This is a genomic window from Allochromatium humboldtianum (assembly GCF_013385175.1).
GTDB lineage: Bacteria > Pseudomonadota > Gammaproteobacteria > Chromatiales > Chromatiaceae > Thermochromatium > Thermochromatium humboldtianum.
The window spans coordinates 1-115,343 of record NZ_JABZEO010000006.1 but is presented as its reverse complement, the minus strand read 5'-3'; the positions used below and the strand labels follow the sequence as shown (position 1 = coordinate 115,343).

The following is a 115,343-nucleotide window of genomic DNA, read 5'->3' as shown; positions in this document are numbered from 1 at the left end:
GAGCTGGGCGTCACCACCGTCGACCACTACTTCGACACGCTCGGCGGCATCGCCAAGGCGGTCGGTCAGTACAAGGGCGACGAGGTGCCGGTCTACATCGGCGACCAGACGCGCGGCGACGGCGTGGTCCGCACCCTGGCCGAGCAGGTGGCACTGGAGACCCGTACCCGCATGCTCAACCCCAAGTGGTACGAGGGCATGCTCAAGCACGGCTACGAGGGTGTGCGTCAGATCGAGGTCCATGTCACCAACACCATGGGCTGGTCGGCCACCACCGGACAGGTCGCGCCCTGGGTCTATCAGCAGTTGACCGAGACCTTCGTCCTCGACGAGGAGATGCGCAACCGGCTTGCGGCGCTCAATCCGACCGCCTCGGCCAAGGTCGCGAATCGCTTGATCGAGGCCCATGAACGTAACTACTGGTCGCCCGACGAGGCGACGCTCGAAGCGCTGCGACGCGCGGGAGAAGAATTGGAAGATCGGCTCGAAGGTGTGTTCCAGGAGGCGGCGGCGTGACGATGCAGGCATCATCCAGCGGCTTCCACCTGTCCAGTCACCCGGACGGGGAAGGCAGCGTGCAGGTTCAGCTCGACCCCGACATGCAGATCGAGGGCGCCAAGGTCTTCGCCGTCTACGGCAAGGGCGGCATCGGCAAGAGTACGACCTCCTCGAACCTGTCGGTCGCGTTCTCCAAGCTTGGCAAGCGCGTGCTCCAGATCGGCTGTGATCCCAAGCACGACTCGACCTTCACCCTGACCAAGTGTCTGGTGCCGACGGTCATCGACATCCTCGAATCGGTGAACTTCCATGCCGAGGAGCTGCGTCCGAGCGACTATGTCTACGAAGGCTACAACGGCGTGATGTGCGTCGAGGCCGGCGGTCCGCCCGCCGGTACCGGCTGCGGCGGCTATGTGGTCGGTCAGACGGTCAAGCTTCTCAAGCAGCACCATCTGCTCGAAGACACCGATGTCGTGGTGTTCGACGTACTCGGCGACGTGGTGTGCGGCGGGTTCGCCGCGCCGCTGCAACATGCCGAGCGCGCGCTCATCGTCACCGCCAACGACTTCGACTCGATCTTCGCCATGAACCGCATCGCGGCGGCGATCAAGGCCAAGTCCAAGCATTACAAAGTCCGGCTCGGCGGCGTGATTGCCAACCGCAGTCGCAACACCGACGAGATCGACCGCTTCGCCGAGGCGGTCGGACTCAAGCGTCTGGCCCATCTGCCGGATCTCGACATCATCCGCCGCAGTCGTCTCAAAAAGTCGACCGTGTTCGAGATGGAGCCGGAACCCGGCTCGGGTCTGGAAGAGGCGCAGCAGCAGTATCTGCAATTGGCGCAGCAGTTGTTGGATGGCGTCGAGCCGCTGGAGGCGCGTCCGATGGCCGACCGCGACATCTTCGATTTTCTGGGGTTCAATTGATGTCAGACGCCTCCTATCAAGAACGACGCGGCAAGATCGAAACCTATTTCGATCGCACCGCCGCCGACGCCTGGTCCAAGCTGACCTCCGATGCCAAGGTCAGCCGTGTGCGCGAGACAGTGCGCGCCGGGCGCGATGACATGCGTCAGACGCTCCTGAGCTGGCTGCCGCAGGATCTGACCGGCAAGCGTCTGCTCGATGCCGGCTGCGGCACCGGGATGCTGGCGGTCGAGGCCGCGCGGCGCGGGGCCGAAGTGGTCGCCATTGATGTCGCCCCGACCCTGATCGAGATCGCCCGCGAGCGGTTGCCGTCCGATCTGGGGTCAGGCTCGGTCGATTTTCAGGCCGGCGACATGCTCGACCCGGCCCATGGTCGGTTCGATCATGTGGTCGCCATGGACTCGCTCATCCACTATCGTCCTGAGGACGTGGTGAAAGTCCTGGCGGGACTGGCCGCGCGCACCAGCGGTTCGATCGTCTTCACCTTCGCGCCGAGGACGATTCCGCTGACCATCATGCACGCGGTCGGTCAGCTCTTCCCGCGCAGTGATCGCTCGCCGGCCATCGAGCCGGTGAGCGAGGCCAAGCTTCGCGGGTTGATCGGCGCGGAATCCGGGTTGAGCGGTTGGCGGCCCGAGAGGACACGGCGCATCGCCGTCGGGTTCTATATGTCTCAGGGGCTGGAGCTGCTCCCGTCCTGAGATGCTGAAGTACGACGCTCGCGATGACGGCTGTCCATCGCAGCGGTTGGGTGTGGGTGCCTTGGAGTGCTGCTTCGGCAGACCCAAGGCGGTTGGAATCGAGATCTGTGTTTCGCTACGCTGGTCGTCCTGGGTCCGTCCGTGCGCCTGGCGAATGGATTCGGTCCACGGCGGTCGCCACGCATCGGTCTAGCTGTTGTCCTGGCTAGCTATTTACTCCTACGGAGGTTAACTCATGTCTGCTGCCATCACTGAATATATGGACGTCGCCCAGCTCACCATCTGGGCTTTCTGGTTCTTCTTCGCCGGTCTCATCATCTATCTGCGTCGCGAGGACAAGCGCGAAGGCTATCCGCTCGACTCCGATCGCACCGAGCGCTCAGGCGGTCGCGTCAAGGTCGTCGGCTTCCCCGATCTGGCCGAGCCCAAGACCTTCGTCCTGCCGCACAATGCCGGCACCGTCATGGCTCCGCGCGTCGAGGCTCCGACCTCGATCAACGCTACGCCGGTCGCTCCCTTCCCGGGCGCACCCTTCGAGCCCAACGGCGATCCCATGCTCTCCGGCTTCGGTCCGGCCGCTTCGCCCGATCGCGCCAAGCATTGCGATCTGACCTTCGAGGGTCTGCCCAAGATCGTGCCGCTGCGTGTCGCCACTGATTTCTCCATCGCCGAGCGTGATCCCGATCCGCGCGGCATGACCGTCGTCGGTCTCGACGGCGAGGTCGCCGGTACCGTTTCCGACGTCTGGGTCGACCGCTCCGAGCCGCAGATCCGTTATCTGGAAGTCAAGGTCGCCGCCGGCGGCAAGAACGTCCTGCTGCCGATCGGCTTCAGCCGCTTCGACAAGAAGGCACGTAAGGTCAAGGTCGCCGCAATCAAGGCTGCGCACTTCGCCAACGTCCCGACGCTGGCCAAGCCGGACCAGATCACCCTCTACGAGGAAGACAAGGTCTGCGCCTACTACGCGGGCGGCAAGCTCTACGCCACAGCTGAGCGTGCCGGTCCTCTGCTGTGAGGGAGTACGACGTCGAGCCCATTCCGGGCTTGCCCGAGCGCCTGCCTCCTGGGGAGGAGGTGCTCTGGCAGGGTTCGCCGAGCTGGAAATCCCTGGCTCGGCGAGCCTTTCATGTCCGTAAGGTGGCGATCTATTTCGGCGTGCTGGCGGTCCTGGCCGTGCTGGTGGATGCCTCGGACGGTCTGACCCTGGCCAGCCTGGTCCAGGGACTGACCTGGATCCTGCTGCTGGCGGCCGTCTCCATCGGCGCCCTGACCTGGTTGGGGTGGTCGATGGCGCGCTCCAGCATTTACACCATCACCAACAGGCGCCTGGTCATGCGCATCGGCGCAGCCCTGCCGATGATGATGAACCTGCCGTTCAAGCAGGTGCGCTCGGCGGATCTGCGCGTCTATGAAGACGGCACCGGGGACATCCCGCTGCTCCTGGATCAATCCGCCAAACCGTCCTACATGATCTTTTGGCCGCATGTGCGGCCCTGGCACTTCGCCCCGGTCCAGCCGATGCTGCGCACCATTCCGGACGCCGCCAAGGTCGCTGGAATCCTGGCCGAAGCGCTCCAGGACTATCTGGAGTCGGAAGCGACGGCGCGGGTGTCCGGCAACGAGGCGATGGACGACGCGGTCCTGGCGTCCGCGACCGAAACCCTATCCTGATGAGGTCAGTGAGTGAGTGATGCATTCGAGGGGCGCACCTTTCCCAAGGGCGTCCTGATCGCTGTCGGCGCCCTGCTGGGCTTCACCATCGTCATGATCGCCTTTGCGCGTCTGACCGGCTACATGATGCCGCAGGCGCCGTTCCTGGCCGAGGTCGAGTCGCGCGACATCCGCTTCGTCGAGCAGACGGACGGCTCCATGGCGGTGCGTGACGCGGCCACGGACGAACTCATCCAGACCCTGCCGCCCGGCGGGGAGGGATTCGTGCGCGGCATGTTGCGCAGCATGGAACGCCAGCGTAAGGGCTATGAGGCCGACCTCAGCGAACCCTTCCATCTGGCACGGCGCGAGGATGGCATGTTGACGCTCGAAGATCCGATCACGGGGATTCGGCTCGATCTGCGTGCCTATGGCGTCGACAACGAGGGGTCGTTCGCGGTGTTCCTGCCCTCGGCGCCCGTGCAGCGCTGAGACGGATCGCCGGACACGGGCGCGTCCGCGAGCGGGCGTGCGCGCGTCGGCGCTGATCACCAACGGCCCGTCATCGGGCCGTTTTCCGCTATCCTACACGCCTCCACGCCGACTACCTCCGAGACGCAGTTCAACGCATGGCTGATTACGGTTTCCCACTCCTGTTCGCGCTCGGACTCTGGTGGTTCAGTACGGGGGTCGTGCTCTATCTCGACAATCTGCCTGGACGTACCTTTCGTTGGACGCTGATGGGCGGTTCGGTCGTCCTGGCCATCGCCATCTTCGTCCTGATCGTGAGCAGCGCCTCGACCAGCGTGGCCGGCGCCTATGTCGCCTTCACCGCCGGCGTGGTGATCTGGGGCGTGATCGAGATGAGCTACTTCACCGGCCTGATCACGGGGCCGCGCAAGACGGCCTGCCCGCCGGGCTGCTCGAAGTGGAGGCGCTTCGGACTGGCGATCCTCACCAGTCTCTATCACGAGCTCCTGATCCTCGGTACCGTGCTGTTCATGGTGCTGGCCACCTGGGGCGAGCCGAACAAGGTCGGCGCCTGGACCTTCATCGTGCTCTGGATCATGCGCTGGAGCGCCAAGCTCAATCTGTTCCTCGGCGTGCCGAATCTGAACGAGGACTGGCTGCCCGAGCCGCTGCGCTATCTCAAGACCTACATGGTCAAACGCGCGATGAATCTGCTGTTTCCGGTCTCCGTCACCCTGGCCACCATCGTCGATGTGCTCATCGTGCTGGAGGCGCTCTCGCCCGAAGTCACGGGCGCCCCGGCCGTGGGGCTGATCCTGGTGGCCAGTCTGCTGGGACTCGCGATCCTGGAGCACTGGTTGCTGGTGCTGCCGCTGCCCGATGAGGCGCTCTGGGCCTGGGCGCTGCCGGCGCACGAGCCGCACGACGACCAGGATGGAGCCGGGCGCGCGCCGGACGACTCGATGGCCAGCCTGTGCGTCCTCCAGCCCAGGACGCTGCCGCAACCCGACACCTCCATGCCTTTCCTGGCCAAGACGGGCCGTCTCTGACGCCGGGGCGAGCCGATCGCAGGATGGCGGCTTGAGACCAGGGAACTTTCAACGTACACGGCGATACACGCTGGAGCTTGGAGACGAGTCCCGATATACTTCGCGCTCGACCTATTGGGAACCGCCGCACTCCAGCGCTTGCGGATCATCCCGAGTCCTTCCATCCTGGACATCGATGGCCGATGATGCGCGCATCGTATCGGTCTTCATCCATTGCTCGAACGGTCGATGAGCCGTCGCGTGGATCATCGTAGGACGTTCCAGGATCGTCGGTCGGGTTGGAGCATCAGGCGGGCTTCCGCTGTGAGAAGTACAATGACAATGACTCAAACCGACTAGGTGGGTGACAGACATGGCGCCTCCTCTCCCTACGAGCCTCCCATTGGAATTCCTCGAACGGCACGACCTCGCGGCGCCCGGTTGTCCGATGTCTTCCCTGAGATCGCCTGGAGACACTCCCTTCAGCCAGATGCAATATCTGGACGTTCTGGACACACTGCGTCAAGCGCCTGACGGCAATCTCGCCGTCTATATCCATGTCCCCTTCTGTCATGTGCGCTGTCTCTACTGCGCCTGCGATACCACGGTGACGCATAGCCTGGAGAAGGTCGACCAGTATCTCGACGCGCTCGAACGCGAGATGGATATGGTGACGGAGCGCATCGGTCGGCGCCGTCCGATCCAGCAGCTCCATATCGGCGGCGGCACCCCGAATCATCTCAACGAACCGCAACTGGCGCGGTTGATGGAGATCGTCGAGAACCATTTCACACTCACCCCTGAGTCCTGCGCCTCGATCGAATGCAACCCGCGTCGCGCCTCGGCCGGTCAGCTCGAACTCATCCACGGACTCGGTTTCGAGCGTGTCAGCTTCGGGGTCCAGGATCTCAATCTCGACGTGCAGCGCGCCATCGGGCGGGTGCAGTCGCTCAACATGGTGCGCGACGTCTTCCTGACCGCGCGCCAGACCGGATTCGAGAGCATCAATCTGGATCTGGTCTATGGACTGCCGTTCCAGACTCCGCGCGGCTTCCAGGCGACTCTGGACCAGGTGCTGGATCTGGGGCCGGATCGGGTCGCCTGTTTCAGCTATGCCCATGATCCCGCCCGCCGCCCCCACCAGCACGCCATCAACACCGCCCATCTCCCGACCCCCGCCGAAAAGCTCGCGCTCTTCCATCGCGCCGTGCGCACCTTCACCGAGGCCGGTTATCGCTGGGTCGGGCTGGATCTGTTCGTGCTCGAAGACGACGAACTCTATGAGGCGCAGGTCGACGGGCGGCTCTATCGCAACTCGCTTGGCTACACGACCAGCACAGACCGGCAGGTGCTGGCGTTTGGGCCGAGCGGCACGGCCGAACTGGCCGATGCGCTGATCCGCAACGAAAGCGATCTGCGTGTCTGGCAGATGCGGTTGAACAATGGTCAGTTCCCCGTGGCCTGGGGTCGGCGTCTCGACGAAGCCGACCGGCGTCGGCGTCAGGCGCTGCTCCATCTCATGTGCAATCTTCAGCTTCCGGCCAGTTCGGCCGCCGATCTCGATCACGAGTACGAACAGCTCTGCCGCAAGGCCGAGCAGGGGTTGGTCGAGATCTCGGAGGAGGGCATTCGGGTCACGCCCCAGGGGCGTTATATCCTGCATGGTCTCTGTTCCGACCAGGACGATTTGATCGATAGCAGCAGTCAGTGGCGTTTCAGGATGTCCTCGTGAGTCAAACAGACAATCATGGCCGTATCGGCCCCAATGCCATCATCCGCGTCTTCGAGGCGCTGAACGAACAGCGCGGTCGCACGGTCGCCGAGGCCGTGTTCAATCGAGCGGGTCTGGAAGCCTATCTCGACGCGCTCCCCGAGGCCATGGTGCCGGAGCAGGAGGTCATCGCGCTGCAACAGGCGCTGCGCGATGAGCTTGGGATCGCCGAGGCGCGTGAGATCGCGCGCGATGCCGGGCGGCGGACCGGCGATTATCTGCTTGCGCGGCGGATTCCGCGTCCGGCGCAGGCGCTGCTCAAGATCCTGCCGGCGAAGTTGGCCAGTCGCACCCTGCTCAAGGCGATCTCGGGCAATGCCTGGACTTTCGTCGGGACCGGGCATTTCGCGGTCACGTCCGAGAATCCGCCCCGGATCGAGATCACGCATTCGCCGCTCTGTCGCGGGACCATGGCCGATGAGCCGCTGTGCGACTTCTATGCCGGCACCTTCGAGCGGCTGTTCCGGGTACTGGTGCATCCGGATACCGTCTTCACCGAGACCGCCTGTCAGGCCATGGGCGATCCGAGTTGCCTGTTCGAGGGGCGCTGGTCATAGCGCGTCGCTCGCTTCCGCACGATTCCTACTGGTTGAATGATCCGGGGCCGGTTCTCATCACCGATGGGGGCCGACTCGGGGCGGATGCGTTCGCGCCTCAGGTCGCTGAGCGCGCGGCGGCGTTCATGGAGTGCGGCCTGAGACCCGGACAGGTCGTGATGGCGCCCGATTCGCCTGCTCTTGATCTGACCCTGACGATACTGGCGCTCGGGCGCATCGGGGCTGGAGTCTTTCCCTATCGTTCCGGCCTCGACCCGGCTGAGCGTCTGGCGTTAGCGGAGCTGGCCGGGGTCGAATGGCTGTGGAATCCTGATTCGACGGGCTTGGTTCCGCTCTTGGACGCGACCCAAACAACGGACGTCTCACCTGAAGCACGCGCCGCGCTCCTGATCAAGACCAGCGGCAGCAGCGGTCATCCCCAGATCGTCATGCACGGCTACGCCGGATTGCGGGCCTCGGCCAGTCGCGTCAATGCACGGCTCGGCGTCACGGCGGAGTCGATCTGGCTCTGTTGTCTCCGGCTCAGTCATATCGGCGGCGCGGCCATTCTCTATCGCGCGGCGCTCGCGGGCGCGCGTCTGCGGCTGCATGATGGCTTCGATGCGCCGACCGTGCGGCGCGAGCTGGAGGCGCATGGTGTGACCCATGTCTCGCTCGTTCCGCCCATGCTCGCACGTCTGCTGGATCTGGGGGGGCGGGCGCCGCTGAGTCTGCGCGTGGTCCAGGTCGGTGGACAGGCCTTGAGCCGTCCTCTGGCCGAGCGCGCACTGGCCGCTGGCTGGCCGATCCAGCTCACCTATGGCATGACCGAGACCGGGTCGCAGATCGCTACCACTGGGGCGCTCGCGGCGGAGGATGGCGGCGAGCTGGACACCAGTCTCGTCGGCACGCTCCTGCCCGATGTCGACGTCGAGGCGCCGGAGTGTGACGCATCGCCTGAACGTCTGCGCATCCGTGGACCCGTGCTGATGCTCGGCTATGCCAATCCTGAGCGCCGATCAGGGCAAGGGCTGGAGAAGGGCGGTTGGTTCGAACCGGCCGATCTCGGCTGTTTGACGGATGATCGGCGATTGCGGATATCGGGACGCGCCGACGATATCCGCGTGATCGGCGGAACGAATGTGTCACTGACCAAGGTCGCCCAAGTCGTGCAGGAGGCGCCGGGCGTGAGCGAGGTGCAGATCGTCGCCGGCCCGGACCCCGTTTGGGGGCATCGATTGACGGCGGTCTATGCCGGCACACGTGATGAGACCGAATTGGCCGACTGGTGCCAAACCCATCTGAGCGGCCCCGAGTGTCCGCGCGCTTTTCTCAGACTGGAGCGGCTGCCGCTGCTCGACTCAGGCAAATACGACCGCGCCCGAATTGCGGCCTTGGTTCAGTCGTCTGGTTGTTGAGACGGAAGGACAGGGCTTGTTCAGACGGATCTCGATTTGATCGGTGTGTGTTCAAGTACGCTTGTAGCTACAATCATCCTGTCATGGTTCAAGGTTGAGGGATGAGATCATGGGGCTGGAGTTGCAACAGGGGGCCAATGCGCCGCTGGTTCACAACCGTATCCTCGTCGGTATCGGCTGGGATGCTGGGCTGTCCTGGGACATCGATGCCTGCGCGTTTCTGATCGGTTCGACAGGCCAGGTACGACACGATCAGGACTTCGTCTTCTACAACCAGGCCGAAACACCGTGCGGCTCGCTCATTCTGGAGAGCGACCCAGACGACGACCAGCGCCGTTTCCGCGCCTTTTTGGATCGTGTCCCCGAAGATGTCACCAAGATCATCTTCACCGTCACCCTGGCGACTGAACCCGATGTCGAGGGCTGCCCTCATTGCGGGTTGCTCGATCAACTCTACATCCGTCTCACGGATCTGGCCGGCGAAGACGAATTGATTCGCTTCGATCTCAAGCCTGCCGGACGGGAACGCGCCTTGATGCTTGGTGATCTCTACCGCCACCAGGGAACCTGGAAGTTCCGTGCCGTGGGGCAGGGGTACAACGGTGGACTCGACACCCTGGCCACAGCACTTGGCGTCAACCTCCAGTCGTCGACGGCCGAGGAAACTGAAGTCTCCGAAGACGACAGGACCAATCCAGCCGTCACCCTCAGTCGCCGCCGCTCACCCAAGCAGGTGCGGGCGGAAAAGGCCGAAGCCCTGCAGAAGGCGTTGCGTCGCTTCCTGCCGCAAATCCGGGCCGCCGTCGACAATCAGCTCAACGAGAGCAATACCCGCATGATCCTCGACAAGATCCTGATGGACGTGTTCGGGTATTCAATGGACGAGATCAAGGCCGAGCAGAAGGTTCAGGGGCGCAAGGCCGACTATGTGCTGGCTGTCGGTGATCAGGATCTCATCGTCGGCGAGAGCAAGCGCGCAGGACTCACTTTGCGCGACAAGCATGTCTTCCAGTCCACCTCCTACGGTGCCTATTCCGGCATCCGCTGGGCACTGCTGACCAATCTCGCCACCTGGCGCGTCTACCATATCGCTACGCATGACATGGTCACGGCCAATCTGGTCTTCTCGGTTGACCTGCTGCCTGATGTCAGTCTGGAGGACTGCGAGCGCCTGTTGTTGATCTCGCGCTTTGGGATGACGCGCAAGGGGATGCTGGAGAAACACTGGAACGAGGTCAGCGCCCTGACACGCGAAAGCCTCATCCGTGCCCTCCTGACCGAGGACGTCATCAACAAGATACGTCTCGTCATCAAGCGTGACACCGGATGCAGCTTCGACAACGAGGTCATCCAGCAGGTCGTGGAAGACACACTGATTCATCCATGACCGGGAGAGCGCCATGACGGATCCCAACGCCATACCGCCTGCCGATTCGACCTTGCCGCCAATCCTGCTCGACTGGCTCGCAACCGATGATGTCGTGCCGCCCACTACGCCGACACCCTATCTCCCGAAGGATCTCGACCGACTCTCGGCCGCAGATCGTCAAGCTGTTCTGGATTGGTTGGGTATACCCCCGCCTGAACAGGCATCATCACCCTTGGTCGACCCGACTCAGCAAGCGGCCGTCGCCTGGCTACTGCAAGCACGTACCATCCTCGCCAGCGAGCGACTGTCGACTCACGAGAAGATCGCCAAACTGCGTGTCACGCGCCCGGATGCTTCAGCCTTGGCTGTGGTCAAACGGCTCGTCGCCGCGACGCTCAACGGTTATGGTCGGCTCCCGGTTGGTCTGCGCGTCGCCCTGCCGGCGACGCTGCTCGCTGCACCCGTACTCGGCGGCTCTGGTGTCGGCATCGCCGCCTTCGGTGGGGCCATCGGTCTGCCCGCGCTGCTGGTGTTCTTCCTGGGGGTTAGCGGGCTGACCAGCCTGATCGCCGCACTCCTCGACACCGATGACGACAACGCGCTCTTCGTTCAAGGCATCCTGGCACTGCTCGCCACCGATGCCGCTTTGATACGCCTCAAGGCTTCGACGCGCGATGCCGTCGTCCAGGACATCACCGCGCCCCGTCAGCATCCCATGCCCGACGATCCAACTGCATTGCGCACTCGCTGGCTCGTCCTCTCGCCGCTGGAATTCGAGCAGCACGTCATGAGTCTGTTCGTCGAGGCCGGCTTGACCGCCTGGGTCACACCGGCAGGGAGTGATGCCGGCATCGATGGCGTGGCCAAGGACGGTGGGCGGCTCATCCTGGTGCAGTGTAAGCGCTATACCCCCGAAAACCCCGTCGGCCGGCCGGCCATCCAGCAGTTCAAGGGCGTGATCGAGGAAAACGGCGCCGATCTCGGTGTATTCGTTACCACCAGCGGTTTTACGGCTCAGGCGCTGGAGAGCGCAAGCAAGAGTGAGCGGTTGATGTTGGTCGGCCCTGAACAGTTGGCTCGGTGGCAGATCAATGGGGTGTCGCTGCCTCCAAGCACTGATCCAGCCGCTGCGAATGCCCCAACCTGAAGATCGCCCCATGCCAACGCTGAAAAAGATCATCGAAGACTCAAACACCCGCGCCGCCCATGCGGTTGCAGCTGCTTATTCGTGTACGATAGACTGATCGGCAACTCGCCGGATTGCATACTGTGATCCGCCAAGCCTGGGCGCGATGGATAGACCCATCCTCAGGCTTGCAACCGAGCCGATCGTGTTTGTCATTATGATTTACGCCCTGTCTCCGCGAGTCCTGCTCGCCTGTCTCGTTCTGCTGTTGCCTGGGATGCTCCAGGCCCAGACCCAATCGGCCCCGGAGCCTTTGGCAGACGCTGCCCCCGAAGCCGACTCCACCCCCGATCCGTCCGACCACAATCAGGACGCCCCTGACAGCGACCGCCTTGACGCCGCATTCGATCCGGCCCTGGTCGGCCTGTCGGAGTTTCCATCGTCACTGGCCGCGCCGGATACCGTCAGGAAAGCCCTGGATCTGATCGACGCGCGGATCACCGAGAAGACGGCCGCGATCGAAGCCGCGACCGCTGAAGCCATGGCGGATACCTCTGCTGATGCCGCCGATCCGGACATGGACGCCGACGCGCTCGCCCTCCAACAGGCCGCGCGCGAAACACGCCTGTCCGCACTCGAACGACAGCGCCAGCGGCTCCAGGAGCTGAGGCGCGTCGTCCAGCGCCGTGCCGGTCTGGCCGAGCGCCTGATCGAAGCCGAACGCGAGCTGGCCGATCGTCAGGCCCGGCTCGCCGCAATACAGACCGAGGGCATCGCACTGGAGCCGCCGTTTCCGGTCTCGCTGCTGGATCAGGCGCGGGCGGAATTGACCTTGAATCAGTCGCTCGCCGCTGTCGCCGAGACCCGGATCGCGACCGCCGAACAGCGTCTGGCGGACGCCGAGAATGCCCTGACGACCGCCGTCCGCGAACGACGCGCAGCGCGCGATCGTCTCATTCAAGCCGAGACCGAGAACGTTCAGCCGTTGGAACGCGAAGCGCTGTCCGATGCACTGGAAGAAGCGCGCCTGAACGAGATCCTGTCCCGACAGCAGCGCATGGCCGCCGAGCAGGCGTGCGAAGCGGCACGTCTGGAACAGCGTCTCGCCGAGTCGGCTCAAGCCGTGCTGGTGCAACGTATCGAGGCGTTACAGACGCGGGTCGAGCTGCCGCGCGAAGCCCTCCAGGCGCGTCTGGAAGAACTCGACGGCGCCAGGGACCGAATGCGCGCCCAGATCGAGACCCTGCAACAACGGGGCGATCAGGCCGAGGCCGACCTCTATCGTGCGCGTCGACGCCTCGCCGCGAGCGATCGAACCGCCGACCAGACGGCGCTGGAGGAATGGGTTCTGGCCCGCCAGGCCGAGCAGTCGGCCGCGCGCACCAGTCTCGACAGCCTGAATGCGGCACTGGCCAACCTGGAGCAGAGGCGCCGTCTCTGGGAGCAGCGCTACCAGCTGATGCATGACGCGGAACAACTCGATCTGGCCGAACTACTGCGTCAGAACATCCTGGACACGGCGACGGCGATCCGCGAGAAGGAGGCGATCGAAAGCCGGTTGAATTCACTGCGCTCGATCCAACTGGCCCAGGAACGCCGTTTACTGGAAGCCGATCTCAGCACGTCGCTGCGTGAGGCGCTGGAGACGCGCAGCGCGGCGCACGAACTGGCCGAGCGTCACGGACGCGAATTGCTCCAGACGCAAGACTCCCTGATTGCGCTGCTCCAGGGGATGCGGCCTCAGATCGAAGCCGTGATCGAAGAGCAGAACTGGTCGCTCCAGTGGCTGCAAGCTCAGGAGACGCTGTCCGAGTGGTGGGAGGCCGAATGGCTGGTGATCGATGATCAGAGCATTCGGATGCGCGAACTGATCACGGCGCTGGCCATGTTCCTGGTCGTGCTCCTGATCGTCTCGCTGATTCGCCTGGGTGCGCGCCGAGCGCTGAACCGGCGCAAGGTGCAGCACTCAACGACGGATGTCGGAGACCTGCGTCTGGTGCTCTCAGCCGTCGCGGGCAACACCAGTCAGTTGTTCGTGCTGATCGCGGCCTTCTATGTGGCCATGCGGGTATCCGGACTCGCCGGGCCGACGGTCGTGGCCTGGCTCTGGAACCTGCTGATCGTCGCCTTCTACATCCAGCTCGGCCTGTGGGCCAATGCGGCGATGGCCGATTATTTCATCCGCAAGCGCACGCGCAAGGAGCGGCGCGATCCGTCCACCGTCACCGGCTATGGCGTGATGCTGGTGTTCTTCCGCGTCGGCATCTGGCTGACGGTGCTGGTCTCGCTGATGGCCTATTTCCAGTATCCGATCGCCGGACTGCTGGGCGCGCTCGGTGTGGGCAGTGTGGCCGTCGGCTTTGCGTTGAACAGCATCCTCTCGGACGTCTTCAGCTCGATGGCGATCGTGCTCGACAAGCCGTTCCGGGTCGGCGACTTCGTCAAGGCCGGCGATACCGTGGGCGTCATCGAGTACACCGGGATCAAGACCACGCGCATTCGCAGTCTCTCGGGCGAACAGGTAGTGCTATCGAACAGCGACCTGCTCAGCAGCCGTATCCACAACTTCAAGCAGTTCAGGGAACGTCGGATCGTATTTCGGATCGGCGTCGTCTATCAGACGCCGCGTGCGCTTTTGGAGCAGATCCCGCACATGCTGCGCGAAGCCATCGAGGCGCAGCCGCAAACGCGCTTCGATCGGGCGCATTTCGCCGAGTACGGCGACTTTGCGCTCCTGTTCGAGACGGTCTACTACGTGCTCAGCCCGGATTACGGGCTCTACATGGACATCCAGCAGGGCATCAATCTCGATCTCCACCAGAGGTTCGAAGAGGCCGGGATCAGCTTCGCCTATCCGACGCAGGAGCTGATCCTGCGCCGTGGTCCGCCGATCGCGCCGGCTCTCGGTGCAGCCGGTTAGGCTATGACCTAACGGGGCCGCATCGAATATGTCGCGTGCAAACCGGCTCAGTGCGACTCGGCGTTCGGGCCGCGCACGATCAGCACCGAGATGGCGACCTTGCGCACCAGATTTTCGGCCACACTGCCCAACAGCAGGCGACGCACGCCACGGCGGCCGTGCGAGCCGACGACCAGCAAATCGGCGTTGGAGCGCTTGACCGCCTCGGCGATCAGATCATCGGCATGTTCGCCATGGCCTTTGATGAGATGGGTTTTGGCCTTGGCGCCTGCGGCCAGCGCCTTCGCGAGCGCTTTGTCGAGCACGTCGCGACCGCTGGTTTCGAGCGTGTTCTTGAGTTGTTCGGTGCTGGTCGTGGTCATGCCGCCGGCGTAAAAGACATGAACGAGATGCTCGTCGATCGCATGAGCGATCTCGAGTGTGGCATCGTGGACCTTCGCGACCGCAATGGCTTCGTCAAGCGCCTTTTGCGAGGTTTCACTGTCGTCGATGGCGATGAAAACGTGTTTGTACATGCGAGTCTCCAGAGTATTCGGCGGCGCCTCGATTGAGGTGGACTTCTCCCCCCGCTCACGCGAGGGGAGAGCGGCTCAAGGCGAACCCGTCGTCATTGCGCGTTTGTCGAGAATTTTGCGCTGGATCAGAAACACGACCGCCGCCATCGTCATGCCGATCGCATCCGACGTGAGGCCGCCGGCAATCATCGCCAATGCCGCGATCATCAGCACGACGCTCAGCACCTTGCCGATCGCGCCGAAGAACCAGCCCTGGATACCCGAAGCGAGCAGGTAAATGCCTAGTGCGGCGGTCACGAAGGCATGCAGGTTCTGGTGCCATTCGCCCTGCATCAGCAGCGGCGCCGAATAGAAGAACATGAAGGGTACGACGAAGGCGGCCAGACCCATCTTGAAGCTTTCGACGCTGGTCTTCATCGGGTCCGACTGCGCGATCGCTGCACCGGCGTAAGCCGCCAGCGCCACAGGCGGCGTAATCGCCGACATCACCGCGTAATAGAAAATGAAGAAGTGCGCGGTCAGCGGTTCGATGCCCAGCTGGATCAGACCCGGCGCGATCACGCTGGCGGCTACGGCGTAGGCCGCCGTGGTCGGCATGCCCATGCCGAGGATGATCGACACGCACATCGCAAACGTGAGCGCGATGAGCTGGTTCTGGTCGGCCAGACCGAGCAGCATCGATGAGAAGCGCGTGCCGATGCCGGTGAGCGCAATCACGCCGACGATCACGCCGGCGGCCGCACACACTGCAACCAGTTGCAGCGACATGCGCGCGGCAATCTCGAACGCATAGAGAATCTGTTTCGGCCCCATGCGAAACGGCGTCAGCCAACTGACCACGGCCGCAGCGGCCATCGCCAGGGTGCCGGCGCGTATCACCGAATAGCCCATGAACAGGGCGCCGATCAGCGTCAGGATCGGGATGAACAAAAAGGCTTGCCGTGCCAGTTTGCCGAATTCGGGCAAGTCTTCTCGCGGCAGTCCGAGCATGCCTCTTTTGAGCGCTTCCTTGTCGACCATGAAGTAGATCGACAGGAAATAGAGCGCCGCCGGAATCACCGCCGCCACCACGATGTCGGCATAGGCGATGCCGGTGATCTCGGCCATGATGAACGCGCCCGCACCCATGATCGGCGGCAGGATCTGGCCGCCCGAGGACGCGGCGGCCTCGACCGAGGCCGACGTCTGCGGGCTGTAACCGACACGCTTCATCAACGGAATCGTCAGCGAGCCGGTCGACACCACATTGCCGGCCGAGGTGCCGTTGATCGTGCCCATCAGCGCCGACGAGAACACCGCGACCTTGGCCGGGCCGCCTCGTGTACCGCCGGCGGCGGCAAAGGCGAAATTGACGAAATATTCGCCCACCCGACTGGCCTGCAGAAAGGCTGCGAAGGTGATGAACAGAATGATGTAGGTCGACGAGATGGCCGTGGTCGGACCGAGAATACCGTTATCGGTATAGATGAAGGCAAAAAACCGTTCCGGAGTATAGCCGCGATGTTCGAGCACGCCGGGCAGCCAGGGGCCGATGAAGCCATAGGCGATGAACACGCCGACGATGACCACCAGCGCCAGGCCGGCCAGTCGGCGAGTCAGTTCCAGAATCAGCATGATACCGGCGATGGCGGCGTACATGTCATTGACGTGAGGAAACACCTGCGCACGCATGCGTAAGAATTCGGCGTGCGAGATGATGTAGGCGCCGACGGTGACGGCCGCGACTGCGAGCAGGATGTCCGGCAACGCGATCCGGCCGCGGTCGCGCACCGGAGAAAGCCAGGACACCAGCAGCGCAAGCGTGGTTCCAGCGATGATCGGATAGCTGAAGGTCCACAGCATCTTGTCTTTCGGCGCACCCGTTTGCACGAGATCGCCGGTGGCGATCGCCAGCACGATTTGCCCAAAAGCGGTGAAAATCAGTGCCGCCGCCGGTAACAGCAGGATCCATTCGAGCGGCGTAAACGGCTGTTTGTGGCCGAGTTCGTCCGGGAAGGCGCGGGCCGAGAAAAAGATGAAGCCCAGCGTAAGCCCGCCCGAGACGTGAATGAGCCGATACAGCCATGTCTCGAGTGGGTAGAAATTCATCACGAAGATGTGAAACGTGGTGTAGAGAATGCAGGCCGCCGCGAAGGTCAGGCCGAGCGAGCCGGAAAAGATCCGCTGGTTGGCGGTAAAGACTTCGGCATCGACCCCGGCGGCGATATTGTCTTTGTCGCGTATGGTGAAATCGTCGTCCGCTTCAACCGATCCGGACTCTTGGGGCGTCGGGTGCGTCATTGGGCTCAGCCCTCGCGATGCTACGTTCAAAGGTTCACGAAAAAGGCCAGAGCGCCCTGGATTCGGCGACTCTGGCCGGCGTCATGATGGATGTCGGAGGGGCGGTTCAGTCCTTGAGTTCAGGCGGGAGGCTGACCCCTTTTTCTTCGTAGTAGCGCACAGCACCGGCATGGAACGGCAAAAAGCCGTTGTTCGCGACATTGTCGATCAGGGTGGCGCGTGCGCTCGCATGGATCTGCACCATACGATCGTTGTTTTCCATCACCAGCTTGGTGACTTCATAGGCCAGGCTCTCCGGCATGTCCTTGTGTGCGACGGCGAAGTTCCACATGGCGACCGAATGCTGATCTTCGGTTTGCGAGGAATAGGTGCCGGCTGGAATCGTGAAGTTCGACACTTCCGGGAAGGCTTCGAGGATTTTGGCGTGCTCGGCGTCACTGAAGGCAAAGGTCACCACGTCGGCTTCGGCGGCCAGTTGCGAGAAGGCCCCGATCGGCACGCCCGCCGCAAAACAGAAGGCATCGATCAAACCGTCCTTGATCTGGCCCGCGGCATCGGCGGCGCCGCTGTTCGACAGGCGGGCCGTGAGTCCGAGGTGCTCGAAAAAGCGCGGCCAGTAGGTGCTCGACGTGCCGCCGGCCGGGCCGACACTGACGCGCTTGCCGGCCAAATCGCCGACTGAACTGATGTTGGCGGTGCGCATCGCGACGCACTGGAAGGGTGTTTCATACATCGGAAAGAGTGCGCGCACATCGGTGTGCGGCAGCCCAGGGGCCAGTTCACTCTTGCCGGTCCAGGCTTCGTACATCGGCCCCATGGTCACTAGGCCGATGGCGTGCTCCTTCATCTGGACCAGGGTGACATTCTGTACCGGGCCGCCGGTGACTTCGCCGCTGGCGTTGATGCCGAAGGTTTCGCCGATGAAGCCGGCCAGACCATTGCCATAGACGAAATACACGCCGCCCTGACTGGCGGTGCCGATGGTCAAATCACGCGGCCAGTCGGTACGGTCCTGAGCGAACGCGGCACCGGCACTGAGCAGCGCAGCGACGGCGACGATGGTTTTGAGTGTTTTTTGCATGTTTTATCCCGAACAGTGAATGAACCGCTTCACACGAAAAACTGTGCGAATCGTAGGTGGACTCGCCGCAGCGAGCCTCTGCTGGCGGCTCGCAGTAAACTGTAAGCCTTCATGTTCCCGCAAGACGATCACGGGTTGTCCGTGGCGAAGATCCCAGGTGAATCGATTCCCTCGATCATCAGCCACGAATCAAAGCACTCACTCCATTTCGATTCAGGGATGCCCGGCCGGCGCGCCATGCGCACTCGGGGCACCCGGCATATTCATTTCACGTTCCTTGTAATCGGCCGGCACCTCGAACAGGCTCGCCGCCATCGGCTCGCGACGGATGACGCGCACCTCGGTCTCGCTCTCCATGTTGGTGCCCATGAGCTGCATCTTGGACTTGGTCAGGATCGGATAGCCCTTGATCTTCTCCATCTCAGCGCGTTGCGCGCGTCCGGCCTCGGAATCGCCTAGCAGACCATCGGGGCCGGACAGGCTCATCAGATCCGTGTAGCGGTCCAGATCCAGATCCACGTCCTCGGTGGCCCAGATCTCCTGCTCGATCTCCATCATGCCGGTCTTGGCCACGCGGTACTTGCGGCAGTTCCAGCCGTTGATCTCGCGCGTTTCGTCGGTCGCTTCGACCGTGACCTTGGTCTGCTCCATCATGGCGCGCATCTGATCCATGCCCGGCTTGGACAGGCCTTCCATCATGCTCTTGGCGTTGATCTTGTAGAACTCCTTGACGCCGTGATTCATGAAGGTCATCTCACCCGTGGCCGGGTCGAGGATCATGTCGGTCCCGTTCGGGTCGGCGCTCGCGACCTTCATCTTGCCGTGGGCGACGAAGGTTTGGCTGACTTCCTCGGTCGGCGCCTCGCCGGTCAGTCCCGAACTGCGATTCACCGTTTCGATGAAGACGCCGTCCTCCTCTGCCAGGGCGATGGAGGGGGCCAGCACGAGTGCCAGTAGGGCCGCGAGTGCGAACGAAACGAGCCGTGCGGAACGAAGAGTGGGATGCTTCATCGGTTTTCCTGTGGGTTGATGGGAGACTGGTGATCTGGCAGGTGACGGGCGATTCAATCCGTGAGGCCACGCTTGTCGAGCACCCGCTTGGCCTTGCCGACGAAGCGTTCGATGCTGCGCGGCTCGACCAGATCGACATGGGCGCGGATGCCGGCGACGGTCTGGATCTCGCGGCTGATGCGCTCGCACAACGCCTGCATCCGGTCCATGCGATCGGAGAAGATCTCGGGATGGATCTCGACCTTGACGTGGACCTCGTCGAGCGTGCCCGGACGGCTGACCTCGATCAGATAGTGCGGCGTGGTGCCCTCGACGCGCAACAGCGCTTCCTCGATCTGCGACGGGAAGACGTTGACGCCGCGGATGATGAGCATGTCGTCGGTGCGGCCCGTGACCCGGCTCATGCGCATCGTCGTGCGCCCGCAGGGGCAGGGATCGCGATAGAGCCGGGCGATGTCGCGCGTGCGATAGCGGATCATCGGCATGGCCTCGCGGGTGAGCGCGGTGATGACCAGCTCGCCCGGCTCGCCCTCGGGTACCGGCTCCAGGGTCTCGGGGTCGAGACACTCGACCAGGAAGTGATCCTCCTGGATGTGCATCCCGGTGCGCGCCTGGCACTCGCCGCTCACGCCGGGACCGATGATCTCGGACAGGCCATAGTTGTTGAACGCCTGGATGTCGAGCTGCTCCTCGATCTCGCGGCGCATGTCCTCGGTCCAGGGCTCGCCGCCGAAGTGTCCGATGCGGATCGGCAGGGCACGCGGCTCCAACCCCATCTCGCGCGCGGTGTCGGCGATGGTCAGGGCATAGCTCGGGGTGCAGATGAGCACCTCGGGATCGAGATCGCGCATGATCTCGAGCTGGCGGCGGGTGTTGCCGGCGGCCACCGGGATGACGGCGGCGCCGACCTTCTCGATGCCGTAGTGCAGACCGAAGCCGCCGGTGAAAAGCCCGTAGCCGAAGGCGACCTGAGCCGTGTGCTCGGGCCGCAGTCCGCCAGCGACCAGGAAGCGCGCGCACAGATCCGACCAGGTTTGGAGATCGTTGGCGGTGTAGCCAACGAAGGTCGGCTTGCCGGTGGTGCCGGAGGAGCCGTGGATGCGCGCCAGTTCCTTGCGCGGCACGGCGAGCAGACCCAGCGGATGCTGGCGGCGCATGTCGTCCTTGGTGGTGAAGGGCAGACGCCGCACGTCGTCGAGCGAGCGGATGCTGTGCGGCCCGAGTTCGCGATGATTGAGGATGTCGCGATAGAAGGGCACGCGCCGCGCACGCTCGACCTGGGCGCGCAGACGTTCGAGTTGCAGCGCCTCGCGCTCGGCGCGCGGCATCGTTTCAGCGGCCCGATCCCACATCGGATGGGCCTGATTCGTCATCGTTGAATTCACTGACATCATGGGACGAAGGACATCAACTCCTCGCCATCGACCACGTGCAGACCCTTTTCAGTCAGCACCTGGATCGCGCGATCCGGATCCTCGAAGCGGAAGATGAGGATGGCCTTGTCACCGCGACGCAGCGAGAAGGCGTACATGTATTCGATGTTGAGGTCGGCGTCTTCCAGGATGCGCAGCGCCTCGGCCAGACCGCCCGGACGGTCGAGCACGTCGACGGCGACCACCTCGGTCAGATTCACCACCCAGCCGGCCTGTTCCAGCACGCGCTTGGCCTTCTCCCAGTCGCGCACGATCAGACGCAGGATGCCGAATTGCGCCGTATCGGCCAGCGACAGGGTGAGGATGTTGATGCCCTCGGCGGCGATGGCCGACAGCGGGGCTTCAAGCCGTCCGGGGCGGTTTTCCAGGAAGAGCGAGAGTTGTTGCAGTTTCATAGGCGTGTGCTCGCTTGAGAAATCAACCTTCGTTGCGCCGATCGATCACGCGCTTGGCCTTGCCTTCGCTACGCGCGATGGTGTGCGGTTCGACCAGACGCAGTTCGACCCGGATGCCGAGGATGCGCTCGATCGACTGGGCCAGACGGGCGCGGATGTCTTCCAGTCCACGGATGCTGTCGCTGAAGACTTCGGGCGTCACCTCGACCTCGACGGCCATGCGATCCATGCCGCCCTTGCGGGTGAGGATGATCTGATAGTGCGGCAGCGTGCCCTCGACGGCCATGAGCGCGGCCTCGACCTGCGACGGGAAGACGTTGACGCCGCGGATGATGAACATGTCGTCGGAGCGCCGGCCGATGCGCCGCATGCGGCGGATGGTGCGTCCGCAGGAACAGGGTTCGGTGATGAGCGAGGTGATGTCGCGCGTGCGATAGCGGATCATCGGCATCGCTTTCTTGCTCAGCGTGGTGATGACCAGCTCGCCTTCTTCGCCGTCGGGCAGCGGCTCGCCGGTGTCGGGATCGATGATCTCGGGATAGAAGTGATCCTCGAAGACGTGCAGACCGTCCTGGGCCGAGCATTCGGCGGCCACGCCGGGGCCGATGATCTCGGACAGACCATAGATGTCATACGCCTTGATGCCCGCCTCGGCCTCGATGTGATGACGCATCCCATCGGTCCAGGGTTCGGCGCCGAAGATGCCGACGCGCAGCGGCAGTTCGCGCAGATCGATGCCGAGTTCGCGCGCGCGCTCGACCATGTGCGTGAAGTAGCTCGGGGTGCAGCAGAGTGAGGTGACGTTGAAGTCGCGGATGAGCATGATCTGGCGGTCGGTGTTGCCGCCCGAAATCGGGATCACGGTCGCGCCCAGCGCCTCGCCGCCATAGTGCGCGCCCAGTCCGCCGGTGAAGAGTCCGTAGCCGAAAGCGTTCTGCAAAATATCGCCGCGATGCAGGCCGCAGGAGGCGAAGGTGCGCGCCATGACCTCGGACCAGACCTCGACGTCCTCGCGCGTGTAGGCGACCACGATCGGCTTGCCGGTGGTGCCGGATGAGGCATGGAGCCGCACCACATCGCTCATGGGGCTGGCGAAGAGTCCGAAGGGGTAGGTGTCGCGCAGGTCGGTCTTGACCGTGAACGGCAGGTGACGGATGTCCTGGAGCGACTGGATCGACTCGGGCGTCAGTCCGCGCTCGTCCATACGCTCGCGAAAGAGCTGGACCTTGGCATAGGCGCGCGCGACCACGGCACGCAACCGGCGTAACTGGACTTCCTTGAGCGCCGTCTGGGGCAGGAAATCGGGGGCGCTCGCGGGATGGAAGCCGCCCTCGGCGTCGTTCCAAAGCTCTTTCAGCATGAGGGCCTCGGTAAAGCGTTGTCGGTTGTAGAAGGGGGAGGCGTGGGATGGGCCGCGCGAACGCGATGCCCATCCGGCCTCTCAGCTCAGGCCGCGCGCGCGCGTGCCGCCTCGCGTCCGATCTCGAACGCCTGCTCGTTGAGCGTGTGCAGCTTCTCGGCCAGATTGGCGTGCATGGCGGCGATCCAGTGCTCGTCGGCGATGTCGAGCACGGTCGAGGCCGCGCCGAGCAGGGCGACGTTGAGGCTCTTCTTGTTCTTGAGCGCCTCGGGGGCGAGCACGTCCGGGGCGATCAGCACCCCCCCCGCCCGCAACGTCGGACGGTTGATCTCGACCTGAGTCTCTTCCAGAACCACCAGCACATCGGCCTCGCCCGGCGGGACCATGGGACTGAGGAGACCCTCGCCATAGCGCACGTCGCTGCTCACCGAGCCGCCGCGCTGGCTCATGCCGTGCAGTTCACTCTTCTTGACGTCGAAGCCGGCGCGAAAGGCCGCGTCCGCCAGGATATCGGACGCCTTGAGCACGCCCTGACCGCCGAGTCCGGCGATGACTACGTTCTTGACTTTCATCGTTCTCTAATTCCTCAATCGACCAGATCCGCCGCGCAGGTCGCGGCCTGCTGTTCGGCGTTGGCCTTCTCGTAGAGCCGGATCTTGGGCGCGGCGAGCACGCAGGGCTGACGGGTGACGATCAGCGAGGTCTCGTTACGCGCCAGCAGGTTCGTGATGAGATCGCGCAGCGAGTCGTCCTTGAGCGAGGTGGTGTCGATGACATGGACGTTCTGCACGCCCATGGCGCGCGCCGTCTCCTCGAAGTTGAGCAGATTGGTGGCCGAATGGTCGAGCAGACGCCCGGTGCCCGGATGCTCCTGCTGGCCGGTCATGGCCGTGGTGCCATTGTCGAGGATCAGCACCAGATGGCCGGTCGGCGGCGGGTTGTAGACCATCTCGGCGAGGCCGGTGAGACCGGAGTGCACGAAGGTCGAGTCGCCGATGACGCTGACCACGCGCCGCGCCTGCTCCTCGGGCAGCACATGCCGCAGACCCAGACCGACGCCGATGCTCGCGCCCATGCAGACACAGGTGTCCATGGCCGAGAAGGGCGGCAGCACGCCGAGCGTATAGCAGCCGATGTCGCCGGAGACGATGCAGTCGAGATCGCGCAGGGTCTCGAAGACGCCGCGATGCGAGCAGCCGGGGCAGAGTTCGGGCGGCTTGCCCTTGGGCGGTACGGCCTCGGGGCTGGTGTCGTTGGCCAGGATGCGGCGCACGCGCTCGACGTTGAGTTCGCCGAAGCGGTACATCTCGGGCTTGCCCTCGGCGGGCAGACCGACGGCACGCAGGGCGTCGACCAGAACCGGGTCGCCTTCCTCGATCACGACCAGACGCTCGACCCGGTCGGCGAAGGCGCGGATGCGCTCGATCGGCAGCGGATAGGTCAGACCGAAGCTCAGATGACTGGCTCCTGGCGCGGCCTCGCGAGCGTGCATGGCGCCGATGCCGGTGGCGATGATGCCGAGCTGGCCGTCCCCCTCATGGATCTCGAACGGCCCCTCGGCCTCGTTCCAGGCCGCGATCTCGGCCAGCTTCTGGCGCAGACGCAGATGCGCCGGCTTGGCATAGGCCGGGATCATGACCCGCGCCGGCACGTCGCGCTTGAAACTCGGCTCGGGCAGGGTCTGGAGCGCCGGGCGCGGACGCACCACGGTCTTGGCGTGACAGATGCGCGTGGTCAGACGCAGGATGACCGGGATCTTCCAGCGCTCCGAGATCTCGAACGCCAGCCAGGTGAAATCATAGGCCTGTTGTGAATCGCTCGGCTCCAGCATCGGCAGCGCGGCGGCGCGCGCATAGTGGCGGTTGTCCTGCTCGTTCTGGCTGGAGGCCATGCCGGGGTCGTCGGCCGAGACCACCACCAGACCGCCCGCGACATCGGTATAGGCGGCGGTGAAGAGCGCATCGGCGGCCACGTTCAGCCCGACGTGCTTCATGGTGACGATGGTGCGCGCACCGGCGAAGGCGCTGCCGATGCCGACCTCGAGCGCAACCTTTTCGTTCGGCGACCACTGCGCGTGACCGCCGAGCTGGTCGAAGGTCTCCAGGATCTCGGTCGAGGGTGTACCGGGGTATCCCGTCCCCAGACGGACTCCGGCGTGCAGCGCCGCCAGCGCGACGGCATCGTCGCCACTCAATAGAAGTCGTTCTACAGTCATCGTTTCTGGTCGCTCTCGTTCTCGGGATAGGACGCCCGCATTATCCGCCGTGCAGCTTGACGACAGCAACCCGAAGCGCTCTTGTTCTAAACTAGCGGTTCATTCGTCGCGTTCAGGATCAGGCCATGACTTCTTCCTCCAAGCCGCCGACCTCTTCCGATTGGCCCAGGGTCCAGGCGCGCGCCCGCCAGGCACTCGATCGCGGCGACCTCGAATGGGCCGAACGGCGTCTGGCGCGCGGCGAGATCGACCTGTCCGAACTCACCGAGAACCTGCTCATCTATCAGGCCGAACTCGAACTGCAGAACATCGAGTTGCACGAGGCCCAGACGGCGGTCGAGCGCATCGCCAACCGCTATACGGCGCTCTTCTACGGCGTCCCCCAGCCGATCCTGGTGGTCGACCGCCATGGCCTGATCCTGATGGCCAACCATGCCGGCGACCGGCTGTTCGTACTGCGCGAGAAGCACAAGCGCCAGCACTATCTGCCGCGACTGGTCGCGCGCGAATCCGACGGGACGCTCGACGACACCCTGCAACGCGCCTGGGACGACGGCGAGGCGCACTGTCCCGAGATCCGGTTCCTCACCACGGAGGCCGGACAGTTCACCGGCGAGCTGCATGTGGTGCGGGTGCCGGCCGAGGACGAGGACGACCATCATCACCTCGTCTGCTCCATCGTCGATCTCACCGAGCGTCTGCGTCACGAGTCCGAGATCCATGCCGCCTATGCGCGTCTGCGCGACAGCGAGACCCGCTATCGGATGCTGGCCGACTATTCGGCCGACTGGGACTACTGGCTGGGGCCGGATCGGCGCTATCTCTATGTCTCGCCGGCGTGCGAACTGGTCTGCGGCCACACGCCCGACGACTTCATGGCCGATCCCCGGCTCATGGATCGCCTGATCCATCCCGACGACCGGCCTCTATGGCTGGAGCACAAGCACGAAATATCCAGATCCAGCGACCCGTCTCCGCACGTTCGCTTGCAGCTGCGTCTGCGCCGGCCCGACGGCGGTCAGCGCTGGATCGAGCACGTCTGCCGCCCGGTCTATGACGTCGACGGAACCCATCAGGGCTGGCGCGGCGTCAATCGCGACATCACGCACCGCAAGCAGAGCGAACTGCTCATGGACTTGCAGAAGCGGCGCGCCGAGGCCTTGCTGGAACTGCCCCAGGTCGCCGACGAACGCGATGAGGTCGGTTTCATGCAGCACGGTCTGGCGCTGGCCGAATCGCTCACCGGCAGCCTCATGGGTTTCATCCATCTGGTCAACCCGAATCAGGAGACCATCGAGCTGGTCGCCTGGTCACAGGCGACCGTCGAAGACAGTGGTTGTCAGTTACCGCCGAACGCCATCCATTATGCGATCAGCCAGGCCGGCGTCTGGGCCGATGCCCTGCGTCGGCGTCGCCCGATCACCTGCAACGACTATCCGGCACTCGCCGATAAGTGCGGCCTGCCGCCGGACCACGCCCCGCTCCAGCGCTTCCTGACCATTCCGGTGATCGAGGGCGGTCTGGTTCGTATGCTGGCCGGCGTCGGCAACAAGGCGAGCGATTACAGCGAACTCGATATCGAGAGCGTGCAGCTCCTGGCCAACGCCATCTGGCGCACCGTGCGTCAACGCCGGGCCGAGCAGGCGCTGCGTCTGAACGAATCGCGCTTCCGGCGTCTGTCGATGCTGATGTCCGACATCGTCTATTCCTGCATCGAGGTCGCCCCGGATCGCTACAAGCTCGACTGGCTCAATGGCGCCGTCGAGTCCATCACTGGCCATACGCGCGAGTCGATCCTGGCCATGGGCACCTGGCGGCGGTTGGTGGTGCTGGAGGATCGCTCGCTGTTCGACCGCCACCAGGCCGGTTTGAATGAGAATTCGATCTCGAGCTGCCAGTTGCGTTTGCGCCGGCGCGACGGCAGCTCGGCCTGGGTCGAGATCATCAATCAGTGCCTGATGGACGAATGCGGCGGACGCCGGCTCTATGGCGGCGTCAAGGACATCGGCGAGCGCAAGCTCGCCGAACAGCAGCTCCAGCAGTACGCGCGCCGCATGGAGATCCAGAATCAGGAACTCGACCGCGCGCTGGCCCAGGCCGAGGCGTCCACTCAGGCCAAGAGCCAGTTCCTGGCCAACATGAGCCACGAGATCCGTACCCCGATGAACGGCGTCATCGGCATCACGGGCCTGCTGCTCGACACCGAACTCGATCCCGAGCAGCGCCGGCTGGCCGAGATCGTGCGCGACAGCGGCGAGAACCTGCTGGCGCTCATCAACGACATCCTGGACTTCTCCAAGATCGAGGCCGGCAAGCTGGAGCTGGAGCGCCTGGAGTTCGATCTGCGTCTCCTGATCGAGGAGGTGCTGGAGATGATGGCCTTCAACGCCCATGAGAAGGATCTGGAACTGACCTATCGCATCGCCCCCGAGGCGCCGACCGCCGTGCTTGGCGATCCGCGCTATCTGCGCCAGGTCATCGTCAATCTCATGGGCAACGCGATCAAGTTCACGGAGCACGGCGAGGTCGGCATCCAGCTCTCGCTCGTGCGGGCCGAGGCGGGGCGGGCGCTGGTCCGTTTCGAGGTGCACGACAGCGGCATCGGCATCCCCGAGGATCAGTTGGGCAAGCTGTTCACGGCCTTCAATCAGGTCGACAGCTCGACGACGCGCCGCTTCGGCGGCACCGGGCTGGGGCTGGTCATCGCCAAGCAGCTCGCGCAGTTGATGAACGGCGACATCGGTCTGGAGAGTCGGCCTGGCCAGGGATCGCGCTTCTGGTTCACGGCCGAGTTCGAGTGTTCGCCGGAGAGCGCCATCGAGTATCGGGCGCGCGAGGAGGGCATCGACGACGTCCGGGTGCTGGTGGTGGACGACCACCAGGACAATCGCGCCCAGGCTGCGGCATTGCTGCGTTCCTGGGGCTGTCAGGTCGCCGTGGCGGGCCGTGCCGGCGATGCGCTGCGCGCCCTGCATCAGGCCGCGCGGGCCGGTGTGCCCTTCGATGTCGCCCTGATCGATCTGCGTATGCCCGACCCCAATGGTCTACAACTGGCGCGGCTCATCAAACAGGAACCCGAGATCCGCGACACCCGGCTCATCCTGCTGACCGCGCTGGCCAAACGCGAGGACAACGCGCACCTCGAATCGGGCGATTTCGCCGGCTATATCACCAAGCCCTTGCGCCGCCATCTGGTGCGCGAGTGTCTGCTGCGGGTCATGGGGCGCGAGAGGCCCGTGCTGGAGCTGGCGCCGCCCGTCGGGCCGGGTCTGCTGCATGGGATCGGGCGCCCGGCTCACCCCGAGGCACGCCTCCTGCTCGTCGACGACAACCCGACCAATCAGATCGTCGCGCGTGGCATCCTGGAAAAACTCGGTTATCCTAGGCCGGACATCGCGTGCAATGGTCTGGAAGCCCTGGAAGCCTTGTCACGCACCCGTTACGATCTGGTACTCATGGATGGCCAGATGCCCGAGATGGACGGCTTCGAGACGGCACGTCTCATCCGGCGCGGCGAGGTCGGGGTGCTCGATCCCCATGTTCCGATCGTGGCCATGACCGCGCTCGTCATGCCGGGCGACGTGCGACGCTGCTTGGACGCCGGCATGAATGCCTATATCTCCAAGCCGGTGCAACCACACGAATTGAGCCGGATCATTGCCGAGCACCTCATTCATAGAGACAGTCGTGTCGACCCGCTCGAGGCGGACGTGCCGCGCGAGACACTCGATCCGGGGAGTGGCTCCGGGTCCGACATCGTTTCCTTCGACGCCGACGACATGCTCGGGCGCGTCTTGGGAGATCGCGGCATCGCCTGTGAGGTCATCGAACAGTTCCTGCTGGATGCCCCGGCGCGGCTCCATGAGTTACGCGCCTCCCTGGAGTCGGGTGATCAGGTCGAGGTCCGGCGCAAGGCCCACAGTCTGGTGGGTCTGGCGGCCAATGTTTCGGCCCCTTGTTTGCATGGCTTGGCGTCTACACTAGAGGATCTGGCCGAGCAGGGCATCTCGCCGGCCGAGGTCGAGCGTCTGGTGTCGCTCATGGAGCATGAATTCGAAGGGTTACGCGCCCTTTTGGTCGACTGGACGCAGGCATCCTGAAGCCGTATCCGTTTCGATGCACGACCGGAATCAACATAGATCATCGGGAACAACAACATGGGCAATCTGAAGGTTTCGACGCGACTGGGGCTGGGGTTTGGCGCCGTCCTGCTGCTGCTGGGCGTGGTGGCCCTGATCGGCATCCTCAGGATCAACCAGATCAACAACGACATCCATGCCGTCGTCGACGATTATTTCCCCAAGACGGTTCAGTCCAACGCCATCGTCGACAACATCAACATCATTGCGCGTGCGATGCGCAACACGCTCATTCTCGATGAGGCTGGCGCCATTCGGGGTGAAGTCGAGAGAGTCGAGCAGGCGCGAGCCAAGATTCTGGAAAATCTCGAGCAGTTGAAGCGGACCATCACCTCGCCCGAGGGCGTCGAGCGCCTGTCGGCTGTCGAGTCGGCCCGTGAACAGTATGTCGGTTTGCAGACGAGCTTCCTGAATCTGGTGCGCGAGGGCCGTCAGGTCGAGGCGAAAAATCTGTTGCTCGGCTCCATTCGTGATCGTCAGAATACCTATATTGCGGCCATCAACGAGCTCATCGACTACCAGACCCAGCTGATGACTGATCGCGGGGCCGCGGCCGGGCAGGCGGCGGCATCGGCGACCTGGCAACTGATCGTCCTGGCCGTGGTGGCGCTGCTGGTCGGAGCCGGGATCGGTGTCTGGATCGCCCGTAGTCTGCTGCGTCAGCTCGGCGGCGAACCCGACTATGCCGCCACCATGGTGTTGGCCGTCTCCAACGGCGATCTCTCGCACAGCATCCAGACCCAGGCCGGCGACACCACCAGCCTGCTTGCCTCGCTCAAGGTCATGCAGGAGAACCTCAAGCAACTGGTCGGCGAGATCGACGGCATCGTGCGCGGCGCCGTCCAGGGCGATTTCAGCCGCCGTCTGGACATGGCTGGCAAGCAGGGCTTCGGCAAGGAGATCAGCGAGGGTCTCAACCAACTGGCCGAGACCACCGACGTCGGACTCAAGGACGTCACCCGCGTGGCCAACGCCCTGGCCGCCGGCGATCTGTCGCAGACCATCACCCGCGATTATCCCGGACTCTTCGGCGAGACCAAGAACGGCGTCAACGGCACCGTCAAGGCCCTGACCGCCGTGGTCGCCGAGATCCGCGGCATCGTCGACGCCGCCAATCAGGGCGACTTCAGCATCAAGCTCGATCTGGCCGGCAAGCAGGGCTTCGCGCGTGAAATCGCGCAGTTGCTCAACCAGCTCTCCGACACCACGGAAGTTGGCCTCAAAGACGTGATGCGCGTCGCCCAAGCGCTGGCCGACGGCGACCTGACCCAGACCATCACCAAGGACTATCCGGGACTCTTCGGCGAGACCAAGGCCGGCGTCAACACCACGGTCAGCAACCTCAAGGACGTGGTGTTCCGCATCCGCGAGGCGGTCGACACCATCAACACCGCCTCCGGCGAGATCGCCACCGGCAACCAGGATCTCAGCCAGCGCACCGAGGAGCAGGCCAGCTCGCTGGAAGAGACCGCCAGCTCCATGGAAGAGCTGACCAGCACCGTCAAGCAGAACGCCGACAACGCCCGTCAGGCCAATCAACTGGCTATCTCGGCGGCCGATGTCGCGGTCAAAGGCGGCATGGTGGTCGATGCCTCGGTGCAGACCATGGCCGCCATCTCCGAGTCGAGCAAGAAGATCGCCGACATCATCGGCGTCATCGACGGCATCGCCTTCCAGACCAACATCCTGGCGCTCAACGCCGCCGTGGAAGCGGCGCGCGCTGGCGAGCAGGGGCGCGGTTTCGCCGTGGTCGCCGCCGAGGTGCGCAGTCTCGCCCAGCGCTCGGCCAACGCCGCCAAGGAGATCAAGACCCTGATCACCGACAGCGTCTCCAAGGTCGACTCGGGCACCGAGCAGGTCAACGAGGCCGGCACGCGCATGACCGAGATCGTCGAGTCGATCAACCGCGTCACCAGCATCATGTCCGAGATCTCGGCCGCCTCGGTCGAGCAGTCCACCGGCATCGAGCAGGTCAACCAGGCCATCACCCAGATGGACGAGGTGACGCAGCAGAACGCCGCCCTGGTCGAGGAGGCGGCCGCCGCCGCCGAGGCGCTGGAGGATCAGGCCCGCACCCTGGCCGAGGTGGTCTCGGTGTTCAAGGTCGGCCAGGAGCATGGCCAGGCGCGGACGCCCGTCCGGCCTGTCGCGCACAGTAAGTCGACCGCCGTCGCCAAGCCCGGCAAGGCGGCGCCCAAGGCCGGCCACGCGCGCCCGCCGTCGAAGCCCGATGAAGACGAATGGGCGGAATTCTGAGTCCGGTGCAGCGGTTGCGCACGATCATGGTTAACGCGACATTGGCGGTGCATCCATGAGTCTGCCGCTTCCCGTGCCGGCGCGCGCCCCCGTGTCACCGGATCCGATCGGCGCCGACGCCGGTGAGCGCGGCCTCGCCCTGATCGTCGACGACGAGGCGTCCAATCGTCGTCTGCTCGGACTGATGCTCGTCAAGGAAGGCTTCCGCACGCTCGAAGCCTCCAACGGCCGCGAGGCCCTGGAGATCTTCGAGCGCGAGCGTCCCGACATCGTCTTCATGGACGTCCTGATGCCCGAGATGGACGGTCTGGAGAGCACCATCCGGATCAAGCGTCTGGCCGGAGACGACTTCGTGCCCGTGATCTTCCTGACGGCGGTCAAGGACGAGCAGTGTCTGCTGCGCTGCATCGAGGCCGGAGGCGACGACTTCCTCGCCAAGCCCTTCACCCTCACGCGGCTGCGGGCGCGCGTCCTGGCCATGGAGCGCGTGCGCGATCTGCAGCGCGCACTCGCCGTCAAGCAGCGCCAGCTCACGACCCTGCTGGAGCGCGATCAGGAGGAGAAACAGCTCGCCGAGCGTGTCTGGAGTCAGGCCGTCAAGCATTACAATGCGCACGTCCCCGCCATCGAACTCGTCGAGCGACCGGCCACCATCTTCAATGGCGATCTGGTGCTGATGCACTATCTTCCGGATGGCGGCCTGCGGATTCTCCTGGGGGATTTCACCGGCCATGGACTGGCGGCGACCGTCGGCGCCCTGCCCGTGGCCGACACCTTCCATGCCATGACGACCAAGGGCTTCGACGATGTGGCCTTGCTCACCGAGCTCAACCACAAGCTCTATCGTCTCCTGCCGACGGAGCGTTTCATGGCTGCCTATCTGATCTCGATTTCCGGACGCGGCGACACCCTGTCCTGGTGGAACGGCGGTATGCCGGCGGCCCATCTGCGCACCGCCACGGATCTGGTCGAGCTGCCCTCACATGGACTGCCGCTCGGCATCCTGCCCGATCTGCATGACCCCGTCATGCGGCGCGTGGAACTCTCAGCGGGCGATCGTCTGCTGCTCATGAGCGACGGCTTGTTCGAGGCGCTCGATCGGCATGACCGGATGTTCGTCGACACGGGTCTGCGCGGGCTGCTGGAAGGGTGGCAGCCCGGAACGCCCATCCTTCCGAGCCTGATGGAGGCCTTCGATGCACATTGCGCCGGCACCGAGCAGACCGATGACGTGGCCGTGATGGAGATTCCGCTCGATATCACTGTGCTGCACGCCCCGTCCGGAACCTGAGCATCCGGGCCGTGTCAACGATCCTGTCCTCCATCAGCGGGACCACAAAGTCTATGGCTAGAGTCGATACACTGTGCCGCAAGACCGCCAGGATCCTGGTCGTCGACGACGAGCGCGTCAGCCTCGTCCTGATGGAGCGTCTGCTCCAGGCGGCGGGCTATTCGAACATCGTGCTCGTTCAAGACCCCTATGAATTCATGGCGGTCTACCGGCAGGCGCCGACCGATCTCATCCTGCTCGACATCGAGATGCCGGGCCTGAGCGGATTCGATCTCATCGAGCAGCTGGCCGCGCTCGCCGATCCGCTCACGCCGCCCATCCTGGTACTCACTTCGCTGCGCTCGCGCGACTACCGATTACGCGCGCTGGAAGCGGGCGCCAGCGATTTCATCGGCAAGCCCTTCGATCAGGCCGAGGTCGCCGCCCGGGTGCGCAACATGCTCGATGTGCAACTGGCCCATCGCATGGCCCACGATCAGAAGGACATGCTCGAACGCATCGTCTACGAGCGCACGCGCCAGATCCGCGAGACCCGGTTGCAGGTGGTCCAGCGTCTGGGGCGGGCCGCCGAGTATCGCGACAACGAGACCGGCCAGCACATCCTGCGCATGAGCCACACCTCGACCCTGCTGGCCCGTCATCTTGGGTGGGACGAAGATCGCTGTGAGATCATGCTGCATGCCAGTCCCATGCACGACGTGGGCAAGATCGGCATCCCCGACAGCATCCTGCTCAAGCCCGGCGCGCTCACGCCCGAGGAATGGCGGATCATGCAGACCCACAGCACCATCGGCGGCGATATCCTCGGCGGCGACGATTCCGAACTGCTGCAACTGGCACGCGAGATCGCCCTGAGTCATCACGAGAAATGGGATGGGGGCGGGTATCCGCTCGGGCTGGCGGGCGAAGACATTCCGGAGTCGGGACGCATCGTGGCGCTGGCCGACGTCTTCGACGCCCTGACCTCGGTGCGTCCCTACAAGCCGGCCTGGGAGGTGGAGGCGGCGCTGGAGTGGATGCGCGGGCAATCGGGCAAGCATTTCGACCCGCGCATCATGGAGGTCTTCCTCAGTCTCGTCCCCGAGATCCTGGAGATCCGCGAACGTTTCGCCGATCCTGTGCCCTGAGCAGCGCGTTCAGCGTTTGTTCCTGGGATCTTCGTCCCTGACCAGACTCATGGCGTCGATGCTCTGATCCGTCGCGCTGCTCGGTGTCATGCCGCTCTGGAGCTTGATCATCAGCCGCACCTCGTTGGCCGAGTCGGCGTATTTCAGAGCATCCTCGTAGCTGATCTCGCCTTCCTGATAGAGATTGAACAGCGCCTGATCGAAGGTGATCATGCCCTGTTCGCCCGAACGCTTCATCAGATCCTTGAGCTTGTGCACCTCGCCCATGCGGATGAGGTCAGCGGCCAGCGGCGTGTTGATCAGGATCTCGATCACCGCGCGTCGGCCCTGGCCGTTCTTGCGCGGCGCCAACTGCTGGGCGACGACGCCCTTGAGGTTGAGCGAGAGGTCCATGAGCATCTGGTTGCGCGATTCCTCGGGGAAGAAGTTGATGATGCGGTCCATCGCCTGATTGGCGTTGTTGGCGTGCAGGGTGGCTAGCACCAGATGGCCGGTCTCGGCGAAGGTGATGGCGTATTCCATGGTCTGGCGGGTGCGGATCTCGCCGATCAGGATGACGTCCGGGGCCTGGCGCAGTGTGTTGCGCAGTGCGACCTCGAAGGACTCGGTGTCGACCCCGACCTCGCGCTGGGTGATGATGCAGCCGTCGTGCTCGTGGACGTACTCGATCGGATCCTCGACCGTGATGATGTGACCCGAGCTGTGATGGTTGCGATAGCCGATCAGGGCCGCGAGCGAGGTCGACTTACCCGTGCCCGTGGCGCCGACGAAGATCACCAGACCGCGCTTGGTCATGGCCAGATCGCGCAGCACCGAGGGCAGCTTGAGTTCCTCCAGCGTCGGGATGCGGGTCTCGATGCGCCGCAGCACCATGCCGACCGCGTCGCGCTGGACGAAGGCGCTGACACGGAAGCGTCCGAGCGGGGCGCGGTCGAGCGCGAACTGACACTCCTTGGTGTCGTCGAACTCGGCGCGCTGGCGCTCGTTCATGATGTCGTAGACCATGCCGCGCGCCTGTTCGGCCGTGAGCGGTTGCTTGGTGGCGGGGTAGAGGGTGCCGTCGATCTTGACGGTGGGCGGCCAGCCGGCGGTGATGAAGAGGTCCGAACCCTTCTTCTCGACCAGGGCGTTCAAGAGTTGTTCCAGCGCGCGCTTCAGATCCATGTGTCAACCTCGCTCGATGCGATGAGGGGCGGTCGATGGCCGGGACTCGTCGCTCAGGTGAAATCCTCTTTGCTCTGCGCCTTGGCGCGGGCGTCCTGACGGGCGATGAGTCCCTTGCCCAGGAGTTCCTTGAGATTCTGATCCAGGGTCTGCATCCCATGCGCCTGTCCGGTCTGGATCGACGAGTACATCTGGGCGATCTTGGCCTCGCGGATGAGGTTGCGGATGGCCGGGGTGCCGATCATGATCTCGTGCGCGGCGATGCGTCCGCCGCCGGTTTTCTTCAGCAGGGTCTGCGAGATGACCGCGCGCAGCGACTCCGAGAGCATGGCGCGCACCATGTCCTTCTCGGCCGCCGGGAAGACGTCGATGATGCGGTCGATGGTCTTGGCCGCCGAGGTGGTGTGCAGGGTGCCGAACACCAGATGGCCGGTCTCGGCGGCGGTCAGGGCCAGACGGATGGTCTCCAGGTCGCGCATCTCGCCGACCAGGATGATGTCCGGGTCTTGGCGCAGGGCTGAGCGCAGGGCCTCGCTGAAACCGAGGGTATCCTTGTGCACCTCGCGCTGGTTGACCAGACATTTCTTGCTGACGTGCACGAACTCGATCGGATCCTCGATGGTGAGGATGTGTTCGTACTTGTTGTCGTTGATGTGGTCGACCATGGCCGCGAGCGTGGTCGACTTGCCCGAGCCGGTCGGCCCCGTGACCAGGATCAGCCCGCGCGGGACGTCGATGATGTCCTTGAAGCTCTTGGGCGCCTTGAGATCCTCGAGCGTCAGCACCTTGGAGGGGATGGTGCGGAAGACGGCGCCCGCGCCGCGCTTCTGGTTGAAGGCATTGACGCGGAAGCGTGCCACGCCGGGGATCTCGAACGAAAAGTCGGTCTCCAGGAACTCCTCGTAGTCCTTGCGCTGCTTGTCGTTCATGATGTCGTAGACGAGCGAATGGACCGCGCGATGTTCCAGGGGCGGAACATTGATGCGGCGCATGTCGCCGTCGACCCGGATCATGGGCGGCAGCCCGGACGACAGATGCAGGTCCGAGGCATTGTTCTTGACGCTGAAGGCGAGCAGTTCGGCGATGTCCACGAGTCCTCCTGTTACGCCACCGTTGGCGGGCCGCGTTCGCGTCGCGGACGCGGCTCAGAACCTGTTACGAATTCGCATCAAAGCGCGCCGCCTTCCAGGAGCGCGACCTTGTCCATCACCATCGACTCCAGATCGCGCTTGTACTGGGCGACCCGCTCCAGCAGCACGGTATCGGCGCTGCCCAGGATCTGCGCGGCCAGGATGCCGGCGTTCTTGGCGCCGTTGATGGCGACCGTGGCCACGGGCACACCGGCCGGCATCTGCACGATCGACAGCAGCGAATCCTGACCCGAGAGCGCCGAGGTCTTGATCGGCACGCCGATGACCGGCAGCGGCGTGATGGCCGCCGCCATGCCCGGCAGATGGGCCGCGCCGCCGGCGCCGGCGACGATGACCCGCAGACCGCGCTCGACGGCCGTTTGAGCATAGTCGTAGAGGCGCTGCGGCGTGCGATGGGCCGAGACGATGGTCATCTCATAGGCCACGCCCAACTCGTCGAGGATGGCCGCCGCCTCGCGCATGACCGGCAGATCCGAGTCGCTGCCCATGATGATGCCCACCAGCGGGCCGGCTGGCTGTTTGGATTGGCTCATGGGTGGTCCTCCCCAGAGATTTCGATGAGTTCGCGCACCTGGAGCGCCTTGTGTTCGGCCATGGCGATGTCCGGATCGAGCACGGTGACATGGCCCATCTTGCGGTAGGGTGCGGTCGCGGCCTTGCCGTAGAGGTGCAGGCAGACGCCGGAGATGGCCAGTGCCTCGGCCATGCCCTTGATGACCGGACGGCCGCGATGCTCGGGGGCGCCGAGCAGGTTGATCATGGCGGCGGGCGAGAGCTGATCTGTCGACCCGAGCGGCAGTCCGACCACGGCGCGCAGATGCTGCTCGAACTGGTCAGTGACATTGGCCTCGATGGTGTGATGGCCGGAATTGTGGGTGCGGGGGGCGACCTCGTTGACCAGGAGTTCGCCCGACTCGGTCAGGAACAGTTCGACGCCGAAGATGCCCACGCCGCCCAGGGTCTCGACCGTGCGCACGGCCAGGGCCACGGCGGCCTCGGCGGTCTCGGGGGCGATGCGCGCCGGGGCGAGCAGCAGGTCGAGCACGTTCTCGCCGGGGCGGAAGACCATTTCGACCACCGGATAGCAGCGACAGTCGCCGTCGTGTCCGCGCGCGACCACCACGGCCAGCTCCTTGGCGGCCGGCACGAAGCGTTCGAGCAGCGAGGGCACGGGCAGATGGCGCGGGTAGTCTTCGGCCGACTTGAGGATGGAGACGCCGCGCCCGTCGTAGCCGCCGCGTCGCGCCTTCTGCACCAGCGGATAGCCGAAGGCGGCGAAGGCTTCGGGCGTCGGTTCGGGCATGGGCACGAACTCGGCCGTCGGGATGCCGGCGGCGGCGAGCGCCTGCTTCTGGGTCAGCTTGTCCTGGATGAGCGCCAGCACGCGGGGCGAGGGATGGATGCGGTGCCCTTCGCGTTCGAGCTGGATGAGCGTCTCGGTGTCGATGTCCTCGATGTCGAAGGTGATGACATCGCAGGACTCGGCCAGCTCGCGCAGCCTAGCCGCGTCATGATAGTTGCCGACGATCTGATGACCGGCGACCTGACCGGCCGGCGAGCCGGGAGTCGGATCGAGCACCACGCAGGTGCAGCCGAGGCGCTTGGCGGCCTTGGCCATCATGCGGCCGAGCTGGCCGCCGCCAATGATACCGATCCGGGCAAGGGGTAGGGGGAATACGTCCATGGAGCAATGATCAGGGTTATTCGGAAAATTGGGAAGCCCCGCCGCTCGGATTGGAACGGCGAGGGCGAACTGTGCGGCATTGTGGACCGAGATGTGGCGTTGGACCAAGCCCTATCGGCCGAATCGTCCGCCAGCGTCGGGCGGATCGAGCCGCAGACGGCCGAGGGTTTGAGCCTCGTCCGGTCCGTTCCAGGGCCAGGGATGGGCGTGCACCGCCAGCCAGTCCTGGAGCTGATCGGCGCGATAGGGCGAGAACCGATGGCCCGACTGACCCAGCGTCAGGGTGCCGCGCGTCCGGCTCCAGTCGGCCGGGGTGGCGACGAAGCGCACCGAGGCGCCGAACAGACCCTTGCCCGGTTCCTGGGGCTGGGTCTTGATGACATCGACCGTGTCCGAACTGCCGCCGACGCCGATGGGACCGACGCTGAAAAGATCACCGAGCAACGGCACTTTGTCGAAGGCATGGGTGAAGCGGATCGAGCGGATGTCGTCGAGCCGGACGTCGTCGCCATCGGCCGCGAGCGCCGTCCGGGCCGCGTGCAGTGCGCGCGCCCAGATCGCGGCGGGCGTCTCGATCTCGGGCGTCGTCACGTCGTCCCAAAAGGCGGATTCGCCCGTGCGCAGCGTCTCCTGGAGCGGGCTGTAGGCGAGGAGCGTCATCGAGAGCAGAAAGGGCAGATCCTCGCCCAGTTCGTCGCCGTAGAGCGCCTGGAACAGCGCCGGTTCCAGCCGGGCGGCGAAGGCGGCCGGACGGCTCGCGGCGTCCATGGCGCCGTCCCAGTCGAGCAGATGGTCCTCGGCGATCGCCCAGGCGTCCGGATCGAGTGCGCGGATCTCGGACTCCAGCCGGCGCAGGGAGGACAGCATCATCCGACCCTGGAGACTGATGCGGTCGGCCTGGATCCCGGCCATCGACTCGGGTGTGAGCGGTCCCGACTCGTCGAGCCGCGCGGTGATGCGCTGGGCGCGGTGCGGCGACATCCAGGCGTTGCTGACACGGATCGGATAGTCCTCCGGGATGGTGCGCTGGTTGGCCGTGACGATGACGCCGTCGGGCGGATTGGCGAGGCTCGGATTCAGCGACTGCGGCGCCTCGCCCTGCCAGGCGTAGTCGTCGATCCAGCCTGGATTGGGGAAGGCGCCCGCACCGCGCCCACGCTGGGGCAGGACGCCCGTCATCTGCCAGGCGATGCCGCCGTCGCGATGGGCCAGCATCAGGTTGGTCGCGACATGCCGGAAGTCCAGCCCCGCCGCGCGCGCCTCGTCGAGCGTCCCGGACCGGCAGAGACCGCGCATGGCTTGAAAGCTCCGGTCCGGCCGATCGTGGTTCTGACGCAGGACGATCAGATCCGTGAGACCCGGATCGGTCAGATCCATGGGCGTGCCTGTGGTTTCACCGAGGATGTCGTTCAGCACCACGCCGCGACTGGTCGAACGGATCGCGATCTCGACCGGATCGGCGCCCCGGACCCGGATCGTCTCGTGACGGAGCCGGATCGGTTCGGGGGCGCGGCCGTCACGTTCGACGGCGAGTCCATCCGCGGTCGGGCGCTCGATGAAGATGTCCTGAGTGTCGGCGATGACGCTGGTGAAGCCCCAGGCCAGGTCGGCATTGTGCCCGATCAGCACCAGAGGCACGCCGGGCAGGCTGACGCCGGCCGCGTGCAGATCGGGGGCGATCAGCTCCAGCTCGTACCAGATGCCCGGCATCGAGAAGGCCAGATGCGGGTCATCGGCGAGTAGCGCCTCGCCGGTGGCTGTGCGCTTGCCCGTCGCCAGCCAGGCGTTGCTCGCGGCGGTCGGGGTCGGTAGGCCGAGTCGCGCGGGATAATCGAGGATCGGGGCCAGCGCGGCGATGTCGAATCCTGGATCAGGAGACGAGGCCGCCGTTGGTGTCGCCGCGAGATACTCGACCAGTTCGGGAGGAACCTCGGGCGGCGCGATGCCCTCATCGGTCGGGAACAGCAGACGGGTGCGCTCGGGGCCGATCCGCCGCGCCAGACGCAGAAAGGTCAGCTCACCGCGCGCATTGAACGACTGAGTCCAGGCCATGTAAGCGCCGATCACCAGACTGTCCTCAGGCTGCCAGGGGGCCGGTTCGAGTCCGGTGAGCCGATATTCCAGCGGTCGCCGGTCGCGAGCCGCCTCACGATAGGCATTGACCCCGGCGGCATAGGCATCGAGCAGGGCGCGCTCGGCGTCATCCAGGGTATCCAGCGCGCGCCTTGCCTCGACCGGCAGTCCGACGGTGCGAAAGAAGCGGTCGACCTTCACCACTTCCGGGCCGAAGAGTTCGGCCAGACGCCCGCCGCCGAGCCGGCGCAACAGATCCATCTGCCACATCCGCTCCGAGGCCGTCACATAGCCCTGAGCGAAGAGCAAATCCCGAAGGTTGCTCGCCTCGATGGTCGGCACGGCGTGAGGGCCGAAACGGACCTCGACCGGATGCGCGAGTCCGGACAGCGCGACCGCGCCCGAGTAGGACGGCTCGGCACGCTTGGCCAGCCAATAGAGCGTGCCGCCCACGACCAGCACGATGAGTCCCGGGATCAGCAGGATGGACACGAGCCAATACAAGCGACGTTTCGACATTGCTGTGCGGTCCTCATGATCGGTCATCGTTGATGCAGTCCTGTATCCGGTTGCTGCCGGTGCAGTGGCGCGAGGCACTTGCACTGTGACTGGCGGCGCCGTATCTCAGACCGGAAGCGCCGATCAAAGACGCAACTGCCCCTGGTTCTCCAGGAACCAGCGATAGGTTTGACGAATCCCATCGGCCAGTGCAATTCGCGCCGCCCAACCCAGTCCGCGCAGACGCCCAACGTCGAGTAACTTGTGCGGCGTGCCGTCGGGTTTGCCGGTATCGAAGACGATCTCGCCCTCGAAGCCCACCACCTCGGCCACCAGCTGCGCCAGTTCCGCGATGGTGACATCGACCCCGGTCCCGACGTTCAGATGCGAACAACGCGGATCCGTGTGCGCACGCCAGACCTCGGGCGTCAGTCCCATCACGTGCACACAGGCCGCCGCCATGTCGTCGACATGCATCAGCTCGCGCCGCGGCATGCCGCTACCCCAGACGGTCACACGCGATGCGCCCGCAACCCGCGCCTCATGGAAGCGACGGATCAGCGCCGGCAGCACATGGCTGTCGTTCAGATCGAAATTGTCGCCCGGACCATAGAGATTGGTCGGCATCACGCTGCGAAAATCCGTCCCATACTGACGGTTGTAGGATTCACACAGCTTGATCCCGGCGATCTTGGCGATGGCATAAGGCTCGTTGGTCGGCTCCAGCGGACCTGTGAGCAGGGTCGACTCGTGCATCGGCTGAGGCGCCAGACGTGGATAGATGCAGGAGCTGCCCAAGAACAACAGACGCTCGACCCCATGCCGCCAGGCGGCGTGAATGATGTTGGCCTCGATCAGCAGGTTCTGATACAGGAACTCGGCCGGATAGGTGTCGTTGGCATGGATCCCGCCGACCCTGGCCGCCGCCAGATAGACCTGAGTCGGGCGCTGTTCGGCAAAGAAGGCGTCGACGGCCGCTTGGTCGATCAGATCCAGATCGGCATGGGTGCGAGTGACGAGATTCGTATGGCCGGCGCGCTCGAGCGCACGCACCAGCGCCGAACCCACCATGCCGTGATGGCCGGCGATGTAGATGCGCGTAAAGGAACCGTCGTTAGACATTTTGATGACCCATGAAGCTCTTCAACGCTACGATCAGCAACGATAACAAGATAGACAGATGAAGCCCGCCCAACCGTCCCCGCCGCTCCGCCAGCAAAACCTCGATGGCATAGAACAGCACGATACAGGGCAGGATCACCAGGAGATAGCGACCGGACCACATCCCCGTCGACAGCGGCAGCAGACACATCAGGATCAGGATCAGTACGTCCAGGGTGCTGGTTCTGAACTCAGTGGCCGAACGGATCTGTGCCCAGGTGACGAAACCGAGCATGAGAAAGAACGCCAGCAGCGGTCCGGCCTCGACGAGCGACTGAAGCGGATCGGCCGACAGGAACAGCACCGTCGAGACGGTGACATAGGCCGCCAGACGCTCCAGCCAGTAACTCAGGGCCGAACGCGACAGCAGGGCGATGATCAGGCCCAGGAGCGAGATGGCGGCCAGCCAGCCGACATCCGTGCCGACGTCCGCTGCGAGGAGCGCGCCCGCCAGGAGCGTCACAGGGACGAGTATCCGTAGCATTGGGGCGGGGACTCGACCCAGGAAATCGGTCATGCAGTCGATCTTGTCGAGGATCCAGCGGCTACGGGTGCCGATGAGGAGGCGGCTCGCCTTCGTACCCCTCGATTCCGCCAGGGCGCAACGATCGACACGCAACAGCAGACCATGCACCAGCCAGAGCAGGGCGATGGATCCGGCCAGATACACGACGAGCACAGCCAGATCCGATGCAAAGCGCATCAGATAGGCAGCCAGCACCATGAGCGCCTGCATCACATAGATGAAGACCACGGCCTGATACTGGCTCCATCCGAGACTCAGGAGTCTGTGGTGCAGATGCGAGCGATCGGGCCGGAACGGCGAGAGACCCGCCCGGACGCGCCGGACCATGACCGTAGCCATGTCGAGGACCGGGATGCCCAGGATCAGGGCCGGGATCAGTTGGCCATAGACGGTGTCTGGGCGCTGCGTGACCAGGATGACGAGCACGGCGGTGCCGAAACCCAGGAACTGGCTGCCGGTGTCGCCCATGAAGATCTGGGCCGGATTGCTGTTGAAACGCAGAAAGCCGAAGGTCGCGCCGATCATGGACAACGCGATACCGAGTGCAGCCGGATCGCCGCCCTGATAGGCCAGCACCGACAGACAGACGAGCGCCAGCAGACTGATCCCGCCGGCGAGTCCGTCGAGTCCGTCCGACAGGTTCACCGCGTTGGTGATCCCGACGATCACGAAGATGGTCAGCGGGAGGCTGATGAAGCCGGGCAGCACATCGCCATCGATGAACGGCAATGACTCGATGAGGACTCCGCCGCCGATCGCTACGATGGCTGAGGCGCTGATCTGGCCGAGCAGCTTGACCCGATAGTCCAGGTCGAAACGATCGTCGAGGACGCCGAAGACGAACAGCACGAAGGCCGCGATCAGAAAGGCGAGGACATCCGGGCGCGGCGTGACCAGAAAGAAAACCGGCGTCAGGGCGCCGATCACGATGGCGATGCCGCCGGAGCGCGGGATGGGCTGCTGATGGATCTTGCGTGCGCCCGGTCTGTCGGTCAGTCCCAGTGGGCCGGCGAGTCGTGCCAGCGGCGGCACCAGGACCATGGAGATGAAGAGCGACAGCAGCAGGATATAGACGGCTTGTTGCATCGGGTGCGGAATCTCTCGATATATCGAGGCCGAATGTTCCGCATCCGGGCGGTGGGCCGTTGCGTGTCAGGATCGCTGGGCGTGAGAGCAGCGAGGATACCTCGGTCGCTCGTATGGTAACGATTTCCGCAGCGTGATGCCGATCAAATCTCCGGTGGCAGACAGCCGGGGGGCGCAAAGGCGAGGCGCGACGCTACAGATCAGGACGTCTTGGCCATCTCCTGCTCCAGCCGCCGCTTGACCGCCCCCGGCGATCCGGTGTGGCGCGCCAGCCGATCATAGGCCACGGGCACCACGAACAGGGTGAAGACCGTCGCCGCCAGCACCCCGGCCAGGATGACGATACCGATGACCGCGCGCGTCTCGGAGCCGGCGCCGCTGGAGAGCAGCAGCGGAATGGCCCCGGCGGCGGTCGTGACGCCGGTCATGAGGATGGGCCTCAGCCGGGTCTCGCTCGCCTCGACCAGGGCCGCGCGGAACTCCAGCCCCTGATCGCGCAACTGATTGGCGAACTCGACGATGAGGATGCCGTTCTTGGCCGCCAACCCCACCAGCATCACCAGCCCGATCTGACTGAAGATGTTGAGACTCTGATCGGTCAGCCACAGCCCGAGCAGCGCCCCCGCCATGGCCAGCGGCACGGTGAGCATGATGACCAGCGGATGGACCCAGCTCTCGAACTGCGCGGCCAGCACCAGATAGACCACCATCAGCCCCAGCACGAAGACGAACAGCACGCCGGAGGCACTGCTCTTGAAGTCGCGGCTCTGGCCCTTGTAGTCGATCTGGGCCTGTTCGGGCAGGTGCTCGCGGACCTTGGCCTCCAGATAGTCGAGCGCATCGCCGAGCGCCAGCCCCTCGGCGAGACTGGCCTCGATGGTGATGGCGCGGATGCGGTTGAAGCGGTTGAGGCTCGGCGACTCGGCGGTTTCGGTCACGCGCGCCAGGCTCGCCAGCGGAATCAGGGCGTCGCTGCGCGCCGAGCGCACATAGATGTTCTCCAGACTGGTCGGAGTGCGCTGTTCATTGCGCTCGCCTTCCAGGATGACGTCGTATTCCTCGCCCTGGTCGAGATAGGTCGTCACCCGGCGCGAACCGAGCATGGTCTCCAGGGTGCGTCCGAGCGTGCCGACCGTCACCCCGAGATCGGCGGCGCGGTCATAGTCGATCTCGACCCGAAGCTGGGGCTTGGTCTCCTTGTAGTCCCAGTCGAGTCCCACCAGTCCGGGATTGTCCTTCTCGATCTCGGCGATCAGGGTATCGCGCCAGGCCGCCAGTTCCTCGTAACTCCCGCCGCCGATGACGAACTGGATCGGCTTGCTGGTGCGCGTGCCGAATCCCTGGCGCATGACCGGGAAGGCGCTCACACCCGGCAGGTCGGCGAGTCTGGCGCGGATCTCGTCCATGATGACCCAGGCCGAGCGGCGCTTGGCATGGCTGTCGAGCACGATGATCACCATGCCGGTGTTGAAGGTCGCTGTGTTGGAGAAGGCGCGCGGACTGCGCACCAAGAGCCGGATCGCCTCGCCGCTCTCGGCATAGGGCATGAGCCGGCGCTCGATCTCTTCCATGTAGGTCTTCATGTAACTGTGCGACGCGCCCTCGGGGCCGTTGACCAGGATGAAGAAGGCGCCGCGATCCTCCTTGGGGGTGTATTCCTGCGGGATGCGCTCGAACAGCCAGACGGCTGCGCCGAGCGTGCCGATGAGCGCCAGCAGGATGATCCAGGGCTGATGCAGCAGGAAGTCGAGCACCCGTCGGTAGAGCCGACGGATCGCCAGGAAGACGCGGTCGATGCCCTCGCTGAGACCGGCGCGCCCGCCCTCGGGACGGTGCGCCGCCGGCAGTACCTTGGAGGCCAGCATCGACGACAGCGAGAGCGCGACGAAGGAGGAGAAGACCACGGCGGCGGCCATGGTCAGGGCGAACTCGGCGAACAGCCGCCCCAGATCCCCTTGCAGGAAGGCGATCGGGATGAAGACCGAGGCCAGCACGATGGTGGTCGCGACCACGGCGAAACCGACCTGGCGCGTGCCCCGATAGGCGGCGACCAGCCGCGTCTCGCCGTATTCCTCCATGCGTCGATGGATGTTCTCCAGCACCACGATGGCATCGTCCACCACCAGCCCGATGGCCAGCACCAGGGCGAGCAGCGTCAGAATATTGATCGAAAACCCGAGCGCAAGCAGCACAGTGAAGGTGGACACGATCGACACCGGCACCGTGACTGCCGGCACCAGGGTCGCGCGCCAGTTGCCGAGGAACAGAAAGATCACCAGCACCACCAGACCGATGGCGATGGCGAGCGTTTTATAAACCTCGTCGATGGCTTCCTCGACGAACACCGAGCTGTCGAAGCTCTGGCTCAGGATCATGCCCTCGGGCAGCGACTGGTTGACGCGCTCCACCTCGGCCTTGGCCGCCTGAGCGACGGCGATGGTATTGGCGGTCGACTGTTTGATGATGCCGATACCGACCATGGGCTTGGCGTTGCCGCGGAAGAAGGTACGTTCTTCCTCGGTGCCGCGCTCCACGCGCGCCACGTCGCCAAGACGGACCAGATAGCCGTCCTCGCCGCGCTTGAGCACCAGACGCGCGAAATCGTCGGCGGTGTTGAAGGCGCGATCGACACGCACGCTGAACTGGCGGTCGATCGATTCGACTTCGCCGGCGGGCAGCTCGATGTTCTCGGCCCGCAGCGCCTCCTCGACATCGGCGACCGTCAGCCCGCGCGCGGCCAGAGCGTTGCGGTCGAGCCAGATGCGCATGGCATAGGTCTGCTCGCCGCCGACCCGCACCCGCGCCACGCCGTCGAGCACCGAGAAGCGGTCGACCAGATAGCGCCGTGCATAATCCGAGAGTTCGGGCACCGTCATCCGTTCGCTGGAGAGGTTGAACCAGACGATGACGTCGTCGTTGCTGTCGACCTTCTGGATCTCGGGCGGATCGGCCTCACTCGGGAGCTGGTCGATGATGCCCGAGACGCGGTCGCGGATGTCGTTGGCGGCGCTGTCGACGTCGCGGTCGATGCTGAACTCGATGCTGATGCGCGAGCGACCGTCCTCGCTGGTCGACTCGACGGTGCGGATGCCCTCGACACCGGCGATGCGCTCCTCGATGACCTGGGTGATGCGGGTCTCGACCACGGCGGCGGCGGCGCCGCGATAGGTGGTGTCGATCGAGACCACGGGCGGGTCGATGTCCGGAAACTGGCGCAATGGCAGCCGGTCGAACGAGACCAGTCCGAAGGCGACCAGCAGCAACGAGAGGACGCTGGCCAGGACAGGGCGGGTGATGGAGACGTCGGAGAGGATCACGGCATCCGGCCCGCTGTGGTGTCGGTCGGGTTCTGGGATTGGCTCTTGGCCGAGGCGTCGGGGTCGGAACCTGGGCTTGGAATCAAACGTAGCGGCTGACCGGGTCTGACCTTCTCCTGACCCTCGGTGACGACACGCTCGCCCGGCGCCAGTCCGTCGCGCACCTCGACCCAGCCGGGAATGCGCGTGCCGATCCGGATCCGGGTCCGTTCAGCGGTGATTCCGGCCTCACCCTCGGACAGCCGCAGGACGAAGTGCTCCTGTCCGCGATGCAGGATCGCCGCCTCGGGTACGGTGAGCGCCTCGCGCGGATCGAGCATCAGCACCACGCGCATCAGCAGTCCGGGTTTGAGCGTGAAGTCGGGATTGGGCAGGATGGCGCGCACCCGCACCGAGCGCGTGACCGGATCGACCCGGCTGTCGACCCCGCGCACCACGCCCTTGAAGACGCGCGCGCCAAAGGCCGAGCTGGTCGCCTCGATGCCCAGTCCGGGCTGGAGTGAGGCCAGATGGACGCTGGGCACGCTGAAGTCGAGCTTCATCAGTCGGTCGTCGTCGAGCGTGGTGATCAGGTCGCCCGGTTCGACCAGCGCGCCCTGGCTGACGTTGCGCAGACCCAGCACGCCGTCGAAGGGGGCCTTGAGGAAGCGGTCGGCCACGCGCGACTCGATGGCGGTGAGCAGGGCGCGCGCGGTGTCGAGATCGCGCTTGCGTTCGTCGAGCAGGGATTCGGAGGCCGAACGCTGGGCCACCAGCGAGCGGACGCGGTTGTACTGACGCTCGGCCTCGCGCGCCCGCACACTGGCCTCTTCGAGCAGGGCATGTTCCTCGGCGCTGGTCATCTCGACCAGTGGATCACCGGCGCGCACCCGCTGATTGTCGTCGAAATGCACCACAGAGATGGTTTCCGTCACCTTGGAGGTGATGGCCACCGACTCATTGGCCTGGAGCGTACCCAGCGCCTCGACCCGTTCGCTGAGCGGCTGGACGCGCGCCTCGGCCGCTACAACGGGCGTGGCGGTCGGCGCTCCGCCGGGCTTGGCGGCCCAGACGTTCGGCACAACCAGCCAGATCAGCATCGCCGGCAGTATCGGTATCGAGAAAACGCGCATCGGTCGGGACTCGCTCTGTGAGGTCTCTCTGAACACTGGTCGCGATCGGCGCGGTTCGTTGCTCGCCGCACCCATATAGACTGCTCGGGAAAGCAGGTTAGGTGCTCGGCTCCATCGAGAGTTCCCAACGTCACCGAAACGCAAACGGCCCCATCACCGGAATGATGGGGCCGTTCGTTGTCTCAGAGTCTCGCCTTCGGGTCAATCCCTCGACCCGGCGAGTCGCTTCAACGGGTCTGAGTCGAAGACTCGGCTGGAGCCTGGGCCTGATGCTGAGGCATCATGGGGTAGGGGTGTTCGGGGAAGGCGCGGCTCAGCGGCTCGCCGATATGGCGGGTCGGATGCTGGGCGCGACGCTCTTCGCTCCACTGCTTCATGGCCGCGCGGCGCTCCTCGATCCGCTGCTTGGTCTGCTCGCGATAGGCGTCCATCTCCTTGCGACGGGCGTCCAGCGACTCGGGCATGGCCGGGAACTGGCCGAATTCGGGCATCTCGGGGAACTCGGGCGCCTCCGGATACTGACCGAACTCAGGCATGGCCGGCCGCTCCGGGAACGCGGGCCAGGCCGGGCGGTTCTGATCGGCCCAGGCCAGTTGCTGCTCGGCGAACCGGCGCTGCGCCTCGAACGCCTCGCGCATGGCCTTGTCGTGCTGCTCCAGCATCGCCTGCTGCTGTTCGATCAACGCCTTGTGCTGATCGGCCGTCGGGGCGACGGGTTGATAGGGCGCGGCATACCAGGCGAAGGCCGTGGTCGTGGCGGCGGCGAGCGCGATGGCGGAGGCGGCTTGGATCAGTTTCATGTGACACACCTTTGGGAAAGACGTTATTTTTCAGCGTTGTTCAGAACCGAATCCGGATCTGCATTCTGTTGTTTTCAGCAGCAAACGCGCTTTAGTATATAAGAAAGTTTTAAAATAGCAATATGCATGAATCGCTGCCTACGTGGTGCTGGTACGGGTTTATGTCTTGGTTCCGGCCTGCGAGCCGTTGCGGCTCAAGGCGTCTGTATCCACACTCGCCGAGTTCTCGGCCCTGGCGCTCTGCTCTCTGCGGCTGGGCTTCGTCGCGGTCCATGCCAGTCTACGCGATTCATTGGCGGATGCCTTTGCTGGGGCTATGATCTTTGCCGCCTGAGCGCGCTACTGGCTCACGTCGATGGCTTGCTTTGCGGCGTCGCTTCACCCTTTGGGTGAGCATGATTTCGCGAACAATATGTTGAAACCCTTTGCGCTCTTTGTGCCCTTTGCGGTTCAACGGCTCTTTTCAGATTCTTAGATTCTTTCTTCCGCAATGGAGCGGACTGGCTCATGGACAATCCATCCCACTCATCCCACTCGACCCCTCTGCTCGCGGCCATGCTCGTGGGCCTCACGTTCACGAGCGCCCATGCACTGGCGGGCTTGCAGCCTGCCGGCTCCGCCGCATGCGTGGCGATCACCAGCGACATGGAACGACTCGCCTGCTACGACCGCGTCAACGGGCGCGCTGCTGACCTGGTGCAGTCAGAGCCGACGACGTCGCCCATGGCGGCCCCCGCGGCTCCAGTGGCGCAGTCGAGCACGCCGCTCATCGCGCCCGATGAGGTCGAGTCAGCTGGCGAGACCTCCCTGATCGACGAGGCCTGGGGCTTCAACGCCGATTCCAAGCGCTACACCATCGACACCTATCGTCCCAACTACCTGCTTTTCGCGACCTATTCCAGTCGGCCCAACGAGGCGCCCTTCGAGACGCTGTTCGACGCGACGCAAGAGCCGGGCGTGGAGATGCAGTCCACCGAGGCCGAGTTTCAGATCAGCTTCAAGACGCGGCTCTGGGCCACTGACGATCGGCGCTTCGGCATCTGGGGCGCCTACACCCAGCAGAGTCAATGGCAGGTCTACAATGCCGACCTTTCTCGCCCCTTTCGCGAGACCAACTACATGCCTGAGCTGATGGCGAGCTTTCGCCCGGGTCTATCCTTCGGCGATTTCCATTGGCGGCTGCTCAACGTCGGCTATACGCACCAATCCAATGGCCGAGCGGATCCCATCTCTCGCAGTTGGGACCGTCTCTTCGCCGAGTTCGGTATCGAGCGGGGCGACTTCGCGGTCTTGATGCGGTCTTGGGTCGTTATCGACGACGGCGATGACGACAATCCGAACATCACGGACTACTACGGCTATGGCGATATCACCGCCTTCTACAAGTGGCGAGGCCATAGCTTCTCACTGATGGCGCGCGGCAATCCTTCGGCCGACAAGGGTGCGGCGCAGATCACCTGGATCACGCCGAAGCTCTTCGGCTCACTGCGTGGTTACGTCAAGGGCTTCACCGGCTACGGGGAAAGCCTCATCGATTACAACTGGAAGCAAAACGTGATCGGAATCGGTGTGACCCTCAACGATCAGCTCTAGTCGCGGAGACCTGACCTGAGTCTTGACCGGCTCCAGCAACTGATCTTGACGGCCAGGAATGGCCGGCTGAAAGAGGCCGTTTCCGCGTTGCAGCCTGAGGCTCAGATCAGCTCTTGCACCACCTTGACCGCCGAGCCGCGGGGGATGACGGGCCTGCCGCGTGCCGTGAGGTGCGCGCGGGTCAAGGCCGCGCCGAGCAGCAGGATAAGCGCCGAGAAGTAGACCCAGAACAGCACGATCAAGACCGAGGCGGCGGCTCCATAGGTCGAGGTGATCGCAGTCTTCGAGAGATAGGTCGCGATGCCGTAGCGTCCGCCGGAGAGCATCAGGGAGGTGGCCAAGGCGCCGGGGAGGACGTCCTGCCAGGTTACGACGACATCCGGGAGCACCTTGAACAGCGTCGCGATGAAGAGGGCTCCGATCACGATGGCCACGAGCCATCGCGCGCCGCCAAGCAGGTCGTCTTGCGATAGGTCGGGCGGGAGCATGGAGGGATCGAGCGACGCCGCCAGTGTCTGCAGCCCGATGGCCGATACGAAGTACAGCAGGAGTCCCAGGCCGATCAGCAGCACGACGAAAAGTCCCAGGACACGCCCCTTGGCGAGGCGCCAAAGGCCGCTGCGACCTGGGTTTGGTCGAACGCCCCAGAGGACATTGAGGGAGTAGCGCAGCTGCGCGAACACGGTGGTCGCTCCGATGAGGATCGCGGCGATGCCGAGCAAGGTCGGCATCAAGCCGGTTGCCTCGACACGGGACATCAGCACCGCCTGCTCGACCGCTGCGGCGGCCTCGATGCCCATGGTGTCCTGAAGCTGCGCCACGATCTCGCCTTGGGCCGCGCTTTGTCCCAGGACGACGCCGATGACCGTGACGGCGATGATGAGCGTCGGCGCGAGCGAGAACAGCGTGAAGAAGGCGAGGGAGCCTGCGTGGACGAAGGGATTGTGCTCGAGCCAGATCGCAACGCCACCGCGAACGATGCCGATCCATCCCTTCATCATGGCCAGGAGAGCGCGCATAGGCGAATAGGGTGCGAGCGATTGACGGTCCAAGTAGGTCTGCGGGTGCGCTAGTGAGGACGCCGGCCCATCCGTTGGGCTGCCATCGGCGCCGGATCGAGGATCGGGTCGTGATGGATGAGATCTTGTTTGTATTGCGCATCGGCTGTCAATGGAATGCGCTCAACGCCACCGGGATCTGTTCGAGATGACCAAGGCCCCGCTGGCGGACTATCGTTTCCGTCGCCTGTTGGTGCGCTGGTAGAAGCGCGATGACGCCGACTTGGCCATGGTCCATCCGGCGCTTGGGATCATCGCCACGCCCGGCTTGCGCTGGATGCGTCGGCGCGCTCAGTATTCGTGCTCGAAAGCCGCGCCCGCGCGCGTCCCTCCGCTCGTGCCGACATCCGCTTCCAGCGTGATGTTGCGGGTGGCGTCGATGCGCAGCACGCCTTGAGGCTCGCCTGCCCGCGTGCCCTGGCGCGCCCCGAGGTAGACGCGCTCGGATAGATTGCGCCCGCTCTCGATGCGGGACTCGCCCCGTTCGTCGGTGCCGATCGACAAGCGCTCCAGCCCGAGTCCGGTGCGCGCGCGGTCGAGCAGCCCGACACCCTTTCCGCCGCCGATGCCGCTGATCGACGCCGCCGCCAGTCCCAACCGCGTCGCCTGCAAAGGGGACAGGCGCCCTCCGGCGACGCCGAAGAGTAGCCTGGAGAGCACCTCATCCTGCGGCATCTCAGGCTCGCCCCGCAGCTCGATGCGCGGGGCGCTGGCGGTTCCCAGGACAGAGAGGATCGCCGTGCTGCCGGACACGCTGGCGCGTGCCTCCAGGTCCAGGCTCGGGTCCAGTACGGCGGCGCCGTCGAAATCGAGGCGTCCTCGGCTGAAGCGCAGGGCTTGCCCGGCCAGCTCGTAGTGGCCGCGTACCAGATTCACGCCGCCGGTGGCATCGAGGGCTGCGAGAGGCCCCCGCAGTTGCACCTCGCCGCCAAGCTCTGCATGGACCCCGCGCCCCTGCACATCGATGGCGCTGGGTGCGGAGACCCGCAGGTCGAGCTGGACATCCGGCTGCCAGCGTGGCCCTGCATTCCTTTGTCCGCGGCTCGGCTGCCGGCGTTCGCCGCGCTCGCGCACCTCCAGGGTCGCGAGGCTGGCGGGCAGGCGCTCCGGCAGTCGGATCTCGACGCGCTTGAGCCGGACCGCACCCTCGGCATCCAAACGCCCGGCCGCCTGGCCGTGCAGCCGCACGTCGGCGTCTCCCTCGATCGCGAGCCGGTCCGACTGAATCGGCCGGGCATCGCGCGCGACGAGTCGCAAGTCCATCGGCAGATCAGTGGACAGCAGGCCGACGCTGCCGTTGACCGTCACTTTCCCCTGTCCTGCTCGGGCGGTGAGCTGATCGATCCGCATCGTCTCGCCGAAGAGCGCCAAGGCGCCGCTGATCTCGGTCAGCGCCAGCCCGATGGTGCGATCCCGCCAGGTTGCCGCGTCGAGCCGCAGCCTGCCATCCAGGCGCGGCTCGGCCCAGGTGCCGCCGATGGCGGTCGCGAGCACGGTCTGTCCGCTGACCTGGCGCCCACCGCTCGTCAGCAATGGGTCGAGCAGGTCGAGGTCGATCCGCCCGTCGGCCCGCAGGTCGAGCCCAGCCCGCCCGATGGGCGACTGGCGCCCGATGCGTCCGTGCAGGCGCAGAGCCGCCTTTGGTCCGGTCTCGGCGCGCGCGTCGATCCGCGCCACATCCGACCCGAGGTCGACCGAGGCCGTGATCCGAGCCGGCGGGACGCTGCGGCCGGCGCCCTCGGTTAGCCGTAAGTCCTCTACCTGCAATCCAATGTTGCCAACCGCGCGGCTCGGCGCCCCGGCTAGCCGCGCCTGCACGGACAAGCTGCCGGCCAGCGGCAGGTCCGTCGCGAACCGCCTCAGCACGTCGAGGGAGAGATCGGCGACGGACGCCTCGCAATCGAGTGTCGGCGCCAAGCGGCCGGCGATCTCCACCGATCCTCGGCCGCCTCCCGCTCCCAGCGCGAGGCGCAGCCGATCCACCGCCACGCCATCCGCGAGGTCGAGGGTCGTCGGGGCCAGCAGTCGCAGAGGCTCGTCGTGCGCCCTTGCTTCCAGGTGCTGAATGGTCAACCGCCGCCTGGGGCCATCGAGCCGTGCTCTCGCGGTCATGCGGGCGGGTCCGGTCGGCGTCTCCAGCGCGGTGTCTGCCGTCAGATCGAGTGCCGCCGCGTTGCCCAGTGCGGTCAAGGAGAGATCTCCGGCGATCCCTCGCACCGCGAGCCCCTGAAGGCGGAGTGTCGCCTCGGTCTTCGCGATGTCCAAGGGCTCGGTCACCGTGGCACGCAACGCCAGCGTCTCGACCCGAATCGCCCCTGGCAGCGCCAGCCCGTCGCCCTCGGCCTCGATGTGAGCCACACCCGTCTCCGCCAGACGGACGTGCGCGCTCAAACGGCCCGCCAGAACCTTGTCGGAGGCCGTAAGCGACGTGAGTGCCAGCAAGGGAGTGAGATCGGCTAGACGCTCGGCGCGCAACCGTACCTCGCCCTGGGGCAGGGCTGCACCGGAGGGGAGGCGCAGGCTGCCGGAGGCGGCGACGCCGGCCCAGCGACTATCGCCGAGCGAGAGGTTGAGATCGCCGTTGGCCAAGCGCCCGCCTTCCATGTCGATCGCCACCGGCTGTCCCGCCCAAGCACCCTGCAAGTCCAGGGATCCGGCTGGGGCGCTGAGGTCTGCGCTCAGCCGTCCGGAGACGCGCCCCCGGCCCGCCTCGGCAAGGTCGGCGTCCGCGCTGAGGTCGGCGACCAGCTCGGGCGCCTCGGGGCGGCCCGTGATCGCTCCTCGAGCCTGCACCCGCCCGCCCCAGCCGGGCGCCAGGGCGCTGAGGTCGCCGACATCCAATGACCAGTCCAGCGCGAGCGCGTCGCGCTCAGCCCGTCCTTGGGCGCTGAGCGCGATAGCGGCCCCCTGGATCCGGGCTGCCGCCAGTTGCCAGACGTTCCCAGCGCGTTGCGCCGACAGGCTGAGTCGAGCCTCGGGGCCGAGGAGATCGACGAGCGGACCCGGCGCCCGGGTCAGTGTCAGCTCGCCGGTTGCGTCCAGACGGGGCGGGCCGTCCAGCGCGCCAGTCAGGTCGATCTTAGCCGCGCCGGCCAAGCTCACCCCGGTCAGGGCGCCGACGGGTGCGAGATCCGGTAGGCTCAGACTGGCTTGTGCGGACCTGGTGGTCAGCTCGCCCGTCATCGCAAGGTCGAGCAGCGGGTGAGCGACATCGAGCTGAAAGGGACGAGCGGGGACGCTCGGGTCGAGCGCCCCCGTGATTCGCAGCGGAACGCTCGCCGTGGACTCGGGCAGTGCCGTCAGGGCTCGCATGCCTGTCAGCGTGGCGTCGAAGCGCAGGCCGCTCGCATCGCCATCTCCCTTTGCTGCCAAATGCTCGATGTCCAGCTCGCCGACTTCGAGATGATTCACCTCGATCCGGGCACTTCCATGAGGCCGTCGCAGAGGGCCATCCAGGTCCGCCGTCAAGCTGACGCGGCCCCAGGCGAGGCCGGGCGCGTCGCCGGGGTCGATCGCCATCGCGGGTAGGTCGGCGGCGAGCCGCAGGCCGGTGGTCGACCTGTTGGCTAGGTCGACCATGCCTTCCACGCTTGCCTGGAGCGGTCCCGCGTCGAGGACCGCGCTGAGTGCGAGCGCCGTGAGCGGGCCATCGGCGGTAGCGTCGAGACGCCAGGCGCCGAGCGGCGTTGGCACGCGCACCCCGGCGGCTGTGGCCAGCGCGGCGACCAGACCGCCTGGCGTCTCGCTCATCGCCAGGTCCAGTTGCTCCCGGCCGCGCGCTCGCGCGATCTCGAGACGGTAGTGGTCAGGGCGATCGCGCGTGCTGAGCAGCAGGATCGCCTCAAGATCCCCGACGCCGCTGGCTTGGCCGCTTCCCTCCAGGGTCAGCAGAGGGGCGCCCGGCAGCGCGCCATCGAGATGCAGGGTGTCGATCGCCAAGCGCTGCAGCAATAGGGGCAGTGGCAGCCCGACCGCGCCGGCATCGCCGTCTCCCGGGGCCGGCAAGCGGCTCAGCATCACCGCGCGTGCGCTCAGGATCTCGATTGCGAGGGTTGCGCGCAAGAGCGGCCTAGGGTCGATCTCCAGCGCGGCGTCCTCGACCTCGAGCCAGATGCCGTCCGCATCGTGCAGCTCCAAGCGCGCCACGCGCGGGGCAAGGGGCAGGATGCCGGTCAGACCGGACAACCGAACGCGCCCGTCGCTGGCCTGCACGATCATTCGGGCGACGAGTCCGTGCCCAGTCTCCGTGTTGACGAGCAGTAGGACGCCCGCCAACAGCAGCGCGAGCGACAGCAGGACAAGAGACAGATAACGTAGGAGGCGGGCCACGGTTAGAACGCCTGTCCGATTCCGATATAGATCTGCACTGGCGCATCTCCGTCGTATGGGTCGAGCGGTGTGGCGAGATCGACACGCACCGGCCCGACGGGTGTGAAGTAGCGTATCCCCAGACCGACGCCGATCGCGAGCGCGCCCGTGCCCGGGATGCCGTCATCGTAGACCGCACCGGCATCGACGAAAGCGGCGGCGCCCCAGTTCTCGGCAATGCGCTGACGCCATTCCAGGCTGCCCTCCAGCAGCCCGTCGCCTCCGGCGGGATTGTCCGAGGCTGTGCGCGGGCCGATGGATTGGAAGGGATAGCCGCGCACCGACCCGCCGCCACCGGCATAGAAGCGCCAGTCCGGCGGAACCGCGTCCGTGGCTGCGCCAAGGATGCGGCCGAGCGCCAGCCGCGCCGCGAGCACGGAGCGGCCCAGCTCGTCGCGGGCGCCGAGCAACCGTGTGACATCGAAATAGGCGGATCCCGCCAGACGCCCACGGAAGAAGCCGTCCGTATCGCCTTGCAGCACCCTGGCCGGGCTTAGCTGCACGGAGAGAAGGATGCCCCTGGACGGATCGAGCCGATCGTCCGTGCTGTCGTAGGTGAGCTTGAGCGGGAACGAGAACAACCGATAGTTGCGCGCCACCTCGTCTTGGGTGATCCGGGCGTGCTCGAAGGTCAGACCGGCACTGACCGACAGCCTGGCGGACAGTCGTCGCTCCAGCGCGGTTCCTGCGGTGATGGCGTCACGATCATAGGCGTCCAGGCTCTCGCGCACGGCGCCAAGATCCAACCTCAGTGCGAGATCGCGTATCCACACATCCGGGATCCGCAGCATCCCATTCGCGGAGTAGCTCAATTCGTCCGGCCGATTCCGGGCTAGCTGGCCAATGTCGCCGCGCAGCGTTAACTGCTCGGCGCGGCCAAAGAGATTGCGGTGCGTCCAGGAGCCGGAGACGGTCGCGCCCTCGTCGGTCGAGAAGGCGCCTGTCAGGCGCACCACCCGCAGCGGGCGCTCGGCGACCTCCAGGCTCAAGGGCAGGCGCCCCTGGGCATCTGGTTGCGCGGCGGGGGTGAGGCGTGCCCAGGCGAGCACGCCGCCCGCAAGGAGATCGCGTCGCGCGGCCTCCAGCCGGCTCGGGCTGAAGCGCATGCCCGGCGCCAGATCCAGACGGCGCAGCACATAGTCCTCACGCAGACGCTCGAGTCCGGACACAGTGACCGGGCCGATGCTCAGCCGGGGGCCAGGCTCAGCCAGGTAGAGGACATCCATGGTGCGAGTGTCGTGGTCGACCACCGCATCCGGCGGCGAGACTTGGGCGAGCGCAAACCCGTCCTCGAGCAAGGCGTCCAAGACCGCCTGGCCCGCCGCCAAGACCACCGCGGCGCGGGCAGGCTCGCCTTTGCTCAGATCGAACGCCGCGCGTGCACCCTCGGGTACATCACCTTCGAGGCGCACATCGCCCAGCCGATAGAGCGGCCCGGGATCGATCGCGACCACGACCTCCGTCTCATCTGTGTCCGGCAGATCCTCCAAGAGCGGCAGCAGCGCTGGATCGTCGGTCGCGCGCCCCGCGATCAGGATCTCAATGTAGCCGTCGTAGTAGCCGAAGCTGCGCAGAACCCGGTCGAAGCGTCCCGCGTCCGAGTCCGCGCGAGTGACCAGAGCGAAGGCGCCAACGGGCGCGGACTCCCGCAGGGTCGCGAGCAGCGAGGCATCCGCGATGGCCTGATCGAGCTCAGGGTTTGCGGTCGGCGCGATCGTCAGGGAGTAGGGCACGTCGGCTGCGGAGACAGCGGCCAAGTAGGCGAAGCCCAAAATGGCAGGTGCGAATTGCGTCCAGCGTCGAGCAGAGCCGAGGTGGAGGAAAGATTTGATGGTACCGACCATTGCTTCCGCTCGGCGCGTCGGGCAAATTTTCGACAACGTACGGCGAGCAGACGGGAATGGACTCAAAGCCGCTATACGGACTCTTGGCCCAGGCCGCCAGTACCATGCACCAGACCACATAGCTCAACAGAGGATCGAAAAAAGGCCAACTTCTGATGTTTTACCAGGATCCGTAACGACGACGCGCTTCAGAACAACCGATTGAGTCCATTGAGTGCGGCGACCCGATAGGCCTCGGCCATGGTGGGATAGTTGAAGGTGGTCTCGGTGAAATAGCGGATGGTGTTCGCAGCGCCGCGCTGGGACATGATGGCCTGGCCGATGTGCACGATCTCGGCAGCCTGCTCGCCGAAGCAGTGGATGCCGAGGATTTCGAGCGTCTCGCGATGGAACAGCAGCTTGAGCATGCCGACCGTGTGTCCGGTGATCTGGGCGCGGGCGATGCTCTTGAAATCGGCCTGGGCGACCTCGTAGGGGATCTGGGCCGCAGTCAGCTCGCGCTCGGTGCGTCCGACCGAACTGATCTCGGGCACGGTGTAGATGCCGGTGGGGAATTCCTCGATCAACGACCAGTCGCAGTGGCCATCGGCGATATGGGCGCCGACGAAGCGCCCCTGGTCGTAGCTGGCGCTGGCCAGCGCCGGGGGTCCGGCAACGTCGCCGACGGCATAGATGTGGGGCAGGGCGGTCTGGTAGCTGGCGTTGACGTCGAGCTGACCGCGCGCGTTGGGCGTCAGGCCGATCTCCTCCAGCCCCATGTCCTGGGTATTGCCGGTGCGCCCGTTGGCCCAGAGCAGGATGTCGGTCTTGAACTTCTTGCCCGATGTGCAGTGCAGGACCACCCCGCTGTCGCTGGTCTCGATCCGCGCGTGGGTCTCATCGTGGCGGATGATGACACCCTGCTGGCGCAGGTGATAGCTCAGGGCGTCGGTGATCTCGTCGTCGAGGTAGGACAGCAGCCGGTCGCGGGTGTTGACCAGATTCACCTTCACGTCGAGCGCGGCAAAGATGGACGCGTATTCACAGCCGATGACACCGGCGCCATAGATGGTGATCGAGCGCGGCGTGTGACTGAGCGCCAGGACCGTGTCGCTGTCGCGCACGCGCGGATGCTCGAAATCGACCTCGGGCGGGCGATAGGGGCGCGAACCTGTAGCGACGACGAAATGTTCCGCGCGCAGTTCGAGCCGGGTGCCGCCGGGGCGCTCCACCGAGAGGCGGTTGGGATCGATGAAACGGGCGCGGCCGAAGATCACCTCGACCCGGTTGCGTCTGTAGTAGCGATAGCGGGTGCGGACCTGGGCGTCGATGACGCCGTCGGCCGCGCGCAGCAGGTCCGGAAACTCGGCCTCGATCTGGTGCTGGGTGTGCTGGAACAGCGGGTTGCGCCTGTAGTCGGCGAGCATCTGGATCGAGTGGCGCAGCGCCTTGCTGGGGATGGTGCCCCAGTGGGTGCAGCCGCCGCCGACAGCCTGGTGCGCCTCGACGACGGCCACGCGCTGACCGGCCTTGGCCAGCTTCATGGCGGCACCCTCGCCGCCGGGTCCGGTGCCGATCACGATGGTGTCGAATTCGCGCTTGGCCATGCGTTCGTCTTCTCTCTGGATTCAATCGGGCGTGCCACACGGGCACCTCAGTTGCCCGCGTGGTTACGGGGCGGGTGATTTAGAGGAAATCCGGCAGATGCCTGCGGATCGCCTCGGGTGTCTGGGTGGTCAGGTTCTTGTCGAGTTCGCCCGCGACGAGCTGGCGCAGTGGCGCCGAGAGCTGCTTGCGCAGCAGTCCGAGCAGGGCGGGCGAGGCGATGATGTAGAGCTTGCCGAAGCGTCCCTGATTGCGCGCGGCCTCCAGATCGTCGCAGATCAGGCCGGCGAAGCGCTCGGCGTTCTCCTGTTTGTGCCCTTCCTCGCCATTGACGCCATGGGCGCCGGCGCCGGGCGCCTGGCCGCGTCCGGCCTTGTCGGTGGTCAGATCGCCTTCGTGGAGCCGGCCCTCCGGAAAGGCCAGGGTGCTGATCTCGTTGAGTGAGCCGGCGGCCTTTTCGGCAGCGAAGATGCGTGCGCGGCTGTTGTCCGCGACCAGGATCCAGGTGGGCATGGGTCATCTTCCTCGTGCGTTGGGCCCAGCCGTGGAACGGCTGGGACGTGGCTCGAACGGGGCGGCTCGGATCGAATCCGGCTCGACTCGGGCGTGAACCGGTCGACCGAACGTTTCCCCGCCCCTGAGTGTAACAGGGGAGGCGGGCTGTGTGGACGCCCCTCCAGGATGCGACGGATGCGGGCCTTCTAGCCCTTATGTTCCAGACGGGCGATGCAGTCGAGATAACCAGCTTCGTCAAAGGGCAGGCGATGATGCTGGACACGCCAGAGCGCCTCGGCCAGACACTCCATGATCGCGTGCTCGACCTGATGCGGATCACCGAGTCGGGCGAGCAGGCGTTGATAGCGATCGCGGATGCCGCGCGGCTGATCGAGGCTGAGCTGTTCGAGGATGGCCAGATGCAGCCCCAGATGCAGGAAGGGGTTGGTCCGGCCCAGCTCGGGCGGAAAGTCCTGGTCGAGCGCGCGCTCGCCGCCCTCCAGGAACGGCCGATATTCCGGGTGACGGCGCATGAGCTCGACGAGCTGGGATTCGAGCGGCTCCAGCGGCTCCTGGGCATTGGCCTTGCGCCAGGCTTCGAGAAAGATCCGGCGGTGTGTCTGTCGGTCGGTACTGAACATGGTCTCGGGCGCTGGATGGGACTCAGTTGGATGGGGTCTTGTCCGGGTAGTCGCACAGGTCGGCGATGAGGCATTCCGGGCAGCGCGGTTTGCGCGCGGTGCAGACATAGCGCCCATGCAGGATCAGCCAGTGATGGGCATCGTGCAGAAATTCAGCCGGAACCTGATCCAGAAGCCCCTGTTCGACGGCGAGCGGTGTCTTGCCCGGCGCCAGCCCGGTGCGGTTGGCGACCCGGAAGATATGGGTGTCGACCGCCATGGTCGGCTCACCGAAGGCGGTGTTGAGGATGACGTTGGCGGTCTTGCGGCCGACGCCGGGCAAGGCCTCCAGTGCCGCCCGATCGCGTGGAACCGTGCCGCCGTGACGCTCGATCAGGAGCGCGCAGGTCTGGAGGATGTTGCGCGCCTTGGTGTTGAACAGACCGATGGCGCGGATGTGCGCCTTGAGTCCGTCCTCGCCGAGCGCCAGGATCGCCTCGGGTGTGTCGGCGTGCGCGAAGAGTCCGGCCGTGGCCTGATTGACGCTCCTGTCGGTGGCCTGGGCCGAGAGCATCACGGCGATCAGCAGCTCGAAGGGCGTGCGATAGACCAGCTCGGTCCTGGGGTTCGGATTGGCTTCGCGCAGACGGGCGAAGATTTCATGGCATTTCTCGGCATTCATGGTTGCATTGTATTCTCGACTGTCGTTTGATGCGTCATCATCGGCTCGACCCGTTGTGTCGACTGCCATCTTCCACGCGCCCTGAGGGCCGGGTTTCTCGTGCAACTGATGAAGCAAAAACCGATTGCCCGCTGTTCGTTCGCACTGCTCGTGCTTCTGGTCCCGCTGTCCGTTTTCGCCGAGACTGAAGCCGCGACCGGGGCCGTCGCCGATTCGGCGGCTCCAGGCGCGGTCGAACCCGTGCGTCCGGCCCGGCCGACACCGCCGAACCGGCCGCGCCCGAGCCGTGCCGAGGTCCAGGCCATGATCCCGGAGGTGGCGCGTCGTCATGGCGTCGAAGAAGCGCTGGTGCGTGCCGTGGTGGCCGCCGAGTCGAACTACGATGCCCATGCCGTTTCGCCGGTCGGGGCCGTGGGCCTGATGCAGCTCATGCCGCCGACCGCCGCCGACTATGGCGTCACCTCGGTGGAGGCGCTGTTCGATCCCCGGATCAATCTCAATACCGGCACGCGCCATCTCAAGCGTCTGCTGCGCAAGTACAGCGACGACTACGGGCGCGTCATCATGGCCTACAATGCCGGCGAGGGCGTGGTCGATCGCACCAACAGCCGCGTCACCTATCTGGAGACGCTCAACTATACCGAGGCCGTCATCCGTCACTATCGGCGCAATGGCGGGACGGCGCCCACTCAGGCCGCGCTCGCCCAGGTGCAGACACTGCGCGGGGTGCGCAACACCGGACAGGCCCGGCGTCTGTTGAAAAAATATCTCGACCCATCACTCTTGTCGCTCAAGGTCAAGCCGACGCTGGATGTGCGCTACCTCAATCCGGCCCTCCACGACGTCGGCCCCGAGAGCAAGCCCATGTTCGAACTGGATACGACCGTCATTCGCTGAAGCTGCTGAAATCAAGGGTATGAATCAAACGCTCCAAAAACTGCGCCAGATCGCTCAGGACAGCACCCTGAGCGCCGAGGACAACTTCATCCGGCGGCGCGAGCTCCATGCCTCCTGCTCGGAGCTGGCCGCGCCCCTGGTGCGCGCCTTCCGCGACGTCGAGGGCGAATTCGTGCGCATCTCGGTGCTCAGCCGTATCTGGCCCGACGACTATGATCGTCGCGACGATCGGGTGGCCGGACTGCTGATCACCTGGATCGGCCCGGAGTCGGCCCCACAGGGGCTGAAGCTGGCCGTGCCCAATGGGTCGCTCACCTTCGAGGTGACGCTCAAGCGCGACGGTTCGGCGGTCTTCACCTGCGTGCGCGACACGCTCGGACAGCGTCCTGCGATCATGGACTTCGCCAACCGCGACGACTGGCTGGAATTCTTCTACAAATCCATCGCCGATCTGGTCGAACTCTAACGAAGAGGAGCAACTGCATGACTCGACTGAACGCCAGGACACTGGTTCTCTCCGGCGTGGCTGCCGCGCTCATCAGCGGCTGTGCCGCCGATGGTTCGGGCCTGACCGAGACCGGGCGCGGCGCCGCCATCGGCACCACGGCGGGCGCGGCGACCGGCGCCATCATCGGCTCGCTGAGCGGCGACGCGGGCAAGGGCGCGCTGATCGGCGCCGTGGGCGGCGCCCTGGTCGGGACCATGGTCGGCTCCTATATGGAGGAGCAGAAGCGCGACTTCGAGCGCCAGCTCGCGCCCGAGATCGCCGCCGGCGTCATCCGGGTGCAGAAGCTGCCCGATCATCAGCTGCTCGTCGGCATGACGGGCGCGACCGCCTTCGAGGTCGACTCCGATCGCATCCAGCCGGGTTTCTACAGCACGCTCGACAAGATCGCGGCCATCGTCAGCAAATACGGCAAGACCCAGCTCGCCATCTCGGGGCATACCGACAGCACGGGCGCGGCGGCCTACAACCAGACGCTCTCCGAGCGGCGCGCCGCTTCGGTCGAATACTACCTGGAGCGTAGCGGCGTGCTGCCGCAGCGTATCTATTCAGCCGGCTACGGCATGAACCGGCCCATCGCCAGTAACGCGACCGAGGAGGGGCGGCGCCTCAACCGCCGGGTCGACATCGTCATCATGCCGATCACCCAAGGCTGATTGCGCACGACAGTGGATCAGGAAAGATCCGAACCATAAAAAACGCGGCCCAGGCCGCGTTTTTCGTTCGGGCCGACCCAAGGGATCAGGTGGGGCAATCGTCGTCGGCCGTGCTGCGGCACTGATCGGACTCATACCAGAGCACATTGATGATGCCGAAGGCCAGCGCCAGCAGGACGCCGAGTATCCAGGAGAAGTACCACATGGCTCGTTCCTCGATGAATCAACGGATGACTTGAACCCTGTCGCCGGAATGCCGTTCGGATCCGGCGACAGGGAAGACCACTCAATAGGCCAGATGATCCTGCGAGCGGATCTCCTCGACCGTCACCCGCCGCCACATCTTGGCATAGGTCCAGGTGGTGTAGGCCAGGATCAGCGGCACGAAGATCACCGCCGCCCAGAACATCACCGTCAGCGTCAGATGGCTCGACACCGCGTCCCAGGCGATCAGGCTGCTGTTGGGATTGGTGCTCGACGGCATGATGAAGGGGAACATGGCCGCGCCGGCGGTCATGATGATCCCGGTCAGCCCCAGGCTGCTGGCGACCAGACCCCAGCCGGCCCGGTTCGACATCGAGGCCAGCACCGCCAGTCCCATGCCCGCGAAGCCGAGCAGCGGGAACAGCAGCGTCCAGGGATAGGCCGCATAGTTGGCCAGCCAGGCGCCGCCGTCACGCACCACTTCCTTGGTCAGCGGATTGGGCACGGCATCCAGCGCCGGCATCGAGACCACCTTGTAGCCGTCCACGCCGATCGTCAGCCACACGCCGGCCAGCGCGAAGGCGACGATGGTCGCCAGTCCCGCCTTCTTCGCGACCACCTTGGCCCGACCCGAGATCGGCTCGGCGGTGCGCAGTTGCAGCCAGATGGCCCCGTGCATGATCAGCATTCCGAGACTGATCAGCCCGGCCAGCAGCGCGAACGGATTGAGCAGCCCGAAGAAGCTGCCGCTGTAGTAGGGCCGCAGCAGATCGTCGAGATGGAAGGGCACGCCCTGGAGCAGGTTGCCGAAGGCGATGCCGAACACCAGCGCCGGCACCGCGCCGCCGACGAACAGCCCCCAGTCCCAGGCATTGCGCCAGCGCGGATCGGCGATCTTGCTCCGGTAGTCGAACCCGACCGGACGGAAGAAGAGCGCGAACAACGCCAGCAGCATCGCGAAGTAGAAGCCAGAGAAGGCCGTGGCATAGACCAGCGGCCAGGCGGCGAAGATGGCCCCGCCGGCCGTGATCAGCCACACCTGATTGCCGTCCCAGTGCGGGCCGACGGTGTTGATGATGACGCGCCGCTCCTCGTCGTTCTGACCGAGGAAGGGCAGCAGGGCGCCGACGCCCATGTCCAGCCCATCGGTGACGGCGAAGCCGATGAAGAGCACACCGACCAGCACCCACCAGACGAACTTCAGCGTTTCATAGTCGAGGATCATGATTGGTCGTGCCTCCTAGTCGAGCGATTTCTGCGGAGCCGTGGCCGGAGCCATGCCGCCCGCGTGACCGGCGTCGCACTCGTGATGATAGCGTCCGGTGTGCAGCGAACTCGGACCCAGACGCGCGAACTTGAACATCAGAAACATCTCGATGATGAACAGCAGGGTGTAGAAGAGGATGAAGCCCGAGAGACTGATGAGAACGTCGTTGGCCGTCAGGCTGGAGACGGCGATCGAGGTCGGCAGCACCTCGCCGATGGCCCAGGGCTGACGTCCGAACTCGGCGACGAACCAGCCGGTCTCGGCGGCGATCCAAGGCACCGGGATGCTGTAGAGAAAGAGCCGCAGCAGCCAGCGTTTCTCCTGGATGACGCGCTTGGCGTTGTAGTAGAAACCCAGCACCAGGAGCGCCAGCATCCAGACCCCGGCCGCGACCATGATTCTGAACGTCCAGAACAGCGGCGCGACCTCGGGGATGGAATCCTTGACCGCCAGCTGGATCTGTTCCTCGGTCGCCTCGGCCGGATTCTCGGTATAGCGCTTGAGCAGCAGACCATAGCCGAGATCGTTCTTGTGGTCCTCGAAGACGGCGCGGTTGCCGGGCGTGTCCTCACCGCCGCGCAGACGTTCCAGATACTGATAGGCGATCATGCCGCTACGGATGCGCACCTCGTGCTCGCGCATCAGATCCTTCAGGCCCTTGACCTCGGTGTCGAGCGAGCGGGTGGCGATGAGTCCGAGCAGCCAGGGCACCTTGACGGCGTCATGGGTCTCCTCGTCCTCGTTGCTCGGACGACCGTAGAGAGTGAAGGCGGCGGGCGCCGGCTCTGTGTGCCATTCGGCCTCGATCGCGGCGAGCTTCACCTTCTGCACGTCGCCGACCTCGTAGCCGGACTCGTCGCCGAGCAGGATGACCGAGAGGATGGAGGCCAGACCGAAGCCGACCGCGACCGAGAAGGATCGCTTGGCGAAGGCCAGATCGCGCCCCTTGAGCATGTACCAGGAACTGATGCCGAGCACGAACATCGAGGCTGTCACATAGCCGGCGGCGACCGTGTGCACGAACTTGACCTGAGCGACCGGATTGAGCAGCAACTCGCTGAAGCTGGTCATCTCCATGCGCATGGTCTCGTAGCTGAACTCCGAGCCGACCGGGTTCTGCATCCAGCCGTTGGCGACCAGGATCCACAGCGCCGAGAGATTGGAGCCGAGTGCGGTCAGGAAGGTGACGGCCAGATGCTGGCGCTTGGAGAGGCGCTCCCAACCGAGGAAGAACAGGCCGATGAAGGTCGACTCCAGGAAGAAGGCCATCAGACCCTCGATGGCCAGGGGCGCGCCGAAGACATCTCCCACATAGTGGCTGTAATAGGCCCAGTTGGTCCCGAACTGGAACTCCATCGTGAGTCCGGTGGTGACGCCCAGGGCGAAGTTGATGCCGAAGAGCTTGCCCCAGAACTTGGTCATGTCCCGGTAGATCTCGCGTCCGGTCATGACATAGACGCTTTCCATGATCACCAGGATCCAGGAGAGTCCGAGCGTCAGTGGAACGAAGAGGAAGTGATACATTGCGGTGGCGGCGAATTGCCATCGCGAGAGTTCGACCATGGTACTGTCGAGCATGAGCGAGTCTCCTGAAGTCCGGGACCAGGTGTCACGGAGGGTTGCTACCTCGGCACTTGGCTCGCCGGGTCGGGAGATCCTCGGCGAGCCGCGCCAGCGGCAAGAGACTAAACCGGATCGCGCTTATCGGAAATGATCTGAGTCAGGTTGTCGCTCGACGGGGCCGCTTTACGCGGGGAGGGGAGAGCGGTTTACTTCAGAGTCCCGACCTGGAGTCGAACCTGAGCGCGTTCCGTGCCGGAGGCGTGTCCATGGCCATGCCCATGATCGTCGTCGTGCGGAGCCGGTGTCGGAAGCGGTCGACCGGCGGCGAGATCGGCCGCCGCGCTCATGGGGTCCGTGGCGCTGGTGGCATGGACGGCGATGCCCTGACGGGCCAGACGGGCGCGAAACCCCTGCCCGGCGCTCTGGGTCAGGATGGCATCGAGTCCGAGTGTGAACAGCGGATGATCGTCGCCGTGATGATCGTGCAGTGACAGGCCGGCGGGCAGATCCAGGCGCTCGACCTCGACCGGCTCGCCCTGGCCGTCGGCCTCCAGGATGAGGAAGCGCCGGGTCTTGCCGGCGTGTCCGGTGATGGTGCGGAAATTCTGACTGGTGACGGCGATGCGCATGGAGTGGGTGTTCCGAAGTCGGTGGGTTGATGAGGGGAGGGTGTCCGGCCTCAGGCCGCCTGTGCAGCGGTCTCGGGGCGGTGTTTGCACAATCCCAGGGCCCAGTCTTCCATGACGGCGTTGGCCACCGGCATGGGGGTTTCCATGAAGGTGATCAGGAAACCCAGGTCGGTCTCGGCGATGCCGATCGAACGGGGACGACAGGCGAGCAGTTCGGGCTTGGGCAGCGAGATGCCGAAGCAGAACACCAGGTTCCGGGCCGCGCGGATGTCCTCGCCGATGTGCCCTTCGGGCAGGGACCGGGTATGGGCGTAGTGATCGAACTCAGCGATGAAGACCGCGCTACGATGCGACTCGATGCAGGCGCGGAAATAGCCGCAGATGGCTTCGACCGAATCGAAGGGTGTCTCCTCGCGCGCGATCTCCAGTGAGTAAATGGGATATTCGGCGAACGAGAGTGATGTTTTCATCGGGCGTGGAGATCCTGGCCATGGGCGACGGAATGGCGCAAGCGTAACCTTGAGATCAGGCGCAACGCATTGAAATTAGTCAAACTCAGCGGGCCGGCGAGCACGCCTCGCCTCAATCCTCCGCCAGCCGTCGCAGATTGGGGATGTCGAGCAGGAAGAGATTGGGCGCCGTCTCCACCAACAGCCCCTGACGCTTGAACTCGGCGATGGTGCGGCTGGCCGTCTCGGTGGTGACGCCGAGCATGGCGCCCATGTCCTCACGGCTGAAGAGCGGACATTCGCTGGTCTCGCGGTCGCGCACCAGACGCAGCAGCAGTCGGGCCACGCGCTGGCGCGCCGAGCCGGTCGAGAGTTCGGTCAGCCAGGCATCGGCCTCGGTCAGGGCGCGCTGCCAGCGGGCCATGAGTTCGTGGTGCAGGGTCGGGTTGACGCGCCCGAGTTCGCGCACCAGACGCGCCGGGAAACGACAGACCTCAGTGGGATGCAGCGCGATGGCGTCGTGCTGATAGCGATCGTCGAGCAGTGACTCCAGACCCAGCACATCGGTGGAGCGGGCGACGCGAACGATGCGCTGGCTGCCGTCCGGCAGATATTGAACCAGCTTCAGCATCCCGGAACGGATGGTGAACAGGTACTCGCCTGTGTCGCCCGCCAGATAGAGATGCGCGCCCGGCTTGAGCGTGAACTGATCGATCGGCTCATGGATGTGTTCGAAGTCCGCTTCCTGCAGGCCGGAGAAGAGCACCGAGGTCCGTAGCGCGCAATTGAGGCAATTGGCCTCGCCGGACCAGGCCTCACGGAGAGAGACTGTTTTCGTCATCGGTAGCGATGGACTCCTAATCGGTCCGCGTCCACGGGAGCGCGGCTCACTGCCTGGGGTCTGTCTCCATCCGCGCCGGATTCATCTCGAATCGACGCGGTTGGAGCGATCGAAGTTAGAATATTACTCGAAGTCGGTGATCCAGGCGGCCCTGGCGTGTCATTGACAAAGCGCAATCGAGTGCCTGTGTCGCCGTTGGCTCGCTACGCGGTCGCGATATGGGCGCCTGCTCCGACAACATTCATCCTCCGTGATTCCCTGGAAAACGCATGACCCTGCTCAGTCTCGATTCGATCGGTCTCTCCTACGGCCTGCCGCCCCTGCTCGATGAGGTCTCCTTCGCCATCGAGCGCGGCGAGCGGATCTGTCTGATCGGGCGCAATGGGGCGGGCAAGTCCACACTGCTACGGATCGTCGCCGGTGAGGTCCAGCCCGACAGCGGGCGGGTGCATGCCGGTCAGGGGTTGCGGATCGGGCGGCTGGCGCAGGAGGTGCCGGGGGATGTCGATGCCAGCGTCTTCGAGGTGGTGGCCTCCGGGCTCGGCGAGCTGGGGGCGCTGGTGCACGAATATTTCACCCGCTCGCACGCGCTCGGCGCGGACGCCAGCGAGCAGGATCTGGCGCGGCTGGCCGAACTCCAGCATCAGTTGGAGGATCAGGGCGGCTGGGAGATCGAGCAGCGCACCGAGCGCGTCATCTCGCGGCTCGGACTCGATGGCGAGGCGCAACTCAAGTCGCTCTCGGGCGGGATGCAGCGGCGGGTGATGCTGGCGCGCGCCCTGGTGGTGGAACCGGATCTGCTGCTGCTCGACGAGCCGACCAACCATCTCGACATCGACAGCATCGCCTGGCTGGAAGAGTTTCTGGTCGGTTTTCAGGGCGCGCTGCTGTTCATCACTCATGACCGGCGCTTCTTGCAGCGGGTCGCCACGCGCATCCTGGAACTCGATCGCGGTCGGCTGACCGACTGGCCGGGCGATTACGCCAACTATCTGCGTCGGCGCGAGGAACGACTGCATGCCGAGGCGCAGGCCAATGCGCACTTCGACCGCAAGCTCGCGGAGGAAGAGGTCTGGATCCGGCAGGGCATCAAGGCGCGGCGGACTCGTAACGAAGGTCGGGTGCGCGCGCTCGAATCCATGCGCGAGGAGCGTCGTGAGCGGCGCGAACTCCAGGGTTCGGCGCGCATCCGGCTGAGCGAGTCGGATCGCTCGGGCAAGCTGGTGGTCGAGGCCGAGGGCGTGACGCATCGTTGGGGTGAGAAGACCGTCATCCGCGATTTCTCGACGCTCATCCTGCGCGGCGACAAGATCGGCATCATCGGACCCAATGGCGCGGGCAAGAGCACGCTGCTCAAGCTCCTGCTCGGCGAGCTGGAACCGCAACAGGGGCGTATCCAGCGCGGCTCCAATCTCCAGATCGCCTATTTCGACCAGATGCGCGCCCAACTCGATCCCGAGAAGAGCGTGCGCGACAACGTCGCCGGCGGCAGTGATCAGGTCGAGATCGAAGGCGCCAGCCGTCATGTGCTGTCCTACCTCAAGGACTTCCTGTTCACCCCTGAGCGTGCGCGCCAGCCGGTCAAGGCGCTCTCGGGCGGCGAGCGCAACCGCCTGCTGCTGGCCAAGCTCTTCACCCGTCCGGCCAATCTGCTGGTGCTCGACGAGCCGACCAATGATCTCGACACCGAGACGCTGGAACTCCTGGAAGAACTGCTGCTGAACTACTCGGGGACGCTGCTGCTGGTCAGCCATGACCGTGCTCTGCTCGACAATGTCGTCACCGGCACGCTCGTGTTCGAGGGCGATGGGGTCGTGCGCGACTATGTCGGCGGCTACGAGGACTGGCTCAGGCAGCGTCCGCGTCCGGTCGAGCCGGCCCCGGCGCCCAAATCGAGCGCGCCCGCGACTCAGGCGGCCGAACCCAAGTCCAAACCCAAGCGCACCAGCGACAAGCTCAGCTTCAAGGAGACGCGCGAACTGGCCGAACTGCCGGGGCGTATCGAGTCGCTGGAGCAGGAGCAGAGCGCTCTGCACGCACGTCTGGCCGATCCCGCGCTCTATCAGGGCGACGGCGCCGAGGTCGTGACCGTCAAGGCGCGTCTGGAGACCGTCGACGCCGAGCTGGAAGCGGCCTATGCGCGTTGGGAGGCGCTGGCCGCGCGCGAGTGAGGCATCTGATCGAAGAACATCCACATCCATCCATTTCGGAGTAGATCCATTGAAATTCACGGTCGAGGAATTCCGCGCCTGGAAGCGTAAATGCGTGACCCTGCTCGGCATGTCCGGGGTCGGCAAGACCCATCTCTCGGGGCTGCTGCGCCGTCACGACTGGTTCCATTATTCGGGCGACTACCGCATCGGCACCCGTTATTTGGACGAGCCGATCCTGGATCTGATCAAGTCGCGTGCCATGCGCGATCCGTTCCTGCGCGATCTGCTGCGCCGCGACTGGATCACCATCCGCAACGTCATCAAGATCAATGATCTCGGCCCGGTGCTGAGCTTCATCGGCAAGCTCGGCAATCCGGAGCAGGGCGGGCTGCCGCTCGACGAGTTCAGCCGTCGTCAGGCGCTCTATCGCGAGGCCGAGATCGCGGCCATGTTCGATCTGCCCGAGTTCGTGCGCAAGGCCCAGGAGGTCTATGGCTACGCCCATCTGGTCAACGATGTCGGCGGCAGTCTGTGCGAGCTCGAAGAGCCGCGCGTCATCGACATGCTCGCCCGGCACAGTCTGATCCTCTACATCCGCGTGCCCGAGGCCGACGAGATCAAGCTCATCGAGCGTGCCCAGGCCGATCCCAAGCCGCTCTACTATCGACCCGAGTTCCTGCAAACGGCGGTGAAGGACTATCTGGAACTGCGCCAACTCGACTATGTGGCCCAGATCGAGCCGGACGACTTCACGCGCTGGGTCTTCCCGCGTCTGTTCCACTCGCGTGTGCCGCGCTATGAGGCCATCGCCCAGCCGCACGGCTATACCGTCTCCTCCGAAGACGTGGCCCAGGTGCGCGACGAGGCCGATTTCCTCGCCCTGGTCGAGTCGGCCATCGCGCGGAGTGCTTGAAAACGGACGGGCTCGACAGAATCGTTGCTGAACCTACAGGACCGGGTGCCGCACGATCCTGTCGAACCGAGCGCCATGACTGCCACTGACTGAACGCTGCTGTTATGCCCATCGTCGCCCACAATGACCTGCCCACCTTCGCCCGGTTGCGCGAGGAGGGGCAGCAGATCCTCGACCCGGATTTCGCGCTCCATCAGGACATCCGCGAACTGCACATCGGTCTGCTCAACATGATGCCGGATGCGGCCCTGGCGGCGACCGAGCGCCAGTTCTTCCGCCTGATCGGCGAGAGCAACCAGATCGCGCAGTTCTATGTGCATCCCTTCACGCTGAAGGAGCTGGAGCGCGGCCCCGAGGCGCGCGCCCATGTCGAGCGCTATTACCAGCCATTCGATCAGATCCGCGCCGACGGTCTGGATGCACTCATCATCACCGGCGCCAACGTCACCGGGCCGGATCTGGCGCTGGAGCCGTTCTGGGAGCCGCTCATCGAGGTGGTCGACTGGGCCTACGACAACGTCTGCTCGACGCTCTGCTCCTGTCTGGCGACCCATGCGGTGATGCAGTTCCGTTATGGTGAGCGGCGCCGCCGTCTGCCGGCCAAGCGCTGGGGGGTGTTTCCGCATCGGGTGCTGGCGCGCACCCATCCGCTGGTGGCCGACGTCAATACCTGCTTCGACGTGCCGCATTCGCGTTTCAACGACATCAGTCACGCGCAGTTCGTCGGTGCCGGTCTGCATGTGCTGGTCGAGAGCGAGGAGGCGGGGGTGCATCTGGCGGTCAGCCCGGACGGCTTTCGGCAGGTGTTCTTCCAGGGGCATCCCGAATACGACACCATTTCACTGCTCAAGGAATACAAGCGTGAGGTCGGGCGCTTCGCCGCCGGCACGCGGTCCGACTATCCGCCGTTTCCGGACAACTACTTCGGCTTACAGGCGCGAGCCATCCTCGATGAGCACCGCGAGCGCGTCATCCGGGCGCTCGATCGGGGTCAGAAGCCACCCGAGTTGCCCGAGCGGCTCATCGCGGCTGATCTGCACAACACCTGGCACGACACGGCCGAGGGCGTCATCGGCAACTGGATGGGGCTGATCTATCAGGTCACGCATCATGACCGCCGCCAGACCTTCATGGCCGGCATCGATCCGAACGATCCGCTCGGGTTGGGGGCCAGGTAGGGCGGGCGGTGCGAACTGGCAGGGTCGGCTGGCTTCCCGTGCCTACTGTAGGTGTTGCGTCCCACCTGATTGAATGGCGGCGGTGTTGCAAAAATAAAACGCACATCTCAATGTGCCGAGTGCTTTGGTAAATTCCATACAAAGCACGCTGACTTTCAAAATCGCCTAACAGATCACGTTTTTTGCACAAAATCCGGACGGGCGGCGGTTGTTGTTTGTTGCATCCATGTACTAGAATGAAGCCATGGATTGCTGTATGCAGCCGAAATGAGACAAGCGCTGTTGCGCGCATGACTCGATTTCAGCTCGACGAATCCCGGTGCGTGGTTTCCTCGTGTATATCAGCAGTCATCTTCATACATTTATTTTCGCGACGAAGGCCAGGACATGTTCGAATCCAATCAGAATACGATCCGCTACAAGTGGGATCCCGAGACCTCCACCGGCTATCAGCTACGCTTCGACGCCGAGGGAGCGGCCAAGGGCGGTCACTACTGCTTCCATGTCGAGGACTGGAATTGCCGCACCGTCACCAACGAGTGGCCCTGCCAGGATCTGACCGAGGCGCTGGAAGTCCTGAATCATTTCTTCACCGTCGACGTCCAGCAGGAGCGTGAGCGTTTGAGCGCCTGGCTGCCCGCCGAGTACCGCGCCGCCGCCTGATCTGCTCGCCATATCCCCTGCTCGAAACAGGCCGCCATGCGCGGCCTTTTTATTGCGCGCTCGAAATACTGAGTATTGAGCCGGTTTGAAACCACGGACGTTTGAATATTAGAATGCGGCGATTGTCTCGTCCGTCATCCCCCGCGAAAGGTACCCCCATGCAGGATCCAGCCAGTCATTCGGACAGCCTCGTCGGTCGCGTCGAGGTCAAGGAGACGACCTGTTACATGTGCGCCTGCCGGTGCGGTATCCGGGTGCATCTGCGCGATGGCGAGGTGCGCTACATCGACGGCAACCCCAATCACCCGCTGAACAAGGGCGTGATCTGCGCCAAGGGCAGCTCGGGGATCATGAAGCAGTACTCTCCGGGTCGACTCACCCAGCCGCTAAGGCGCAAGGCCAATGCCGAGCGCGGCGAGAGCGCCTTCGAGGTCATCTCCTGGGACGAAGCCTTCACGATGCTCGAAGAACGGCTCGCCAAGCTGCGTGCCGAAGATCCGAAAAAATTCGCGCTCTTCACCGGCCGCGATCAGATGCAGGCGCTCACGGGTCTGTTCGCCAAGCAGTACGGCACGCCCAACTATGCCGCGCATGGCGGCTTCTGCTCGGTCAACATGGCCGCCGGTCTCATCTACACCATCGGCGGTTCGTTCTGGGAGTTCGGCGGCCCGGATCTGGAGCGCGCCAAGCTGTTCGTGATGATCGGCACTGCCGAGGACCATCACTCCAACCCGCTCAAGATCGCCATCTCCGAGTTCAAGCGGCGCGGCGGACGCTTCATCTCGATCAATCCGGTGCGCACCGGCTATTCGGCCATCGCCGACGAATGGGTGCCGATCAAGCCCGGCACCGATGGCGCGCTGCTGCTGGCCATCACCCGCGAGATTCTGGACAAAGGGCTGTTCGACCGCGACTTCCTGGTGCGCTACACCAACGCCGCCGAGTTGGTGATCGACGACCCGAGCCGCGATGATCACGGCCTGTTCTATCGCGCCGAGATGCATGTCGAGCCGGACTGCTTCGATCCGCAGAACAAGCTGTGGTGGGACCGCGACATCGACGGCCCGATCAGCACCCATACGCCCGGCGTCGATCCGCGTCTGATGGGCCGCTATGTCCTGCCCGACGGCACCCCGGTCAAGCCCTCGTTCCAGTTGCTCAAGGAGCGCCTGGAGCAATACACCCCCGAATGGGCCGCGCCCATTACCGGCATCCCGGCCGACACCATCCGCCGTCTCGCCCACGAAATGGGTGTCATGGCGCGCGACCAGAAGATCGAGCTGCCGATCAAATGGACCGACTGCTGGGACGACGAGCACGAATCCGTCACCGGCAATCCGGTCGCCTTCCATGCCATGCGCGGACTGGCGGCGCACTCCAACGGCTTCCAGACCATCCGCGCGCTCGGCGTGCTGATGACCGTGCTCGGCACCATCGACCGTCCGGGCGGATTCCGGCACAAGGCGCCCTATCCGCGTCCGATCCCGCCCTGTCCCAAGCCGCCGCACGGCCCCGAGGCTGTCCAGCCGAACACCCCGCTCGACGGCATGCCGCTCGGCTGGCCGTCCAAGCCCGAGGATCTGTTCGTCGACGCCGAGGGCGAGGCGGTGCGGCTCGACAAGGCGTTCTCCTGGGAGTATCCGCTCTCGGTGCATGGCCTGATGCACAACGTCATCACCAACGCCTGGCGCGGCGATCCCTATCCGATCGACACCCTGTTCCTGTTCATGGCGAACATGGCCTGGAACTCGACCATGAACACGGTCGAGGTGCGCAAGATGCTGGTCGACAAGCATCCGAACGGTGAATACAAGATCCCGTTCCTGGTGGTGTGCGACACCTTCGCCTCCGAGACCGTGGCCTTCGCCGATCTGGTGCTGCCGGATACCAGCTATCTGGAACGCCATGACGTGCTCTCCATGCTCGACCGTCCGATCTCGGAATACGACGGTCCGGTCGACTCGGTGCGCATCCCGGTGCTGCCGCCCAAGGGCGAGTGCAAGCCGTTCCAGGAGGTGCTGGTCGAACTCGGTTCGCGACTCAAGCTGCCGGCCTTCACCAATGCCGACGGCAGTCGCAAATATCGCAACTATCCGGATTTCATCGTCAACTACGAGACCTCGCCGGGGTCGGGCATCGGCTTCCTGGCCGGCTGGCGCGGCAAGAGCGGCGATCAGTTCCTCAAGGGCGAACCCAATCCGCATCAGTGGGAGATGTATGCCCAGAACGGCTGCGTCTTCCATCACGAACTGCCGCGCAGCTATCAGTACATGCGCAACTGGAACAAGGGCTATCTGCACTGGGCGCGCGCGCACGGCATGATCCGCTATGCCGAGCCGATCACCCTGCATCTGTATTCCGAGGTGTTGCAGCGCTTCCGGCTCGCCGCTCAGGGCAAGCGTCCCGGTCGTCGTCCGCCCGAGCGGTTGCGCCAGCGGGTCGAGACCTATTTCGACCCCTTGCCGTTCTACTACGAGCCGCTGGAGTCGCGCTTCACCGACACCCAGCGCTATCCGCTCAACGCGCTCACCCAGCGCCCGATGGCCATGTACCACTCCTGGGACAGCCAGAACGCCTGGCTGCGCCAGATCCACAGCCACAACTATCTGTTCCTGAGTCCGAAGATCGGTCTGGCCCAGGGCTTCGCTGACGGCGACTGGGTCTGGGTCGAGTCGCAATATGGCCGGGTGCGCTGCATGTGCCGCTTCTCCGAGGCCGTGGAGCCGGGCACTGTCTGGACCTGGAACGCCATCGGCAAGGGCGCGGGCGCCTGGGGTCTGGCCCCCAATGCCGACGAGGCGCGCAAAGGCTTCCTGCTCAATCACGTCATCAGCGAAGAACTGCCCGCCCACGAGGCCGGCGAACACCTCTCCAACTCTGACCCAGTGACCGGACAGGCGGCCTGGTTCGACGTGCGGGTGCGGGTCTACAAGGCCGAGGCGGGTGAACCCGAGGTCACGTCGCCCCAGTTCAAGCCGATGCCGCGTCTCCCCGGTCAGGAGAAGAAGCGCGGCAAGTGGCAGGCCTATGTGGCCGGTATCTTCGGGAAGCAAGCGTCATGACTCAACTCGCCCTCGTCATCGATCTCAATGTCTGTGTCGGCTGTCATGCCTGCGTGACCTCCTGCAAGGAGTGGAACACCTCAGGCTGGGCCGGTCCGCTGGTGGATCAGAATCCTTATGAGGGTTCGCCGACCGGCACCTTCTTCAACCGGGTGCAGACCTTCGAGGTCGGAACCTTCCCCAATACCGAGACGGTGCACTTCCCCAAGAGCTGTCTGCACTGCGAGGAGCCGCCCTGCGTGCCCGTGTGTCCAACCGGCGCGTCGTACAAGCGCCCGGACAACGGCGTGGTGCTGGTCGATTACGACAAGTGCATCGGCTGCAAATACTGCTCCTGGGCCTGTCCCTATGGCGCACGCGAGCTGGATGAGCAGCAGAAAGTGATGAAGAAGTGCACGCTCTGCATCGACCGCATCACCGACGCCAAGCTCTCCGAACGGGATCGCAAGCCGTCCTGCGTGCTGGCCTGTCCGGCCAACGCGCGTCTGTTCGGCGACGTGCATGATCCGGACTCAGAGGTCTCGATCGCCATCCGCGAGCGCGGCGGCTATCAGCTCATGCCCGAGTGGGGCACCAAACCGGCCAACCACTATCTGCCGCGCCAGAAGACCCGGATGCACATCGATCCCGAGGAACTCACGCGCGTCGACAACCCCTTGCGCCGGGAAGATCTCACCGATTACACCGGCGAGGAAACCCTCGACGACGTGGCCTGGTAATCCGCCTTTCAGGATCGAATCCCATGCATCCAGCCTTCTCAGTCATCTTTCTGACCACGCTGCTCGGCGCCGGTCAGGGTCTCTATCTGGCGATGGTCACCGGCCAGCTCTATGCCATCGCCCGTTTCCTGCCCGCTCAGGCCGACCAGTTCTATGCCGTCGGCAGTCTGGTCGCGCTGCTGCTTCTGGTCGCGGGACTCGGCGCGTCCTTCTTCCATCTCGGGCGGCCGGAACGGGCTTGGCGCGCGGCGGCGATGTGGCGCACCTCCTGGCTGTCGCGCGAGGTCATCGTGCTGCCGATCGTCATGGCGCTGGTGTTCGCCTATGGCGTGGCGCACTGGTTCGAATGGACCCAGCCGCTGTTCCAGGTCGGCGCGGCGCTCCAGGTCGATCTGACCCTGCTGCTCGGGGTGTTGGGGACGGTGGCCAGTCTGGTGCTCTTCGTCTGCACGGCCATGATCTATGCGGCCGTGCGGTTCCTGCAGGAATGGCATACGCCGCTCACGGTCAGCAATTTCCTGTTCCTGGGCGCGGCCTCGGGCTTCATGCTGGCGGCGGCCTATTCGGCCTACATCGGTAATCCGCTGGTGACGTTTTACGGCACCTGGGCGGTGATCCTGACCTTGGTCGGTCTGGCCTCGCGTCTGGCGCATCTGCGGCGCAACGCCCGGCTCAAGCACAAGAGCACGGTCCAGACCGCCATCGGCGTGCGTCATGCGGCCGTGGTCCAGAAGGCACAGGGCGCGACGGGCGGCAGCTTCAATACCCGCGAATTCTTCCACGGACGGAGCCAGTCACTGGTCGAACGACTGCGCACTGTCTATCTGGCGCTGGTCTTCCCGATCCCGGTGCTGCTGATCGGGCTGTCCTATCTCATCGGCTCGTCGAATCTGCCGATCATGGCCTTCTTCGTCCAGTTCGCCGGATTGCTGATCGAGCGCTGGTCGTTCTTCGCCGAGGCGCGCCATCCGCAGAATCTCTATTATCAGTCGGTGGCCTGAGTCGTGATTTGTGTGCGGGCGCGATCTTCTCATCGCGTCCTTGCTCTGGATAGCAGGCGAGAGGTGAGCGCCGAATCGCCCGTCGGCCATTGTCCCTTGAGCGTGTTGGTTGACTCCGGGCCGCTGAAGCTCAGAACGCTGTATTTGCCGTAGTGCGGCAGCTTGCGCGCCAGCGCGGGCAGGGCATCCGGCAGGCGCGTGGCCATCCATGCGATGGGTTGATCCGCCATCCTACGGGTCAGCACCGGACTGTCGGTCATGGGATCGAGCGTCGCGTTCATGCCGTTCGGCTTGGAGGTCAGAGCCAGCCTGGGTGCCTGACCATCGTCCAGGGTCAGGGCGAAATCGGCGGCGTCACGCGCGAAGGCTTCAAGATGACGGTTCTCCCAACCAAGCAGCCAGACGGGCCGATCGTCCGGTAGGTGTTCGAACTCCCGATCCTCGGCGACGCGCCAGCCAGGATGTCCCACGCACCAGCGCTCGGCCAGGCGACGATAGCCTGACTGGAGCGCTTCCGGAGCGGCGGCGGGAATCAGGATCAGTCCCTGTTCGGCCCCGAAGAGAGTGCTCAGGGTCACGGGCAACTCGCCCGGCGCCAGGGCGCGAAAGACCTCGAAGTCCGGGTCGAGGCGCAGACGCACGGGCGCGGATCTGAGGGCGATGTCGAACCGGGTTTCGTGCTCATGACTGGCGATCGTCTCGATCACGGACTCACCCGAGTCGAGATCGATGACGACCGGCAGACTGAGCGGAAAGGGCGGCTCGGATTGAGTCTGTCGAATTCGGCCGCTGATCCGATAGCCCTCCGGCGTGCTCCGTGTTTCGACATCCTCCAGCGCCAGACTGGGCGCGCCGGCACGTTCTACCCAGGCCGCGAAGAACGTGTCCAGATCGCGCCCGCTCACGCGCTCGAAGGCCAGGCGCAGATCCGCATAGCCGGCCGCCCGGAAGCGGTTGTCGGCATAAAAGCGCCGTAGCCCCTGAATGAAGGTCTCATCACCGAGTTCGCGTCGCAGCATGTGGAAGACCATGGCCCCCTTGTTGTAGCCGATGGCCTGAGTGTCCGCCCCATGCCGCTGCACGAACTCGGTCAGCGGAAAGTCCCGCCCCTGGCGCACATAGTCGGCGAAGCTCTTGAGCATGTCGCGCCGTCCCTCGATCCCGCGTCCGGCACGCTCCATGAGCCAGTAGTCGGCCAGATAGTTGGTCAACCCCTCGCTCCAGTTGCCCGAGTCATAGTCCACATAGACCCCGTTGCCCCACCAGTTGTGCAGGATCTCGTGCGGATAGGAGGTCTGGAGGATGAAGGGCAGGCGGACGACCTGCGGACCGAGCAGGGTGAAGGAGGGCATGCCATAGCCGGACTCCCAGAAATTCTCGACCAGCGCGAACTTGGCGAAAGGGTAGGGGCCGATGAGGTCGGAATAGAAGGCGAGATACTCCAGCGTGGCGTCCAGATAGCGTTCGGCCAGTGCGGTGTCCGGCTCACGCAGATAGACCTGGGCTTCGGCCTGTACGTCGGCTGAACGCTTGTGATAAGCGTGGAAACGGCCCGCGATCAGATAGATGTCGTCCTGCGGTTGCGATTCGGACCAGTGTGACCGACCCCTGGCCGGATCGGTCGTGCCTGCGCCCTGGGAGATCGCCGACCAACCCTCGGGAAGCCGGACATCGAGCACGAAGCTCTGGCGGCTCTCGGGAATGCGTGGATACCAGCCGCTGCCAGCGTCGAGAAAGACACCATCCGGCGCGATGGTTCCGCGTGACCACTGACGCGCGCGCCCGAGGCTTTCGTCGATGTGCTCCAGATCATGACGGATGCGTCCGCCATAGGCGAGCGTCACAGTTCCGGGCGTCTCCAGACTCAAGCGATACTCGACCAGAGGCCCGAACGCTGAAACGCGCGTCAGAGTCGCCTCGCCGTCGATGATCTTCGGGTCGAGCCCGGTATGCAGGATCAGCGACCACTGGCTTTTCGGCTCGGGAAGCCGCATCTGATCCCTGACCTCGATCCGCCCCTGTTCGGGGTCGAGCCGAACCTCAAGCTGATGCCGGATCAGGGTCTCCGAGGCGAGTATCTGGTTAGACGACACGAGCTGAGCAGCGAGCAGTAGCAGCCCAAACAGGAAGGGTTTTGTCGCCTGTACGATCGACAAGTACAGATCACGCCAACGGCCTACAATGCCATCCGCCATGACCGGCGCCTGTTTCGCCTTGTTTTTATGTATCCGCTTCTGCATTGTCCGCTCGTACCCTGACTTCGGAGATCTGCACACTGAGAGAGCTATCCTAACCGGGATGCCGGCTTTCTGCTGGTATGATGTTTAAGTTTTTGATATATAAGTTTTTTATTGGCGCAAAAGAATTGGCCGACCGTCGATTTTGGACTATATTTCAAGTAGGAATCCGATGTGAGGAGACGGCCATGAAAACCAAACGCACAGAAATGACCGAGCCGGTCCCGCGTCGTGAACTGACACTGTTCGACGAAATGGACCGTGCATTCGACAACCTGCTCCATCGCGGCTGGATGCATCCGTTCCGCGAGGTGTGGCCTGAGTGGGCGCGTCTGGAGCAGACGCTGGAGATTCGGCCGCGTATCGACGTCGTCGACCGCGAGACCGAGATCCTGGTTCGCGCCGAGGTTCCGGGAGTCGACCGTGAGCACCTGGAGGTCGAACTCGCCGGTACGCTCCTGACCATCCGGGGTGAACGCAAGCTCGAAGAGACCAAGGAAGAGGGCGCCTTGTTCCACACCGAGATCGCGCGCGGCAGCTTCAGCCGCACCATCCGTCTGCCGGCCGAGGTCGTGCTCGACGAGACGGCGGCCGAGTTCAAGGACGGCGTGCTCGAAATCCATCTGCCCAAGATGGAGAAGACCGAGCGGCGTCGGATCGAGGTCAAATGAGCCTGTCGAACCTGCCGCCCAGCGCGGCGTGACTGCAACGAGGCCGGCCATCGCCGGCCTCTGAGATTTTGGAATCAACGATCGCGATGTCTTCCACCACACCTCTGAGCTTCACCATCTTGGGTACGGGCGCGCTTGGCGGCTTCTATGGTTCCCGGCTGCTCCAGGGCGGCGCGACCGTGCGTTTCATCGCGCACAGCGATGTCGACTGGATTCGCGCGCATGGCTTGCGCGTCGACTCGCCGCTCGGCGACCAGCTTCATCATCCGGTCGAGGTCTATGCCGACTCGGATCCGATCCCGCCGAGCGATGTGGTCTGCATCGCGCTCAAGACGACGCAGAATGCCCGGTTGCCCGAACTGCTCGCGCCCCTGGTGCGGGAGGGCACGGTCATTCTGAACTGGCAGAACGGCCTGACGCTGGAGGAGGAACTGGCGGCGCGCTTTCCGCAGGCCGTCGTGATCGCCGGCCTCTGCTTCCTGTGCTCGAACAAGGTCGGGCCGGGGCATATCGCGCATCTGGACTATGGCTACGTCAGTCTGGCGGCGCTGGATGAACGCGGGGTCGACTGGCTGCCACGGCTGCGAGCGGCCTTCGGCGCCGGCGGCATCGAGACCGACGTCCAGCCCTCGCTGCCGGCTGCACGCTGGCGCAAGCTGGCCTGGAACATCCCGTTCAATGGGTTGTCGGTGCTGCTCGACCGCAACACCGACGCCATCATGGCCGATCCCGAGGCGCGCACCCTGGCCGAACGGCTGATGCGCGAGGTCGCTCAGGGCGCGGCGGCTTGCGGCGTCCCCTTCGATCCTGACTTCATGCCCAAGCTGCTGGCGACCACCGAGCGCATGGCGCCCTATGCGCCGAGCATGCGGCTGGATTTCCTGGCCAAACGCGCGCTGGAGATCGAGTACATGTACCGCCGCCCGTTACGCGAGGCGGCTCGGCATGGCGTGTCGATGCCGGCAGTGGAGACCATCGCCGCTCAACTGAGCATCCTCGATCGGTCGAATCGGGGCGATTCGGCAAGCCGCACCAAGTAGCCCCTTTCCCCTCGCGGGAGAGGGGTTGGGGAGAGGGGAACGCGCTTCAAGCCGCCGACTTTGGCGCCACCGTCTCCAGATGCCAGATGTCGCGGTTGTACTCGGCGATGGTGCGATCCGATGAGAAGTGCCCGCTGTGCGCCGTGTTGAGGATGCTCATGCGCAGCCAGTGCTCGCGGTCGCGATAGGCCGCCGCTGCGCGCTCCTGGGCCTCCACATAGCTCCTGAAGTCGGCCGCCGTCATCCAGGGGTCGTGCGGATTGCGGATCGAGAGGATGACCGAATCGAAGACCCCGTTCTCGAACTGGTTGAAGTGCCCGGATTCGAGCAGATTCATCACATCCCGCAACGCCGGATCGCTGGCGATGATGGCATTGGGGTCATAGTGACCGCGCATCGACTCCACGCCCGCCGCCGTCAACCCGAACAGGAAGAAATGATCCTCCCCGACCTGTTCGCGGATCTCGATATTGGCCCCATCGAGCGTGCCGATGGTCACAGCGCCGTTCATCATGAACTTCATGTTGCCCGTGCCCGAGGCCTCCTTGCCCGCCGTCGAGATCTGTTCCGAGAGATCCGTCCCCGGCGCGATCACCTCCATCAGCGACACCCGGTAGTCGGGCACGAAGGCCACGCGCAGCAGGCCCGAGGTGGCGGGATCCATGTTGACGACGCGCGCCACGCTGTTGATCAGCTTGATGATCTGCTTGGCCATGAAATAGCCGGGCGCTGCCTTGCCGCCGATCAGCACGCAGCGCGGCGTCCAGTTGGCCGTGTCGCCGCGCTTGATGCGGTTGTAGAGATGGATGACGTGCAGGATGTTGAGCAGCTGGCGCTTGTATTCGTGGATACGCTTGACCTGGACGTCGAACATCGCTTCCAGAGGGAACTCGACCTTGCAGATCTCGGCGATCTGTTCGGCGAGCCGGGCCTTGTTGGCCTGCTTGATCTCATGCCAGCGCGCGCGGAAGGCGGCATCCTCGGCATGGGGCGCCAGACGCGACAACTGTTCCAGATCGCGTGTCCAGCCCGTGCCAATGGTCTCGTCGAGCAGGTCACGCAGGCCGGGATTGCACATGGCCAGCCAGCGGCGCGGTGTCACCCCATTGGTCTTGTTGTTGAATTTCTCGGGCCAGAGTTCTTGGAAGTCGCGGAACAGTCCCTCGACCAGCAGTTGTGAGTGCAGCGCCGCCACGCCATTGACCGAGAAGCTGCCGACGATCGCCAGATAGGCCATGCGCACCTGCGGATCGTGTCCTTCCTCGATCAGCGACATGCGCCGCTGACGGTCCACGTCGCCCGGCCAGCGCAGCGCCACCTCGGCGAGGAAGCGGGCGTTGATCTCGAAGATGATCTCCAGGATACGCGGCAGGAGCTGGCGGAACAGCCGTACCGGCCAGCGCTCCAGCGCCTCGGGCAGGAGGGTGTGGTTGGTGTAGGCCATGGTACGGCGGGTGATGTCCCAGGCGTCTTGCCATTCGAGATGATGCTCGTCCATGAGCTGACGCATGAGTTCGGCCACGGACACCGCCGGATGGGTGTCGTTGAGCTGAAAGCAGTTCAGATCGGCGAAGCGGCTGAAGTCGCGCCCGTGCAGCCGGATCCAGTCGCGCAGCACGTCCTTGATGCTGGCGCTGGCCAGGAAGTACTGCTGACGCAGACGCAGTTCCTTGCCGTTCTCGCTGGCATCGTTGGGATAGAGCACCATGGTGATGTGCTCGGCGGCGTTCTTCTGCGCCACGGATTCGGTGTAACTGCCGGCGTTGAACTCGTCGAGATCGAACTCGTCGGTCGCCGCCGCCTTCCACAGCCGCAGGGTGTTGACGGTGTCGTTGCGATAGCCGGGCACCGGGACATCATAGGGGACGGCCAACACGTCATGAGTGTCGACCCAGCGCACGATGATGCGCCCGCTCTGGTCGCGATGGGTTTCGGTGTGGCCGCCGAACTGGATGCGCTGGGCGAACTCGGGGCGCTCGATCTCCCAGGGATTGCCTTCACGCAGCCAGTGATCCGGTTCTTCGACCTGGGCGCCGTTCTCGATCGTCTGACGGAACATGCCGTATTCGTAGCGCAACCCGTAGCCGCGCACCGGCAGTTGCAGCGTGGCGCAGGAGTCGAGGAAACAGGCGGCGAGCCGGCCCAGACCGCCGTTGCCCAGACCCGGATCGGGTTCGGTCGAGGCGATCTCTTCCAATTCCAACCCCAACGTGTGCAGACCACGCGCCACGGCCTCATCGAGATCCAGGTTGAAGGTGGCGTTGGACAGCGCCCGGCCCATCAGGAATTCCAGCGACAGATAGTAGGTGCGCTTGCAGCCAGTCTCGTCATAGGCCTGACGGGTCGTCTTCCAACGCTCCATCAGCCGGTCGCGCAAGGTGGTCGCCAGCGCCCGATAGGGGTAGTAGGCCGACAGACAGTCACGGTCGCGCCCGAAGGTGTGGACGTAATAGTGCTTGAAGTCGTGCGCGATCCCCTCGGGGGCGAGCGACAGGGGCGGCAGATCGAAGGTCGAGTCGTTGGGACAGTTCTGGATGAGCTTGGTCGATGAGGACATAGGCCTGGGTTCCTGGTTTCGAAGTGATCGATGGGGTCGTTCAATCGGAAGGCGTCGGAGCATCGGGCTGGAGGCTCGGCAGCGGCGAGTACCCCTGCTTGAAGTCCTCACGCAAGCGTTTGAGCAGACGCCGACGCTCGTCGGCGCCGGCCACCATCAGGGCCGCGAAGGCCGCGCGCCATTGGACCATGTATTCGTAATCGGCCGGGCGGTCAGTGTAGAGCATGATCGCGGTGCAATAGTCGGTCGCCTTCAGATAATCCTTGAAGGGCGCCTCGGTCGGCACCAGCAGCGAGGCGACGATCCGGCGGGCCTGATTGGAGGCTTTGTGTTGAACGCTCATGGGTTTTCAGTCGTGGATCATGGTGACTCGCCAGACGAGTCCTTCGAGTTGGAGTCTCAAGTTGAGCGGCGGCGCCAGGGGCGCGCGCTCGATCCGGACCCGCAGGTCGTCCGGGGCGCTGAAGAAGATCTCCGAGATCGACGCCCAGAGTCCAGGCCCCTGGAGCGTTGGGATCAGCAGGAACTGTTCGCGCACCCAATCGAGCGTCACCAGCCGCTGGAGCACTTCGACGCCATGATGACGGAGTCCGGCCTCCAGCCAGTCGATGAAGGCTTCCGAGACCGTCGTGATGAGACTGTCCTGATCCTTGTCGAGCCGGCGGGCGATCTCGTCGCGCACCGTGTCCAGATCCACCAGGGCGGCGACCGTGGCCTGATCGCCGGCCAGGACCGCGTGCTCCAGACGCCAGAGCGTGCCATAGGGCCAGACGCCGTAGCACAGCGTCAAGACCAGGATCAGGATCGCCGCGTTCGTCAGTGCGTGGCGCACGCGCGGCCAGAGCCGCTCCAGCCAGGGCCAGCGGAGTCGATTCCAGTTCAGGGCGAAGGTCCGCCGGTATGCTCCGGTCTCAGGCATCGTCGGTCTGAAAGTTCTCGATGGCCTCGCATACCTCCAGCCAGGCCATTTCTGTGTCGTCCAGGTCGGCCTGGATCTGGCGTTGCTCGGCCAGCAGCTTGAGCAGCCGATCCTTGGCGGCCGGTTCGTAGAGTTCGGGGGCGGTCAGTTCCTGTTCCAGCGCGGCGCGGCGCTCGCCCAGCTCGCCGAGTCGTCGCTCCAGCGTCTTTTCGCGCGTGCGCAGAGGTTGCAGCGCCTTGCGCGCCTCGGCGGCCTGGCGGCGCTGCTGTTTGCGCTCGCCGCCGCGTTCGCTCGGGCCTGGAGCTGTCGACCCCTTCTGCTCGTCCTGGAACTGGCGCCCGGCGAGCCAGGCCGGGTAGTCGTCGAGATCACCGTCGAACGGACGCACCGCACCGCCGTCGACCAGCCACAGATCATCGCTGGTGACGCGCAACAGATGGCGATCGTGCGAGACCAGTACCAGTGCCCCATCGAATTCCTGGAGCGCCTCGGCCAGCGCCTGGCGCATCTCCAGATCCAGATGGTTGGTCGGCTCGTCGAGCAGCAGCAGATTGGGCCGCTGGCGGATGATGAGGGCGAGCACCAAACGGGCCTTCTCGCCGCCCGAGAGCGGCGCGACCGGCTCCAGGGCGCGATCGCCGGCGAAGCCGAAGCCGCCGAGATAGTCGCGCAGTGCCTGCTCGGTCGCCTGCGGGTCGAGACGGCGCAGATGGGTGAGCGGGCTGTCGTCGGGGCGCAGTTGATCGAGCTGATGCTGGGCGAAATAGCCGATCCGCAGATCCTGGGCGCGCTCGCAGCGTCCGGACTGAAGCGGCAGGGTGCCGGCCAGCAGCTTGATGAGCGTCGACTTGCCGGCCCCGTTGCGTCCGAGCAGGCCGATGCGGTCGCCGGGGTCGAGGCTGAATCCAACCCCATCGAGAATGGGCCGCTCGCCATAGCCGGCCACGGCCTCGTCGAGCCGCAGCAGCGGTCGCGGCAGGTTCTCGGCCGGCTCGAAACCGAAGCGGAAGGGTGAGTCGATATGGGCCGGGGCGATCAGCTCCAGGCGTTCGAGCGCCTTGAGACGGCTCTGGGCCTGACGCGCCTTGCTCGCCTTGGCGCGGAAGCGCTCGACGAAGCTGTGCATGTGGGCGATCTCGCGCTGCTGGCGCGCATAGGCCGCCTGCTGCTGGGCCAGACGCTCGGCGCGCTGGCGCTCGAAGGCCGAATAGTTGCCCGTGTAGAGCGTCAGGCGCTGGTGTTCCAGATGCAGGGTGTGACCGACCACCGCATCGAGGAAATCGCGGTCGTGCGAGATCAGGAGCAGGGTGCCCGGATAGGCTTTGAGCCAGCCTTCGAGCCAGATGACGGCGTCGAGATCCAGATGGTTGGTCGGCTCGTCGAGGAGCAGCAGGTCGGAGCGGCACATGAGGGTGCGGGCCAAAGCCAGCCGCATCCGCCAGCCGCCCGAGTAGCTGTTGACCGGACGCCGTTCGTCGCCGGGCGCAAAGCCCAGGCCGTGCAGCAGCCGCGCGGCCCGGCTCTCGGCCTCATAGGCGCCGATCGACTCCAGCCGTCCGTGCAGCTCGGCCTGACGCAGACCCTCGCCGGCCGCTTCAGCCTCGGCCAGCTCGGACTGGAGCCGGCGCAGTTCACGATCGCCGTCGAGCGCGAACTCGATGGCCGGGCGGTCGGTGTCCGGGGTGTGCTGGGCGACATGGGCGATCTCCCAGCCGGCCGGGATCGTGACCTCGCCCGTGTCGGCATGCAGCTCATCGCGCAGCAGGGCGAACAGGCTCGACTTGCCGCAGCCGTTGGCCCCGACCAGACCGACCCTCCAGCCCGGATAGATGGTGAGTGTGGATGCTTCGAGCAGCCGATCGGGGCCGCGACGGAAACTCAGGTCTTTCAGTTGCAGCATGAACCGCGTTATCTCCGCGCTGGAATGTTGCTTGCCTGAGCGGATTAGACACGATCGAAAGAATCGAGAACAATCCTTTGTCGAGAAAGCCGGGCGGAGGCGGGAAGGCATTGCGCGGTTCCGATCGGTCGACGACCTCCGAATCGTTCGGCCGGCCGGTCATCCGCGCTGCCGGCGCCGGACTCGGATTCAGTAGCGGTACTGGCGTTGATAGGGTTGCTGATACTGTCGTTGTTGATAGTAGTAGTTCTGTTCCTCCTGCTTTTTCTGCTGATCATAGAGGTAGCCGCCCAGCGCGCCGGCGCCGGCGCCGATCAGCGCGCCCTTGCCGGCGTCTCCACTCAGCGAGCCGATCGCGGCTCCACCCACCGCGCCCATGGCGGCTCCAGTGCCGGTTCGGTTTGCTGTCGTCGTTTGGCAGCCCATCAAAAACAGACTCAGGGTGATCGGTATGGTCAAGGTGGTGATTTTCATCGAAGACTCCAATAGAAAACCCGCGACCTCGGTCGCGGAAGGAATGATGGACTACAGCAAGCCGCTACCAGTGCAGATGCGAAATTTCCGAATATTGTAGTCGGGCTTGTTAGAGCCTTCGAGGCGAAGGACAGTTCAATCAAGGGCGGGAGCACTCGGACGCGCCACCGCTTCGATGCGTCCGCCGGCCACCCGGATCTGAAGCCGATCGCCCGGCGCGACCTGAGCCGGATCGCGGACGATCTCGCCCTCGGGCAAGCGGGTCAGGATGGCATAGCCGCGACTCAGCGTGCCCAGCGGACTGCGCGCCTCCAGTCCGGCGACGGCGCGCCACAGCCGTTCGCGCCGATGTGTCAGCAACTCGTACTGCGCACGGTGCAGACGGCGTTCCAGTGCCTCCAGTTGCCAGCGCGCGCGTTCGATCCGATTCGCGGGCGCCTGACGTTCCAGCCGCTCGACGAGCGGTTGCAGACGTCGGCGGGCTGCGCCGATCCGATTGGCGGTGAGCGTGCGCAGCCGCCAATCGGCGCGATCCAGCCGCTGGGCCTGTTGCTGGAGCCGTGCGGACGGGTGCAGCAGACTCAGATGGCGCCGGCTCGCGTTCAGACGCTGGCGAGCCGCGTCGAGTCGCCGCCGCTGGGCGGCGATCAGCCGATTGGAGAGTGTCGCGACGCGCTCGCGCAGATGCGCGCCCGAGGGCGCCACCAGCTCGGCCGCTGCCGAAGGCGTGGCCGCACGCTGGTCGGCGACCAGATCGGCGATGGTGAAGTCGATCTCGTGCCCGACACCGCTGACGACCGGAATCCCGGACGCCCGGATGGCACGCGCCAGCCGCTCGTCGTTGAAGGCGTTGAGATCCTCCAACGAGCCGCCGCCGCGCGCCAGGATCAGCACATCGCATTCGGCGCGTGCGTTGGCCAGTTCGAGCGCGCCGATCAGCGACTCGGGCGCCGACTCGCCCTGGACCTGCGCCGGATAGATCAGCACCGGCAACGCCGGGAAGCGCCGTCCGAGTACCGTGATCAGATCGCGCACCGCCGCCCCGCTCGGCGAGGTGATGAGTCCGACCTGACGCGGAAAGGGCGGCAGCGGACGCTTGAGCGCCGCCTCGAACAACCCCTCGGCGGCGAGCCGCTGCTTGAGCTGCTCGAACGCCAGTCGCAGCGCACCCTCGCCATCCGGCTCCAGATGCTCGATGAGGAGCTGGAACTCGCCTCTGGGTTCGTACAGTGAAACCTGCGCGCGCGCCAGCACCTGCTGCCCGTTGGCCAGACCGAAGGCGAGCCGCTGGCGCTTGGAACGCCACAGCGCGCACCGCACCTGCGCTCCGGCATCCTTGAGGCTGAAATAGACATGCCCCGAGCCGGGCTGAGCCAGATTCGAGACCTCGCCGCGCACCCAGAGCAACGGAAAGCCGGTCTCGAGTACGGCGCGCGCTTCGCTGACGAGGCGCGAAACGCTGTGGATGTCGCGTGAGAATTCCATCTTTACTCTTTGCGTCGGTTATTTTACACTGCCCCGTTTATCTAGAGCACCGCCGGTTGGGGCGGGGGAGCCGGCTCCGACCGGGCGGCGCCAGGCCGCCGGGGCTTTCTGCGCGTTTGCTCCGGTCCCCCCCAGTCTCTCGACGCGATCCGCGGAGCCTCCAGCCATGCGCCTGATCCAGGAAGCACTCACCTTCGACGACGTTCTGCTCGTTCCAGCCCACTCCACCGTGCTGCCGAACGAGGTCGACTTCAGCACCAAACTCACCCGCGCGATCGATCTGCGCATCCCGTTGGTCTCGGCGGCCATGGACACCGTCACTGAATCGCGTCTGGCGATCACCATGGCCCTGGAAGGCGGCATCGGCATCATACACAAGAATATGAGTGCTGAGCGTCAGGCACGCGAAGTGCTGGCGGTCAAGAAGTACGAGAGCGGCATCATCCGCAATCCGATCACCGTCTCGCCGCACATGAGTATCGGCGAGGTGCTGCAACTCACCCATGCCAACAACATCTCCGGCGTCCCCGTCACCGACAAGGGCGAGCTGGTCGGCATCGTCACCGGGCGCGATCTGCGCTTCGAGACCCGCATGGGCGAACCCGTCTCGGCCATCATGACCCCCAAGGAACGCCTGGTCACGGTCCAGGAGGGCGCCAGCCGCGAAGAGGTGCTCGGCCTGCTGCACAAGCATCGCATCGAAAAGGTGCTGGTGGTCAACGATCGCTTCGAGCTGCGCGGACTGATCACGGTCAAGGACATCCAGAAGGCCAAGGACTTCCCGAAAGCCTCGCGTGACGATCACGAACGTCTGCGCTGCGGCGCGGCGGTGAGCGTCGGCAAGGGCACCGAGGAGCGGATCGCGGCGCTGGTCGAGGCGGGCGTCGACGTGGTGGTGGTCGACACCGCGCACGGTCATTCGCAGGGCGTGCTCGATCGGGTGCGCTGGGTCAAGACGCACTATCCGGATCTCCAGGTCATCGGCGGCAACATCGCCACGGCGGATGCGGCGCGTGCACTGGCCGAGGCCGGCGCGGATGCGGTGAAGGTCGGCATCGGGCCGGGCTCGATCTGCACCACCCGCATCGTCGCCGGTGTCGGCGTGCCGCAGATCACGGCGGTGGCCAATGTCACCGAGGCGCTCAAGGGCACCGGCATTCCGCTCATCGCCGATGGCGGGCTGCGTTTCTCGGGCGACATCGCCAAGGCCATCGCCGCCGGCGCGAACAGCGTCATGATCGGCGGACTCTTCGCCGGTACGGATGAAGCGCCGGGTGAGGTCGAGATCTATCAGGGCCGTTCCTACAAGTCCTATCGCGGCATGGGTTCGCTCGGCGCCATGGGTTCCTCCGAAGGCTCCAGCGATCGTTACTTCCAGGAAAACACCGAGAAGGAGAAGCTGGTCCCCGAGGGCATCGAGGGCCGCGTCCCCTACAAGGGCAGCCTGCTCAACGTCATCCATCAGCTCGTCGGCGGACTGGGGTCCAGCATGGGCTACACCGGATGCGCCACCATCGACGCGATGCGCACCAAGCCGCAGTTCGTGCGTGTGAGTGCGGCCGGCATGCGCGAATCCCATGTACATGACGTGCAGATCACCAAGGAAGCGCCCAACTACCGGATCGACAACTAAACATGGCCAATATCCACGCCGATCGTATCCTGATCCTCGACTTCGGGTCGCAGTACACCCAACTCATCGCCCGGCGCGTGCGCGAGGCGGGGGTCTACTGCGAACTCCACGCCTGGGACATGGACGCCCAGTCCATCCGCGAATTCGCGCCCAAGGGCGTCATCCTCTCCGGCGGTCCGCAGTCGGTCCACGAGGCCGAGACGCCGCGCGCCGATCCCATCGTCTTCGAGCTGGGCGTGCCCGTGCTCGGGATCTGCTACGGGCTGCAAACCATGGCCGCCCAGCTCGGCGGCGCCGTGGTGCCCTCGACCCATCGCGAATACGGCTATGCCCAGGTGCGCGCGCGCGGTCACTCACGGCTGCTGCGCCATATCGAGGATCACACCAGCCCCGAGGGACACGGTCTGCTCGACGTCTGGATGAGCCACGGCGATCGGGTCGATGTGCTGCCGCCGGGGTTCAGCGTCATCGCCGAGACCGACAGCGCGCCGCTGGCCGGCATCGCCGACGAGTCGCGCCAGTTCTATGGCGTGCAGTTCCATCCCGAAGTCACCCACACCCGTCAGGGGCAGCGCATCCTGGAGCGCTTCGTCCACGACATCTGCGGCTGTGGCCGGCTGTGGACGCCGGACAACATCATCGAGGACAGTCTGGCGCGCATCCGTGCCCAGGTCGGCACCGACAAGGTGTTGCTCGGACTCTCGGGCGGGGTCGATTCCAGCGTGGTCGCCGCGTTGCTGCATCGGGCCATCGGCGATCAGCTCACCTGCGTCTTCGTCGACAATGGTCTGTTGCGGCTCGGCGAGGGCGATCAGGTGATGAGCACCTTCGCCCGGCACATGGGCGTGCGCGTGATCCGGGTCGACGCCGAGGAGCGTTTTCTCGGTCGGCTCAAGGGTGTCAGCGATCCGGAGCAGAAGCGCAAGATCATCGGCAACACCTTCATCGAAGTCTTCGACGACGAGGCGAGCAAGCTCCAGGACGTCAAGTGGCTGGCGCAGGGCACCATCTATCCCGATGTCATCGAGTCGGCGGGGTCCAAGACCGGCAAGGCCAAGGTCATCAAGTCGCATCACAACGTCGGCGGGCTGCCCGAGGAGATGAACCTCAAGCTGGTCGAGCCGCTGCGCGAACTGTTCAAGGACGAGGTGCGCAAGATCGGTGTCGAGCTGGGTCTGCCCTATGAGATGGTCTATCGCCATCCCTTCCCCGGTCCCGGACTCGGGGTGCGTATCCTCGGCGAGGTGCACAAGGATTACGCCGACACGCTGCGTCAGGCCGATCACATCTTCATCGAGGAACTGCGCCGGGCCGATCTCTACGATCAGGTTTCGCAGGCGTTCGCCGTGTTCCTGCCGGTGCGCTCGGTCGGCGTGGTCGGCGACAACCGGCTCTATGCGCCCGTGATCGCCCTGCGCGCGGTCGAGACCATCGACTTCATGACGGCACGCTGGGCGCATCTGCCCTATGACTTCCTGGATCTGGTCTGCCGGCGCATCGCCAACGAAGTGCCGAACGTCTCGCGCGTGGTCTATGACATCACCGGCAAGCCGCCGGGGACCATCGAGTGGGAATGAGCCGAGGCTGAATCGGCGTGAGCGACACATTCGCTGACGCAGACGCGCACTGGATGCGCCACGCCCTGGAGCTGGCGCGGTGCGCGGCCGAGGAGGGGGAGGTTCCGGTCGGGGCGGTGCTGGTTCGGGAGGGCGAGATCCTGGGCGAGGGCTGGAACCGTCCGATCATCCGGCACGACCCGAGCGCCCATGCCGAGATTCAGGCTCTGCGCGATGCCGGGCGGCACGTCGGTAACTATCGCCTGCCCGGCTCGATCCTCTATGTCACGCTCGAACCCTGCGTCATGTGCGCCGGGGCCATCGTTCATGCGCGTGTCGCTCAGGTGGTCTACGGCGCGCCCGACCCCAAGGCCGGCGCCTGCGGCAGCGTCTTCAATCTGCTGCCATCCGATGGACGCTTCAATCATCGCACCGAGGTGCGCGGCGGTCTGCTCGCCGAGGACTGCGGCGAGATGCTCAGAGCCTTCTTTCGCGCGCGTCGTACCCGTCCAGTGTCGACCAAAACCACGACGGCTTGAGCTGGAAAGCGCACCCGCCGCTCAACGCCGGCTCGCCCGGTAGCTCGACTGATAGAGGCGCATGGCGTCCAGGCGTTCAGGCACGTCGCCACCGAAAAGATTGAAATAGGTCTCGGCGAAATGGCGGTCGGCGCCCAGGATGTGGGCCAGCAGCCAATCGCGGATGATGCCCTGAGTGGTCTCGTCGAAGACCGTCAGACCCTCCTCGCGCCACTCGCGCAGCAGGGCGGTGAATTCGGCCATGAGCACGGCGTGCTCGCATTGATGCTCGCCGATGCCCTCATAGTCGAACGAGCGCATGAACGCCTCTTCACGCTGGAAATGCGCGCGCATCGACTCGCCAAGGCGAGCGAGGGCGTCGAGTAGCGCGTTGGCGTCTCCCGAACGTCCGTGAGAGGCCTCGGGGCAGAAACGCAGACAGATATCGGCGAGCTGCTCGATCAGCGCGCGGTGATCCTGATCGAGCAGCTCGATATCGAGCGACCATTCATCGTGCCAAGTCAGTAGCTTAGTCATGAAATCCTCCAATGTGCAGACTCTTTTGGTCCGCTTTATATCTTTTCTAGGTTGGCGCCAGGACGCCGGTTGATGCCAAAAACCGCGCGGAAATCACTCGCGACGCGGTTTGAAGGGAAGAATGCGAACGATCCCACCCTGAGACTGTTGCCCGCCCGACTGCTTGAGTGTCAACTGATCGATAGCTGGGCCGATCTCAGACAACAGCCGCCGCTGTACGGCCTTCAAATCACTGAAATAGTAGACCATCTCACAGGAAACAGGGTCGCACAGCGAAGCCCGTCCGACGAACGGTCGCCAGGCCAGTCGGATCAGTCGTCCGCCCTCGCCGTCGTGATAGGCGTAGCCGCCCAGGGCATCGACGAAGATGACCTCCTCGGCGTCGATCACGGCCAGATATTGCATCGAGCGGATCGGGACGAACACGCTCGATCCGCGCGCCTGTTTCAGCAGTCGGCGCAGGGCGTTGTGGATGGGAGCCGGGATGGTGGTCAGCTCGCGCGCATATTCGGTATCGGGACGGAAGAAGACTTCCCGGACGAAGTAGCTGGACATGGCCGGCGCGTTCTCATCGAGGTGGAATCGGCTTCGGCTCCGGCGGGCCTCAAGCGATGCCCAGGCCGGAGCGGTCGGGATCGAGGTGCGATGTCAGTCGGTCTCGTCGAGTTCCGGATCCCAGCCGGTGGCGCGCGCCCGCTCGATGGCTTCGGCATAGATGCGCGCATGGCGTTCGCGCAGTTCGGGCGGCAGGTTGGAGACTAGATGGCCATAGGGCTGCCAAGCGGCTGTCACCTTGTCGTAGAGGGCATCGATGCCCTGGATCGTCCAGCCTTCGCAGGTCTCGTCCTCGGGGATGATCCCGAACACCCAGGCATCGCGGATGATGTTGGCCGTCGGGGTCATGGCCTGTTCCTGGTTGTGGATGCCCTCGTAGATCTTTGGCTTCATTGAGGCGTGCTCGGCTTCTCGACGTTGAAAAATGGATGCTGGATAAGAATCTTCGTGTGCATCGCTGCGATCCGCACCAGCGACCGGATATGGGTGCCGGGGCGCGAAAATCCAGATGGGCGATGGAGATCGATAACATTGCCCGCGCTGGTGTTGATGGGGCGATGTGCACGGGGGAGCATTGTGAACGAGACGGACGAAACCGTGGTCGATTTTATGCGGCATGGCGAGCCTGTGGGCGGGCGGCGCTATCGCGGGCACGGCATCGACGATCCGCTGTCACCGCTCGGTTGGGAGCAGATGCGCGGCGCAGTCGGCGAGCACTGTCAGTGGGATCAGATCATCAGCTCGCCGTTGCGCCGGTGCCGGCTCTTCGCCGCTGAGTTGGCGGCGCGGCACGCCTTGCCACTGGCCGTCGACTCGGAGTTTCGCGAGATCGGCATGGGAGGCTGGGAGGGGCGTTCACACCAGGAGATCCGCACGTTCGAGTCCGAGCGATTCGCCGCTTTCAAGCGCGATCCCGTGGCGGTCAGGCCGCCGGGCGGTGAGTCGCTGGAGCCGTTTCAGCGTCGGATCGTTGCGGCCTATGAGCGCCAAGTTGCTGCCTATCCGGGGCGGCGTCTGCTGATCGTCTGTCATGCCGGGGTGATCCGCGCTGTTCTGGGGCATGCACTGGGCGCGCGACCGGAGCGCTGGTATCGGTTGCAGATCGGTCACGCCACGATCAGCCGTATTCGTGTGGATCGCTTTGGCATTTCCTCCATTGCGATCCAGGCGAGTATCGTAGATTGACCGGCAGTGTGGTTTCGGCTCAAGCACCGTCGATCGTTCAGCGAGCTGAACGACAGGGTGCTTGCTTGTCTCAATCCGCGCCCGACCTTGCGGCCGGGCGATGTCTGGCATGACGCATGATTTCAATTCGCTCCCCCGGACAGATACAGCCGCTGAAACTCCAGTGCATCGACCGGATGCCCGAGATGGAAGCCCTGACCGATGTCGCACCCCTGACTGCGCAGGAGCGCACACTGCACGGCGTTTTCGATCCCCTCGGCCACGACCGGATAGCCTAGATTCCGCGCCAGATCGAGGATCGAGGCGGCGACCACGCGCGCGGCCTGATCCTCGCTCAGATCCTTCACGAACTCGCGATCCAGCTTGAGCCCGCTCGCCGGGTAGTTCTTGATCGACTTCAGCGACGAGTAGCCGGTGCCGAAGTCGTCGATCCAGATCTCGAATCCCGCCGCGCGCAGTGCCTTGAGGTTGGCGATGGCCAGGGCCTCGTTGCGGGCGATGGCCGTCTCGGTGATCTCCAGATGCAGGCGCTCCATTCCGACGCCCTCCTGTTCCAGGATAAATTGGAGTCGCGTGCTCAGGTCGGCCTGACTCAACTCGATCGCCGAGACATTGACGGCGAATGGGATTCGCGCCAATCCCAGCGCATCCCAGACCCGCAGTTGTCGGCAGGCACGGCGCAGCACCCATTCACCGATCTCGATGATCTGCCCCGTGCTCTCGGCGACCGGGATGAAGCTCGCCGGCGAGAGTGGCGTGCCGTCCCCGAGCGTGAGTCGCAGCAGCACCTCGGCGCCGGTCAGATGCCCGGTCGCCAGTGCGAACTGGGGCTGGAAATGCAGGGTGAAGCTGTCCTGGCGCAACGCTTCCTGGAGCAGCGACTCGGTGCGCAGATGGGGCGTGCCCGGCGCCTCCCAACTGGACTCGTAGAGCGCGTATCTGTTGCGTCCGGCCTGCTCGGCGCGCTTGAGTGCGGTGTCGGCGTTGCGCATCAGATCCTGGGCGCTGGTGCTCTCGGCGAGTCCGCTCGCGGCGGCGATGCCGATGCTCACCGACAGATGGAGTCGCGAGCCCTGCTGGAGAAATCCCTCGGCGATGTGACTGTGCAGATGGGCGGCGAGTTCGCCGAGCCGCTGGGGGTGGTGTACCCGTGCCAGCGCGACGCCGAACTCGTCGGCGCCGGTGCGGGCGAAGCAGATGTCGTGCTCGACGACCCCGACGCGGTCGCACGTCGATTCGGAGCGCAGCGCGCCATCGAGCCGCAGGGCGAGTTCACACAGGATTTGATCGCCGCTCTCGTAGCTCAGTTCACGGTTGACGCGATGGAAACCGTCGATGTCGAGCAGCAGGGCGGCCGCCGACAGATGCGGGACACTGTCGAGGATCGCCTGCTGGAGAAAGCGCATGAAATGGGCGCGATGCGCCAGTCCGGTGAGTCGGTCGGCTGGGATGGCGACATCGAGAGCCGGGCGCGATCTGGCGCCGGACGGCGGCAACGGAACCATGACGGCCTCGGCATCCTCGTTCAGACGCTCCAGACCCAGACCGACCAGATCCGTCAGCGCGCCCAGGGTCTGGTGCCAGGGGGGCGCGAGTGCCGGATCGACCCAGAGCACCAGGCCATGGATGCGGCTGGTGGTCGAGATCCGCGACAGCAGGCAGGTCCGATCGGGGCCGGCGCTCGCCCAGGCGAACCCCTGCTTGAGCGCCTGACCGAAGCGGTCTCGCTCGATGAGCTCGTCGACGAGGGCACGCAACCTGTCCTGTGCGGCGGACGGCACGCAATGGACGATCTCGAGACAGGCGTCCGGCTGGCGAAGCAGAAAGGCCATCTGGGCCGTCGGCAGGAGCAGGCGCGTGCCGCGTTCGATGACGGCGAGCAGCTCGGCGAACGAGCGGCAAGCCGGCAGGCGGGCCATGGCCTCCCGCAACACATCGAGCGCGAGTGGGTGGATGCCCGACGCCGAACCCGACGAGAGGTCGTTGACCGACTCGGCGGGGCAGAGGAATCTGGGGTGTGGAATCTGTTTCATCACGCCTCCATGAAGGCCGAGATAACGTCCCGCGTGGCGGTGATGGTCGCTTCGAGTATGGTCGGGAGTCGTTCGATATCGAGTCCCGTCAGATGCCAGGCTCCGTCGTCGAGCACCGGAACCCAGCGCGTGCCGCTGGTGCCGAGTCTGAGACTGTTGACGATCAGATCCGCGACATGCACGACAGCGGTCTCGGGACTGGAGCGCGACGCGCGCCAGGGAGCATGATGATCGGAGACGGCCGAGCGGAAGACCTCGGGCAGTTGCCAGTGCGCGAGCAGGATGGCGCCGAGTTCGGTGTGGTCGATACCCAGGTATTGCTGCTCCAGATCGTGCAGATGGCCCTGGCGTTCTCGGTGGGCCTGCAGGGCGGAACTCATGTCGAGCGGTTCGAGGATATAGAGCGGCAGGCGCCCGATGTCGTGCAGCAGTCCGGCCAGATAGGCGTGTTCCGGATTGGCCTGGCCGCCCTGGCGCGCGATGAGACGGGCCGCGACTCCGCAGGCGAGGCCATGCTCCCAGAACGAGCGCATGGACACCGCGCCGAGCGGCAGATCGCGGAACACCGTCAGCAGGGTCGTTGACAGCACCAGATGGTGGGTGGCGGTCGTGCCGATGAGTGTCAGGGCGCGCCTGATGTCGTCGACCTCGGTCGCCAGTCCATAGAGCGGACTGTTGGCGACACGCAGTACGCGCGTACTCATGGACGGGTCGGATTCGATGAGGCCGGCCACCGTTTCCAGCGAGCCGTCCGGGGTCTCGATGGCCTCGCGCACGCGATGGTAGACAGCCGGGAGTGAGGGTAGCTCGCCGAGTCGCTCGATGAGGCGGTCAGCGTCCATGCCCTGACTCCTAGGAACGGTCGAGCGCCCGGTTCAGGCACAGCGCGTGCAATGCCTGGATCATGGGATGCTCGCGATTGCTCAGGCTGAATTGGATGTCGATCGACCGTCGGATCTCGTCGATGGCCTTGGGATCGCGGACCGCTGGATCGGCCGTGTCCTCGTCCTGCACGATGCCGACCTCGACCACGCCCCATGACCTCAGCGCCCGAATCTGGCGCTCGCCCAGGACGACGCCGGCACGGATCAGGATCTGACCATGAGGATCATGGACGTCTTTGGCAAGCCGCATTCCTGGTTGGATCTCCGCGAGGCGCATGAGAGGCTTTCCGCTGTCGTCGTCGATTGGCGCATTCTACATCATGCAATCAGTGCAGGCGCTGCCCCGCGCACCAGGTCTCGAAATAGCGCTGCATGACCTCGCGCGCCTGGGGTGGGTAGTCGAGCGTCTCCATCTGGCCCATACCCTCGCGGAAGAAGTCGGGGGCCTCCTCGGACAGGTGTTCGGCGATGGTCTGGAAGGCGGCTTCCATGAGCGCCGGCTGGCGGGTGCGGGTGGCGACGATGGCGCGGTTGATCAGGAGCACGCGCCAGGGATGGGCCGGATTGTCGGTCTCCAGTTCCAGGGCGCGCTCGATGCCGATGGCATCCATGATCTCGTTCATGAGTCCATAGAGTTCGGTCAGCGACTCTGGCCGGCGCAGGCCATTGGCGAGCCGGGCGAGTGCGTTGACCACGGGCTCGGGATGAGGCAGCTCGCAGCCGCGACGCAGCATCCAGACGCTGAGCGGCAGGGCGAGCCGTTCCAGTGCCTGGGCTTGAGTCGGCAGGTTGAGGCGCTGGGCCAGCTCGGTGAGCTGGACGATCAGACGCAGTCCGTGCTCCAGGATGAGTTCGGGGTCGGAGCCGGTCGCCTGCCGGATCTGGCGCGCGAAGTCGGCCTCTGATCCGCTGTCGGCGGCGTGCAGGACATCGAGCAGGCGTTCGAGTCCCGCGAGCAGCGTCCGTGGCGTCGGCTCGATGGGTTCGGCCGACTCGTCGCTGACGCGCTGGAGTTCCTCGCCGAGTTCGTCGAGACGCTGCGCGATGTGGCTGATGTCGATCGGTGGCAGCATGGATGTCTGACCTCTTCGTCGACCGGTCCCTGAGTGGGATGGGTCCATGAATCCCGAAAGCATAGCAATCGCACGGATATTCGTCGCGCGCCCGATCGCACGTCACAGTCGCCATTCGGTTAAACTAGGATGATGTCTCCCATCCCAGATCTGCATACCCACTCGACCGCCTCCGACGGCACCCTCACGCCGACGGAGCTGGTCGCGCGCGCCGGCGCGGCTGGGGTGCGGGTGCTGGCGCTCACCGATCACGACAACACCGACGGTTTGGCCGAGGCCGAGTACGCCGCCGCCCAGCATAGCTTGATCCTGATTCCAGGCGTCGAGATCTCAGTGACCTGGAACACGCTCACGGTGCATGTGGTGGGTCTGCGGCTCGATCCGGCCAACACGGAGCTTCAGACCGGGCTGGCGCGACTGATGGAGTTTCGCGCCTGGCGTGCCGAGGAGATCGGGCGGCGGCTGGCCAAGCATGGTATCGACGACGCCTACGCGGGCGCGCGGGCGCTGGCCAAGGGCCGTCTGGTCGGTCGGACGCATTTCGCGCGTTTGCTGGTCAATCAACGGCGCGCGGCCGATACCAACGCGGTTTTTCGCCACTTCCTCACGCGCGGTAAGCCGGGCCATGTGCCGGGCGACTGGGCGAGTCTGGAGGAAGCGCTCGGCTGGATTCGCGGCGCCGGCGGCGAGGCGGTGATCGCGCATCCGGCCCGCTATGGTCTGACGCGCACCCGGATGCAGCGGCTGCTCGGCGAGTTCCGCGAGCTGGGCGGCGTCGGCGTCGAGGTCGTCACCGGCAGTCACAGTCGTGACGAAGCCTTCACCTTCGCCCGTCATGCGCGCGAGCAGCGTCTGCGCGCCTCGGCGGGTTCCGATTATCATGGACCCGAGAATCCCTGGCTCGAACTCGGTCGGCTGCCACCGTTGCCCGAGGGCTGTGCGCCCGTCTGGCGCGACTGGCCCGAATCCGAGCCACGGATGGCCTGCGGTTAGCGAACCGAGAACCCTTCATGGCGCAGTTCTTTCAGATCCATCCCGACAATCCGCAACCGCGACTCATCCGTCGTGCGGTCGAAATCCTGCTCGAAGGCGGGGTCATCGTCTATCCGACCGATTCGTCCTATGCGCTCGGCTGTCAGATCGGCGAGAAATCGGCGATGGAGCGCATCCGGCGCATCCGTCGGCTCGACGACAAGCACAATTTCACCCTGGTCTGTCGCGATCTCTCCGAGATCGCCAGCTATGCCAAGATCGACGATCAGGCCTATCGGATGCTCAAGTCGCTCACGCCCGGCGCCTATACCTTCATCCATGAGGCGACCAAGCAGGTGCCGCGCCGACTGCTGCATCCGCGCCGCAAGGCGATCGGTCTGCGGGTGCCGGACAATGAAATCTGTCGCGCGCTGCTCGGCGAACTCGATCAGCCGATCCTGAGCACCACGCTGATCCTGCCCGATCACGACGAGCCGCTGACCGATCCCTACGACATGCGTGAGGCGCTCGACAAGCACGTGGATCTGATCATCGACGGCGGCTTCTGCGGACTGGAGCCGACGACCGTGGTCGACATGACGGCCGATCCGCCGGCCCTGGTGCGTCGCGGCAAGGGCGACGCCACACTGTTCGAGGAATGATGCAAGCGCTCAATCACATGCAACTGCTGGCGGTCCTGGCCGTGCCGGTTCTGCTGGCCATCACCGTGCACGAGGCCGCCCACGGCTGGGTCGCCAACAAGCTCGGCGATCACACCGCGCTCAAGCTCGGGCGCGTGACCTTCAATCCGCTGCGGCATGTCGACCTGGTCGGCACGCTGCTGGTACCGGCGCTGGCCTTCTTCTTCACCGGCTTTCTGTTCGGCTGGGCCAAGCCGGTGCCGGTGAACTGGCGCAATCTGCATCATCCGAGGCGCGACATGGCGCTGGTGGCGGTCGCGGGTCCGGGGGCCAATCTGATCATGGCGCTCGCCTGGGGGCTGATCATCCAGGCCGGGCTGCTGCTGTATCCGGTCAGCCAGTGGATTGCGCTGCCGTTGGTCTACACGGGCGCGGCGGGCGTGCTCATCAATGTCTTCCTGATGGTGCTGAACCTGGTGCCGCTGCTGCCGCTCGACGGCGGGCGGGTGCTCAATTCGCTGCTGCCGCCGCGTCTGGCCTATCTGTTCTCACGGCTCGAACCCTTTGGATTGATCATCCTGCTGATCCTGCTCGTCACCGGACTACTCGGAACCGTCCTGATCCCGGTCGTCGTCTGGACCGTCGGGTTGCTGCCGGGCAGTGGGATCGTCAAGGAACTCTTTTTCGTCTGACACGCGAGGTCATCGACTCTTGGCTTCTGTCTCAAATCAACATGCGCGCGTGCTCTCGGGCATGCGTCCGACCGGACGGCTGCATCTCGGCCATTATCACGGCGTGCTCAAGAACTGGCTGGAGTTGCAGCACGAGTACGAGTGCTTCTTCTTCGTCGCCGACTGGCACGCACTCACCACCCATTACGAGGATCCGACCAAGATCCCCGAGAGCACGCGGGACATGGTGATCGACTGGCTGGCTGCCGGTATCAATCCCGGCTCGGCCACGCTGTTCGTCCAGTCGCGGGTGCCCGAACATGCCGAGCTGCATCTGCTGCTGTCCATGATCACGCCGCTCGGCTGGCTCGAACGGGTGCCGAGCTACAAGGATCAGCAGGAGAAGCTCAAGGAACGCGATCTGGCGACCTATGGTTTCCTCGGCTATCCGCTGCTTCAGAGCGCCGACATCCTCATCTACAAAGCCGGCCAGGTGCCGGTCGGCGAGGATCAGGTCGCCCATGTCGAGCTGACGCGCGAGGTGGCGCGCCGCTTCAATCACATCTTCGGGCGCGAGCCGGACTTCGAGGTCAAGGCCGAAGAGGCCAAGAAGAAGATGGGCAAGAAGAACGCCAAGCTGTTCGACGAGTTGCGGCGGCGCTATCAGGAACAGGGCGATCAGGAGGCGCTGGAAGTGGCGCGCGCGCTGCTCGAAGGTCAGGGCAACATAACCCTGTCCGACCGCGAGCGGCTGTTCGGCTATCTGGAAGGCGGCGGGCGCATCATCCTGCCCGAGCCGCAGGCGCTCTTGACCAAGGCGTCGAAGATGCCGGGGCTGGACGGTCAGAAGATGTCCAAGTCCTACGACAACACGATCTCACTGCGCGACTCGCCAGCCGAGGTCGAGAAGGCGCTACGCACCATGCCGACCGATCCGGCGCGGGTGCGACGCACCGACCCCGGCGAGCCAGAGAAGTGCCCGGTGTGGCAGTTCCATCAGGTCTATTCCGACAGCTCGGTGCACGAGTGGGTGCAGCAGGGCTGCCGTTCGGCGGGAATCGGCTGTCTGGAGTGCAAGCAGCCGATCATCGATGCCGTGCTCGCGGAGCTGGCGCCGATCCAGGAGCGCGCGCGCGAGTACGAGGCCCAGCCCGATCTGGTGCGCAGTATCCTCAACGAAGGCTGCGAGAAAGCCCGCGATGTGGCACGCGAGACCATGGAAGAGGTCCGTCACGCCATGTCGCTGGTGATGTCCTGAAGTCCGTCGAACCTTGAACGCACCGAGCGAAGCGGAGGGGATCGCTGCCGCCGTCGAGCCTGATCGCTCGACGGCGGATGTGCGACAGGAGCCGCCTCTGGCCATGGTCCGGGGCGCGCCGTTCCTGACGCTGCCCCAGGATCTCTACATCCCGCCCGACGCGCTGGAGGTCTTCCTCGAAACCTTCGAGGGGCCGCTCGATCTGCTGCTCTATCTGATCCGGCGTCAGAATCTGGATATCCTCGACATCCCGATCGCCGAGATCACCGAGCAGTACATGGAATACGTCGAGCTGATGCATGAGCTGCGTCTGGAACTGGCGGCCGAGTATCTGCTGATGGCCGCGATGCTGGCCGAGATCAAGTCGCGGATGCTGCTGCCCCGACCGCAGGAGGCGGAAGAGGAGGGCGCCGATCCGCGCGCCGATCTGGTCCGAAGGCTCCAGGAGTACGAGCGCTTCAAGCAGGCCGCCGCCGATCTCGACGTGCTGCCCCGACTGGAGCGCGATTACTTCGTCGTCGAGGCCGCTGTGCCGCCCGGATTCATCCGACGCCTGCCGCCGGACGTGGAGCTGCACGAACTGCTGTCGGCACTGCGCGAGGTGCTGGCGCGCGCCGAACTCTTCACCAGCCACAAAGTCGAGAAGGAACAGTTGTCGCTGCGCGAGCGCATGTCGCAGGTGCTGGAACGGCTGAACGGCGGCGGATTCGCGCGTCTGACCGATCTCTTCGACCCGAGTGAAGGGCGTCCGGGCGTGGTCGTGACCTTTCTGGCGCTGCTGGAACTGATCAAGTCGAGCGTGCTCGAACTGGTGCAGTCCGAGTCCTTCGCCCCCATCCATGTCAAACTGCGCGAGTCCTCGCCCGCGACCACTGCATGACCGACCAGCCGCTCAAAGCCATCGTCGAGGGGGCGCTGATCGCCGCCGGCGGTCCGCTGACGCTCGACCGGCTCCTGGAACTCTTCGGCGAGGACGAGCGCCCCGAGCGCGCCGCCATCCTCGACTGTATCCGCGCACTGAGCGCCGACTACGAGGGACGCGGCATCGAGATCGCCGAGGTCGCGGGCGGCTATCGGGTACAGGTGCGTGCATCCGTCGCGCCCTGGGTGGCACGGCTGTGGGACGAGAAGGCGCCGCGCTATTCGCGCGCCCTGCTGGAGACCCTGGCCCTGATCGCCTATCGTCAGCCGATCACGCGCGGCGAGATCGAGGACATCCGCGGCGTGGCCGTGAGCACCAACATCATCAAGACCCTCACCGAGCGCGAATGGGTGCGGGTCGTGGGTCATCGCGACGTGCCGGGCCGCCCGGCGCTCTATGCGACCACGCGCCGCTTCCTGGATTACTTCGGACTGCGTTCGCTCAACGAACTGCCGCCCCTGTCCGAGATCCGCGACCCCGAGTCCTATTTCCTATCCACGAACGTCGCGCCGACGTCCGAACCGACCGAGAACACCCCATGAAGAACGATCGACAGCCGCCCCGTCGCCCCGGTTCCGGCGACGAACCCGTCCGGCTCCAGAAGCTGCTCGCCGAGGCCGGACTCGGCTCGCGTCGCCAGATCGAGGGCTGGATCAGTGAAGGCCGGGTGCGCGTCAACGGTCAGCTCGCCAAGCTCGGCGATCAGGCCACCCGCGCCGACCGTATCCGCGTCGATGGGCGCGATGTCACGCTCAAGCCCAAGCGCGATTCCGAGACCCAGATCATCGTCTACCATAAGCCCGAGGGCGAGCTGGTGACGCGCCGCGATCCCGAGGAACGCCCGACCGTCTTCCGCCGTCTGCCGCGACCCAAGCAGGGGCGCTGGATCGCGGTCGGCCGGCTCGACATCAATACCTCAGGCCTGATCCTCTTCACCACCGATGGCGAGCTGGCCAACCGGCTCATGCATCCATCGCGCGAGATCGAGCGCGAATACTCGGTGCGCATCCTGGGCGAGGTCGCGCCCGAGACCCTGGAGCGCCTGATGGCCGGCATCGAACTGGACGACGGCCCGGCGAAGTTCGAGCGCATCACCGAGCAGGGCGGAACCGGCGCCAATCACTGGTACAACGTGGTGCTGCGCGAGGGACGCAATCGCGAGGTGCGTCGGCTGTGGGAAGCCGCCGGTTGCACCGTCAGCCGGCTGATCCGCATCCGTTACGGCAATGTCGAGCTGGGCCGGCGGCTCTTCCCCGGCAACTGGCGTCCGCTGACCGACGAGGAACGCGCCGAGCTCATGGCCCTGGCCGGGCTGCGGGTGCTGGAGCGTCCGCGTCCGCGCCGTTCCGCCCCTGGAGCCGTGAAGCCCTGGCGATCCAAGCCCGACGGTGGCTCCACATCGGGCGAAGGGTCGAAGTGGGGGCGGCGTCCGCGCTGAGAGATCAACGCGCGGCCGTCGTGCGTGTGTTGCTGGCCAGGATCCATTCGCGCACCCGGTTGGAGTCGCCCATGGGACCGAGTTTGCCGTCGGAACCCAGGAAGACCATGTAGAAGTGCCGATTGTCGATGCGTGCCTGCATGGCCAGACAGCGTCCGGCCTCGTTGATGAAGCCGGTCTTGCTGACCTCCACCGTCCATTCCGGACTGCGCACCAGCGGATTGGTATTGCGATATTGCAGGGCGGTGCCATCCCGGAAGGGACGCAGCGTCATCTCGCCGCGCGAGGTGGTCTCGCGGATCAGCGGGTAGTTCGAGGCGGCGCGCACCATCTTGACCAGATCCTCGGCCGTGGAGCGGTTGCGCGGATCGAGGCCGGAAGAGTCGACGAAATGGGTGTTGTGCATCCCGAGTGCGCGTGCCTTGCGGTTCATGGCCTGAATGAAAGCCTCGGTACCACCGCGGAAGGTGGTGCGCCCTAGGGCATGGGCGGCACGATTGTCCGAGGACATGATGGCGACCATGATCATCTCGCGGCGCGGCAGGATGGCGTCGTCGATGCGCAGACGCGAGCGGCTGTTCTTGAGCCGGTCCCGGTCGTCCTCGACGATGCGGATGGGTGTCTGGAGCGAGACGCCGGTGTCCAGCACCACCATGGCCGTCATCAATTTGGTGACGGAAGCGATGGGTCTGACCGCACGCGCATTCTTAGAGTAGAGGACATTGCCGCGTTCGTCGACGATCATCGCACTGGCCGAGTGCAGATTCAGGGCCGCGCGGTTGAGTCCGCTCCACTCGCGCGAACGCTCGTTCAGTCGCCAGCCGTCCTGGGTGCCTTCGATGTTGCGCCAGTCATAGCCCGATGGATTCACTGGCGCCGAGGCATTGACATAGGGCTTGGGCGGTGTGGGGGCGAGGGTCGCGCGATCCGGGTTCGACGGCGATTGGTTGCTGGCGCAGGCTCCACCGGTCAGCACGATGGGACCGGTGAACAGTAGCACGAACAGCAGGCGTGTCAGGCGGGCGGCGCCCGATCGCCGTCGTTGGTCGGATCGGGAGTGTGAGGCGGGAAACCTTGGCATGGCGGTGAAGTCCCTCAGGCTGGTTTGAATCAAAGGCAATTATTGCATATGGGATTGGCGGCCGGCGCGGCGCGTGCCTTGTGACGCCGATACGCTTGGCGGAAAATGACCGCTCGAAGTCGACAACACCATCATTGAGGGCGCGCACCCCATGCCGGATACACGCGGTTCCATCCACGGCCAATGGTCGTCGCGGTTCGTCTTCATCCTGGCGGCCGTCGGCTCGGCGGTCGGTCTGGGCAATATCTGGAAGTTCCCCTACATCACGGGCGAGAACGGCGGCGGCGCCTTCGTCGTGGTCTATCTGGTCTGTATCGCCCTGATCGGCGTGCCCATCATGATGGCCGAGATCCTCATAGGCCGGCGCGGGCGCCGGAGTCCGATCAATACCATGCGCGCACTGGTGGCCGAGGAGAAGGCCCATCCGGCCTGGCGCTGGCTCGGCTGGCTCGGGGTGGTGACGGGCTTCCTGATCCTGTCCTATTACAGCGTGGTTGCCGGCTGGGCGCTGGCCTATGTCTTCCGTGCCGGCGCCGGACTCTTCACCGGTGCTGATGCCGGGGCGGTCTCGACACTGTTCGGCGCCTTGCTCGACTCGCCCGAGTCCATGCTCGCCTGGCACACCATCTTCATGGTGATGACCATGGCGGTGGTGGCGCGCGGTGTGCGCGGCGGCCTGGAACGTGCCGTTACCCTGTTGATGCCGGCACTCTTCGTGCTGCTCGTGATCCTGGTGTTCTATGCCCTGTACGAGGGCGACTTCGCGCGTGGCGCCGCGTTTCTGTTCAGTCCCGACTTCGACAAGGTGTTCCAGCATTGCGAGGTGGAGGCCGGCGTGAAATCGTGCCGCTTCTCCGGTGAGCCGCTGTTGATCGCCCTGGGGCACGCCTTCTTCACCCTGAGTCTCGGCATGGGCGCGATCATGGTCTATGGCTCCTATATGCCGGGCAATGCCTCGATCGCACGCGCGACCCTGACCATCGTGGTCGCTGACACGGTGGCGGCGCTGCTGGCGGGACTGGCGATCTTTCCGATCGTCTTCGCCAACGGCTTGGAGCCGGCATCGGGGCCGGGGCTGATCTTCCAGACGCTGCCGATCGCCTTCGGGGCCATGACGGGCGGGCACCTGTTCGGCACCCTCTTCTTCGTGCTGCTGGTGTTCGCCGCCTGGACTTCGGCGATCTCGCTCATCGAACCGGCGGTGGCCTGGCTGGTCGAGAATCGGGGGATGGCGCGTGTTCCGGCGGCGCTTGCGGTCGGTGCGACGGCCTGGGTGCTGGGCATCGGCTCGGTGCTGTCCTTCAATCTCTGGTCGGGCGAGTCCTTCCAGCTCTTCGGCAAGACCTGGTTCGACCTCATAGACTATCTGACGGCCAACATCCTGCTGCCGCTCGGGGGGCTGCTGATCGCGCTCTTCGCCGGTTGGGTGATGTCGCGCGCCTCGTCATGCAGCGAGCTGCGGATGGGCGATGGCGTCGGCTATCGCACTTGGCGGTTCCTGGTGCGCTATGTCTCGCCCTGGCTGGTCGTGATCGTTTTTCTCAACGCCATTGGACTGATTTGAACCGCGTGCGAGGTATGAGCGGATGCTGCATGACATGATCGACTGGCTGGTGACTACGGTCGACGGCTGGGGCTATACGGGGGTGATGGCGCTGATGGCCATCGAATCGAGCTTCATCCCCTTTCCGAGCGAGGTGGTGCTGATTCCGGCGGGCTATCTGGCGCATCAGGGCAAGATGGATCCGACGCTGGTGCTGCTGGCCTCGATCGTCGGCTGTCTGATCGGCGCCTTCGTCAATTACGGGCTGGCGCTGGCGGTGGGACGGCCCTTTCTGGAGCGCTACGGACGCTATTTCTTCATCGCCCCGCACGTTCTGCACAAGACGGATGACTTCTTCGAGCGTCATGGGGCCATTTCAACCTTCACCGGGCGTCTGATCCCGGGCATTCGGCAGTTGATCTCGATCCCGGCGGGACTGGCGCGGATGCGGATCGCGACCTTTGCTTTCTATACCGCGTTCGGGGCCGGACTCTGGTCGTTGGTGCTGATCGCTTTAGGCTATTTCATCGGCGGCAACGAGGCCCTCATCCGTGAGAACCTGCCGTTGGTGACGGTCGCAGCCCTGGTCTTCGTGGCCCTAACGTTGCTGGGATATGTGCTCTGGAATCGTCGGCGCCAACCGGCCCAGGCCGATTAACTCTGGGTGGGGCGATAGAACAGATGACGTCCGATGCGGGTCGTGCGCTCGAAGTGTCGCGACCACGTGGGACTGACATAGTCGGTGTGGTAGTAGAGTGCGCCGTCGGTCGGGTCCGGGACTTCGTCGGCCAGGACGCGGCGACTGATTTCCAATGAGCGTTTCCAGGCCCTTTGCTCCTTGGGGTCGTCGGGCTTGCCGTCACACCACCAGGAGAACTGGCAGCGATGACGCTTCTGGCCGCCCTGCTTGACCACCCCGCAGATCGATTCGGGAAACGCCTCCGACTCGACCCGGTTCAGGGTCACGCGGGCGACGGCGATCTGGCCGGATTCCGGCTCGGAGCGGGCTTCGTGGTAGATGTTCAGGGCCAGACAGCGCAGATCCGGATCGATCTCCGGCTCGTCTCTGACGCAGGACTGGCTGCTGTGATTCGCACAGCGCGCCTCGTTGAGGCGTGGCGCGATGTGCGATGAGGTCAGGAGGGTCGGGGCGATAGCGGCGAGCAAGGCCGTGGTCAGCGTTCGCATGGTTCCTTTATCGTGTATGAAATACTCGGGAAGATTGTCGATATTGTATTTCAAAACTCGATATCAGGGAAATCCCTAGTGGGGCAAGGCGTCGCTTGATATGAACCTCTGCCAGACAGTCTGGTATCAATCGTAAAAAGACGGCGCACGATACAGGTCGTGCGCTGAAATTGTTGTCGATTCACCTTTGGCTTGCTTTATTGACAGATTTTTCCGTTTCCCCAGGGTGAGCCGAGCATAAAGGAAACGGCGTCCCATGCAGCCCATTTGGTCTGATCATCAAATTCAAGTTCTAAAGGCGGAGTCGTGGAATTAAGATCGATAATTGGTCCGACGACGCCGATCAACGACCACAATCCCTGCGTTAGATCATCGAACTTCATGTAGGAACGCAGTGTAGAGTCAGAGATTTTGCCTGTTCCGAGATTTTCATCTTTCGATAAATAAATATGATCGATATCGCCAAAGCGAATATCCGCAGTTTCGGCAAGTGGCCGCATGGCGAGTGGGGCCGTACCTACAGCGGGTCGGGTGATTACCCATATCTTAGGGTCGCATGCCTGGTATTCGATTGCATTATTAATTTCGCACATTTCAGTATAGTCGGCATCTGTATCAGATGTATCATTAGGATCGGTCGTAGGAGTGGCTGTGGTTTTTAAGCCGAGGGCTTGAGGATTGTAAAAAAAGAAATACACATCGGTGACACTCGATGTTACGGTGCCGTCTTTTTTATTGACCGTGCGTTTACCTGCGTCGTAGGTCAGTTGAAACGAGAGTACATCGCGCTTCCATACATCAGTACAGGGTGTGAAAGCTGTCGTCGATGGTTTTGTCTTGTCTTTCAGTGATGCCTCAGCATCGCTACCCTTTGGCCGGCTAACGGTGATCTTCATCGAATAGGCATAGGGCTTAACGGTTTTGGTGGTCGTTTGAGCATAACCAATCGACCAGGAAAGCGCTAAGCAGCAGGCGAGTGATGAAACAGTAAAAAACTTGGTCATGATGGGACTCCAAATGTAGGATCCTTGTCGTAGAACTCGACATTGGATCGGCGCAGCGGCAGATGCGGAAGAGGGCGATCCTGTATGCAGGGCGGCTTGTTCGCTTGTCGCATCGTTGACCTTTAACGGCCAGACGCTTCCAAGTTTGAGGGAAAAATTGCGGCAAGTCTGTGACCCAGTTCGAGTAACCCGAGTCGCATGTGGAGTTCGTCGGTCCCGATCAGCAGTTTTGGGGCAGGGATACTCCCAAAAGCGCGCCTGAACACCGCCTATCATGCCAGGTGCGGTTTAGGCTATGCTTCGCGCCGCCTCTATTTGCGGAGAATCAGTATGGATCAACACCCATCATCCGACCGCGCCCAAGGTTGGCGCCCTAGCACCTGGATCACCGCCATCGAGCGCCGCATTCCGCCGGTGCTCATCGAGAACCTGCGTCGCCTCGGTCTGAGACGCGGCATTCCGGTCTTCGTCCTGGCCTGGCTGCTCCTGCTGCTGGCCGTCGACGCGATCTATCCGATCGATGTTCGCGGATGGTTCATCTCCGCGCTCCTGATCCTGTTCTATCTGCTGCCGACCTGGCTGGCGTTCGACCAGGGGCACAGACGGCGTGTGACCATCAGTGTGCTCAACGTCCTGCTGGGCTGGACGATCATCGGCTGGTTCGGGCTGCTGCTCTGGTCGATGACCCGGAGTCGTCGCGACTCTCAGGAGCCTCTGGGAGCGGAGACCGGCGCGCTCGGCACGGACGCCTAGCGCGCGGAACATGTGGCTGGAGGTCCATGGCGCCGGAAGGCCGGCGCCATGGATCGACGTCTCCGGTCCCCGGAGACGGCTTGAGGCGGCGCTCAATCCTCGCTGCGCTGATAGGCATCCATCATCTGCTTCTGGATGTTGCCCGGCACCGGGTCATAGTGGCTCAGCTCGATGCCGTAGGTACCCTCGCCGCCGGTGAGCGACTTGAGCCGCGCGTCATAGCCCTCCAGTTCGGCCAGCGGCACCTCGCCCTCGATGACCACGCGCCCGCGGCTCTTGGACTCGCTGCCGTTGATGCGTCCGCGACGGCTCGACAGATCCCCGGCCAGATCGCCCATGGCGCTGTCCTGGGCCGTGATACGGATCTTGACGATCGGCTCCAGGATCACCGGCTGGGCCTTGAGCACGGCGTCGATGAACGCCTTGCGTCCGGCGGTGGCGAAGGCGATGTCCTTGGAATCCACCGCGTGGTACTTGCCGTCATAGACCGTGACCCGGATGTCCTGGAGCGGATAACCCGCGACGGCCCCTTCCTCCAGCACCTGACGCACGCCCTTTTCGATCGAGGGGATGAAGTTGCCCGGAATGGCCCCGCCGACCACGGCATCGACGAACTCGAACCCGGCTCCACGCGCGTTGGGTTCGACCCGCAGATAGACCTCGCCGAACTGGCCGGCGCCGCCGGTCTGCTTCTTGTGCCGATGATGGCCCTCGGCCTGACCCATGATGGTCTCGCGATAGGGGATGCTCGGCGGACGGGTCTCGACGTCGACATGGAACTGCTCGGTCAGTCGGCGCAGCACCACCTTGAGATGGGCCTCGCCGAGTCCGCGCACCACGGTTTCGTTGGCACTGGCATTGTGCTCGATGTGGAAGCAGGGGTCTTCCGAGCGCAGCTTGTTGAGTGCATCGGTGAGCTTCTGCTCGTCGCCGCGCTTGCTGGTGTTGATCGCCAGTCCGAACAGCGGGATCGGGCATTCCATCGTGGTCAGATGGAAATGGTCCTCGTCGTGCGAGTCGTGCAGCACGGCGTCGAAATGGATGTCGTCGACCCGGGTGACGGCCAGGATGTCGCCCGGTACGCCCTCGTCGACCTCGATCAGATCATTGCCATGCACGCGATAGAGATGATTGACCTTGAACGGCTTGCGCGCGTCGCCGACGAAGAGCTGGCTGGCCGGGGTGATGCGCCCCTGATGGACGCGGAAGATGCCGATCTTGCCGCGATAGGGGTCGTTGAGGATCTTGAACACATGGGCCACGGCATGCAGCGCCGGATCCGGACTGACGCGCACCGGCTCCATGGCCGCACCCTCGCCCTTGAGGAAGGGCGGCGGATTGCCCTCGGCCGGATTGGGCATCAGACGCGCCATGATCTCCAGCAGCTCAGGGATGCCGGCGCCGGTCTGGGCCGAGACATAGCAGATCGGCATCAGATGCGCCTCGCGCAGCGCCGCCTCGAAGGGGTCGTGGAGCTGCTCGGGCTGGAGTTCCTGGCCCTGCTCCAGATAGAGCGCCATCAGATCCTCGTCGACCTCGACCACCTGGTCGACGATCTGACTGTGCGCCTCTTCAACCGAAGAGAAATCGGTGGGGCCGCCGCTGGGCTGGAAGAAGCAGTCGACCACGCGCTTGCCGCCATCGGCCGGCAGGTTGATCGGCAGACACTCGGGGCCGAAGGTCTCGCGGATCTGTTCGGTCAACTGACCCAGGTCGACATGCTCGGCGTCGATCTGGTTGACGATGATCAGCCGGCACAGATGACGGTTGTCGGCGGCCTTCATCAGGCGCGTGGTCATGGACTCGATCCCGGCCTGGGCGTTGATGACCAGGGCGGCGGTCTCGACCGCCGTCAGCACCGAGAGACTGCGCCCGAGGAAATCGGGATAGCCGGGGGTGTCGATCAGGTTGATGTGCTTGCCGCTGGTGGTGAAGCTGGTGATGGCGGCGTCCAGCGAGTGCTGCAACTCCTTTTCCATGGGGTCGAAGTCGCAGACCGTGGTGCCCTTGGTCACATTGCCGGGCACATTGATGACGCCGGTGGCCGCGAGCAGCGCCTCCACCAGGGTGGTCTTTCCGGAGCCGGCATGACCGACCAGGGCGATGTTGCGGACGTCCTCGGCATTGTAGTCAGACATCTTGGATCCCGTCGTGGCGCTTGAGTGGAAATCGGGGCGCTTGAGCGAACAGGCGCCCAGGGACGTTCATCCGAACGAATCGAAAGTATACTGCAACCGGAGTGTGACTCAGGCCGTCTGGGGGGATGAAATCGCGCTGGAGTTGCCCTAGATCAAGGGGACGGTCGAAAGTGCGGCTTCGTCGAGGACCAAGGGGACGGTTCCGGCGGCGAAAGCGGGGCTTGGCGTCGGCGATCGGCAAGGGATAAAAAGTGGCGGCCGACATGGAGGGCCGCCGAAGGACGCACAGCTAGGGATCGTGATGAGCGCTGAGTGATCGAACCGCACGCCCGTGACGGCCTGTCATGACCCGAAACGGGGATCGTTCACTGTGGAACCGTGCCGAAATCACCTTGGGGCGCGGTTCGATTCTGTCTTGATGCAAACGTTAGCACAACGCTGGAGGCCAAAAATGGCACTGGTTCTCAAATCCGACACCTTTGTCGATGGTGAAGCCATTCCATCGCGTCATACCTGCGAGGGCGAGGACTGCTCGCCGCCGTTGAGCTGGGAGAATCTGCCGGAGGGAACCCGGAGTCTGGTGCTGATCGTCGACGACCCGGATGCGCCCGATCCGGCCGCGCCGCGCATGGTCTGGGATCACTGGATCCTCTACAACCTCCCGCCGGAGTGTGGGGGACTGCCCGAGGATGCGGCGCGTCATGGATTGCCCGAGGGCACGGGGCAGGGGATCAATAGCTGGGGTCGGACGGGGTACGGCGGACCCTGCCCGCCGATCGGACGTCACCGCTATTTCCATCGGCTCTATGCGCTGGATGTTCGGTTACCCGAGGCGCTGGGTACGCCCGGCAAGGACGATCTGCTGGTGGCGATGGACGATCACATCCTGGCCCATGCCGAGTTGGTCGGAACCTATGAGAAATCCGCCGTGGACTGAGCTGGACTCGATGATTGAAAACCGTGCGCGTGCGCCGGGCGTCAGAACTCAGCGTTCTGTACGCCCGTTTTGGTGCTCAGGGCCGCACTTGGTCGATGCGGATCCGGACATCGGTCTCGGTATCGCGCTGAACTGGTTCCGACTCGCCGAACAGGTCGCCCGGCTGGGGCGTGGCCTGACCGCTCTTTGAGACCCGTGCTCCGACCCGGACCTGCTCGAAGGCCGACAGCCGCAGGGCCGGATTCATGGCCTGACTGTCGTCGAGCGTCACGGTGGCGGGCAGATCCTTGACCTGGAGACGTTGCACGGCCAGCGGCATCGGCGGTCCCTGAACGGCTCGCGCGAAGACAAAGACCGTATCCTCGGGCGAGACTCGATCCGAGAAATGCGGGTCGAGGCTGACGGCCACGGTCAGGCTCGATTGGGGCGCGGCGGCTACAGTCTCTGTGATGTCGGCGGACGTCTCGGTCGTCGTAGTGTCGCTTGGTGTTTCGGCCTCGATATTCACAGCGGCGGCTGGAAGCGTAGCGGGTGCGGCAGTCTCGGTATCTGAGGTTGTCGTTTCGCCCGCTTCGCTTGGTGTGACCGATGCGGTCTCAGCCGGAACTCCAGCACGACGCTGGGCCTCATCCATCATCTGACGCAGATTGCCGGCTTCCTCGCTCTCCGGATCCAGTGTATCTAAGATGCTCTGCCAGGTCGTTCGGGCGGCCTGATACTGGCCCCGCTGGAAGGCGACCAAACCCGAGAACCAGCGGGCATTGGTGTTGGTCGGATCCAGCTCCAGCGCCTCGGCGATCAGTTCGGCCGGGCGTCCCAGCAGGCTCTTGTTGGGATCAGCCAGTCCCAGCACCTCGGCATAGGCGATCTTGAGTTCGACCTCGTTGGGCGCGAGCGTATAGGCGCGTTCCATGGCCTTGGCGCCGGCGTTGAGTCGACCCATGGCCAGATAGGTACGGCTGAGCATCATCCAGCCATCGATGTTCGCCGGTTCCTGTTCGAGCCGTTTTTCCAACTGCTGGACCAGTTCTTCCAGCGAGGCGGCCTCGGCGTTGGGGCTGTCCGTCATGGCGGCCGTCTGGCGCTGGTCGATCAGGTCGGTCCGGCCGATCTCCAGGTAGGCAAGTACGGTCGCGGCCGGAACGACGATGGTCAGGACCAACGCCATCGCCCAGCGGCTGAGGGCGGAACTCGAATGCTCGGTGGTCGCCGCCGTCTCGGCGCCGTCCAGATCGTAGAGCAACTCGCGCTCCAGATCGCGCCGTGCAGCGTCGTACTGTGCCTGATCGAGAAAACCGGCCTCCAGGTCGGCGTCGAGTTCCTTCAGGCGCTGCTGGAAGACTTCCAGGTTGAGTCGATCCTGACCGGGCGCGGTATCCGGCGGTAAGGGGCGCACCAGCGGCGCGAGCACGAAGACGAGCGACAGGGCCAGCAGAATACCGGCGAGAATCCAGAAAATGATCATGGGGTTCGAGTCAGTCGTGTTGATCGCCGGTCTTGGCGAATAGCTGTTGCAGTCGGGCGCGTTCGGCCTCGCTCAGATCCTGCTCGGGTTCGGCCTTCTTGCGCTGGAGCGTGCGCGCGAGCAGATAGGCGCCGAAACCGACGAACAGGAAGGGGCCGAACCAGAGCACCAGGGTCGAGGGTTTGAGCGGCGGCTCATAGAGCACGAAGTCGCCATAGCGTTCGACCAGGAAGTCGATGACCTCCTGACGGCTCTTGCCTTCCTGCATCAGGCGATAGACCTCTTTGCGCAGATCCTGGGCGACACCAGCCTGCGAACCGGCGAGCGACTCGTTCTGACAGACCAGACAGCGCAGCTCGCTGGTGAGATCGCGGAATTCCTGGGTGCGCGCCGGATCCTCGAAGGTGAACTCTTCCAGGGTGAAGGCGTGAGCCGGAGCGGCCGTCAGCAGGGCGCCGGCCAGCGTCAGCGCAGCCACGAGCGACTGGGTCTGAGTCCGGATCATGGTTTGCCCCCTTGGTAGCGCGCGACGATGGGCTGGATCTCCTCGGCCCAGACCTGGGCGTCGATCGGCCCGACCCGTTTGTGACGGATGATGCCCTCGGCGTCGACGATGAAGGTCTCGGGCGCGCCATAGACGCCCCAGTCGATCCCGGCCTGATTGTCCGGGTCGTAGAGGGAGACCGTATAGGGATCGCCATAGCGCTGGAGCATGGCCAGAGCCTCGGGCCGGGTGTCCTTCCAGTTGAAGCCGATCACCCGCACGCCGTGCTCGCGCGCGATACGCATGAGTTCGGCGTGTTCCTGACGGCAGGACGGGCACCAGGAGGCCCAGACGTTCACCAGCGACACCTGACCGATGAGGATGTCACGGGTCAGGGTCTGGTTGGGATCCTTGAGATCGGGCAGACTGAACTCAGGCGCCGGCTTGTCGACCAGCGGCGAGGGGATCTTGCGCGGGTCCAGTTGCAGCCCGTAGAAGAGCAGGGCAGCCAGGGCCAGAAAGATCCCGAGCGGGATGAGAGCGCGTTTGGCGGATGTG

Annotated in this window: 99 protein-coding genes and 2 pseudogenes (1 of these 101 running past the window's edge); 48 read left to right on the top strand and 53 right to left on the bottom strand. The window is 64.8% G+C overall.

The features are described 5' to 3' along the window. From HW932_RS10575 to HW932_RS10515, 13 genes are all read left to right on the top strand, one after another. Nucleotides 1-516 carry the 3' end of a magnesium chelatase subunit H gene (locus HW932_RS10575; protein WP_176976459.1) on the top strand. It extends 3,219 nt beyond the left edge of the window, so only the last 516 of its 3,735 coding nucleotides appear in the window; the start codon falls outside the window, past its left edge; the stop codon is at nt 514-516. Nucleotides 517-518: 2 nt separating this feature from the next. After that, nucleotides 519-1,424, top strand: a complete 906-nt coding sequence (gene bchL / locus HW932_RS10570) for a ferredoxin:protochlorophyllide reductase (ATP-dependent) iron-sulfur ATP-binding protein (RefSeq protein WP_176976458.1) — start codon at nt 519-521, stop codon at nt 1,422-1,424. Beyond that, nucleotides 1,424-2,125: a magnesium protoporphyrin IX methyltransferase gene (bchM, locus tag HW932_RS10565; RefSeq protein ID WP_176976457.1), complete on the top strand. Its 702-nt coding sequence runs from the start codon at nt 1,424-1,426 to the stop codon at nt 2,123-2,125. Before bchL ends, bchM begins: the two co-directional genes overlap by 1 nt. A gap of 235 nt (nt 2,126-2,360) precedes the next feature. Then, entirely contained in the window at nt 2,361-3,140 is a 780-nt protein-coding gene (gene puhA / locus HW932_RS10560) for a photosynthetic reaction center subunit H (RefSeq protein WP_176976456.1), read from the top strand. Continuing rightward, nucleotides 3,137-3,796, top strand: a complete 660-nt coding sequence (gene puhB, locus HW932_RS10555) for a photosynthetic complex putative assembly protein PuhB (protein ID WP_176976455.1) — start codon at nt 3,137-3,139, stop codon at nt 3,794-3,796. Before puhA ends, puhB begins: the two co-directional genes overlap by 4 nt. Before the next feature lie 12 nt (nt 3,797-3,808). Then, complete coding sequence (gene puhC, locus HW932_RS10550) at nt 3,809-4,267, top strand: photosynthetic complex assembly protein PuhC (RefSeq protein ID WP_176976454.1); 459 nt, start codon at nt 3,809-3,811, stop codon at nt 4,265-4,267. A gap of 137 nt (nt 4,268-4,404) precedes the next feature. Further along, on the top strand, nt 4,405-5,295 hold the full coding sequence (gene puhE, locus HW932_RS10545; RefSeq protein WP_246296774.1) for a putative photosynthetic complex assembly protein PuhE: 891 nt from the start codon (nt 4,405-4,407) through the stop codon (nt 5,293-5,295). A gap of 427 nt (nt 5,296-5,722) precedes the next feature. Further along, nucleotides 5,723-7,006 carry an oxygen-independent coproporphyrinogen III oxidase gene (gene hemN, locus HW932_RS10540; protein WP_176976453.1) on the top strand — a complete coding sequence of 428 codons (1,284 nt, stop codon included), beginning with the start codon at nt 5,723-5,725 and terminating at the stop codon, nt 7,004-7,006. Beyond that, on the top strand, nt 7,003-7,602 hold the full coding sequence (gene bchJ, locus HW932_RS10535) for a bacteriochlorophyll 4-vinyl reductase (protein WP_176976452.1): 600 nt from the start codon (nt 7,003-7,005) through the stop codon (nt 7,600-7,602). The genes hemN and bchJ overlap by 4 nt, the downstream gene beginning before the upstream one ends. 32 nt (nt 7,603-7,634) lie before the next feature. After that, the gene (locus tag HW932_RS10530; protein ID WP_176976451.1) at nt 7,635-8,999 is read left to right on the top strand and encodes a class I adenylate-forming enzyme family protein; all 1,365 of its coding nucleotides are present in this window, start codon (nt 7,635-7,637) and stop codon (nt 8,997-8,999) included. 94 nt (nt 9,000-9,093) lie between these two features. After that, a complete protein-coding gene (locus HW932_RS10525; protein ID WP_246296773.1) occupies nt 9,094-10,386 on the top strand; it encodes a TerD family protein in 1,293 nt (430 codons plus the stop codon). A 13-nt stretch (nt 10,387-10,399) separates the two neighbouring features. Then, a complete protein-coding gene (locus HW932_RS10520) occupies nt 10,400-11,515 on the top strand; it encodes a restriction endonuclease (RefSeq protein ID WP_176976449.1) in 1,116 nt (371 codons plus the stop codon). 196 nt (nt 11,516-11,711) lie between these two features. Beyond that, on the top strand, nt 11,712-14,414 hold the full coding sequence (locus HW932_RS10515; protein ID WP_222932309.1) for a mechanosensitive ion channel domain-containing protein: 2,703 nt from the start codon (nt 11,712-11,714) through the stop codon (nt 14,412-14,414). 47 nt (nt 14,415-14,461) lie between these two features. On the opposite strand, the gene HW932_RS10510 is transcribed toward HW932_RS10515, so the two are convergent. The 9 genes from HW932_RS10510 to HW932_RS10470 all read right to left on the bottom strand — a co-directional run bounded on the left by HW932_RS10510 (nt 14,462) and on the right by HW932_RS10470 (nt 24,704). Continuing rightward, a complete protein-coding gene (locus HW932_RS10510) occupies nt 14,462-14,929 on the bottom strand; it encodes a universal stress protein (protein ID WP_176976447.1) in 468 nt (155 codons plus the stop codon). 75 nt (nt 14,930-15,004) lie between these two features. Then, on the bottom strand, nt 15,005-17,209 hold the full coding sequence (locus HW932_RS10505; RefSeq protein ID WP_176976446.1) for a TRAP transporter permease: 2,205 nt from the start codon (nt 17,207-17,209) through the stop codon (nt 15,005-15,007). Nucleotides 17,210-17,315: 106 nt separating this feature from the next. Then, on the bottom strand, nt 17,316-18,290 hold the full coding sequence (locus HW932_RS10500) for a TAXI family TRAP transporter solute-binding subunit (protein WP_176976445.1): 975 nt from the start codon (nt 18,288-18,290) through the stop codon (nt 17,316-17,318). A gap of 213 nt (nt 18,291-18,503) precedes the next feature. Next, a complete protein-coding gene (locus tag HW932_RS10495; protein ID WP_176976444.1) occupies nt 18,504-19,301 on the bottom strand; it encodes a DUF4412 domain-containing protein in 798 nt (265 codons plus the stop codon). Nucleotides 19,302-19,354: 53 nt separating this feature from the next. Then, nucleotides 19,355-20,674, bottom strand: a complete 1,320-nt coding sequence (locus tag HW932_RS10490; protein ID WP_246296772.1) for a phenylacetate--CoA ligase family protein — start codon at nt 20,672-20,674, stop codon at nt 19,355-19,357. Nucleotides 20,675-20,691: 17 nt separating this feature from the next. After that, nucleotides 20,692-21,129: an ACT domain-containing protein gene (locus HW932_RS10485; protein ID WP_176976442.1), complete on the bottom strand. Its 438-nt coding sequence runs from the start codon at nt 21,127-21,129 to the stop codon at nt 20,692-20,694. A gap of 22 nt (nt 21,130-21,151) precedes the next feature. Further along, the gene (locus HW932_RS10480) at nt 21,152-22,489 is read right to left on the bottom strand and encodes a phenylacetate--CoA ligase family protein (RefSeq protein ID WP_176976441.1); all 1,338 of its coding nucleotides are present in this window, start codon (nt 22,487-22,489) and stop codon (nt 21,152-21,154) included. Between the two features lie 86 nt (nt 22,490-22,575). Then, nucleotides 22,576-23,061 (bottom strand): 2-oxoacid:acceptor oxidoreductase family protein, encoded by a 486-nt coding sequence (locus tag HW932_RS10475; protein WP_176976440.1) that lies wholly within the window; start codon nt 23,059-23,061, stop codon nt 22,576-22,578. Nucleotides 23,062-23,075: 14 nt separating this feature from the next. Further along, nucleotides 23,076-24,704, bottom strand: a complete 1,629-nt coding sequence (locus HW932_RS10470) for a thiamine pyrophosphate-dependent enzyme (protein ID WP_176976439.1) — start codon at nt 24,702-24,704, stop codon at nt 23,076-23,078. A 125-nt stretch (nt 24,705-24,829) separates the two neighbouring features. On the opposite strand from HW932_RS10470, the gene HW932_RS10465 reads away from it, so the two are divergent. From HW932_RS10465 to HW932_RS10450, 4 genes are read left to right on the top strand one after another with little or no spacing between them, the layout of a single operon-like run. After that, nucleotides 24,830-28,804 (top strand): response regulator, encoded by a 3,975-nt coding sequence (locus HW932_RS10465; RefSeq protein WP_176976438.1) that lies wholly within the window; start codon nt 24,830-24,832, stop codon nt 28,802-28,804. A gap of 57 nt (nt 28,805-28,861) precedes the next feature. After that, the gene (locus tag HW932_RS10460; RefSeq protein ID WP_176976437.1) at nt 28,862-31,099 is read left to right on the top strand and encodes a methyl-accepting chemotaxis protein; all 2,238 of its coding nucleotides are present in this window, start codon (nt 28,862-28,864) and stop codon (nt 31,097-31,099) included. A gap of 55 nt (nt 31,100-31,154) precedes the next feature. Beyond that, nucleotides 31,155-32,390, top strand: coding sequence for a PP2C family protein-serine/threonine phosphatase (locus tag HW932_RS10455; RefSeq protein WP_176976436.1), 1,236 nt, complete (start codon nt 31,155-31,157; stop codon nt 32,388-32,390). 53 nt (nt 32,391-32,443) lie between these two features. Then, a complete protein-coding gene (locus HW932_RS10450) occupies nt 32,444-33,517 on the top strand; it encodes an HD domain-containing phosphohydrolase (protein ID WP_176976435.1) in 1,074 nt (357 codons plus the stop codon). A 9-nt stretch (nt 33,518-33,526) separates the two neighbouring features. Here the strand turns inward: HW932_RS10450 and HW932_RS10445 are convergent, their stop codons facing one another. The 10 genes from HW932_RS10445 to HW932_RS10400 all read right to left on the bottom strand — a co-directional run bounded on the left by HW932_RS10445 (nt 33,527) and on the right by HW932_RS10400 (nt 48,089). Continuing rightward, the gene (locus tag HW932_RS10445) at nt 33,527-34,681 is read right to left on the bottom strand and encodes a PilT/PilU family type 4a pilus ATPase (RefSeq protein WP_176976434.1); all 1,155 of its coding nucleotides are present in this window, start codon (nt 34,679-34,681) and stop codon (nt 33,527-33,529) included. Nucleotides 34,682-34,734: 53 nt separating this feature from the next. Beyond that, complete coding sequence (locus tag HW932_RS10440) at nt 34,735-35,772, bottom strand: PilT/PilU family type 4a pilus ATPase (RefSeq protein ID WP_176976433.1); 1,038 nt, start codon at nt 35,770-35,772, stop codon at nt 34,735-34,737. A gap of 77 nt (nt 35,773-35,849) precedes the next feature. Further along, nucleotides 35,850-36,365, bottom strand: coding sequence for a 5-(carboxyamino)imidazole ribonucleotide mutase (gene purE / locus HW932_RS10435; protein ID WP_176976432.1), 516 nt, complete (start codon nt 36,363-36,365; stop codon nt 35,850-35,852). Beyond that, nucleotides 36,362-37,516 (bottom strand): 5-(carboxyamino)imidazole ribonucleotide synthase, encoded by a 1,155-nt coding sequence (locus HW932_RS10430; protein WP_176976431.1) that lies wholly within the window; start codon nt 37,514-37,516, stop codon nt 36,362-36,364. Before HW932_RS10430 ends, purE begins: the two co-directional genes overlap by 4 nt. Before the next feature lie 111 nt (nt 37,517-37,627). Continuing rightward, nucleotides 37,628-40,108 carry a penicillin acylase family protein gene (locus HW932_RS10425; RefSeq protein ID WP_176976430.1) on the bottom strand — a complete coding sequence of 827 codons (2,481 nt, stop codon included), beginning with the start codon at nt 40,106-40,108 and terminating at the stop codon, nt 37,628-37,630. Nucleotides 40,109-40,231: 123 nt separating this feature from the next. Continuing rightward, complete coding sequence (gene fcl / locus HW932_RS10420) at nt 40,232-41,209, bottom strand: GDP-L-fucose synthase (RefSeq protein WP_176976429.1); 978 nt, start codon at nt 41,207-41,209, stop codon at nt 40,232-40,234. Then, nucleotides 41,202-42,860, bottom strand: a complete 1,659-nt coding sequence (locus HW932_RS10415) for a glycosyltransferase family 4 protein (protein ID WP_176976428.1) — start codon at nt 42,858-42,860, stop codon at nt 41,202-41,204. The genes fcl and HW932_RS10415 overlap by 8 nt, the downstream gene beginning before the upstream one ends. Nucleotides 42,861-43,060: 200 nt before the next feature. Continuing rightward, complete coding sequence (locus tag HW932_RS10410) at nt 43,061-46,177, bottom strand: efflux RND transporter permease subunit (RefSeq protein WP_176976427.1); 3,117 nt, start codon at nt 46,175-46,177, stop codon at nt 43,061-43,063. Continuing rightward, nucleotides 46,174-47,289 carry an efflux RND transporter periplasmic adaptor subunit gene (locus HW932_RS10405; RefSeq protein ID WP_176976426.1) on the bottom strand — a complete coding sequence of 372 codons (1,116 nt, stop codon included), beginning with the start codon at nt 47,287-47,289 and terminating at the stop codon, nt 46,174-46,176. Before HW932_RS10405 ends, HW932_RS10410 begins: the two co-directional genes overlap by 4 nt. A gap of 227 nt (nt 47,290-47,516) precedes the next feature. Next, nucleotides 47,517-48,089, bottom strand: coding sequence for a hypothetical protein (locus HW932_RS10400; RefSeq protein WP_176976425.1), 573 nt, complete (start codon nt 48,087-48,089; stop codon nt 47,517-47,519). Between the two features lie 145 nt (nt 48,090-48,234). Here HW932_RS10400 and HW932_RS10395 point away from each other — a divergent pair, with 145 nt between their 5' ends. Together HW932_RS10395 and HW932_RS10390 are read left to right on the top strand one after the other, a co-directional pair. After that, nucleotides 48,235-48,423: a hypothetical protein gene (locus tag HW932_RS10395; protein ID WP_176976424.1), complete on the top strand. Its 189-nt coding sequence runs from the start codon at nt 48,235-48,237 to the stop codon at nt 48,421-48,423. A 173-nt stretch (nt 48,424-48,596) separates the two neighbouring features. Continuing rightward, nucleotides 48,597-49,682 (top strand): phospholipase A, encoded by a 1,086-nt coding sequence (locus tag HW932_RS10390; RefSeq protein ID WP_246296771.1) that lies wholly within the window; start codon nt 48,597-48,599, stop codon nt 49,680-49,682. Between the two features lie 101 nt (nt 49,683-49,783). Here HW932_RS10390 and HW932_RS10385 read toward each other — a convergent pair whose 3' ends face one another. Next, nucleotides 49,784-50,701: a YihY/virulence factor BrkB family protein gene (locus HW932_RS10385; RefSeq protein WP_222932308.1), complete on the bottom strand. Its 918-nt coding sequence runs from the start codon at nt 50,699-50,701 to the stop codon at nt 49,784-49,786. Between the two features lie 68 nt (nt 50,702-50,769). On the opposite strand from HW932_RS10385, the pseudogene HW932_RS22185 reads away from it, so the two are divergent. Then, nucleotides 50,770-50,886: pseudogene (locus tag HW932_RS22185) on the top strand (IS5/IS1182 family transposase); the annotation flags it as partial. Nucleotides 50,887-50,915: 29 nt separating this feature from the next. Next, nucleotides 50,916-50,996: pseudogene (locus HW932_RS22180) on the top strand (IS5/IS1182 family transposase); the annotation flags it as partial. Between the two features lie 35 nt (nt 50,997-51,031). On the opposite strand, the gene HW932_RS22100 reads toward HW932_RS22180, so the two are convergent. From HW932_RS22100 to nth, 6 genes are all read right to left on the bottom strand, one after another. Next, on the bottom strand, nt 51,032-55,069 hold the full coding sequence (locus HW932_RS22100; protein WP_176976423.1) for a translocation/assembly module TamB domain-containing protein: 4,038 nt from the start codon (nt 55,067-55,069) through the stop codon (nt 51,032-51,034). Nucleotides 55,070-55,071: 2 nt separating this feature from the next. Beyond that, the gene (locus HW932_RS10370) at nt 55,072-56,841 is read right to left on the bottom strand and encodes an autotransporter assembly complex protein TamA (RefSeq protein WP_343047241.1); all 1,770 of its coding nucleotides are present in this window, start codon (nt 56,839-56,841) and stop codon (nt 55,072-55,074) included. A gap of 299 nt (nt 56,842-57,140) precedes the next feature. Further along, nucleotides 57,141-58,538 (bottom strand): Si-specific NAD(P)(+) transhydrogenase, encoded by a 1,398-nt coding sequence (sthA, locus tag HW932_RS10365; RefSeq protein ID WP_176976421.1) that lies wholly within the window; start codon nt 58,536-58,538, stop codon nt 57,141-57,143. A 79-nt stretch (nt 58,539-58,617) separates the two neighbouring features. Further along, entirely contained in the window at nt 58,618-59,049 is a 432-nt protein-coding gene (locus HW932_RS10360; protein ID WP_176976420.1) for a host attachment protein, read from the bottom strand. 188 nt (nt 59,050-59,237) lie between these two features. After that, a complete protein-coding gene (locus tag HW932_RS10355) occupies nt 59,238-59,672 on the bottom strand; it encodes a DUF1841 family protein (protein WP_176976419.1) in 435 nt (144 codons plus the stop codon). A gap of 22 nt (nt 59,673-59,694) precedes the next feature. Next, nucleotides 59,695-60,333, bottom strand: a complete 639-nt coding sequence (nth, locus tag HW932_RS10350; RefSeq protein ID WP_176976418.1) for an endonuclease III — start codon at nt 60,331-60,333, stop codon at nt 59,695-59,697. A gap of 108 nt (nt 60,334-60,441) precedes the next feature. Here nth and HW932_RS10345 point away from each other — a divergent pair, with 108 nt between their 5' ends. Genes HW932_RS10345 through HW932_RS10335 form a run of 3 tightly spaced genes read left to right on the top strand, consistent with a single transcriptional unit; the run spans nt 60,442 to nt 62,391 of the window. Beyond that, nucleotides 60,442-61,230, top strand: coding sequence for a lytic transglycosylase domain-containing protein (locus HW932_RS10345; protein WP_176976417.1), 789 nt, complete (start codon nt 60,442-60,444; stop codon nt 61,228-61,230). Nucleotides 61,231-61,249: 19 nt separating this feature from the next. After that, a complete protein-coding gene (locus tag HW932_RS10340; RefSeq protein ID WP_176976416.1) occupies nt 61,250-61,696 on the top strand; it encodes a hypothetical protein in 447 nt (148 codons plus the stop codon). 17 nt (nt 61,697-61,713) lie between these two features. Next, nucleotides 61,714-62,391 (top strand): YiaD family glycine zipper/OmpA-like lipoprotein, encoded by a 678-nt coding sequence (locus HW932_RS10335; RefSeq protein ID WP_176976415.1) that lies wholly within the window; start codon nt 61,714-61,716, stop codon nt 62,389-62,391. Between the two features lie 85 nt (nt 62,392-62,476). On the opposite strand, the gene cydX is transcribed toward HW932_RS10335, so the two are convergent. The 6 genes from cydX to HW932_RS10305 all read right to left on the bottom strand — a co-directional run bounded on the left by cydX (nt 62,477) and on the right by HW932_RS10305 (nt 67,344). Continuing rightward, nucleotides 62,477-62,596, bottom strand: a complete 120-nt coding sequence (gene cydX / locus HW932_RS10330) for a cytochrome bd-I oxidase subunit CydX (RefSeq protein ID WP_012971683.1) — start codon at nt 62,594-62,596, stop codon at nt 62,477-62,479. A gap of 81 nt (nt 62,597-62,677) precedes the next feature. Further along, a complete protein-coding gene (cydB, locus tag HW932_RS10325; protein WP_176976414.1) occupies nt 62,678-63,820 on the bottom strand; it encodes a cytochrome d ubiquinol oxidase subunit II in 1,143 nt (380 codons plus the stop codon). Between the two features lie 15 nt (nt 63,821-63,835). Next, the gene (locus HW932_RS10320) at nt 63,836-65,440 is read right to left on the bottom strand and encodes a cytochrome ubiquinol oxidase subunit I (protein ID WP_176976413.1); all 1,605 of its coding nucleotides are present in this window, start codon (nt 65,438-65,440) and stop codon (nt 63,836-63,838) included. 191 nt (nt 65,441-65,631) lie between these two features. Beyond that, nucleotides 65,632-66,054 carry a NifB/NifX family molybdenum-iron cluster-binding protein gene (locus HW932_RS10315; protein WP_176976412.1) on the bottom strand — a complete coding sequence of 141 codons (423 nt, stop codon included), beginning with the start codon at nt 66,052-66,054 and terminating at the stop codon, nt 65,632-65,634. Nucleotides 66,055-66,104: 50 nt separating this feature from the next. Beyond that, nucleotides 66,105-66,524, bottom strand: coding sequence for a DUF6858 family protein (locus tag HW932_RS10310; protein WP_176976411.1), 420 nt, complete (start codon nt 66,522-66,524; stop codon nt 66,105-66,107). Between the two features lie 112 nt (nt 66,525-66,636). After that, nucleotides 66,637-67,344 carry a Crp/Fnr family transcriptional regulator gene (locus HW932_RS10305; protein WP_012971678.1) on the bottom strand — a complete coding sequence of 236 codons (708 nt, stop codon included), beginning with the start codon at nt 67,342-67,344 and terminating at the stop codon, nt 66,637-66,639. A gap of 269 nt (nt 67,345-67,613) precedes the next feature. On the opposite strand from HW932_RS10305, the gene HW932_RS10300 reads away from it, so the two are divergent. The 7 genes from HW932_RS10300 (at nt 67,614) to soeC (ending at nt 77,033) form a co-directional block, all read left to right on the top strand. Further along, on the top strand, nt 67,614-69,515 hold the full coding sequence (locus tag HW932_RS10300) for an ATP-binding cassette domain-containing protein (protein ID WP_176976410.1): 1,902 nt from the start codon (nt 67,614-67,616) through the stop codon (nt 69,513-69,515). Between the two features lie 49 nt (nt 69,516-69,564). Continuing rightward, a complete protein-coding gene (locus HW932_RS10295; protein WP_176976409.1) occupies nt 69,565-70,410 on the top strand; it encodes an ATPase in 846 nt (281 codons plus the stop codon). 104 nt (nt 70,411-70,514) lie between these two features. Beyond that, entirely contained in the window at nt 70,515-71,588 is a 1,074-nt protein-coding gene (metA, locus tag HW932_RS10290) for a homoserine O-succinyltransferase MetA (RefSeq protein WP_176976408.1), read from the top strand. 387 nt (nt 71,589-71,975) lie between these two features. Then, on the top strand, nt 71,976-72,251 hold the full coding sequence (locus HW932_RS10285; RefSeq protein ID WP_176976407.1) for a hypothetical protein: 276 nt from the start codon (nt 71,976-71,978) through the stop codon (nt 72,249-72,251). 158 nt (nt 72,252-72,409) lie between these two features. Then, nucleotides 72,410-75,313 carry a sulfite dehydrogenase subunit SoeA gene (soeA, locus tag HW932_RS10280; RefSeq protein ID WP_176976406.1) on the top strand — a complete coding sequence of 968 codons (2,904 nt, stop codon included), beginning with the start codon at nt 72,410-72,412 and terminating at the stop codon, nt 75,311-75,313. Beyond that, complete coding sequence (gene soeB / locus HW932_RS10275; RefSeq protein WP_155448385.1) at nt 75,310-76,032, top strand: sulfite dehydrogenase subunit SoeB; 723 nt, start codon at nt 75,310-75,312, stop codon at nt 76,030-76,032. Before soeA ends, soeB begins: the two co-directional genes overlap by 4 nt. Nucleotides 76,033-76,055: 23 nt before the next feature. After that, nucleotides 76,056-77,033 carry a sulfite dehydrogenase subunit SoeC gene (soeC, locus tag HW932_RS10270; protein WP_176976405.1) on the top strand — a complete coding sequence of 326 codons (978 nt, stop codon included), beginning with the start codon at nt 76,056-76,058 and terminating at the stop codon, nt 77,031-77,033. Nucleotides 77,034-77,062: 29 nt separating this feature from the next. On the opposite strand, the gene HW932_RS10265 is transcribed toward soeC, so the two are convergent. After that, complete coding sequence (locus tag HW932_RS10265) at nt 77,063-79,189, bottom strand: M1 family metallopeptidase (protein ID WP_246296769.1); 2,127 nt, start codon at nt 79,187-79,189, stop codon at nt 77,063-77,065. Between the two features lie 269 nt (nt 79,190-79,458). Here HW932_RS10265 and HW932_RS10260 point away from each other — a divergent pair, with 269 nt between their 5' ends. Together HW932_RS10260 and HW932_RS10255 are read left to right on the top strand one after the other, a co-directional pair. Next, entirely contained in the window at nt 79,459-79,941 is a 483-nt protein-coding gene (locus tag HW932_RS10260) for an Hsp20/alpha crystallin family protein (protein WP_176976403.1), read from the top strand. An 86-nt stretch (nt 79,942-80,027) separates the two neighbouring features. Further along, nucleotides 80,028-80,981: a 2-dehydropantoate 2-reductase gene (locus tag HW932_RS10255; protein WP_176976402.1), complete on the top strand. Its 954-nt coding sequence runs from the start codon at nt 80,028-80,030 to the stop codon at nt 80,979-80,981. Between the two features lie 46 nt (nt 80,982-81,027). On the opposite strand, the gene HW932_RS10250 is transcribed toward HW932_RS10255, so the two are convergent. The 6 genes from HW932_RS10250 to xseA form a co-directional block, all read right to left on the bottom strand. After that, the gene (locus HW932_RS10250) at nt 81,028-83,538 is read right to left on the bottom strand and encodes a glycogen/starch/alpha-glucan phosphorylase (RefSeq protein WP_176976401.1); all 2,511 of its coding nucleotides are present in this window, start codon (nt 83,536-83,538) and stop codon (nt 81,028-81,030) included. A 40-nt stretch (nt 83,539-83,578) separates the two neighbouring features. Then, nucleotides 83,579-83,881 carry a hypothetical protein gene (locus HW932_RS10245; protein WP_176976400.1) on the bottom strand — a complete coding sequence of 101 codons (303 nt, stop codon included), beginning with the start codon at nt 83,879-83,881 and terminating at the stop codon, nt 83,579-83,581. A 6-nt stretch (nt 83,882-83,887) separates the two neighbouring features. Beyond that, nucleotides 83,888-84,457 carry a DUF2939 domain-containing protein gene (locus HW932_RS10240; protein ID WP_176976399.1) on the bottom strand — a complete coding sequence of 190 codons (570 nt, stop codon included), beginning with the start codon at nt 84,455-84,457 and terminating at the stop codon, nt 83,888-83,890. After that, a complete protein-coding gene (locus HW932_RS10235) occupies nt 84,450-86,357 on the bottom strand; it encodes an ATP-binding cassette domain-containing protein (RefSeq protein ID WP_176976398.1) in 1,908 nt (635 codons plus the stop codon). Before HW932_RS10235 ends, HW932_RS10240 begins: the two co-directional genes overlap by 8 nt. A gap of 189 nt (nt 86,358-86,546) precedes the next feature. After that, nucleotides 86,547-86,831, bottom strand: a complete 285-nt coding sequence (locus HW932_RS10230) for a glycine zipper domain-containing protein (RefSeq protein WP_176976397.1) — start codon at nt 86,829-86,831, stop codon at nt 86,547-86,549. A 135-nt stretch (nt 86,832-86,966) separates the two neighbouring features. Beyond that, nucleotides 86,967-88,316 (bottom strand): exodeoxyribonuclease VII large subunit, encoded by a 1,350-nt coding sequence (xseA, locus tag HW932_RS10225; protein WP_176976396.1) that lies wholly within the window; start codon nt 88,314-88,316, stop codon nt 86,967-86,969. 166 nt (nt 88,317-88,482) lie between these two features. Here xseA and guaB point away from each other — a divergent pair, with 166 nt between their 5' ends. From guaB to tadA, 3 genes are read left to right on the top strand one after another with little or no spacing between them, the layout of a single operon-like run. Next, complete coding sequence (gene guaB / locus HW932_RS10220; RefSeq protein ID WP_012971885.1) at nt 88,483-89,949, top strand: IMP dehydrogenase; 1,467 nt, start codon at nt 88,483-88,485, stop codon at nt 89,947-89,949. 2 nt (nt 89,950-89,951) lie between these two features. After that, a complete protein-coding gene (guaA, locus tag HW932_RS10215) occupies nt 89,952-91,526 on the top strand; it encodes a glutamine-hydrolyzing GMP synthase (protein WP_176976395.1) in 1,575 nt (524 codons plus the stop codon). Nucleotides 91,527-91,543: 17 nt separating this feature from the next. Further along, nucleotides 91,544-92,044 (top strand): tRNA adenosine(34) deaminase TadA, encoded by a 501-nt coding sequence (gene tadA / locus HW932_RS10210; RefSeq protein ID WP_343047222.1) that lies wholly within the window; start codon nt 91,544-91,546, stop codon nt 92,042-92,044. A 21-nt stretch (nt 92,045-92,065) separates the two neighbouring features. Here tadA and HW932_RS10205 read toward each other — a convergent pair whose 3' ends face one another. The 3 genes from HW932_RS10205 to HW932_RS10195 form a co-directional block, all read right to left on the bottom strand. Then, complete coding sequence (locus HW932_RS10205; protein ID WP_176976394.1) at nt 92,066-92,560, bottom strand: bacteriohemerythrin; 495 nt, start codon at nt 92,558-92,560, stop codon at nt 92,066-92,068. A gap of 93 nt (nt 92,561-92,653) precedes the next feature. Beyond that, entirely contained in the window at nt 92,654-93,115 is a 462-nt protein-coding gene (locus tag HW932_RS10200; RefSeq protein WP_176976393.1) for a hypothetical protein, read from the bottom strand. A 93-nt stretch (nt 93,116-93,208) separates the two neighbouring features. After that, the gene (locus HW932_RS10195; RefSeq protein WP_012971880.1) at nt 93,209-93,508 is read right to left on the bottom strand and encodes a hypothetical protein; all 300 of its coding nucleotides are present in this window, start codon (nt 93,506-93,508) and stop codon (nt 93,209-93,211) included. A gap of 204 nt (nt 93,509-93,712) precedes the next feature. On the opposite strand from HW932_RS10195, the gene HW932_RS10190 reads away from it, so the two are divergent. Further along, nucleotides 93,713-94,300 carry a histidine phosphatase family protein gene (locus HW932_RS10190; RefSeq protein ID WP_343047219.1) on the top strand — a complete coding sequence of 196 codons (588 nt, stop codon included), beginning with the start codon at nt 93,713-93,715 and terminating at the stop codon, nt 94,298-94,300. 122 nt (nt 94,301-94,422) lie between these two features. On the opposite strand, the gene HW932_RS10185 is transcribed toward HW932_RS10190, so the two are convergent. The 4 genes from HW932_RS10185 to HW932_RS10170 form a co-directional block, all read right to left on the bottom strand. Then, a complete protein-coding gene (locus HW932_RS10185; RefSeq protein WP_176976392.1) occupies nt 94,423-96,333 on the bottom strand; it encodes a putative bifunctional diguanylate cyclase/phosphodiesterase in 1,911 nt (636 codons plus the stop codon). Beyond that, nucleotides 96,333-97,175 (bottom strand): HDOD domain-containing protein, encoded by an 843-nt coding sequence (locus tag HW932_RS10180; protein ID WP_176976391.1) that lies wholly within the window; start codon nt 97,173-97,175, stop codon nt 96,333-96,335. Before HW932_RS10180 ends, HW932_RS10185 begins: the two co-directional genes overlap by 1 nt. Nucleotides 97,176-97,185: 10 nt before the next feature. Continuing rightward, the gene (locus HW932_RS10175) at nt 97,186-97,467 is read right to left on the bottom strand and encodes a hypothetical protein (protein WP_246296767.1); all 282 of its coding nucleotides are present in this window, start codon (nt 97,465-97,467) and stop codon (nt 97,186-97,188) included. A 76-nt stretch (nt 97,468-97,543) separates the two neighbouring features. After that, on the bottom strand, nt 97,544-98,290 hold the full coding sequence (locus tag HW932_RS10170; protein WP_176976389.1) for a hypothetical protein: 747 nt from the start codon (nt 98,288-98,290) through the stop codon (nt 97,544-97,546). A 132-nt stretch (nt 98,291-98,422) separates the two neighbouring features. Between HW932_RS10170 and HW932_RS10165 the strand changes: the two genes are divergently transcribed. From HW932_RS10165 to rluB, 7 genes are read left to right on the top strand one after another with little or no spacing between them, the layout of a single operon-like run. Beyond that, nucleotides 98,423-99,283, top strand: a complete 861-nt coding sequence (locus HW932_RS10165) for a PHP domain-containing protein (protein ID WP_176976388.1) — start codon at nt 98,423-98,425, stop codon at nt 99,281-99,283. 17 nt (nt 99,284-99,300) lie between these two features. Continuing rightward, entirely contained in the window at nt 99,301-99,924 is a 624-nt protein-coding gene (locus HW932_RS10160; protein WP_176976387.1) for an L-threonylcarbamoyladenylate synthase, read from the top strand. After that, nucleotides 99,924-100,595, top strand: a complete 672-nt coding sequence (locus tag HW932_RS10155) for a site-2 protease family protein (RefSeq protein ID WP_176976386.1) — start codon at nt 99,924-99,926, stop codon at nt 100,593-100,595. Before HW932_RS10160 ends, HW932_RS10155 begins: the two co-directional genes overlap by 1 nt. A gap of 19 nt (nt 100,596-100,614) precedes the next feature. Continuing rightward, complete coding sequence (locus HW932_RS10150; RefSeq protein ID WP_176976385.1) at nt 100,615-101,832, top strand: tryptophan--tRNA ligase; 1,218 nt, start codon at nt 100,615-100,617, stop codon at nt 101,830-101,832. A 13-nt stretch (nt 101,833-101,845) separates the two neighbouring features. After that, nucleotides 101,846-102,712: a segregation and condensation protein A gene (locus tag HW932_RS10145; RefSeq protein ID WP_222932307.1), complete on the top strand. Its 867-nt coding sequence runs from the start codon at nt 101,846-101,848 to the stop codon at nt 102,710-102,712. Next, nucleotides 102,709-103,296: an SMC-Scp complex subunit ScpB gene (gene scpB, locus HW932_RS10140; RefSeq protein ID WP_176976384.1), complete on the top strand. Its 588-nt coding sequence runs from the start codon at nt 102,709-102,711 to the stop codon at nt 103,294-103,296. The genes HW932_RS10145 and scpB overlap by 4 nt, the downstream gene beginning before the upstream one ends. Further along, nucleotides 103,293-104,192: a 23S rRNA pseudouridine(2605) synthase RluB gene (gene rluB, locus HW932_RS10135; RefSeq protein ID WP_176976383.1), complete on the top strand. Its 900-nt coding sequence runs from the start codon at nt 103,293-103,295 to the stop codon at nt 104,190-104,192. The genes scpB and rluB overlap by 4 nt, the downstream gene beginning before the upstream one ends. A 4-nt stretch (nt 104,193-104,196) precedes the next feature. On the opposite strand, the gene HW932_RS10130 is transcribed toward rluB, so the two are convergent. Further along, nucleotides 104,197-105,273 (bottom strand): D-alanyl-D-alanine carboxypeptidase family protein, encoded by a 1,077-nt coding sequence (locus HW932_RS10130; protein ID WP_176976382.1) that lies wholly within the window; start codon nt 105,271-105,273, stop codon nt 104,197-104,199. A gap of 151 nt (nt 105,274-105,424) precedes the next feature. On the opposite strand from HW932_RS10130, the gene HW932_RS10125 reads away from it, so the two are divergent. Then, a complete protein-coding gene (locus HW932_RS10125) occupies nt 105,425-106,837 on the top strand; it encodes a sodium-dependent transporter (protein ID WP_176976381.1) in 1,413 nt (470 codons plus the stop codon). A 22-nt stretch (nt 106,838-106,859) separates the two neighbouring features. Further along, entirely contained in the window at nt 106,860-107,474 is a 615-nt protein-coding gene (locus tag HW932_RS10120) for a DedA family protein (RefSeq protein ID WP_176976380.1), read from the top strand. Here the strand turns inward: HW932_RS10120 and HW932_RS10115 are convergent. Together HW932_RS10115 and HW932_RS10110 are read right to left on the bottom strand one after the other, a co-directional pair. Then, on the bottom strand, nt 107,471-108,004 hold the full coding sequence (locus HW932_RS10115; RefSeq protein ID WP_176976379.1) for a cell wall hydrolase: 534 nt from the start codon (nt 108,002-108,004) through the stop codon (nt 107,471-107,473). The two genes, HW932_RS10120 and HW932_RS10115, sit on opposite strands and share 4 nt — an antisense overlap. A gap of 197 nt (nt 108,005-108,201) precedes the next feature. Further along, nucleotides 108,202-109,008, bottom strand: coding sequence for a hypothetical protein (locus HW932_RS10110; protein WP_176976378.1), 807 nt, complete (start codon nt 109,006-109,008; stop codon nt 108,202-108,204). Between the two features lie 330 nt (nt 109,009-109,338). Between HW932_RS10110 and HW932_RS10105 the strand changes: the two genes are divergently transcribed. Beyond that, nucleotides 109,339-109,761 (top strand): superinfection immunity protein, encoded by a 423-nt coding sequence (locus tag HW932_RS10105; protein ID WP_176976377.1) that lies wholly within the window; start codon nt 109,339-109,341, stop codon nt 109,759-109,761. A gap of 92 nt (nt 109,762-109,853) precedes the next feature. Here HW932_RS10105 and fusA read toward each other — a convergent pair whose 3' ends face one another. Continuing rightward, nucleotides 109,854-111,899 (bottom strand): elongation factor G, encoded by a 2,046-nt coding sequence (gene fusA, locus HW932_RS10100; RefSeq protein ID WP_176976376.1) that lies wholly within the window; start codon nt 111,897-111,899, stop codon nt 109,854-109,856. A gap of 451 nt (nt 111,900-112,350) precedes the next feature. Here fusA and HW932_RS10095 point away from each other — a divergent pair, with 451 nt between their 5' ends. Further along, entirely contained in the window at nt 112,351-112,836 is a 486-nt protein-coding gene (locus HW932_RS10095; protein WP_176976375.1) for a YbhB/YbcL family Raf kinase inhibitor-like protein, read from the top strand. 76 nt (nt 112,837-112,912) lie between these two features. On the opposite strand, the gene ccmI is transcribed toward HW932_RS10095, so the two are convergent. From ccmI to HW932_RS10080, 3 genes are all read right to left on the bottom strand, one after another. Next, nucleotides 112,913-114,301: a c-type cytochrome biogenesis protein CcmI gene (ccmI, locus tag HW932_RS10090; protein ID WP_176976374.1), complete on the bottom strand. Its 1,389-nt coding sequence runs from the start codon at nt 114,299-114,301 to the stop codon at nt 112,913-112,915. A 10-nt stretch (nt 114,302-114,311) separates the two neighbouring features. Beyond that, a complete protein-coding gene (locus HW932_RS10085) occupies nt 114,312-114,806 on the bottom strand; it encodes a cytochrome c-type biogenesis protein (protein WP_176976373.1) in 495 nt (164 codons plus the stop codon). Next, nucleotides 114,803-115,343, bottom strand: a 541-nt coding sequence (locus HW932_RS10080; RefSeq protein WP_176976372.1) for a DsbE family thiol:disulfide interchange protein, incomplete at its 5' end; no start/stop codon positions are given. The genes HW932_RS10080 and HW932_RS10085, both read right to left, overlap by 4 nt.

Coding starts and splice junctions, on each gene's coding strand:
- HW932_RS10390 (WP_246296771.1), top strand. CDS start 48,597: ATGGACAATCCATCCCACTCATCCCACTCGACCCCTCTGCTCGCGGCC.
- bchL (WP_176976458.1), top strand. CDS start 519: ATGCAGGCATCATCCAGCGGCTTCCACCTGTCCAGTCACCCGGACGGG.
- bchM (WP_176976457.1), top strand. CDS start 1,424: ATGTCAGACGCCTCCTATCAAGAACGACGCGGCAAGATCGAAACCTAT.
- cydB (WP_176976414.1), bottom strand. CDS start 63,820: ATGATCCTCGACTATGAAACGCTGAAGTTCGTCTGGTGGGTGCTGGTC.
- xseA (WP_176976396.1), bottom strand. CDS start 88,316: ATGGAATTCTCACGCGACATCCACAGCGTTTCGCGCCTCGTCAGCGAA.
- HW932_RS10415 (WP_176976428.1), bottom strand. CDS start 42,860: ATGCAACAAGCCGTCTATATCCTGCTGCTGTCGCTCTTCATCTCCATG.
- HW932_RS10455 (WP_176976436.1), top strand. CDS start 31,155: ATGAGTCTGCCGCTTCCCGTGCCGGCGCGCGCCCCCGTGTCACCGGAT.
- HW932_RS10095 (WP_176976375.1), top strand. CDS start 112,351: ATGGCACTGGTTCTCAAATCCGACACCTTTGTCGATGGTGAAGCCATT.
- HW932_RS10340 (WP_176976416.1), top strand. CDS start 61,250: ATGAATCAAACGCTCCAAAAACTGCGCCAGATCGCTCAGGACAGCACC.
- HW932_RS10105 (WP_176976377.1), top strand. CDS start 109,339: ATGGATCAACACCCATCATCCGACCGCGCCCAAGGTTGGCGCCCTAGC.
- HW932_RS10520 (WP_176976449.1), top strand. CDS start 10,400: ATGACGGATCCCAACGCCATACCGCCTGCCGATTCGACCTTGCCGCCA.
- HW932_RS10495 (WP_176976444.1), bottom strand. CDS start 19,301: ATGAAGCATCCCACTCTTCGTTCCGCACGGCTCGTTTCGTTCGCACTC.
- HW932_RS10205 (WP_176976394.1), bottom strand. CDS start 92,560: ATGACTAAGCTACTGACTTGGCACGATGAATGGTCGCTCGATATCGAG.
- HW932_RS10385 (WP_222932308.1), bottom strand. CDS start 50,701: ATGCGCGCTCTCCTGGCCATGATGAAGGGATGGATCGGCATCGTTCGC.
- HW932_RS10230 (WP_176976397.1), bottom strand. CDS start 86,831: ATGAAAATCACCACCTTGACCATACCGATCACCCTGAGTCTGTTTTTG.
- HW932_RS10510 (WP_176976447.1), bottom strand. CDS start 14,929: ATGTACAAACACGTTTTCATCGCCATCGACGACAGTGAAACCTCGCAA.
- HW932_RS10115 (WP_176976379.1), bottom strand. CDS start 108,004: ATGCGAACGCTGACCACGGCCTTGCTCGCCGCTATCGCCCCGACCCTC.
- guaB (WP_012971885.1), top strand. CDS start 88,483: ATGCGCCTGATCCAGGAAGCACTCACCTTCGACGACGTTCTGCTCGTT.
- fcl (WP_176976429.1), bottom strand. CDS start 41,209: ATGTCTAACGACGGTTCCTTTACGCGCATCTACATCGCCGGCCATCAC.
- metA (WP_176976408.1), top strand. CDS start 70,515: ATGCCCATCGTCGCCCACAATGACCTGCCCACCTTCGCCCGGTTGCGC.
- HW932_RS10245 (WP_176976400.1), bottom strand. CDS start 83,881: ATGAGCGTTCAACACAAAGCCTCCAATCAGGCCCGCCGGATCGTCGCC.
- HW932_RS10160 (WP_176976387.1), top strand. CDS start 99,301: ATGGCGCAGTTCTTTCAGATCCATCCCGACAATCCGCAACCGCGACTC.
- HW932_RS10465 (WP_176976438.1), top strand. CDS start 24,830: ATGACTTCTTCCTCCAAGCCGCCGACCTCTTCCGATTGGCCCAGGGTC.
- scpB (WP_176976384.1), top strand. CDS start 102,709: ATGACCGACCAGCCGCTCAAAGCCATCGTCGAGGGGGCGCTGATCGCC.
- HW932_RS10430 (WP_176976431.1), bottom strand. CDS start 37,516: ATGGACGTATTCCCCCTACCCCTTGCCCGGATCGGTATCATTGGCGGC.
- HW932_RS10335 (WP_176976415.1), top strand. CDS start 61,714: ATGACTCGACTGAACGCCAGGACACTGGTTCTCTCCGGCGTGGCTGCC.
- HW932_RS10405 (WP_176976426.1), bottom strand. CDS start 47,289: ATGCGCGTTTTCTCGATACCGATACTGCCGGCGATGCTGATCTGGCTG.
- puhA (WP_176976456.1), top strand. CDS start 2,361: ATGTCTGCTGCCATCACTGAATATATGGACGTCGCCCAGCTCACCATC.
- HW932_RS10305 (WP_012971678.1), bottom strand. CDS start 67,344: ATGACGAAAACAGTCTCTCTCCGTGAGGCCTGGTCCGGCGAGGCCAAT.
- HW932_RS10120 (WP_176976380.1), top strand. CDS start 106,860: ATGCTGCATGACATGATCGACTGGCTGGTGACTACGGTCGACGGCTGG.
- sthA (WP_176976421.1), bottom strand. CDS start 58,538: ATGGCCAAGCGCGAATTCGACACCATCGTGATCGGCACCGGACCCGGC.
- HW932_RS10500 (WP_176976445.1), bottom strand. CDS start 18,290: ATGCAAAAAACACTCAAAACCATCGTCGCCGTCGCTGCGCTGCTCAGT.
- HW932_RS10400 (WP_176976425.1), bottom strand. CDS start 48,089: ATGAAACTGATCCAAGCCGCCTCCGCCATCGCGCTCGCCGCCGCCACG.
- HW932_RS10085 (WP_176976373.1), bottom strand. CDS start 114,806: ATGATCCGGACTCAGACCCAGTCGCTCGTGGCTGCGCTGACGCTGGCC.
- HW932_RS10445 (WP_176976434.1), bottom strand. CDS start 34,681: ATGGATCTGAAGCGCGCGCTGGAACAACTCTTGAACGCCCTGGTCGAG.
- rluB (WP_176976383.1), top strand. CDS start 103,293: ATGAAGAACGATCGACAGCCGCCCCGTCGCCCCGGTTCCGGCGACGAA.
- HW932_RS10200 (WP_176976393.1), bottom strand. CDS start 93,115: ATGTCCAGCTACTTCGTCCGGGAAGTCTTCTTCCGTCCCGATACCGAA.
- nth (WP_176976418.1), bottom strand. CDS start 60,333: ATGAATGCCGAGAAATGCCATGAAATCTTCGCCCGTCTGCGCGAAGCC.
- purE (WP_176976432.1), bottom strand. CDS start 36,365: ATGAGCCAATCCAAACAGCCAGCCGGCCCGCTGGTGGGCATCATCATG.
- HW932_RS10300 (WP_176976410.1), top strand. CDS start 67,614: ATGACCCTGCTCAGTCTCGATTCGATCGGTCTCTCCTACGGCCTGCCG.
- HW932_RS10165 (WP_176976388.1), top strand. CDS start 98,423: ATGTCTCCCATCCCAGATCTGCATACCCACTCGACCGCCTCCGACGGC.
- HW932_RS10130 (WP_176976382.1), bottom strand. CDS start 105,273: ATGCCAAGGTTTCCCGCCTCACACTCCCGATCCGACCAACGACGGCGA.
- HW932_RS10515 (WP_222932309.1), top strand. CDS start 11,712: ATGATTTACGCCCTGTCTCCGCGAGTCCTGCTCGCCTGTCTCGTTCTG.
- HW932_RS10475 (WP_176976440.1), bottom strand. CDS start 23,061: ATGAAAGTCAAGAACGTAGTCATCGCCGGACTCGGCGGTCAGGGCGTG.
- HW932_RS10125 (WP_176976381.1), top strand. CDS start 105,425: ATGCCGGATACACGCGGTTCCATCCACGGCCAATGGTCGTCGCGGTTC.
- ccmI (WP_176976374.1), bottom strand. CDS start 114,301: ATGATCATTTTCTGGATTCTCGCCGGTATTCTGCTGGCCCTGTCGCTC.
- cydX (WP_012971683.1), bottom strand. CDS start 62,596: ATGTGGTACTTCTCCTGGATACTCGGCGTCCTGCTGGCGCTGGCCTTC.
- HW932_RS10470 (WP_176976439.1), bottom strand. CDS start 24,704: ATGACTGTAGAACGACTTCTATTGAGTGGCGACGATGCCGTCGCGCTG.
- HW932_RS10505 (WP_176976446.1), bottom strand. CDS start 17,209: ATGACGCACCCGACGCCCCAAGAGTCCGGATCGGTTGAAGCGGACGAC.
- guaA (WP_176976395.1), top strand. CDS start 89,952: ATGGCCAATATCCACGCCGATCGTATCCTGATCCTCGACTTCGGGTCG.
- HW932_RS10255 (WP_176976402.1), top strand. CDS start 80,028: ATGTCTTCCACCACACCTCTGAGCTTCACCATCTTGGGTACGGGCGCG.
- HW932_RS10285 (WP_176976407.1), top strand. CDS start 71,976: ATGTTCGAATCCAATCAGAATACGATCCGCTACAAGTGGGATCCCGAG.
- HW932_RS10310 (WP_176976411.1), bottom strand. CDS start 66,524: ATGAAAACATCACTCTCGTTCGCCGAATATCCCATTTACTCACTGGAG.
- HW932_RS10355 (WP_176976419.1), bottom strand. CDS start 59,672: ATGTTCAGTACCGACCGACAGACACACCGCCGGATCTTTCTCGAAGCC.
- soeC (WP_176976405.1), top strand. CDS start 76,056: ATGCATCCAGCCTTCTCAGTCATCTTTCTGACCACGCTGCTCGGCGCC.
- hemN (WP_176976453.1), top strand. CDS start 5,723: ATGTCTTCCCTGAGATCGCCTGGAGACACTCCCTTCAGCCAGATGCAA.
- HW932_RS10110 (WP_176976378.1), bottom strand. CDS start 109,008: ATGACCAAGTTTTTTACTGTTTCATCACTCGCCTGCTGCTTAGCGCTT.
- HW932_RS10260 (WP_176976403.1), top strand. CDS start 79,459: ATGAAAACCAAACGCACAGAAATGACCGAGCCGGTCCCGCGTCGTGAA.
- HW932_RS10425 (WP_176976430.1), bottom strand. CDS start 40,108: ATGTCGAAACGTCGCTTGTATTGGCTCGTGTCCATCCTGCTGATCCCG.
- HW932_RS10175 (WP_246296767.1), bottom strand. CDS start 97,467: ATGCGGCTTGCCAAAGACGTCCATGATCCTCATGGTCAGATCCTGATC.
- HW932_RS10315 (WP_176976412.1), bottom strand. CDS start 66,054: ATGCGCATCGCCGTCACCAGTCAGAATTTCCGCACCATCACCGGACAC.
- soeB (WP_155448385.1), top strand. CDS start 75,310: ATGACTCAACTCGCCCTCGTCATCGATCTCAATGTCTGTGTCGGCTGT.
- HW932_RS10345 (WP_176976417.1), top strand. CDS start 60,442: ATGAAGCAAAAACCGATTGCCCGCTGTTCGTTCGCACTGCTCGTGCTT.
- HW932_RS10170 (WP_176976389.1), bottom strand. CDS start 98,290: ATGCTGCCACCGATCGACATCAGCCACATCGCGCAGCGTCTCGACGAA.
- puhE (WP_246296774.1), top strand. CDS start 4,405: ATGGCTGATTACGGTTTCCCACTCCTGTTCGCGCTCGGACTCTGGTGG.
- HW932_RS10240 (WP_176976399.1), bottom strand. CDS start 84,457: ATGCCTGAGACCGGAGCATACCGGCGGACCTTCGCCCTGAACTGGAAT.
- HW932_RS10450 (WP_176976435.1), top strand. CDS start 32,444: ATGGCTAGAGTCGATACACTGTGCCGCAAGACCGCCAGGATCCTGGTC.
- HW932_RS10480 (WP_176976441.1), bottom strand. CDS start 22,489: ATGCTGAAAGAGCTTTGGAACGACGCCGAGGGCGGCTTCCATCCCGCG.
- HW932_RS10490 (WP_246296772.1), bottom strand. CDS start 20,674: ATGACGAATCAGGCCCATCCGATGTGGGATCGGGCCGCTGAAACGATG.
- HW932_RS10320 (WP_176976413.1), bottom strand. CDS start 65,440: ATGCTCGACAGTACCATGGTCGAACTCTCGCGATGGCAATTCGCCGCC.
- soeA (WP_176976406.1), top strand. CDS start 72,410: ATGCAGGATCCAGCCAGTCATTCGGACAGCCTCGTCGGTCGCGTCGAG.
- HW932_RS10460 (WP_176976437.1), top strand. CDS start 28,862: ATGGGCAATCTGAAGGTTTCGACGCGACTGGGGCTGGGGTTTGGCGCC.
- HW932_RS10155 (WP_176976386.1), top strand. CDS start 99,924: ATGCAAGCGCTCAATCACATGCAACTGCTGGCGGTCCTGGCCGTGCCG.
- fusA (WP_176976376.1), bottom strand. CDS start 111,899: ATGTCTGACTACAATGCCGAGGACGTCCGCAACATCGCCCTGGTCGGT.
- HW932_RS10185 (WP_176976392.1), bottom strand. CDS start 96,333: ATGAAACAGATTCCACACCCCAGATTCCTCTGCCCCGCCGAGTCGGTC.
- HW932_RS10180 (WP_176976391.1), bottom strand. CDS start 97,175: ATGGACGCTGACCGCCTCATCGAGCGACTCGGCGAGCTACCCTCACTC.
- HW932_RS10485 (WP_176976442.1), bottom strand. CDS start 21,129: ATGAAACTGCAACAACTCTCGCTCTTCCTGGAAAACCGCCCCGGACGG.
- HW932_RS10360 (WP_176976420.1), bottom strand. CDS start 59,049: ATGCCCACCTGGATCCTGGTCGCGGACAACAGCCGCGCACGCATCTTC.
- HW932_RS10250 (WP_176976401.1), bottom strand. CDS start 83,538: ATGTCCTCATCGACCAAGCTCATCCAGAACTGTCCCAACGACTCGACC.
- HW932_RS10235 (WP_176976398.1), bottom strand. CDS start 86,357: ATGCTGCAACTGAAAGACCTGAGTTTCCGTCGCGGCCCCGATCGGCTG.
- HW932_RS10195 (WP_012971880.1), bottom strand. CDS start 93,508: ATGAAGCCAAAGATCTACGAGGGCATCCACAACCAGGAACAGGCCATG.